The 115,343-nt window shown below is 71.2% G+C and carries 109 protein-coding genes and 1 pseudogene (1 of these 110 running past the window's edge); 47 read left to right on the forward strand and 63 right to left on the reverse strand.

The genetic code is table 11. The annotated features are described in order from the left end of the window. From M6B22_RS00795 to M6B22_RS00820, 6 genes are all read left to right on the forward strand, one after another. Positions 1-189, forward strand: the end of a protein-coding gene (locus M6B22_RS00795) for a sugar O-acetyltransferase (RefSeq protein ID WP_269443862.1). 402 nt of this gene lie to the left of the window's left edge; the window shows 189 of its 591 coding nt (coding positions 403-591); its start codon lies beyond the left edge, outside the window; the stop codon is at positions 187-189. 30 nt (positions 190-219) lie between these two features. Beyond that, on the forward strand, positions 220-558 hold the full coding sequence (locus tag M6B22_RS00800) for an ArsR/SmtB family transcription factor (protein ID WP_269443863.1): 339 nt from the start codon (positions 220-222) through the stop codon (positions 556-558). A 15-nt stretch (positions 559-573) separates the two neighbouring features. Next, a complete protein-coding gene (locus M6B22_RS00805) occupies positions 574-1,230 on the forward strand; it encodes an SRPBCC domain-containing protein (protein WP_269443864.1) in 657 nt (218 codons plus the stop codon). 28 nt (positions 1,231-1,258) lie between these two features. Next, positions 1,259-1,912, forward strand: coding sequence for a DNA alkylation repair protein (locus M6B22_RS00810; RefSeq protein ID WP_407935612.1), 654 nt, complete (start codon positions 1,259-1,261; stop codon positions 1,910-1,912). A gap of 89 nt (positions 1,913-2,001) precedes the next feature. Further along, on the forward strand, positions 2,002-2,877 hold the full coding sequence (locus M6B22_RS00815; protein ID WP_269443866.1) for an arylamine N-acetyltransferase family protein: 876 nt from the start codon (positions 2,002-2,004) through the stop codon (positions 2,875-2,877). A gap of 85 nt (positions 2,878-2,962) precedes the next feature. Further along, on the forward strand, positions 2,963-3,823 hold the full coding sequence (locus M6B22_RS00820) for a class I SAM-dependent methyltransferase (protein WP_269443867.1): 861 nt from the start codon (positions 2,963-2,965) through the stop codon (positions 3,821-3,823). 61 nt (positions 3,824-3,884) lie between these two features. On the opposite strand, the gene M6B22_RS00825 is transcribed toward M6B22_RS00820, so the two are convergent. Further along, positions 3,885-4,175: a TraR/DksA family transcriptional regulator gene (locus M6B22_RS00825; protein WP_269443868.1), complete on the reverse strand. Its 291-nt coding sequence runs from the start codon at positions 4,173-4,175 to the stop codon at positions 3,885-3,887. A gap of 154 nt (positions 4,176-4,329) precedes the next feature. Between M6B22_RS00825 and M6B22_RS00830 the strand changes: the two genes are divergently transcribed. The 5 genes and pseudogenes from M6B22_RS00830 (at position 4,330) to M6B22_RS00850 (ending at position 10,389) form a co-directional block, all read left to right on the forward strand. Beyond that, the gene (locus tag M6B22_RS00830; RefSeq protein WP_269443869.1) at positions 4,330-4,731 is read left to right on the forward strand and encodes a hypothetical protein; all 402 of its coding nucleotides are present in this window, start codon (positions 4,330-4,332) and stop codon (positions 4,729-4,731) included. A gap of 127 nt (positions 4,732-4,858) precedes the next feature. Beyond that, entirely contained in the window at positions 4,859-9,070 is a 4,212-nt protein-coding gene (locus M6B22_RS00835) for a fibronectin type III domain-containing protein (protein ID WP_269443870.1), read from the forward strand. 83 nt (positions 9,071-9,153) lie between these two features. Next, on the forward strand, positions 9,154-9,672 hold the full coding sequence (locus tag M6B22_RS00840) for a dihydrofolate reductase family protein (RefSeq protein WP_331459772.1): 519 nt from the start codon (positions 9,154-9,156) through the stop codon (positions 9,670-9,672). Positions 9,673-9,905: 233 nt separating this feature from the next. After that, positions 9,906-10,088, forward strand: a pseudogene (locus M6B22_RS22050) (SAM-dependent methyltransferase); the annotation flags it as partial. A gap of 70 nt (positions 10,089-10,158) precedes the next feature. Further along, a complete protein-coding gene (locus M6B22_RS00850) occupies positions 10,159-10,389 on the forward strand; it encodes a hypothetical protein (RefSeq protein WP_269443872.1) in 231 nt (76 codons plus the stop codon). Positions 10,390-10,465: 76 nt separating this feature from the next. Here M6B22_RS00850 and M6B22_RS00855 read toward each other — a convergent pair whose 3' ends face one another. The 4 genes from M6B22_RS00855 to M6B22_RS00870 all read right to left on the reverse strand — a co-directional run bounded on the left by M6B22_RS00855 (position 10,466) and on the right by M6B22_RS00870 (position 14,949). Then, the gene (locus M6B22_RS00855; protein WP_407935578.1) at positions 10,466-11,593 is read right to left on the reverse strand and encodes an alanine--glyoxylate aminotransferase family protein; all 1,128 of its coding nucleotides are present in this window, start codon (positions 11,591-11,593) and stop codon (positions 10,466-10,468) included. A 175-nt stretch (positions 11,594-11,768) separates the two neighbouring features. Then, positions 11,769-12,500, reverse strand: coding sequence for a class I SAM-dependent methyltransferase (locus tag M6B22_RS00860; protein ID WP_407935613.1), 732 nt, complete (start codon positions 12,498-12,500; stop codon positions 11,769-11,771). Between the two features lie 93 nt (positions 12,501-12,593). Continuing rightward, entirely contained in the window at positions 12,594-13,370 is a 777-nt protein-coding gene (locus tag M6B22_RS00865) for an NAD-dependent epimerase/dehydratase family protein (protein WP_269443875.1), read from the reverse strand. A gap of 79 nt (positions 13,371-13,449) precedes the next feature. Beyond that, positions 13,450-14,949 carry an FAD-dependent monooxygenase gene (locus M6B22_RS00870; RefSeq protein WP_331459773.1) on the reverse strand — a complete coding sequence of 500 codons (1,500 nt, stop codon included), beginning with the start codon at positions 14,947-14,949 and terminating at the stop codon, positions 13,450-13,452. A 474-nt stretch (positions 14,950-15,423) separates the two neighbouring features. On the opposite strand from M6B22_RS00870, the gene M6B22_RS00875 reads away from it, so the two are divergent. Together M6B22_RS00875 and M6B22_RS00880 are read left to right on the forward strand one after the other, a co-directional pair. Next, entirely contained in the window at positions 15,424-17,007 is a 1,584-nt protein-coding gene (locus M6B22_RS00875; RefSeq protein WP_269443876.1) for a DUF5677 domain-containing protein, read from the forward strand. A gap of 63 nt (positions 17,008-17,070) precedes the next feature. Further along, positions 17,071-18,063, forward strand: coding sequence for a DUF4238 domain-containing protein (locus M6B22_RS00880; protein WP_269443877.1), 993 nt, complete (start codon positions 17,071-17,073; stop codon positions 18,061-18,063). A 446-nt stretch (positions 18,064-18,509) separates the two neighbouring features. Here the strand turns inward: M6B22_RS00880 and ligD are convergent, their stop codons facing one another. From ligD to hpnC, 13 genes are all read right to left on the reverse strand, one after another. Beyond that, the gene (ligD, locus tag M6B22_RS00885) at positions 18,510-19,565 is read right to left on the reverse strand and encodes a non-homologous end-joining DNA ligase (RefSeq protein WP_269443878.1); all 1,056 of its coding nucleotides are present in this window, start codon (positions 19,563-19,565) and stop codon (positions 18,510-18,512) included. Positions 19,566-19,574: 9 nt separating this feature from the next. Further along, positions 19,575-20,090, reverse strand: a complete 516-nt coding sequence (locus tag M6B22_RS00890; protein WP_269443879.1) for a DUF3995 domain-containing protein — start codon at positions 20,088-20,090, stop codon at positions 19,575-19,577. Next, positions 20,087-20,776: a hypothetical protein gene (locus M6B22_RS00895; protein ID WP_269443880.1), complete on the reverse strand. Its 690-nt coding sequence runs from the start codon at positions 20,774-20,776 to the stop codon at positions 20,087-20,089. The genes M6B22_RS00890 and M6B22_RS00895 overlap by 4 nt, the downstream gene beginning before the upstream one ends. 72 nt (positions 20,777-20,848) lie before the next feature. Then, positions 20,849-21,505 (reverse strand): response regulator, encoded by a 657-nt coding sequence (locus tag M6B22_RS00900; RefSeq protein ID WP_269443881.1) that lies wholly within the window; start codon positions 21,503-21,505, stop codon positions 20,849-20,851. Continuing rightward, positions 21,502-22,734 carry a sensor histidine kinase gene (locus M6B22_RS00905; protein ID WP_269443882.1) on the reverse strand — a complete coding sequence of 411 codons (1,233 nt, stop codon included), beginning with the start codon at positions 22,732-22,734 and terminating at the stop codon, positions 21,502-21,504. The genes M6B22_RS00900 and M6B22_RS00905 overlap by 4 nt, the downstream gene beginning before the upstream one ends. 203 nt (positions 22,735-22,937) lie before the next feature. Next, complete coding sequence (dxs, locus tag M6B22_RS00910) at positions 22,938-24,866, reverse strand: 1-deoxy-D-xylulose-5-phosphate synthase (RefSeq protein WP_407935579.1); 1,929 nt, start codon at positions 24,864-24,866, stop codon at positions 22,938-22,940. Between the two features lie 3 nt (positions 24,867-24,869). Beyond that, positions 24,870-25,883, reverse strand: a complete 1,014-nt coding sequence (hpnH, locus tag M6B22_RS00915) for an adenosyl-hopene transferase HpnH (RefSeq protein ID WP_269443884.1) — start codon at positions 25,881-25,883, stop codon at positions 24,870-24,872. Next, a complete protein-coding gene (gene ispH / locus M6B22_RS00920) occupies positions 25,883-27,403 on the reverse strand; it encodes a 4-hydroxy-3-methylbut-2-enyl diphosphate reductase (protein ID WP_269443885.1) in 1,521 nt (506 codons plus the stop codon). The genes hpnH and ispH overlap by 1 nt, the downstream gene beginning before the upstream one ends. Then, positions 27,400-29,295, reverse strand: a complete 1,896-nt coding sequence (shc, locus tag M6B22_RS00925) for a squalene--hopene cyclase (RefSeq protein WP_269443886.1) — start codon at positions 29,293-29,295, stop codon at positions 27,400-27,402. Before shc ends, ispH begins: the two co-directional genes overlap by 4 nt. A 39-nt stretch (positions 29,296-29,334) precedes the next feature. Beyond that, positions 29,335-30,372 carry a polyprenyl synthetase family protein gene (locus M6B22_RS00930; RefSeq protein ID WP_269443887.1) on the reverse strand — a complete coding sequence of 346 codons (1,038 nt, stop codon included), beginning with the start codon at positions 30,370-30,372 and terminating at the stop codon, positions 29,335-29,337. After that, complete coding sequence (gene hpnE, locus M6B22_RS00935; RefSeq protein ID WP_269443888.1) at positions 30,369-31,736, reverse strand: hydroxysqualene dehydroxylase HpnE; 1,368 nt, start codon at positions 31,734-31,736, stop codon at positions 30,369-30,371. The genes M6B22_RS00930 and hpnE overlap by 4 nt, the downstream gene beginning before the upstream one ends. After that, positions 31,729-32,622 carry a phytoene/squalene synthase family protein gene (locus M6B22_RS00940; RefSeq protein ID WP_269443889.1) on the reverse strand — a complete coding sequence of 298 codons (894 nt, stop codon included), beginning with the start codon at positions 32,620-32,622 and terminating at the stop codon, positions 31,729-31,731. The genes hpnE and M6B22_RS00940 overlap by 8 nt, the downstream gene beginning before the upstream one ends. Continuing rightward, complete coding sequence (gene hpnC, locus M6B22_RS00945; protein WP_269443890.1) at positions 32,619-33,416, reverse strand: squalene synthase HpnC; 798 nt, start codon at positions 33,414-33,416, stop codon at positions 32,619-32,621. The genes M6B22_RS00940 and hpnC overlap by 4 nt, the downstream gene beginning before the upstream one ends. Before the next feature lie 278 nt (positions 33,417-33,694). Here hpnC and M6B22_RS00950 point away from each other — a divergent pair, with 278 nt between their 5' ends. The 4 genes from M6B22_RS00950 to M6B22_RS00965 all read left to right on the forward strand — a co-directional run bounded on the left by M6B22_RS00950 (position 33,695) and on the right by M6B22_RS00965 (position 37,346). Beyond that, complete coding sequence (locus M6B22_RS00950; RefSeq protein WP_269443891.1) at positions 33,695-33,973, forward strand: hypothetical protein; 279 nt, start codon at positions 33,695-33,697, stop codon at positions 33,971-33,973. Between the two features lie 23 nt (positions 33,974-33,996). After that, positions 33,997-34,428, forward strand: coding sequence for a peptide-methionine (R)-S-oxide reductase MsrB (gene msrB / locus M6B22_RS00955; RefSeq protein ID WP_269443892.1), 432 nt, complete (start codon positions 33,997-33,999; stop codon positions 34,426-34,428). Continuing rightward, positions 34,425-35,297 (forward strand): LLM class F420-dependent oxidoreductase, encoded by an 873-nt coding sequence (locus M6B22_RS00960; protein WP_269443893.1) that lies wholly within the window; start codon positions 34,425-34,427, stop codon positions 35,295-35,297. The genes msrB and M6B22_RS00960 overlap by 4 nt, the downstream gene beginning before the upstream one ends. 75 nt (positions 35,298-35,372) lie before the next feature. Next, on the forward strand, positions 35,373-37,346 hold the full coding sequence (locus M6B22_RS00965; RefSeq protein WP_269443894.1) for an acyl-CoA dehydrogenase family protein: 1,974 nt from the start codon (positions 35,373-35,375) through the stop codon (positions 37,344-37,346). Positions 37,347-37,612: 266 nt separating this feature from the next. On the opposite strand, the gene hemQ is transcribed toward M6B22_RS00965, so the two are convergent. From hemQ to hemE, 3 genes are all read right to left on the reverse strand, one after another. Further along, positions 37,613-38,305, reverse strand: a complete 693-nt coding sequence (gene hemQ / locus M6B22_RS00970) for a hydrogen peroxide-dependent heme synthase (RefSeq protein ID WP_269443895.1) — start codon at positions 38,303-38,305, stop codon at positions 37,613-37,615. Between the two features lie 4 nt (positions 38,306-38,309). Beyond that, positions 38,310-39,689, reverse strand: coding sequence for a protoporphyrinogen oxidase (gene hemG, locus M6B22_RS00975; RefSeq protein WP_269443896.1), 1,380 nt, complete (start codon positions 39,687-39,689; stop codon positions 38,310-38,312). 62 nt (positions 39,690-39,751) lie between these two features. Beyond that, entirely contained in the window at positions 39,752-40,825 is a 1,074-nt protein-coding gene (gene hemE, locus M6B22_RS00980) for a uroporphyrinogen decarboxylase (protein ID WP_407935580.1), read from the reverse strand. A 67-nt stretch (positions 40,826-40,892) separates the two neighbouring features. Between hemE and M6B22_RS00985 the strand changes: the two genes are divergently transcribed. The 4 genes from M6B22_RS00985 to M6B22_RS01000 are packed head-to-tail and all read left to right on the forward strand — an operon-like array spanning position 40,893 to position 43,869. Continuing rightward, positions 40,893-41,078, forward strand: a complete 186-nt coding sequence (locus M6B22_RS00985; protein ID WP_269443898.1) for a hypothetical protein — start codon at positions 40,893-40,895, stop codon at positions 41,076-41,078. Between the two features lie 38 nt (positions 41,079-41,116). Next, positions 41,117-41,704 carry a DUF3000 domain-containing protein gene (locus M6B22_RS00990; RefSeq protein ID WP_269443899.1) on the forward strand — a complete coding sequence of 196 codons (588 nt, stop codon included), beginning with the start codon at positions 41,117-41,119 and terminating at the stop codon, positions 41,702-41,704. A gap of 1 nt (position 41,705) precedes the next feature. Further along, positions 41,706-42,965: an HRDC domain-containing protein gene (locus M6B22_RS00995; protein WP_269443900.1), complete on the forward strand. Its 1,260-nt coding sequence runs from the start codon at positions 41,706-41,708 to the stop codon at positions 42,963-42,965. A 37-nt stretch (positions 42,966-43,002) separates the two neighbouring features. Next, positions 43,003-43,869, forward strand: a complete 867-nt coding sequence (locus tag M6B22_RS01000; protein WP_269443901.1) for an HAD family acid phosphatase — start codon at positions 43,003-43,005, stop codon at positions 43,867-43,869. A gap of 69 nt (positions 43,870-43,938) precedes the next feature. Here the strand turns inward: M6B22_RS01000 and M6B22_RS01005 are convergent, their stop codons facing one another. The 5 genes from M6B22_RS01005 to M6B22_RS01025 are packed head-to-tail and all read right to left on the reverse strand — an operon-like array spanning position 43,939 to position 51,130. Continuing rightward, on the reverse strand, positions 43,939-45,135 hold the full coding sequence (locus M6B22_RS01005; RefSeq protein ID WP_269443902.1) for a sensor histidine kinase: 1,197 nt from the start codon (positions 45,133-45,135) through the stop codon (positions 43,939-43,941). Next, positions 45,132-45,833 carry a response regulator transcription factor gene (locus tag M6B22_RS01010; protein WP_269443903.1) on the reverse strand — a complete coding sequence of 234 codons (702 nt, stop codon included), beginning with the start codon at positions 45,831-45,833 and terminating at the stop codon, positions 45,132-45,134. The genes M6B22_RS01005 and M6B22_RS01010 overlap by 4 nt, the downstream gene beginning before the upstream one ends. A gap of 31 nt (positions 45,834-45,864) precedes the next feature. After that, positions 45,865-47,817: a 1-deoxy-D-xylulose-5-phosphate synthase gene (gene dxs, locus M6B22_RS01015; protein ID WP_269443904.1), complete on the reverse strand. Its 1,953-nt coding sequence runs from the start codon at positions 47,815-47,817 to the stop codon at positions 45,865-45,867. Between the two features lie 9 nt (positions 47,818-47,826). Continuing rightward, positions 47,827-49,125, reverse strand: a complete 1,299-nt coding sequence (locus M6B22_RS01020) for a class I SAM-dependent RNA methyltransferase (RefSeq protein ID WP_269443905.1) — start codon at positions 49,123-49,125, stop codon at positions 47,827-47,829. Next, positions 49,118-51,130 carry an APC family permease gene (locus M6B22_RS01025; RefSeq protein WP_269443906.1) on the reverse strand — a complete coding sequence of 671 codons (2,013 nt, stop codon included), beginning with the start codon at positions 51,128-51,130 and terminating at the stop codon, positions 49,118-49,120. The genes M6B22_RS01020 and M6B22_RS01025 overlap by 8 nt, the downstream gene beginning before the upstream one ends. A gap of 160 nt (positions 51,131-51,290) precedes the next feature. Between M6B22_RS01025 and M6B22_RS01030 the strand changes: the two genes are divergently transcribed. Both M6B22_RS01030 and M6B22_RS01035 read left to right on the forward strand, forming a co-directional pair. Beyond that, the gene (locus tag M6B22_RS01030) at positions 51,291-51,959 is read left to right on the forward strand and encodes a potassium channel family protein (RefSeq protein ID WP_269443907.1); all 669 of its coding nucleotides are present in this window, start codon (positions 51,291-51,293) and stop codon (positions 51,957-51,959) included. Further along, the gene (locus M6B22_RS01035) at positions 51,956-52,612 is read left to right on the forward strand and encodes a potassium channel family protein (protein ID WP_269443908.1); all 657 of its coding nucleotides are present in this window, start codon (positions 51,956-51,958) and stop codon (positions 52,610-52,612) included. The genes M6B22_RS01030 and M6B22_RS01035 overlap by 4 nt, the downstream gene beginning before the upstream one ends. Here M6B22_RS01035 and M6B22_RS01040 read toward each other — a convergent pair. Genes M6B22_RS01040 through dut form a run of 4 tightly spaced genes read right to left on the reverse strand, consistent with a single transcriptional unit; the run spans position 52,568 to position 54,912 of the window. Further along, entirely contained in the window at positions 52,568-53,299 is a 732-nt protein-coding gene (locus M6B22_RS01040; protein WP_269443909.1) for a DUF3159 domain-containing protein, read from the reverse strand. The genes M6B22_RS01035 and M6B22_RS01040 overlap by 45 nt on opposite strands. Before the next feature lie 41 nt (positions 53,300-53,340). Further along, entirely contained in the window at positions 53,341-53,703 is a 363-nt protein-coding gene (locus M6B22_RS01045) for an OB-fold nucleic acid binding domain-containing protein (protein WP_269443910.1), read from the reverse strand. Between the two features lie 34 nt (positions 53,704-53,737). Further along, positions 53,738-54,412 carry a DUF3710 domain-containing protein gene (locus M6B22_RS01050; RefSeq protein WP_269443911.1) on the reverse strand — a complete coding sequence of 225 codons (675 nt, stop codon included), beginning with the start codon at positions 54,410-54,412 and terminating at the stop codon, positions 53,738-53,740. Beyond that, positions 54,412-54,912 carry a dUTP diphosphatase gene (dut, locus tag M6B22_RS01055; RefSeq protein ID WP_269443912.1) on the reverse strand — a complete coding sequence of 167 codons (501 nt, stop codon included), beginning with the start codon at positions 54,910-54,912 and terminating at the stop codon, positions 54,412-54,414. The genes M6B22_RS01050 and dut overlap by 1 nt, the downstream gene beginning before the upstream one ends. Before the next feature lie 25 nt (positions 54,913-54,937). Here dut and M6B22_RS01060 point away from each other — a divergent pair, with 25 nt between their 5' ends. Then, complete coding sequence (locus tag M6B22_RS01060; RefSeq protein WP_269443913.1) at positions 54,938-55,441, forward strand: DUF3093 domain-containing protein; 504 nt, start codon at positions 54,938-54,940, stop codon at positions 55,439-55,441. A gap of 51 nt (positions 55,442-55,492) precedes the next feature. Next, positions 55,493-56,251, forward strand: coding sequence for an SDR family oxidoreductase (locus M6B22_RS01065; RefSeq protein ID WP_407935614.1), 759 nt, complete (start codon positions 55,493-55,495; stop codon positions 56,249-56,251). A gap of 113 nt (positions 56,252-56,364) precedes the next feature. Here M6B22_RS01065 and M6B22_RS01070 read toward each other — a convergent pair whose 3' ends face one another. After that, on the reverse strand, positions 56,365-56,673 hold the full coding sequence (locus M6B22_RS01070; RefSeq protein ID WP_269443915.1) for a DUF4193 domain-containing protein: 309 nt from the start codon (positions 56,671-56,673) through the stop codon (positions 56,365-56,367). Between the two features lie 265 nt (positions 56,674-56,938). On the opposite strand from M6B22_RS01070, the gene M6B22_RS01075 reads away from it, so the two are divergent. Continuing rightward, positions 56,939-57,499 carry a LytR C-terminal domain-containing protein gene (locus tag M6B22_RS01075; protein WP_269443916.1) on the forward strand — a complete coding sequence of 187 codons (561 nt, stop codon included), beginning with the start codon at positions 56,939-56,941 and terminating at the stop codon, positions 57,497-57,499. Here M6B22_RS01075 and M6B22_RS01080 read toward each other — a convergent pair. Continuing rightward, positions 57,489-58,310 (reverse strand): inositol monophosphatase family protein, encoded by an 822-nt coding sequence (locus tag M6B22_RS01080; RefSeq protein WP_269443917.1) that lies wholly within the window; start codon positions 58,308-58,310, stop codon positions 57,489-57,491. The two genes, M6B22_RS01075 and M6B22_RS01080, sit on opposite strands and share 11 nt — an antisense overlap. Before the next feature lie 76 nt (positions 58,311-58,386). Here M6B22_RS01080 and ppgK point away from each other — a divergent pair, with 76 nt between their 5' ends. Next, complete coding sequence (gene ppgK / locus M6B22_RS01085; protein ID WP_269443918.1) at positions 58,387-59,160, forward strand: polyphosphate--glucose phosphotransferase; 774 nt, start codon at positions 58,387-58,389, stop codon at positions 59,158-59,160. Positions 59,161-59,362: 202 nt separating this feature from the next. Further along, positions 59,363-60,697, forward strand: coding sequence for an RNA polymerase sigma factor (locus M6B22_RS01090; protein ID WP_269443919.1), 1,335 nt, complete (start codon positions 59,363-59,365; stop codon positions 60,695-60,697). An 88-nt stretch (positions 60,698-60,785) separates the two neighbouring features. Here the strand turns inward: M6B22_RS01090 and M6B22_RS01095 are convergent, their stop codons facing one another. Next, positions 60,786-61,013 carry a DUF7455 domain-containing protein gene (locus tag M6B22_RS01095; protein ID WP_269443920.1) on the reverse strand — a complete coding sequence of 76 codons (228 nt, stop codon included), beginning with the start codon at positions 61,011-61,013 and terminating at the stop codon, positions 60,786-60,788. 247 nt (positions 61,014-61,260) lie between these two features. Further along, positions 61,261-63,027, reverse strand: a complete 1,767-nt coding sequence (locus M6B22_RS01100; protein ID WP_407935581.1) for a DEAD/DEAH box helicase — start codon at positions 63,025-63,027, stop codon at positions 61,261-61,263. A gap of 166 nt (positions 63,028-63,193) precedes the next feature. On the opposite strand from M6B22_RS01100, the gene M6B22_RS01105 reads away from it, so the two are divergent. After that, positions 63,194-64,132, forward strand: coding sequence for a YihY/virulence factor BrkB family protein (locus M6B22_RS01105; protein ID WP_269443922.1), 939 nt, complete (start codon positions 63,194-63,196; stop codon positions 64,130-64,132). On the opposite strand, the gene M6B22_RS01110 is transcribed toward M6B22_RS01105, so the two are convergent. Both M6B22_RS01110 and M6B22_RS01115 read right to left on the reverse strand, forming a co-directional pair. Continuing rightward, a complete protein-coding gene (locus tag M6B22_RS01110; RefSeq protein ID WP_269443923.1) occupies positions 64,111-64,332 on the reverse strand; it encodes a DUF3039 domain-containing protein in 222 nt (73 codons plus the stop codon). The genes M6B22_RS01105 and M6B22_RS01110 overlap by 22 nt on opposite strands. Positions 64,333-64,362: 30 nt before the next feature. Next, entirely contained in the window at positions 64,363-64,683 is a 321-nt protein-coding gene (locus M6B22_RS01115) for a DUF3099 domain-containing protein (RefSeq protein WP_269443924.1), read from the reverse strand. 60 nt (positions 64,684-64,743) lie between these two features. On the opposite strand from M6B22_RS01115, the gene M6B22_RS01120 reads away from it, so the two are divergent. From M6B22_RS01120 to M6B22_RS01140, 5 genes are all read left to right on the forward strand, one after another. After that, on the forward strand, positions 64,744-66,264 hold the full coding sequence (locus M6B22_RS01120) for a DUF7782 domain-containing protein (protein ID WP_269443925.1): 1,521 nt from the start codon (positions 64,744-64,746) through the stop codon (positions 66,262-66,264). Then, positions 66,261-66,686, forward strand: coding sequence for a D-aminoacyl-tRNA deacylase (gene dtd / locus M6B22_RS01125; RefSeq protein WP_269443926.1), 426 nt, complete (start codon positions 66,261-66,263; stop codon positions 66,684-66,686). The genes M6B22_RS01120 and dtd overlap by 4 nt, the downstream gene beginning before the upstream one ends. Before the next feature lie 399 nt (positions 66,687-67,085). Continuing rightward, entirely contained in the window at positions 67,086-68,084 is a 999-nt protein-coding gene (gene sigB, locus M6B22_RS01130) for an RNA polymerase sigma factor SigB (protein ID WP_269445802.1), read from the forward strand. 102 nt (positions 68,085-68,186) lie between these two features. Further along, entirely contained in the window at positions 68,187-68,846 is a 660-nt protein-coding gene (locus M6B22_RS01135) for a metal-dependent transcriptional regulator (protein WP_407935615.1), read from the forward strand. Positions 68,847-68,979: 133 nt separating this feature from the next. Beyond that, a complete protein-coding gene (locus M6B22_RS01140; protein ID WP_269443928.1) occupies positions 68,980-70,446 on the forward strand; it encodes a glutamate synthase subunit beta in 1,467 nt (488 codons plus the stop codon). Positions 70,447-70,466: 20 nt separating this feature from the next. Here M6B22_RS01140 and M6B22_RS01145 read toward each other — a convergent pair whose 3' ends face one another. Then, complete coding sequence (locus tag M6B22_RS01145) at positions 70,467-71,558, reverse strand: DUF4192 domain-containing protein (protein ID WP_269443929.1); 1,092 nt, start codon at positions 71,556-71,558, stop codon at positions 70,467-70,469. A gap of 182 nt (positions 71,559-71,740) precedes the next feature. Then, complete coding sequence (locus tag M6B22_RS01150) at positions 71,741-72,358, reverse strand: hypothetical protein (RefSeq protein WP_269443930.1); 618 nt, start codon at positions 72,356-72,358, stop codon at positions 71,741-71,743. A gap of 235 nt (positions 72,359-72,593) precedes the next feature. Between M6B22_RS01150 and M6B22_RS01155 the strand changes: the two genes are divergently transcribed. From M6B22_RS01155 to M6B22_RS01165, 3 genes are all read left to right on the forward strand, one after another. Further along, positions 72,594-73,046, forward strand: coding sequence for an NUDIX domain-containing protein (locus M6B22_RS01155; RefSeq protein WP_269443931.1), 453 nt, complete (start codon positions 72,594-72,596; stop codon positions 73,044-73,046). 11 nt (positions 73,047-73,057) lie between these two features. Then, a complete protein-coding gene (gene yaaA, locus M6B22_RS01160; protein ID WP_269443932.1) occupies positions 73,058-73,837 on the forward strand; it encodes a peroxide stress protein YaaA in 780 nt (259 codons plus the stop codon). 97 nt (positions 73,838-73,934) lie between these two features. Continuing rightward, on the forward strand, positions 73,935-74,576 hold the full coding sequence (locus M6B22_RS01165; RefSeq protein ID WP_269443933.1) for a VOC family protein: 642 nt from the start codon (positions 73,935-73,937) through the stop codon (positions 74,574-74,576). Here the strand turns inward: M6B22_RS01165 and M6B22_RS01170 are convergent. After that, positions 74,508-75,524 (reverse strand): DMT family transporter, encoded by a 1,017-nt coding sequence (locus M6B22_RS01170; RefSeq protein WP_269443934.1) that lies wholly within the window; start codon positions 75,522-75,524, stop codon positions 74,508-74,510. The two genes, M6B22_RS01165 and M6B22_RS01170, sit on opposite strands and share 69 nt — an antisense overlap. A gap of 91 nt (positions 75,525-75,615) precedes the next feature. On the opposite strand from M6B22_RS01170, the gene M6B22_RS01175 reads away from it, so the two are divergent. Continuing rightward, positions 75,616-76,464 (forward strand): phosphatase PAP2 family protein, encoded by an 849-nt coding sequence (locus M6B22_RS01175; RefSeq protein WP_269443935.1) that lies wholly within the window; start codon positions 75,616-75,618, stop codon positions 76,462-76,464. Here M6B22_RS01175 and M6B22_RS01180 read toward each other — a convergent pair. The 10 genes from M6B22_RS01180 to M6B22_RS01225 form a co-directional block, all read right to left on the reverse strand. Then, a complete protein-coding gene (locus tag M6B22_RS01180; RefSeq protein ID WP_269443936.1) occupies positions 76,388-77,089 on the reverse strand; it encodes an alpha/beta fold hydrolase in 702 nt (233 codons plus the stop codon). The two genes, M6B22_RS01175 and M6B22_RS01180, sit on opposite strands and share 77 nt — an antisense overlap. Positions 77,090-77,138: 49 nt before the next feature. Further along, the gene (locus tag M6B22_RS01185) at positions 77,139-77,729 is read right to left on the reverse strand and encodes a hypothetical protein (RefSeq protein WP_269443937.1); all 591 of its coding nucleotides are present in this window, start codon (positions 77,727-77,729) and stop codon (positions 77,139-77,141) included. Positions 77,730-77,782: 53 nt separating this feature from the next. Beyond that, positions 77,783-79,060, reverse strand: coding sequence for a hypothetical protein (locus M6B22_RS01190; protein ID WP_269443938.1), 1,278 nt, complete (start codon positions 79,058-79,060; stop codon positions 77,783-77,785). A 96-nt stretch (positions 79,061-79,156) separates the two neighbouring features. Next, a complete protein-coding gene (locus M6B22_RS01195) occupies positions 79,157-80,332 on the reverse strand; it encodes an amidohydrolase family protein (protein WP_269443939.1) in 1,176 nt (391 codons plus the stop codon). 112 nt (positions 80,333-80,444) lie between these two features. Next, a complete protein-coding gene (locus M6B22_RS01200; RefSeq protein WP_269443940.1) occupies positions 80,445-81,431 on the reverse strand; it encodes a cation diffusion facilitator family transporter in 987 nt (328 codons plus the stop codon). A gap of 29 nt (positions 81,432-81,460) precedes the next feature. After that, positions 81,461-81,814 carry a fluoride efflux transporter CrcB gene (gene crcB, locus M6B22_RS01205; RefSeq protein ID WP_407935616.1) on the reverse strand — a complete coding sequence of 118 codons (354 nt, stop codon included), beginning with the start codon at positions 81,812-81,814 and terminating at the stop codon, positions 81,461-81,463. An 8-nt stretch (positions 81,815-81,822) separates the two neighbouring features. Next, positions 81,823-82,374 (reverse strand): fluoride efflux transporter FluC, encoded by a 552-nt coding sequence (locus M6B22_RS01210; RefSeq protein WP_269443942.1) that lies wholly within the window; start codon positions 82,372-82,374, stop codon positions 81,823-81,825. A 157-nt stretch (positions 82,375-82,531) separates the two neighbouring features. Further along, on the reverse strand, positions 82,532-84,811 hold the full coding sequence (locus M6B22_RS01215; RefSeq protein ID WP_269443943.1) for a glycoside hydrolase family 3 N-terminal domain-containing protein: 2,280 nt from the start codon (positions 84,809-84,811) through the stop codon (positions 82,532-82,534). 261 nt (positions 84,812-85,072) lie between these two features. Continuing rightward, entirely contained in the window at positions 85,073-86,158 is a 1,086-nt protein-coding gene (gene hpnA, locus M6B22_RS01220; protein ID WP_269443944.1) for a hopanoid-associated sugar epimerase, read from the reverse strand. Then, positions 86,155-87,543, reverse strand: coding sequence for an aspartate aminotransferase family protein (locus M6B22_RS01225; protein WP_269443945.1), 1,389 nt, complete (start codon positions 87,541-87,543; stop codon positions 86,155-86,157). The genes hpnA and M6B22_RS01225 overlap by 4 nt, the downstream gene beginning before the upstream one ends. 138 nt (positions 87,544-87,681) lie before the next feature. Between M6B22_RS01225 and M6B22_RS01230 the strand changes: the two genes are divergently transcribed. The 3 genes from M6B22_RS01230 to M6B22_RS01240 are packed head-to-tail and all read left to right on the forward strand — an operon-like array spanning position 87,682 to position 91,171. Continuing rightward, positions 87,682-88,206 carry a PadR family transcriptional regulator gene (locus M6B22_RS01230; protein WP_269443946.1) on the forward strand — a complete coding sequence of 175 codons (525 nt, stop codon included), beginning with the start codon at positions 87,682-87,684 and terminating at the stop codon, positions 88,204-88,206. Further along, positions 88,203-88,880: an ABC transporter ATP-binding protein gene (locus M6B22_RS01235; protein ID WP_269443947.1), complete on the forward strand. Its 678-nt coding sequence runs from the start codon at positions 88,203-88,205 to the stop codon at positions 88,878-88,880. Before M6B22_RS01230 ends, M6B22_RS01235 begins: the two co-directional genes overlap by 4 nt. Continuing rightward, a complete protein-coding gene (locus M6B22_RS01240) occupies positions 88,880-91,171 on the forward strand; it encodes an ABC transporter permease (RefSeq protein ID WP_269443948.1) in 2,292 nt (763 codons plus the stop codon). Before M6B22_RS01235 ends, M6B22_RS01240 begins: the two co-directional genes overlap by 1 nt. On the opposite strand, the gene M6B22_RS01245 is transcribed toward M6B22_RS01240, so the two are convergent. The 5 genes from M6B22_RS01245 to M6B22_RS01265 are packed head-to-tail and all read right to left on the reverse strand — an operon-like array spanning position 91,168 to position 96,583. After that, positions 91,168-92,100 (reverse strand): DUF4332 domain-containing protein, encoded by a 933-nt coding sequence (locus tag M6B22_RS01245; protein WP_269443949.1) that lies wholly within the window; start codon positions 92,098-92,100, stop codon positions 91,168-91,170. The two genes, M6B22_RS01240 and M6B22_RS01245, sit on opposite strands and share 4 nt — an antisense overlap. Continuing rightward, the gene (locus tag M6B22_RS01250) at positions 92,097-92,522 is read right to left on the reverse strand and encodes a hypothetical protein (RefSeq protein ID WP_269443950.1); all 426 of its coding nucleotides are present in this window, start codon (positions 92,520-92,522) and stop codon (positions 92,097-92,099) included. The genes M6B22_RS01245 and M6B22_RS01250 overlap by 4 nt, the downstream gene beginning before the upstream one ends. Position 92,523: 1 nt before the next feature. Continuing rightward, entirely contained in the window at positions 92,524-93,378 is an 855-nt protein-coding gene (locus M6B22_RS01255; RefSeq protein ID WP_269443951.1) for an Ig-like domain-containing protein, read from the reverse strand. Between the two features lie 19 nt (positions 93,379-93,397). Further along, complete coding sequence (locus M6B22_RS01260) at positions 93,398-94,483, reverse strand: hypothetical protein (RefSeq protein WP_269443952.1); 1,086 nt, start codon at positions 94,481-94,483, stop codon at positions 93,398-93,400. Positions 94,484-94,510: 27 nt separating this feature from the next. Beyond that, positions 94,511-96,583: a S8 family serine peptidase gene (locus M6B22_RS01265; RefSeq protein WP_269443953.1), complete on the reverse strand. Its 2,073-nt coding sequence runs from the start codon at positions 96,581-96,583 to the stop codon at positions 94,511-94,513. 150 nt (positions 96,584-96,733) lie between these two features. Here M6B22_RS01265 and M6B22_RS01270 point away from each other — a divergent pair, with 150 nt between their 5' ends. Then, entirely contained in the window at positions 96,734-97,114 is a 381-nt protein-coding gene (locus M6B22_RS01270; RefSeq protein ID WP_269443954.1) for a hypothetical protein, read from the forward strand. 38 nt (positions 97,115-97,152) lie between these two features. Here the strand turns inward: M6B22_RS01270 and M6B22_RS01275 are convergent, their stop codons facing one another. The 4 genes from M6B22_RS01275 to M6B22_RS01290 form a co-directional block, all read right to left on the reverse strand. Continuing rightward, positions 97,153-97,878, reverse strand: a complete 726-nt coding sequence (locus tag M6B22_RS01275) for a PilZ domain-containing protein (protein WP_269443955.1) — start codon at positions 97,876-97,878, stop codon at positions 97,153-97,155. A gap of 136 nt (positions 97,879-98,014) precedes the next feature. Continuing rightward, on the reverse strand, positions 98,015-99,295 hold the full coding sequence (locus M6B22_RS01280) for an SAM-dependent methyltransferase (protein ID WP_269443956.1): 1,281 nt from the start codon (positions 99,293-99,295) through the stop codon (positions 98,015-98,017). Between the two features lie 41 nt (positions 99,296-99,336). Beyond that, a complete protein-coding gene (locus M6B22_RS01285; RefSeq protein WP_269443957.1) occupies positions 99,337-101,292 on the reverse strand; it encodes an IPT/TIG domain-containing protein in 1,956 nt (651 codons plus the stop codon). Between the two features lie 39 nt (positions 101,293-101,331). Next, the gene (locus M6B22_RS01290) at positions 101,332-102,150 is read right to left on the reverse strand and encodes a MerR family transcriptional regulator (RefSeq protein ID WP_269443958.1); all 819 of its coding nucleotides are present in this window, start codon (positions 102,148-102,150) and stop codon (positions 101,332-101,334) included. Positions 102,151-102,585: 435 nt separating this feature from the next. Here M6B22_RS01290 and M6B22_RS01295 point away from each other — a divergent pair, with 435 nt between their 5' ends. After that, on the forward strand, positions 102,586-102,960 hold the full coding sequence (locus tag M6B22_RS01295; protein WP_269443959.1) for a VOC family protein: 375 nt from the start codon (positions 102,586-102,588) through the stop codon (positions 102,958-102,960). 178 nt (positions 102,961-103,138) lie between these two features. Here the strand turns inward: M6B22_RS01295 and M6B22_RS01300 are convergent, their stop codons facing one another. Then, positions 103,139-103,921, reverse strand: a complete 783-nt coding sequence (locus tag M6B22_RS01300; RefSeq protein ID WP_269443960.1) for a class II aldolase/adducin family protein — start codon at positions 103,919-103,921, stop codon at positions 103,139-103,141. Positions 103,922-104,119: 198 nt separating this feature from the next. Here M6B22_RS01300 and M6B22_RS01305 point away from each other — a divergent pair, with 198 nt between their 5' ends. The 3 genes from M6B22_RS01305 to M6B22_RS01315 all read left to right on the forward strand — a co-directional run bounded on the left by M6B22_RS01305 (position 104,120) and on the right by M6B22_RS01315 (position 107,106). Beyond that, positions 104,120-105,139, forward strand: coding sequence for a DUF2157 domain-containing protein (locus M6B22_RS01305; RefSeq protein ID WP_269443961.1), 1,020 nt, complete (start codon positions 104,120-104,122; stop codon positions 105,137-105,139). A gap of 141 nt (positions 105,140-105,280) precedes the next feature. Next, a complete protein-coding gene (locus M6B22_RS01310; RefSeq protein WP_269443962.1) occupies positions 105,281-105,877 on the forward strand; it encodes a winged helix-turn-helix domain-containing protein in 597 nt (198 codons plus the stop codon). Next, positions 105,874-107,106: an MFS transporter gene (locus M6B22_RS01315; protein WP_269443963.1), complete on the forward strand. Its 1,233-nt coding sequence runs from the start codon at positions 105,874-105,876 to the stop codon at positions 107,104-107,106. The genes M6B22_RS01310 and M6B22_RS01315 overlap by 4 nt, the downstream gene beginning before the upstream one ends. A gap of 15 nt (positions 107,107-107,121) precedes the next feature. Here the strand turns inward: M6B22_RS01315 and M6B22_RS01320 are convergent, their stop codons facing one another. Beyond that, positions 107,122-108,846, reverse strand: coding sequence for a GGDEF domain-containing protein (locus M6B22_RS01320; RefSeq protein WP_269443964.1), 1,725 nt, complete (start codon positions 108,844-108,846; stop codon positions 107,122-107,124). A gap of 679 nt (positions 108,847-109,525) precedes the next feature. On the opposite strand from M6B22_RS01320, the gene M6B22_RS01325 reads away from it, so the two are divergent. Continuing rightward, positions 109,526-110,878 (forward strand): Ig-like domain-containing protein, encoded by a 1,353-nt coding sequence (locus M6B22_RS01325; RefSeq protein ID WP_269443965.1) that lies wholly within the window; start codon positions 109,526-109,528, stop codon positions 110,876-110,878. Between the two features lie 300 nt (positions 110,879-111,178). Here the strand turns inward: M6B22_RS01325 and M6B22_RS01330 are convergent, their stop codons facing one another. The 3 genes from M6B22_RS01330 to M6B22_RS01340 all read right to left on the reverse strand — a co-directional run bounded on the left by M6B22_RS01330 (position 111,179) and on the right by M6B22_RS01340 (position 115,306). Next, on the reverse strand, positions 111,179-114,082 hold the full coding sequence (locus M6B22_RS01330; protein WP_269443966.1) for a vitamin B12-dependent ribonucleotide reductase: 2,904 nt from the start codon (positions 114,080-114,082) through the stop codon (positions 111,179-111,181). A gap of 97 nt (positions 114,083-114,179) precedes the next feature. Then, a complete protein-coding gene (gene nrdR, locus M6B22_RS01335) occupies positions 114,180-114,662 on the reverse strand; it encodes a transcriptional regulator NrdR (RefSeq protein WP_269443967.1) in 483 nt (160 codons plus the stop codon). Positions 114,663-114,883: 221 nt separating this feature from the next. After that, on the reverse strand, positions 114,884-115,306 hold the full coding sequence (locus tag M6B22_RS01340; protein WP_269443968.1) for a LysM peptidoglycan-binding domain-containing protein: 423 nt from the start codon (positions 115,304-115,306) through the stop codon (positions 114,884-114,886). Positions 115,307-115,343 lie beyond the last annotated feature (37 nt).

Raw genomic sequence — 115,343 nt, forward strand, 5'->3', positions numbered from 1 at the left:
ATCGGAGCCGCCGCCACAGTGCTCCCCGGCGTGAGGATCGGACACGACGCGGTGATCGGCGCAGGCACCGTCGTGGCCAAGGACGTTCCCCCGCTGACGGTCGTCACGGGAAACGGATACGTCGAGCGCAGGCGCCTGGCGCCTGGCGTAGCAGCCCCGCGCCAACCCGATCAGTCTTATCGCGCTTGACTTATATCGGGTCTCACTTATATTTGTCGGATGCACGCGTTCGACGTCCTCGGTGACCCCGTCCGGCGGCGGATTCTCGAGCTGCTCGCCGCGAGCGAGAAGTCGGCCGGCGACCTGGTCCAGGCGATCGGCGACGAATTCGGGATCAGCCAGCCGGCGGTGTCCCAGCACCTGAAGGTGCTCCGGGACGCGGGGTTCGCGGTGGTGCAGCCGGACGGAGCGCGCCGGGTGTACGCGCTGGACCCGGCACCCCTGCGCAGCGTCGACGAATGGCTCGACCCGTTCCGGCAGTTCTGGGCGCCACGGTTGGACGCGCTCGCGACCGAGATCGCCCGAGGCAAGAGATCACGACGACACACGACCCACTGACGAGGAGCAACAGCCATGCCGCAGACCCCCGACGACGTCATCGCCGCACAGCCCGCGCAGGTACGGCGCGGCCTGACGATCGACCGCGAGGGCAACACACAGCGCACCGTCCAATCGATCAGCCAGTCCTACCCGACCACGATCGAAGATCTCTGGCAGGCGTGCACAGCGGCAGAGCGGCTCGGCCGCTGGTTCGCGCCGGTGAACGGAGACCTGCGCCTGGGCGGGCACTACCAGGTCGAGGGCAACGCCTCCGGCACAGTTGTCGCCTGCGACCCGCCGCGATCGTTCGCGGTGACCTGGGAGCTCGGTGGCGACTCCAGTCAGCTGACGGTTCGCCTGACGTCGGAGCAGGACGGGTCACGGCTCACCATCGAGCACGAGCACACCGGCGAGGCGGACTCGCCGTTCTGGGCGCAGTTCGGGCCGGGGGCGACCGGGGTGGGGTGGGACCTCGCGCTGCTCGGCCTGTGCCTGCACCTGCGCACCGGTGAGGACCGCCCGGACGATCCCGAGGCCTTCGTCCGAACCGCGCCCGCCCAACAGTTCGTCCGCGCCGCGAGCGAGCACTGGGCCGAGGCGTCCATCCGTGCCGGAACCCCGCGAGATGACGCTTCCGCGGCCGCGCGGCGCACCACCGCGTTCTACCTCGGCGAGCAGGCGGAAGCCTGACGTGACCGAAACCGCGGTGGCGGAGGTGATGGCCGAACTGGCCGCACTCGAGGATCGCAAGATCCGTCTGGCGAACCAACGGCACGGCGACGACCACGGGGTGAATCTCGGCAGGCTGCGGGACCTCGCGAAGCGTCTGAAGACGCAGCATGAGCTCGCCCGCCGGCTCTGGACCACCGGCGACAGCGCGGCGCGGTTGCTGGCGATCCTGATCTGCCGACCGAAGGCCTTCGAGCGCGGAGAACTGGACGCGATGCTCCGGGCAGCGCGCAGCCCCAAGGTGCAGGACTGGCTCGTCAACTACGTGGTGAACAAGAGCCCGCACGCCGAACAACTGCGCGTGGCGTGGTCCGCCGATCCCGACCCGGCGGTCGCGAGTGCCGGGTGGGCGCTGACCACCGAGAGGGTGATCAGGAATCCGGACGGCCTCGACCTCGCCGCCCTTCTGGAGGCCATCGAGGCGAACATGAAGGCTGCCCCGCCGCGCCTTCAGTGGGCGATGAACGAGTGTCTCGGGCAGATCGGCATCGAACACGCTGAACATCGCGACCGCGTGATCGACATCGGCGAGCGCCTGGGCGTGCTCAAGGACTACCCCACGCCCCCCGGTTGCACCTCACCGTTCGTGCCGATCTGGGTCGGCGAGATGGTGCGCAGGCAGGCGGCCCGCGCTGGAGGGTGACGCTGGCGGGTGAGGCAGGTTGGCGCACGAGTCCCGCACGGCTACCGTGCTCACAGGTGTGTGCCGTAGTCGTCCGAAGGGCAGCGCGCATGTTCGAGTCTGCGGACGAACTCGAGCCGTCGGTTCGCGCTGCCTACCTGCAGCGCCTCGGAGTCCAGGCCCGCCCGCCGTCCGTCGACGACCTGTTCTCGCTCGTCCGGCGACACGCCGAGCGGGTGCCGTACGAGACGTTGTGGATCGCTGCGGGCGAGCGGTGGACGATCGATCCGGCTCAGGCGGCACGGCGGATCGCTTTCGCCGGTCGGGGCGGGTACTGCTACCACCTCAACGGCGCGCTCGGCCTGCTGCTGCGCTCGCTCGGCTATGCGGTGCGCGGACACGTCGGGGGTGTGCACGGAGCCGTGGCGACCCCGGACGAGCGGGGCAACCATCTCGTGCTGACCGTGGCCGAACTCCCCACCGATGCCAACCCCGCTGGGCACTGGTACGTGGACACCGGTCTCGGCGATGCTCTGCACGAGCCGCTGCCGCTGATGCCCGGGGCCTACGTGCAGCACCCGTTCCGGCTGACCCTCGAGCTGCTGGCCGACCGAACGTGGCAGCTGACTCACGACCCCGCCGGCGGATTCGGCAGCATGACCTGGACGACCACCCCGGCAGTACCCGCCGACTTCGTCGCCAAGCACGAGTGGCTGTCGACCTCGCCCGAATCCGGATTCGTGCAGGTGCCGATGGCCGAACGGCGTGACGCGACCGGTGTGGACGTCATCCGCGGTCTGGTGCTCGCGCGCATCGGCGGGGACGCGTTCACCGCCGAGCCGATCACGCGGCAGGCGGACTGGTTCGACGCGCTCGCGGACGTCTTCGACCTGCGCTTCGACGCGGCGCCGCCCGAGACGCGCCGTCGGCTGTGGGACGCCGTCCTGGACTCGCACCGCGCCTGGGAGGCACGCCAGCGGTCGTAATGCCTTGCCGTCAGCAGTTGCAGCATGGCGATCCGGAGTAGCTTCGTTGTCCTTGGCGGCAGCAACCCCCGGGGGGGGTAGGGCGATGGGCGACGACGACATCCGGGACGCCCAGCGGGCGGCGTGGGCCGGGCTGTCCGCCGGCTGGGACAAGTGGGACGCGCTGATCGGCGATCAGTTGCGTCCGGTGGGCACCGCGATCATCGAGCGTCTCGCCATCGCCGACGATCAGCACCATCTCGACGTCGCCGCGGGCACGGGCGAGCCGGGTCTGAGTATCGCCAAGCTGGCGCCGCGGGGACGTGTCGTGCTCGCCGACCTCGTCCCGCAGATGCTGGACGTAGCCGCTCGGCGAGCCAGGACGGAGGGGCTGACCAACGTCGAGACGGTGGTGTGCAGCGCGGACGAGCTGCCGTTCGACGACAACACGTTCGACAGCGTCTCGATGCGCTTCGGGTACATGTTCCTGCCCGACCTGGCCGCGGCGACGGCCGAGTTCGTGCGCGCGTTGCGGCCGGGCGGACGGCTCTGCTCGTCGGTATGGGTCAAGCCCGAAGCGAACCCGTGGACCTCGATCGCGCTGCAGGCCATCGCGACCGAGGTGACCCCGGCGCCGCCTAACCCGGACCGGCCCGGCATGTACCGCTGCGCCGCACCGGGACTGGTGAGCGCGTTGCACGAGCGGGCGGGGCTGCGCGAGATTGCCGAGTGGGACGTCGGCATCGAGCTCGTGACGCGATCGGCCGAGGAGTACTGGGCGGTGATCAGCGAGCACGTCTCGCTCGCCGTGGCGGCGCTGAGGCAGGTGGACGTAGCCGCACGCGAGCGGATCCGGGCGCAGGCGATCGCCGAGGTGAGCGCGTTCGAGGAGGACGGCGCGATACGGGTGCCCGGACTGGCCCGCTGCATAGTCGGGACGAAGCCAGAAGCCCGAAGCACGCCGTAACCGGAAGTCGCCGGGCCGGTGCGCCTGAGCATCGCCGCCCGCGCGCCACGGTGGCGCGTGCTCACCTTCGACGGCCGCCCTGGTCGGCGCACGTCACGCACAACGGTGTCGCAGGGAGCGCCTCGAGCCGCGCGTCGCCGATCGGGTTACCGCACCTTTCGCAGCGGCCGTAGTGACCGTGACGCAGCCGCTCGAGCGCGGCGTCGATGTCACGAAGACGATCCTGGACGCGCGCGCGAAGCCCGGCGAGTTGCTCGCGTTCGAAGGCGATCGTCGACCCTTCCGGATCGTGTTCGTCGTCGACGTTGCTGCCGGCGGCGGCCGCCGCGACGGCGTCCAGGTCGGCGCCCATCGAGGTGAGCTGCTCCATGGCGGCCGTCCGTTCGGTCAGCAGTCTTGCCTCTGCCTCACGCGCGTCCATACGGAGATCATCGCTCAATCAGGCCGATACGCGCTGACTGTCGTTCACACCACAGCATTAGGAGCCCGCATTCGCCGCAATCGACGTGGTCGTCGGCAGCGCCACGGCGAAGATGTGGCGAGCGGAGTTGAGCGCAGCCCCTGTGCTTCTCGACTCAAGCGAGATCAACGCTATCTGGAACCATCTCCGGACGCAGGCCGCGCGCACAGACGAACGTGAGGCGACCGAGCCGCCACCGCCGACACTCGCGCGGCTGTACTGGAACGCGTCAGCCTCGCTCGTCGCGGCCCTGGTCAGTGTGCTTGCCGTTCTCTACACGATCAGATGGACCGGAACCGCGTGGAGCGGCTATGCGACCGCAGGTGTAGCGCTCCTGCTCGGAAGCGTGGCGCGTCGCACTGCATGGCTGCGATATCCCGCGCTCGGCTGGTTGACGGGCAACGTCGTGATCACGATCGCTGTGATCGCGATGCAACTACTCGGCTGACATCGCATGCGTCACGTACGAACGCCGGAAACCTGCGTGCCCGTACGAACCGGGACCGCGGTCCCTGTCGGTCGGGACACCTCGCCGACCACGCTCGCAGCGCCGCCACATCGAGGGAGTCGCTGCCGTGCCCACTCATCCGCTGCGCGCCTGCGCACTGCTCGCCGTTCTGTCCTGCATGTTCGTCCTGACGCAGTCGGCGCCAGAGGGCATCGCGGCACCCTCGGGTTCAGCGCGGCCGATCGTGACGCCGTTGAGCGCGTCACCGACCGGAGTGGACGTCGACCCGAGCACCCATCTGGTGTACGCGGTCAGCAACGGCGGCGCGGGCTACCTCGACGTGATCGACGGCCGTGACGGCACGCTCGTCAAGTCCCTGACCTTGTCGGGGATCGTGACGGCCGGGGTCGTCGTCGATCCGAGCACGCACATCGTCTACGTGAGCGATGACGACGACGCGATCGTGCTTGCGCTGGACGGTGCCACCCTCGCGACGAAGGCCGTGATCGATGTCGGCGCGAATCCCGCCGGCATGGCCGTGGACCCCTCCCGGCACCGCCTCTACGTGGCCGACACCAACCGGTACGGCACCGACTCCGACGCCGGGGTCACGGTGATCGACACCCAGACGAACACGGTCCTCGCCACCACCGAAACGCCGCCCGAGCCGTGGGGTGTGGCCGTGGATCCGAACAGCCACGAGGTGTACGTCGCGGTGCGCGACGCCGGCAACTTCGGCCCGGGCGTGGTGGAAGTGCTCGACGGCACCACCTACGAGCAGACGAGCGAGATCACGGTCGGGCTCAACCCCACCGCGGTCGCCGTCGACGCCGCCCTGCGCAGCGTGTACGTCGCCAACTACGACTCCGCGGCCGCCCACAGCTCCGACCCGGCCGGCCCCGTGCAGACCGTCTCGATCATCAACACCAGCACGCATGCGGTGACCGGGACGTTCGCCGTCGGACACAACCCCGGTGCGGTCGCCGTCGATGCCACTGCCCGCCGGGTCTACGTGGCCAATGCCGACAGCACGATCTCGGTCTTCGACGAAACCAGCCGGACCGTGGTGCAGACACTGACGATCACCGCACCCGACTCCGGGACTGCTACACCGCGGCCCGCGGGAGTCGCGGTCGACCCGGGCCTCGGCCGGGTGGCTGTCGCGGCCGGCTCGTTCAGCTCCTCCGCTGCCGACGAGCTGCTCATCTACGGCACCCCCTCGCCGCCGACCGGGCTCAGCGCGCACGCCGACGGCGGGCAGATCAGCTTGACCTGGCAGGCCCCTGCGAGCACTGCCGGTTCGCCGGTGAGCGGCTACACGATCCTGCGCGGCACCAGCGCCGCCGACCTCAGCGTCATCGCCAGCGACGTCACAGCTAGGACCTACTCGGACAGCGACGTGACGGCCGGCTCGATCTACTACTACCAGGTGCTCGCGACGAACGGGTTCGGGTCATCCGCCGTCTCCGGCACGGCTTCGGCCACCGTCGCGCTCGCACAGTCCGTGCCGGGACGTCCCGGCGACGTCCACGTCAAGGCAGGGGACGCGAGCGCGACCGTGACGTGGTCGCCGCCTGCGTCGGACGGCGGCTCGGCGATCACGGGCTACGAACTGCTCCGCGGCACCAAGCCGGGCGCGGAGTCCGGCACTCCGATCGCGACCGGCGTGGCGGCCTTGACCTACACCGATCACGGGCTCGCCAACGGCCACCGGTACTACTACCAGGTCCGCGCGGTGAACGCCGCCGGGACGTCCGCACCCTCGTCCGAGGTGCACGCGCTGCCGTCGGCGGCCGCGGGCGGCCCGTCGGCGAGCATCGCCTCGTGCGACGTGACCGACCTCGCGACTGCCGCCGCGCGGGGCGGCACCATCACCCTCTCCTGCCCCACCGCGATCGGCTTCACGGCGCCGATCACGATCACCAAATCGGTGACCCTGGTGGCGGACTCGCCGGTCGTGCTGGACGGTCAGGGCAGCACCGCGCTGTTCTCGGTGAAGGCCGGCGCGACCCTGACGCTGGCCGGGCTGTCCGTCCAGAACGGCTCGGCGAGCAGTGACGACGGGCTGGACTCCCCCGACGGCGCACAGGGGGCCGACGGCGTCGCCGGTACCCCCGGCTCGCCCGGAGGGCCGGGGACCGCCGGTACGGACGGCACACCCGGCAAGCCGGGAACCGCGGGCTTCGCCGGCGGCAAGGCGGGCACGGCAAAGGGCGGCGCCATCAGCGTCGCGGCCGGATCGGCGCTCGTCGTCACGGGCAGCACGTTCCGCGACAACACCGCGCAGGGCGGTGACGGCGGCGCGGGAGGCAACGGCGGGCCCGGCGGCGACGGCGGGCCCGGCGGCAAGGGCGGCATGGGCGTGGTGGCCGCCGGCGGCAACTCCGGCAAGTCCGGAGCTGCCGGTGCCGGTGGTAAGGGCGGTAAGGGCGGTGCAGGCGGCAGCGCGTTCGGCGGTGCGATCTACAGCGCCGGCGACGTGGCGATCAGCGATACCAGCTTCGACGGCAACCAGGCACTCGCTGGCTCGGGCGGAGACGGCGGTAGCGGTGGCAAAGCGGGCACGGGCGTCGTCGGTGCGGACGGTGGGAACAGCACGCCCGACGCCAAGGCCCAGGGCGGCGGGCACGGCGGTGTCGGCGGCGCCGGTAGCGCCGGCGGTGCCGGTGGCAGCGGCGGTGCGGGCGGGTCCGGCGGCGATGCCCGCGGCGGCGCGATCTACGTCGACGGCGGCAAACTGAGCATCGACGGCTCGACGTTCACGACGAACGCGGCCATCGGCGGCAACGGCTCGTCCGCGGGCGACGGCGGCGAAGGAACCGATGGTTTCGGTGGCGGCGGTGGCGGCGCCGGGTTCTTCGCGAAACCCGCCGCCGGCGGCGCGGGTGGCAAGGCCGGTGCCGGCGGCAAGGGCGGTACAGCAGGCAAGGCCGGCGCGGCCGAGGGCGGCGGCTTCTACGCGACGGGCACGGTCACGGCGACGTCGAGCAGCTTCGGGTCCAACCTCGTCGTCGCCGGCAACGGCGCGGACGGCGGGCAGGGAGCAGCCGCCGGATCGGGCCGCAAGGGTTCGTCCGGCTGGTTCTGGTACTGGCAGGATCCCAGCGACCGACCCAGCGTCGGCGGTGACGGCGGGGCGGGCGGTAGCGGCGGCAACGGCGGCAACGGCGGTGCCGCCAGCGGCGGCGGAAGCGCGGTAGGGGCGGCCGGCTTCAGCGTCCATACGCCTGACCTGTCCGCGCTCACGCTCGGCTCGAACGCGGCGACGGGCGGGTTGACCGGAGAGCCCGGTCAACCCGGCAAGGGCGGATCGGCCGGGACCGGTGGGCTCGGCGCGCGGGGTGCCCAGCCCAGCTGGCCCAGCATCGGGGCGACCGGCGCGACGGGCACGCCGGGGGTGGACGGCCTCGCCGGCACGCAGAGCGCTGACGGCATCGGGATCGTGCCCGGCATCTACCAGCCCGGGGCGGACAGCATCGACCCCGCAGCTCCGTCGGCACCCCGGCGGGTCCTGGCCTCGGTCGCCGGGGTACGCACCATCGAGGTGACCTGGGCACCTCCGAAGACGGACGGCGGTACCGCGGTCACCGGCTACCGGATCACGGCGCACGACGCGACGACCGGGCTCACCGCCCGTGCCGTGACAGCCGGCGGGGACAGTGCGTCGTTCCCGGTCACCGGACTGTCGGCGGGAGACAAGTACACGTTCACGGTCGTGGCAGTGAACTACGCCGGGCGGACGGGTCCGGCGGAAGCGTCCAATCCCGTCGTCCCGGTGAACGAGCCGTTGGAGGCGTCGGCGAGCGGCATGAGCCCGTCTGCGACCGGCATCGCGACGGCGACGGTCGGGACGCCCGGCACCAGCGAGTACGTCAAGGCCACGGCTCATGGCGCGGGCACCGTCACGATCGGTACCTATCACTCCTCCCCGTTGGGCGGGTTCACCACGGGGATCGCCTATTACGACGTGGCGATCGCCCCCGGAAGCGCGTTCACGTCGCTCACATTCACGGTCTGCGGCCAACCCGACGGCGCCACGATCCAGTGGTGGGACCCGGTCAAGCACCTGGCCGTCGAGGCGTCCAAGCAGAAGCGGGACGCCGATTGCATCACGGTCACCGTGAACGCCACCACCTCACCGTCCCTTTCGGACATGTACGGCACGGTCCTCCGCACGATCCGGACGGCCACGCACGTCACGGCCGCCGGCGGCGCCACGTTGGCGACGACCGGCACGCCGGATCGTGCGATCGCAGGGTGGGCGCTGTTTCTGCTCGCTCTGGGCACGGTCATGCTCGTAGGCGGGCGATCCTCAAAGCGTTGGACGAGCGCCGAGTGATCGATTCTCCTGTACGGGCGGTGCCGATGAGATTCGCCGGTGACCGTCGTCAGAAGGGCATGAGTCGAATCACGCTCCAGACGATGATCACCCTCGACGGCGTCATCGAGTCGCCGCCCGAGGTGCTTGTTCCGTACATGAGCGACGAGGGGCGGCAGTCCACGCTGGAGCTCGCGCTTGCATCTGACGCGCTGTTGCTCGGCCGGGTCACGTGGCAGCACCTCGCCGTGGCCTGGCGGGACCAGACCGGCTCGATGGCAGAGCGGATCAACGCCATGCCGAAGTACGTCGTGACCTCGACCATCAGCTCTGCCACTGAGTGGGGCAACTCCGCGCTCGTCACCTACGGCGAGGTCGCGGCCCTTCGCGAGCACCTCGACCTGCTCTCCTACGGCTGTGGGGCGCTCGCCCGCGATCTGCTGCGCGACGGGCTCCTCGACGAGATGCACCTCAACATGACGCCTGTTGTCGCAGGCCGGGGAAGGCGCCTTTTCGACGAGCCGTCGAGCTTGCTGGCATTCGACCTCGTCGAGAGCCACACCTATCCGACTGGGGCCGTCCGCCTCGTCTGCCGGCCGCCGGGCCGGGCGCAGGACGCGTAGCACGCACTGCACTGCGTTGAGTTTGTGCGCTCGCTGATCGTGCGCCTGTCTGCCAGCCGCTGGTTTAGGTCGCGGTATGACGATTCGGGAGCGCGTCCTCGTGGGCGTGTCGAGGCAACTTGGTCGACCCACGGGCGTGGTAGGGCGAGTTGTCGGGCGAGCCCTCAAACCCTGGCAACAGATCCGTCATCCTCGCCGCTGTCGAGGCCGTGGAGGTTCGGAAGGGTTGCACCGTGGCCGAGGTCGGCTTCGGTGGCGGTGCGGGGCCAGCCCTGCTTCTCGACCAGGACGGACCGAGCGGCGTTGTGCACGGCATCGAAATCGCTCCGACGATGCTCGCCGCGGCGCGACGTCACTTCGAGAACCAGGTCACGATGGGGAGCTTGCACCTGCACGAGGCCACCATGCAGCTACTGCCGCTACCGGACGGCTCCGTTGATGCCGCGATATCCACGAACACGATCTACTTCGTGGACGGGCGCGGCCATGTCGAAGCTGGCTCGAGTGCTGCGCCCAGGTGGTCGGCTGGCGCTCGGCGTCGGCGATCCAGCAGCGATGGCCAAAATGCCGTTCACCAAGCACGGGTTCATAGTTCGACCCGTCAGCGAAGTCATCGAGTCTCTTCGCCTGGCGGGATTCACCCTCACCGAGGATCGACGTGTCGGGGACGGTCCGGATGCGTTTCACGTTCTCGCCTGCGAGCGCGCCTCCTCCTAGCCCCCACATCGGCAGAATGTGTCCATGGTCTTCGGAGCACACTCGTCCTCTACAGCAAGGACGCTGAAGGGCGCGGTTAGCTTCGAGTTCCGAGGTGTGCTTCCAGCCGGCTTACGGCGCCGTCTACGTCGGTGAGCTTGTCGAGGCCGAAGAGCCCGACCCTGAAGGTGGAGAGGTCGTCTCTTTCACCGCACATCAGCGGTACTCCGGCAGCCACCTGGAGACCACGCTGCTTGAACTTTGCGCCGCTGCGAATCTCGGGATCGTCCGTGAATGCCACCACCACGCTGGGTGCGGCAAATCCGTCGGACGCGACCGAGGCGAATCCGTGCTCGGCGAGCATGGCGCGCACTCGCGTGCCGAGGGAGATCTGAGCCATGCGCAGCTCGCTGAGCCCGGCGGCGCGGGTCTCGAGCATGAGCGCGGCGTCGTGCGCGAGGGTGTCCGTCGGCATCGTTGCGTGGTAGGGCGTCTGCCCCTGGGTGTAGGCCTCGGTGATCGTCATCCACTTCTGCAGGTCGACCGCGAAACTGGTCGAGGTCGTCGACATGACCTGTGCCTGAGCCGCCTCGCCGAGCATGACGTAACCCGCGCACGGTGAGCCGCTCCATCCCTTCTGCGGGGCGCTGAGCAAGACGTCAATGCCGAGCTCGGTCATGTTCACCCACAGCGCCCCCGACGCGATGCAGTCCAAGACGAACAGCCCACCGACGTCATGCGTCGCGGCGGCGACGGCGCGGATGTAGTCGTCCGGCAGCACCATGCCCGCAGCAGTCTCCACATGCGGCGCGAAGACGACCTCGGGACGGACCCGCGCGATCGTCTCGACGACCTCACTGACCGGCGCAGGGATCCACGCAGCGTGCCGCTCATCGGACACCGGCCGGGCACTGCAGACAGTCGTCTCACCGGCCACCGACCCGGCATCGAAGATCTGCGACCAGCGGTAGGAGAACAAGCCGTTGCGCACGACCAGGCATCGCCGGCCCGTTGCCAGTTGCCGGGCTACAGCTTCCATGGCATAGGTGCCGCCACCGGGCACGACCGCGACCGTCTCTGCACCATAGGTCGTGCGCAGAACCTCGACGATGTCCTGCATCACCCCGACAAAGCGTCTGGACATGTGGTTCAACGACCGGTCGGTGAAAACGACCGAGTACTCAAGAAGGCCATCAGGATCGACGTCGCGGCGCGGAAGACTCACCCCCGCAGACTGCCACACGCCGGCGCAGCGTGTGGGGGTCTATCCGATCAACGGTGCAGTAGAGCCGCGGCGGCCGCGCAGAGCCGCTCTGCACCTACTCGGCGTTCTGCGGGTTCAGGCGAACGCGGCATAGAAGAGTCCTGACACACAGGTTGCGTGTCCGGGACGTCGCGGCTCAGATTGAGCGGCGCTGGGCGAGGACGACGAATTCGCGGCCGGGTCGGTCGGGTGCTTCACGGATCTCGCGGATGCCGAGGCCTTCCGCCTCCAGGGAGGTCGTGAGTTCGTCTTCGTCGCGGAAGCGCAGCGTGGAGTCTGAGGTGAGTGTGGTGTTGTCGTTGAGCAATCGGTAGGTGTAGCGAAAGGAGACGAGCGGCAGGTCGACAGTGGTGAGTTCCCTGCGTTGCTCGACGGGCCCGAGGCCGGGGACGTCGGCTGTGACGGGCGCGGTATCCACGGCCCACTCCTCCCATGCTCGGCGCTCGGGGCGTCTGGTCTCGAAGGTGAAGCAGCCACCGAGCGCGAGTGAGCGTCGGACGTGACGCAGCATGGCGGTCCAGTCGTGGTCGGTCAGCACTGCTTGCGCGGCGTTGCCGGTCATGACGATGAGGTCCGCCTGCGCGCCGGCGGGGATGGCGGAGGCGTCGCCCTCGATCCAGGTCACCTGGTCGGCGCCAGGCTTCGCCCGGGCGACATCGAGGGATGCTCGGGCTGGGTCGACGGCGATGACCTGCCGGTCGGGTGCTAGCAGCAAGGCGAGGCAGCCGGTGCCGCACCCAAGATCGACGATGCGGCGAGCCGCGAGTTCGTCGGCGATGGCGAGGTAGGCGGCGAGGTCGTCACGTGGCCCGTCGAAGGTGTCATAGGCGAGCGCGAGACGAGGATGTGCATATATCGGATCGGGCACCGCATGATCGTAGAAACGCGCGGACAACGAGGTGACCGAGTTACTCCGCACGACGGCCGAAGTGGGGCCGACTCAGGTGATCACCCGCACCGGTCAGCTGCTCGCAGCCCCGGGGTCGGCCAGGACGTCGCGCCAGGAGTGACGCGGGGCGAAGCCAAGTAGGGTGCGCGCCTTGGCGATGGCGTAGAAGGTTTCGTCGCGGACCATCTCTCGGCGCAGCTCTACTCCCTGGTAGAAGCGGTCCTGGATCTGCTGGGACGTCGCCGCCACGGACCTGTCGGCGTTCGCGACGTTGAAGACCTCGTACTCGTGTGGCTCGATGACGTTGTTGATCCGCAAGCCGTACACGTCCGCTCCGGTGCGCGCCTGGAACGAGCGCGCCGTCACCTCGCCGGAGATCGACATGGCGTAGGCGTCCTCGGGAACGGTCGGATGGTCCTCGTCGACCGGCACGTATAGGGGGCGCCGCTCCCCCTGGGCGAAACAGATCCCGTAGGTCGTCTCGGAGGACGCGAACACGATCTTGCGCACCCCCAGCCGGGTCGCGGCCTCGAGCACATTGAAGGTGCTGAGCACATTCGTCGCGTAGGTCGCCGTGTCGGACTCGCGCAGGATCGCCGGTATCGCAGCGAAGTGCACGACAGCGTCGTAGCTGGGCTTGGACGGCAGGTCCAGTTCCTCGAAGGTCGCCAGCCCGGCGAGCGCCGAGTAGGTCTCACCCGCATCGGTGAGATCGACGCGCAGGTCAGCGACCGCCGAGTTTCCCAACGGGACAAGATCGGCATTGGTGACCTGGTGACCGCGCTCGGCAAGATACGGCGCGACGTGTCTGCCGGCCTTTCCACTGCCACCGGTGAAGAAAACGCGCATAGACATTTCCTACCGCGGACGTTGAGGGGCAGGTCCACCGGCACCAGCGTCATCGCGATCCCGGGCGCCGTCGCTGAGATCAAGCTGGTGATTCAGTTCGCTGGTGTGGGCGGGTGCCGAGCCAGGTGCTCAATGCTTCGCGCAGGGTGCGCAGGGCGGTCTGGACGGCTGTTTGGCTGGTGGCGGCCCAGGCGATGTGCGTGTCTGGCCGGATCAGTAGTGCGTCGGCGGGCGGTGGGTCGATCGTTGCGCGAATGACGTCGACGTGCTCGCCCCAACGACCGGCGAGCTCTCGCAGGTCGGGTCGGTCCGCGAGGTCGAGCAGTACCAGGCGACCGGTGCGCAGCATCCCCGCGAATCGCGGGTCACCCTGTTGGACGCTCAGGGCTCGACTTGTCAGGAACGTGCCGACGAGCGGGTGCACCTGCGATTTCGGCGCCCCCGCATCGGTGCCGGCCATGAGGGCACCGAGACGTCGAAGCGGTTGCTCGTCAGCAGTCAGTTCGAGAACGAGCGCTCTGAGTGCGTCACCGTCCGGACCGTATCCGCGGCGCAGCGCCACCTGGGCGCGGGTGTGCAGCAGGGTCCGCTCGGCGGCGGCGCGCCGTTCGTCGGAGTACGTGTCGAGCAGATCGGGGGGCGCCCAGCCATGAATGGTGCCGGCGAGCTTCCACGCAAGGTTGGCTGCGTCGAGCATGCCGGCGTTGACGGCGACCCCGCCCGCAGGGAACAAGTGCGCCGCATCGCCGGCCAGAAATATGCGCCCGTGGCGATAGGTGTCGGCTTGCTTGGCGGAGTAGCCGAACCGCGTCATGCGAAGGGGCTCTCCCAGCGGCAGGTCGACACCGAGCACTCGGTTCACACTCGCGCTCAGCTCCGCGATGGTCATCGGCGCGTCGTCGTACTCGCGCGCTTCTACTTCGGCGGTGTAGACGGAAAGCCTGCCCTCCAGGCCTGAGCACGCGAACACGCCACGTTCGGTTGCGGTGTAGCCGAACGGAATCCTGCCGATTCCGTCTACTTGAAGACCTCCGTCGTCGAGCAGGGTGACCGACTCGGGCACCGTGACCGATGCCAGCCGCTCGATTTCAGGCAGAGACGTCCCCCGAAACGGGATACCGGCCAGGTCGCGGACTCGGCTCCGGCCTCCGTCGCAGCCGACCACGAACTGGGTGGCCATCTCGTACCGCCCCTGCGGGCCACGCACCTCGACTTTGACCACGCCGTCCTGCTGCTGCAGGCCGATCACCTCGTGTCCGCGGCGTATCTCGCTGCCGCGCTCGCTCGCGCGATCGGCAAGGGCAGCTTCCAGTTGTGGTTGCGGAAGCCGCAGCACCTGCATCGGTGGATCCGGGATCTGCGAGAAGTCCAGCTGAAGCCCGCCAAACGGAAGGCTCGGAACCGCCTCCGGACCCTTGCTCCCGCCCGCCTCGCAAAATCGGTCCAACTCGCCACGGAAATGCAGCAGCTCCAAGATCTGTCCCGCGAGGCCGCCCGCCTTCGCGACCTCGGACGGCTCCGCCCGCCGCTCGAGCAATAGCGTTCGCACCCCTGCCTGGCCTAGTTCGCCGGCGAGCATCAGCCCGGTCGGTCCAGCGCCCACAACGACTGCATCCACCGTCAACAACTGTCAGCTCTTCCTGTGAGTCGCTCGGCTCAATCGGACTGCGACCGCCGATTGTGCGGGACCACCCGGGCCTTGCCGCAAGGCCCCCACTGCCGTATATCTTGAAAATGGAAGGACATCCGATACGTCCGATCCGCCTACGGACGTGACGAGGCACAGCCACCGATCATTCGGAGCCGCGGAAAAGAGTGCGCAAGCGAGCAAGAACCGTCGATATGCGTGGCCCGGTCGGCTGGTCGGGGCGCGCGGACGAATCGATAGCGCACACACCGGATGTCGAATTGATTGGTGCCTGTTTACCGATCATCTTACGGCCGCGCTGAAGGAGATCGGTGGGTGTCTGCGTGAGCGGCGGCTCGGGGATGCGCGAGCTAGCGCGCTTGCGACCTGACGCAAAACGTCGGAGTCCCCAGCTATCTTGTCGCCGTGAAGACTAACCGCGGCAAGTTGGAAAGGAGCGGGGCTCTCGCCGGCCACTACCGGGTCGGGAAGACGTACTCCCCGCCGTTCATGGCGATGGATCAGACCGTCCTGGTCGATTGGGTACGCGATGACCTTCCAGACCTCGTATGGCCGGGATTCCTGATTGGCCTAGGCGGCGAGGCCGGCCTGAGCCGGTTCATCGGGTGGCAGCAGCGCGCTCACGCGATACTCGCGTCGGCTGGGATCGAGCCAGCTGGCGTGCTGCTCGACGGTCGGTTCACGTCCCTTGAGGCAACCCGGGTGGAGGTCCGGCAACGGGTTGTCGATGCGCTGAGTTCGACGATCGAGGACGCGGATGTTCTGCCAGATCCGTTGCTCGCCGTGCTTCGACTGTACGAAGACCTACCAGGAAGATGGCTCCTGGTAGATCCTTGGTTAGAGCGAGATGTAGCGGTTTCTTCGGAAGACGCATGGAGCATGCTTACGCAATCGGTCGTTGCCTGCGTAGGCGACGGGCACCAGGAAGCGATGTTGAAGTTCGTGGGCATCACCTGGGCGGTGATCACCAAGAAGTTCCGCGCTGACTCCGCCATGATCGAGTTGCTGAAGACCTATCCCCGCGATCCGGCGACCGTCGGCGCAGCGGATTCCGTAGTCCGTGCCTCGTTCGGGGCATCGAAGGGTGCGGAGTATTACCGAGATCCGGCGCTGCGAGATCGACATCGCGCATGGGCCGAGCTATTTTGGCGGTCAGCCTGGCGACTCACGCCATGCTTACTCCGCGAAGATCCTGAGCCGGCCGCATCCGGCTCCGCCGGAAGCGGCGGCGAGAATGATGTCGCGGGTGATCATGTCGAAGCAGTCCACCAGCTGTACCGCGACTTTCTCGACGGATTCTTCCGAGCGGATCTCGACCTGCATGAGCCGGCGCGGCATGAAGTTATCGCCGGCCTCCTTACCCGCGCTGTGAGATCAACCGTCGCCTACCTTCGCAGCCCCCATCTCTGGTCCGGCGAACACGGTTCAGGTTTGACGCGTCTGCTCGCGGAAACGGAGATTTCGCTCTCGTGGCTCGCCCAAGGCGGCACGGAGAGGTATGCGCAGTACCAGGAATATGGACGAGGCAAGGCCAAGTTGATGAAGGCGCACATGGCCAACTTGGCCGAGCAGTTCGACGACGCGCCGCCAGAGATGCTCGCCGAGGCGATTGAGCACTTGAACAAGGGGCTCGGCGGTGATTGGGGCGAGGAGTTCGTCACCGTAAATCTTGATTCGACGTTTTCCGGCGTGACAGTTCGCGCGATGGCGAATGAGACCGGCCTCGACGATCTCTATCGTCACATCTACCAGTCGGCAAGCGGAGTCACGCATGGCGAGTGGTGGGCGGTCCAGGACTACGCGATGCAGCGATGCATGAATCCGCTGCATCGCTTTCACTGGGTTCCGTCGATGGAGCCGGTCGGCGGCAATGAACCACTCCTCGCTCAGTACTGGGTCACCAAGGTGGCCGAACTTGTCGGCTTGGCGCTCGACGAACTGCGCCGCGAAGACTCGAAGGACGCCGCCGGCGATGCAGCCAACGAATGACGATGACCTGGTCGTCGACGTACGCCGCGGTCGGCACGCCGTCCTGGCCTCCGAGCGGTTGCGATGACCGGCTCCATTACGAAGAACCCGCACTACGTCCCACGCAGCTACCTCTCCGCGTGGGCGGACGAAAAGGACCAGGTGTGCCTGCGGCGACGGGACAACCCGCGTGCGCATCCGGTCAACATCAAGAACGTCGCGGTCGAACGCGGCATTTACGGACGAGGCCAGCTTGGACAGCGACGAGAGGATCTGTTCGGCGAACTCGAAGGGATCTGGCCCCAGCTTCGGGACGAGTTCGTCGCGTCGGGCGTCGCGGTGGGAAACGCCCGACACCAGATCGCACTGTTTGCCGGCCTGCAGATCGCCCGAACCCGCGAGCACATCGCCCAAGTCGAGTTCGTCCTGAACCTCGCTGAATCGACCACGGAACGGCCACTCACACGGGAGGCAGTCCGCCGGTATCTCGCCGAGCAACACCTCGGCTTCGAGCCAAACGAAAGAGAGGTCGAAGGAGCATGGAGCCTCGCCAGCGTGCTCGTTGAGCGTAATGACTTGCCGACGCGCGAGGACTTGTTCGGCACGAGCCTGGACATCGCGGTCACGAAACTCGCGCCGTGCGTCGAGGAGATGGCCTGGACCCTCGAGCTCAGCCGCCGTCCAATCCTGTACACGAGCGACAGACCCGTCATGACGTGGCGACCACCCAGCCCGCGGGATGCGTACGAAGGCGTCGGACTGCTCGGAGCAACTGAGGTGCGATTCCCACTAACTCCACGTGCATTGCTAGTTATGCGCCCGCGCGGTACCGCCGAACACCTCCAGCGGGTGGAACCCAAGCGATTCGGCGAAGTCAACCGGACGACGGCACGGCAATGCTTTGAGTTTCTGGTCGGCACCGTCTTCCAATCACGGCGCTTATCCTCCATCACTTTGTACCGCCGGCGACCGGCGTTGCGCTTCAACCTCGGACCTGGCTTCCAAGCTGACGCCAGCGGCACCAGGCACCCGATGGGCGACATCATCCACACTTGGGTTCCATCCCCCGGGGCATAACCACCGCGCCGCAGACCTGCCATCAATCCCGATCATGGACCACTGCGCCCGGCTATCTCCCCCCAGACCTTCGATGCTTAGTCTCGGGCGTGTGCGAGGGAACCGGCAAGCAGGCTGGCTGCGCGCTAGCCAAGGTGGCACACCGGTGACCGCTCGGCCGAGTCGCCGGTGTGCTCAAGCCTCCACCGCTCGCGATGCAGCCGCCCCAAAGCCTGCTCAAGGACGGCAGCGACCTGGTCCGCATTCGCCTTCATGAGCATGTACGTCGGATCGATCGAGCCGGTGATCGGCCCGCGCGATCCAGGGGTACGTTCATTGGCCGACAATCTGCCTCTCCTCGCATGCTGCTGCCCCGTTGCTCGTGGCCCGCCTGGACGGTGTCGACGGACCGTGCGCATATCGGCGCGCCGCGTCACATGCGGTTCGCGCCCACAGTCGGCGTTCTGTCAGTCGAGTTGTTGGGGTTCGACGTCGTCGGCAGCGCCGGCCCAGTTGGCCTTGTTCATCCGGGACGGTTGGACGCGCGGCGGCTCGCCGTCCTGCTTGGGGAAGTTCGGCGGGTACGGGGCATCGCCCAGGCCGTGGTCGGTCTCGTCGCGATCGGCCCACTCGAGCAGCGGCTCGATGTCCCAGACCGCGTCGTCGATGCCGGCGTGCACGTCACCGAGCCGCGCGAAACGCTCCGGCATCGTCGCGATCGTGAAGTCGGCCATCTCCACGTCCGGCAACTCCTCCCAGGTCACCGGCGCCGACACCGGTCCGTGCGGGAAGCCGCGCACCGAATAGGCCGAGGCGATCGTGCGGTCCTTCGCGTTCTGGTTGTAGTCGACGAAGATCTGCGCGCCGCGCTCCTCCTTCCACCACGCGGTGGTGACCAGGTGCGGCACGCGGCGCTCCACCTCGCGCGCGAACGCCAGCGCCGCCCGGCGCACCTCGCGGAAGCCGAACCGCGGCTCGATCCGCACGTAGATGTGCACACCCTTCGACCCCGACGTCTTCGGCCACCCGACGGCGCCGAGTTCGGTCAGCACCTCGTGCACCACAGCCGCGACCTGCTTGGCCTCGGCGAACCCGGTGCCCGGCTGCGGGTCGAGGTCGATGCGCAGCTCGTCCGGCTTCTCGACGTCGGCACGTCGCGTGTGCCAAGGGTGGAACTCGACAGTGGACATCTGCACCGCCCAGATCACGCTGGCCAGCTCCGTCACGCACAGCTCGTCGGCGACCCGCCCCGACGGGAAGCTCACCTGCGCCGTCTCGACCCACTCCGGCGCGCCCTTCGGCAGCCGCTTCTGGTAGATCTTCTCCCCCGCCACCCCCTCGGGATAGCGGTGCAGCATGCACGGCCGCTCGCGCAGGGCGCGCACGATGCCCTCGCCGACGGACAGGTAGTACCGCGCGAGATCGAGCTTCGTCTCGCCGCGCTCGGGGAAGTACACCCGGTCCGGGTTGCTGATCCGGACGGTGCGCTGGCCGACGACGAGCTCGGTGCTGGGTGAGGGCACCGGTCAACGCTAGCCCGCCGTGGCCGGCTCCGCTCGCAACGACGCGTGCTGCCCGGCGCGCGTGTAGTGCCACGCCAGCCGCGTCCACACGATCGCGCCGAGGACGAACCAGGGCAGATAGACGAACATGAACCACCGGGCCAGGTGCAGGTAGTTCGGCCAGTCGCCACCCGGCAGCGACCACAGCCTGGTCAGGATCGCGCTGAACTCGACGAAGATGTCCAGGCTGCGCAGGATCAACAGCACCGCGCCGAACCATGTCAGCCCGACCAGGGCGCGCCGAACTGGGGCCTGCCACCGCGGCGGCCACTCGCGGACGGTGGCCAGTGCGACGGCCGCACCGCACAGGCAGAACAGCGCGATGCCGGCACAGCTCAGGGCCATGGCCAACCCGGCATCGCGCACCACCCGGTCGCTGAGCGCGGTGCCCAGGCCCTCCTTGCGGCCGGTGGCCCAGTACACGTGCGGAGCCGCGAACACGATCCCCCAGGCCGCCGCGAGCTGTGCCCGCAGTCGCAGGCTCATCGGCTCGTCCCGTCGCCCCGGCCGAGCGCCAGCACACCGAGCCCGACCGCCAGCACGGCCGGTCCGCCCGCGACGAACAACCAGGCGTCGAAGGTGAACACGCCCCCGATGACGACCGCGACGCCGGTCAGGCACAGACCGGTCCCCCACCGCGCAGTCCGCGTCAGCGGCAGCGGCCGGCCGCGCAGCATGTCCAGCGCCTCACTGCGGCGAGCGCACGCGATCAGCAGCACGCCCATCACGCCGAACCACAGCTCGAAGTAGGCCAGGTTCGCCCAGTCGAAGCCGCGCAGCTGCTCGGCCGTCACCTCGCCGTCCGCGGGGTAGCCCAGCGCACCGGTCAGCCGCAGCGCCGACGCCACCGTGTACAGCACCCAATGAGCGAGCGCGAGCACACCGCCGACCCACGCCGTACCGCGGCGCAGCGCACCCGGCAGCAACTGACCGCGCCGCGTCGTAAGCGACAGGCAGACCAGGCCGGCACCGGTGATCACGGCGCACGCGCCCCAGTTCGCGACCGCGAAGTTCGCGCGGGTGCCGGTGATGCCGATCGGGGTGCTGGTGCCGCCGAGACCCCAGTAGACGTGGATCGGGACGTACGCCAGGGCCCAGCCGAGGCTGGCACGGCCGAGCGTGCGGGTCGAGATCGTCCTGCGGAGGGACGGAGCACGGGCGAAAGTGGTCATGGCACCAGCGTCGTCACGCGGACGCGCCGGCACATCGGAGCGCGGTCTCGTCCTTGTGCTACCGCGGGATGATCAGCGGCGCGGTCGTACCAGACCGTGGTCGTAGGCGAAGATCACGGCCTGCACCCGATCGCGCAGGCCGAGCTTGGCCAGCACCCGCCCGACATGCGTCTTGACGGTCGCCTCGGACAGGTACAGCCGCCGGGCGATCTCCGGGTTGGCGAACCCGTTCGCGATCTCGACCAGCACCTCGCGCTCGCGTTCGGTGAGTGCCGCGACGGCGTCGTCATCGCGCGGTCGGGGCGCGGTGTCGGCGAGGTGCTCGAGCATGCGCCTGGTCGTCGACGGCGCGAGCACCGCGTCACCGGCATGCACCGTGCGGATCGCGGTGATCACCTCCTCGGCCGAGGCGTCCTTGAGCAGGAAGCCGCTGGCGCCGGCCCGCAGCGCGGCGTACGCGTACTCGTCCAGGTCGAAGGTGGTCAGCACGATCACCCGCGGGGCGCCGTCGCGCGCGGTGATCGCCGCGGTGGCGTCCACACCGTTCAGGCGCGGCATCTGCACGTCCATCAGGACGACGTCGGCAGACGTGCTCGCCAGTAACTCCACGGCCGCCGCGCCGTCAGCGGCCTCGCCCAGCACCGTCATGTCCTGGCACGAGTCGACCACCATCGCCAGCCCGGTGCGGATCAACTGCTGGTCGTCGACGATCACGACGCGGATGCTCACCGCGATGCCTCCGCCGCGGGAACGCCGGCGCGCACCCGGAAGCCCGTGCCGTGCGGAGCCGCGCTGAAGCTGCCGCCCACCGCGGCGAGGCGATCGTGCAGCCCCTGCAACCCGGCACCGGTCCCCGGCAGGGCCACCGGACGGCCACCGCCGTCGTCGCTCACCTCGGCCGTCAGCTGTCCGTCGCGCCAGTCCAGGTGCACGAGCACGTGCGCCGACGTCCCGGCGTGCTTGACGACATTGGTCAGGCCCTCCTGCACCAACCGGTAGACCGCGAGCTCGGCAGCCGGGGCGATCGCGAACGGCTCACCGGACTCGGCGAACCGCGCGTCCAGCCCGGTGTCGCGCACGCCGGCCACCAGCTGCGGAAGTTCGGCCAGGCCCGGCTGCGGATCCGCCTGTACCGCACCGGGATCACGCAGCACGCCGAGCAGACCGCGCATCTCGGCCAGCGCGTCGCGTCCGGTGCCGGCGATCGCCATGAACGCCTGCACCGCGCGGCTGGCGTCGCTGTTCGCGACGAGGGCACCGCCCTCGGCCTGGCGCACGATCACCGCGAGCGAGTGCGCGACGATGTCGTGCATCTCGCGGGCGATCCGGGCACGTTCCTCCAGCACGGCAAGGCGCGCCGCCTCGACCCGTTCCGTCCGGGCCCGCTGCCGGCGGACCAGCGCGAGCCGGCCCAGGTTCCAGGTGAGCACCACACCGGCGCCGAGCGCGAGTGCGATGTACGCGGCGACCAGCCAGCGTCCGGCGGCGATCTGGTCCAGCGCGCCGGACGTCGTGGCCGCCGCGAGCGCGACCCCGGCAAGCGTCACGACCAGCGCGATCCTGCTGCGCAGCGCGTCGAGCAGCGCGGCGACGCTGTACAGGTCGAACAGGAACAGCAGGCTCGACGGCAGCACCAGCGCCGGTACCTGGTCGGCCGCACCCGGCGCGGCAGCGACGATCCGGCCGTACGGCGCCACGACGATCACCAGCATCGCCGCGCAGGCCAGGCCGAACGCGATCAGCGGCAGGTGCCGACGCAGCGCGACCGTCACGTGCAGCGCCGCGAAACCCGCGACCAGCAGCAGCGCCCAGGTCGTGGACCAGTGGATGCCCTGCGCGGCGCTGATCGACAGGGCGCCGAGCACTGCGGCGCAGCTCAACGCCAGCAGCACGTCAGCCGCCCAGCCGTGCGCTCTTCCCCAGCGATCGGCGCGACCCAGCCACCCCGGTTCGGACACCCGGTCGATCCTAATCGCGCGTGCGGCAGGCCCGTCGTCGTCGGTGTACGTACCTACGGTCGGGACGCAGCCGCGCCGGACGAGGTCCGCGGCACCGCCTCGGACCTGCTGCTCCTGCGGTACCGCCGGCGCACCCCGGACGAGCTCGCGGTCGGCGGCCGCGCGGGCGCTTGAGTAGCTACGTCGCGACCGACGGAGAGCAGCTACGTCGCGACCGACTGAGCCCAGCTCGGCGCCGCACCGAGCAACTGCCCGCACCACTGCTCCACCCGCTCGGCGATCGGCGCCGGCGCCAGCCCGACCTCGGCGCGAACGGCCGCGACCTTGCCGTGCGACAGGAACCGCTGCGGGATCGCGATCTCGCGAAGCGGCACGTCGACACCCTGGGCGCGCAGCAACTGCGAGAGCCGCGAGCCGACCCCGCCCGCCAGCACGCCGTCCTCGACCGAGACCACCAGCCGTGCCTCGCGGGCCAGGTCGACCAGCTCCGCCGGCAGCGGCTGCACCCAGCGCGGATCGACCACGCGCACCGACCGTCCGGCGCCGGCGAGCTGTGCCGCCGCCGCGAGCACGTCCGGAGCCATCGCGCCGACCGACACCAGCAGCACGTCGACCGCCGTTCCCCGCGACGACTCCAGCAGCACGTCGACACCGCCGACGCTGCGCCGGGCCGGCACGTCCGCACCCAGCGGCGTCTTCGGGTAGCGCAGCACGGTCGGGCCGTCGGACACGCCCACCGCCTCGCGCAGCGCGCCGCGCAGCGTCGCCTCGTCGCGTGGTGCGGCGACCCGCAGGCCGGGCACGATGCCGAGCACGGACAGGTCCCACATGCCGTTGTGGCTCGCACCGTCGTCGCCCGTCACGCCGGCCCGGTCGAGCGCGATCGTCACCGGCAGCTTGTGCAGCGCGACGTCCATCAGCAGCTGGTCGAACGCCCGGTTCAGGAAGGTCGAGTACACCGCCACCACCGGGTGCACCCCGCCCATCGCCAGGCCTGCCGCGGAGGTCAGCGCGTGCTGCTCGGCGATGCCGACGTCGTAGAAGCGGTCCGGGAACGCCTCGGCGAACGCGACCAGGCCGGTCGGCTCGCACATCGCCGCGGTGATCGCGACGACATCGCTGCGCTCGGCCCCGATGGCGACGATCTCCTCGCCGAACACCTCGGTCCAGCGCCGGCCCTTGCGCGGCAGCCGCCGCCCGGTCACCGGGTCGAAGGCGCCGGGCGCGTGCATCTGCTCCAGTTCGTCGTCCTCGGCCGGTGCGTAGCCGCAGCCCTTGCGGGTGATGCAGTGCACGAGCACCGGCCCGTTGCCGGCCGAGTAGCGCCGGGCCTGGCGCAGCGCGCGCTCCACCGCGACACGATCGTGCCCGTCGACCGGGCCGACGTACTTGAGCCCGAGGTCCTCGAACATCGGCTGCGGCGCCATCAGGTCCTTGATGCCGCGCTTGACGCCGTGCAGCGTCCCGTACAGCGCGGGTCCGACGAGCGGCACCCGCGGCAGCGTGCCCTTCACGCCACCGAGCGTGCGCTCGTAGCCGGGCCGCAGCCGCAGCGCGTCCAGCCGCCGCGCCAGACCGCCGGCGGTGGGCGCGTAGGAGCGCCCGTTGTCGTTGACCACGATGACCACCGGCCGGTCGGAGGCCGCGATGTTGTTCAGCGCCTCCCAGGCCATCCCCCCGGTGAGCGCACCGTCGCCGACCACCGCGACGACCGGGCGACGCACCCCGCGTACCTGGAACGCCTTCGCCAGCCCGTCCGCGTAGCTCAGCGCGGTCGAGGCGTGCGAGTTCTCGATCCAGTCGTGCTCGCTCTCGGCACGGCTCGGATACCCGGACAGCCCGCCCGCGACGCGCAGTTCGTCGAAGCCGGCCCGGCGACCGGTGACGATCTTGTGGACGTAGGACTGGTGACCGGTGTCGAACAGGATCGGCTCGGCCGGTGAGTCGAACACCCGGTGCAGCGCCAGCGTCAGCTCGACGACACCGAGGTTCGGCCCCAGGTGACCCGAGCCGGCCTGGGCCAGCTTCACGACCAGGAACTCGCGGATCTCCGCCGCCAGCGCGGTCAGCTCACGCCGGTTCAGCCGGCGCAGGTCGGCCGGCGACTCGACGCGCGACAGCACCGAGTGCACTGCTCAGCCCTGCTCACGCAGCGCCCGCAGGCTCTGCTTGAGTGAGCCCATCGTCGCGAGCACCGCAGTCGGCTCGTACCCGCAGTGGGCCATGCAGTTGTTGCAGCGCGAGTCGCGGCCGCGGCCGTACTTCTCCCACTCGGTCGTCTCGATCAGCTCCTTGTACGTCTTCACGTAACCGTCTGCCATCAGGTAGCAGGGCTTCTGCCAGCCGAGCAGCGAGTACGACGGGATGCCCCACGCGGTGCACTGGTAGTCGACCTTGCCCTCGAGGAAGTCCAGGAACAGCGGCGAGTGGTTCAGCCGCCACCGCTTGCGATTGCCGCCCGCGAACGCCTTGCGGAACAGCTCACGGGTCTCCTCGACGCCGAGGAAGTGATCCTGGTCCGGCGCCTTCTCGTAGGCGTAGGCCGGCGAGATCATCATGTCGTCGACCTGCACCTCGTCGTTGAGGAAGTTCAGCACGTCGATGATCGTCTGCGGCGTGTCGGTGTTGAAGAACGTCGAGTTGGTGGTGACCCGGAAGCCCTTCTCCTTCAGGAACTTGATCGCCGCGATCGCCTCGTCGAACACGCCCTCCTTGGACACCGACTCGTCGTGCCGCTCGCGCAGGCCGTCGATGTGCACCGCGAAGGAGAAGTACCGCGAGGGCTTGAAGTCGAACTTGTCCCACCGCTTGCGGATCAGCTCGGCGTTGGTGCACAGGTAGACGTACTTCTTGAGCTTGACGAGCTCGTTGACGATCACGTCGATCTGCGGGTGCATCATCGGCTCGCCGCCTGCGAGCGAGACCATCGGCGCGCCACACTCCTCGATGGCGCCTAGCGCCTGCTCGACGGGCATCCGCTGGCGCAGGATCTCGTGCGGCTGCTGGATCTTGCCGCACCCGTTGCAGTGCAGGTTGCAGGCGTACAGCGGCTCCAGCTCCACGATCAGCGGGAACTTCTCGCGGCGGCGCACCTTCTGGGTGAACAGGTACCAGCCGATGCGGCTCGCTTGGCGCATGGGAATGGCCATCAGCCGACAACCCCCTTCGGGTCGATCACTGTCTTCGGAAGAGTGAAGGTGACGTCCTCACGAGTCACCACGCGTTCGGTCACCTCGACCGGGCCGAGCGCGCGCAGCGTGCCGATGACCTCGTCGACAAGGTGCGGCGGAGCGGACGCCCCCGCCGTAACGCCGACCGTACGCGCCCCCGCCAGCCACGCCGGCAGGATCTCCGTCGCGTCGTCCACCAGGTGTGCCTCGGCGCCGCAGCGCTGCGCGACCTCGACCAGCCGCAGCGAGTTGGACGAGTTCGCCGAACCGAGCACGAGCACCACGTCGGAGTCGGTCGCGACCGCCCGCACCGCCTGCTGCCGGTTGGTCGTCGCGTAGCAGATGTCGTCGGTCGGCGAGGACTCGATGGCCGGGAAGCGGCGGCGCAGCACGGCAACCGTGTCGGCCGCGTCGTCGACCGCGAGCGTGGTCTGCATCAGCAGCGCGACACGCTCGGGGTCGGCGGCCTGCACCTGCTCGGCCTCGCCCGGGTTCTGCACAAGACTGATCTTGCCCGGTACCTCGCCGAGCGTCCCCTCGGTCTCGTCGTGGCCGTCGTGGCCGATGAGGAACACGGTGTCTCCGCGCGCGGCGAACCGGCGCGCCTCGTTGTGCACCTTCGCGACCAGCGGGCAGGTCGCGTCGATCACGTTCAGTCCACGCCGGGCGGCCTCGTCGCGCACGGCCGGCGCGACCCCGTGCGCGGAGAACACCACGGTGGTGCCGTCGGGCACCTGGTCCAGCTCGTCCACGAACACCGCGCCGTGCCGCTCCAGGTCGCGGACGACGTGCGCGTTGTGCACGATCTGGCGACGCACGTAGACCGGGCGCGGGAAGCGCTGCAATGCGAGCTGGACGATGTCGATCGCGCGCTCCACGCCCGCGCAGAACGAGCGTGGCTCGGCGAGCAGCACCTGCCGCGGCCCGCACAGGTCGGCCCAGGTGCGCAGCGCCGGTCCGACGTGCCGCAGCACGCTCAGCGCGCGGGCGCCGGCGGGCAGCGTGGCCAGCCGCACCACCGGGCTGAACGCGGTGTCGACGATGACCCGGACGACGGCGGTGGGGATCGCGCCGGCCGCCCGCACGATCGCGGTCGACTCCATGTCGACCGCGAGCGCGCCGGTGGCGGCGAGCCTGGCTCGTGCTTCGGCGCCGCCGACGAGCCGGTCGGTGCTGACCATCGGGCCGGCGTGCACCCGCAGCCCGAGCCGGCGCAGTTCGGCAACGAGCGGCCCGGCGCCGCGCAGCACGATGCGGCCGTGCTCGTCGCGCACCTCGCTGGCCACCACCACGTCGCCGGGGCGAAGGGACGGGTCGAGGCCGCCGGCCACACCCGCGACCACGAGCGCCTCGGGCTGTGTGGCGTCGAGCTTCGGCAGCCAGGCGCGCACCCGGTCCGGCCCCATGCCGCAGCGCTGCAGGCGAGCGTCGGGCACCCGGCCGCTCAGCGCGGCGAACTCGCTGCGCAGTGCGGTGACGACGGTGAGTCTTGCGGTCATTGCGCACCGCGCTTCGCCGCCAGGTACCGGCCCAGGGCGCTGAGCGGGAACACCAACCGGTACAGCTCGTAGTTGATGTAGAAGTCGCCCGGGAACCCGGTGCCGGTGTACAGGTCCTCGTCCCAGCAGCCGTCGGCGCGCTGCGTGCGCACCAGCCAGTCGACACCGCGCGCCACCGCGTCGGTGTGCGGGTCGACCGCGAGCAGCGCCAGCAGCGCCCACGCGGTCTGCGAGGCGGTCGAGGCGCCCTTGCCGCGCCAGGACGGGTCGCGGTACGAGCGCAGGTCCTCGCCCCAGCCGCCGTCGGCGTTCTGGTGCTCCTGCAGCCAGCGCACCGCGCGCCGTACCGGGATCGAGTCGGGCGCGACGCCGGCGGCGACCAGGGCGGGCACCACCGCCCCGGTGCCGTACACCAGGTTGGCGCCCCACCGGCCGAACCAGGCGCCGTCCGGCTCCTGCGCGTCGAGCAGCCACTGCACGCCGCTCGCCGTGACGGCCGAGTCGCGCTCGCCTAGGTACGCGAGCATCTCGACGGTGTGCGCGGTGACGTCGGCCGACGGCGGGTCGATCACGGCGCCGAAGTCGCAGAACGGCAACCGCTCTACGAGCCGGCGGGTGTTGTCCGCGTCGAACGCGGCCCAGCCGCCGTCGCGTGACTGCATGCCGATCACCCAGTCGACGCCCCGGCGGGCGGCCTCCCGGACCCCGGGCAGCAGCCCGCTGAAGTGGCGCAGCGCGAGCACCACCTCGGCGGTGTCGTCGACGTCCGGGTAGCCGTCGTTGGCGAACTCGAACGCCCAGCCGCCCGGTGCGAGGTCGGGGCGTTTGACCGACCAGTCGCCGCGGACAGTGATCTCCTCCCCCAACATCCACTGCACAGCCTGTGTCAGCGCCGGATCGTCCGGCTGCATTCCGCTGTCGACCAGACCGATGACCGCCAGGCAGGTGTCCCACACCGGCGACTGGCAGGCCTCGAGGCGGCGGACCGGGCCGTCGGGCGCCTGTTCGTGGACGAGGAACCCCTCCAACCCGCGCACCGCCGCGACCATCACCGGGTGATCTGGTGCGTAGCCGAGCAGGTGCAGCGCGAGGATCGAGTACACCCAGGGTGGCTGGATGCCGCCCCAGCCGCCGTCGGCCTCCTGGCGGGCGATGATCCACTCGGCGGCGCGGCGCATCGCCAGCTTGCGCCCCGGGTGGACCGGTAGCCGTTCGTACACCTTCAGGGCGCGATCCAGCACGGCGAACGCGGTGCCGACCGCCCCGCCGCGGCGTGCGGGCGGACGGCTGCCGGTGCGCAGTTCGGCCAGCGTGAACGGCAACGGACGTACCGGGCGGAGCGTGGCGACCACGGTGATCGGCACCACCGTCTGCCGGGCCCAGCAGCCCCAGTCGTAGATGTTGAGCGGCACCCAGCTGGGTAGCAGCACCAGTTCGGGCGGCATCGACGGCAGCTCGTCCCAGGACCATTCGCCGAACAGCGCGAGCCAGATCCGGGTGAACACCCGGCTGGCCTCGATACCCCCCCGGGAAAGGATGAACTCACGCGCGAGTTGCAGGTGCTCGGCGTCCGGGTCGTCGCCCGCAAGGCGCAGCGCCGTGTACGCCTCGACGGTCGTGGACAGGTCGCCCGGGCCGCCCTCGAAGGTGGCCCAGGTCCCTTCGCCGCGTTGCTGCGAGCGGATCCAGCGGGCGGCGCCGTCCAGTTCGTCCGGCCGCAGGATCCCGAGGAACTGGCGCAACAGCAGGTCTTCGGCGTCCATCGTGACGTTGGTGCGCAGCTCGCCCTTCCACCAACCCGCGGGCGCCTGCCGGGACAGCAGATGCTCCTGCGCGGCCGTCACGGCAGCGCCGACCGCGGCGTGCGGGTCGGCCTTCGGCAGTGTGGTCACGGCAGTTGATCTCCAGTCCTAGTGTCCACCGGTCAGTGTCTACCGGTCGCGGGCCACGATGAAGCGAGCGACCTCCTCGAGGTCGGCCACCGCGGCCGGGGATGCCGGCTGCACCTGGTGCAGGCTGCGCAACGCGCAGTCCAGCAACCGGTCCGCCTCGTCGAGCGCCCAGTCGATGCCGCCGGCCGCGACGATGAGCTCGCGCGCCCGGGTGACGTCCGCCTCGGTCTCCGGCGGGCCCGGCCGCAACAGCTCGGCCAGCTCGGCAGACTGCGGCAAGCCGGCACCGAGTGCCGCGACCACAGCCGCGCTGCGCTTGCCGGCCCGCACGTCCGAACTCGCCGACTTGCCGGTGACGACAGGGTCGCCGACGACTCCGAGCACGTCGTCGACCAGCTGGAACGCCAGCCCCATCAGCCGGCCGAACTCGCCCAACGCGCGCAGCGAGGGCTCGGGGGCGCCGGCGGCCAGCGCGCCGATCGACGACGCGCACGCCAGCAGCGCCGCGGTCTTGCCCTCCTCCATGCGCAGCACGTCCTCGAGCGCGGCGTCCGGGCGCCGTTCGAGCGCGAGGTCCTCGGACTGCCCGCTGATCAGGTGCTGCACCGCGCCGAGCAGGTGCGGCAGGGTGTGCGGCGCGCCGGCCGTGATCACCTCCACCGCGGCGGTGAGCATCGCGTTGCCGGCGAGGATCGCCTGCCCCTCGCCGAACGCGACCCAGCCGGTCGGGCGGTGCCGCCGCTCGGTGTCGCGATCCATGATGTCGTCGTGCAGCAGCGAGAAGTTGTGCACCAGCTCGAGCGCCACCGCGCCCGGGACGCCCGCCTGCGGGTCACCGCCGACGGCCTGCGCGGACAGCACCGCGAGCGTCGGCCGGATCATCTTCCCGCCGCCGCCCTCGACCGGTGTGCCGTCGGCGTCGCACCAGCCCAGCTGGTAGCTGGCGACCAGGCGCATCCGCTCGTCGGCCAGGCCGGCGACCGCGGCACGCAGCGCCGGCTCGACCAGCTCGCACGCGCGCGCTATCGCCGGCGGCGTCCGCATCGGGGCCGATCGGGTGGACAGGGTGTCGGTCATGCGGCGAACCTCAGCGTGTCATGCGGGCAGACCCGGCCGACGGCCTCGGCGGCCCGGATCCCGCTGCGAACGGCACTTTCCATCGTGTCCGGCCAGCCGGTGGCGGTCCACGCCCCGGCCAGCCAGATGCTCTCGAGGCCACTGTCGGCCGCGGGACGCAGCGCGGCCTGCCCGGCGGCCTGCCGGAACGTCGCGCGGCGCTCGCGGGTGACGAACGCGTCCAGCACCTCTGCCCGGCCGGCGGCAGGCAGCAGCCGTGCCAGCTCGGCGACGAACCGCTCGCGGATCGCGGCGCTCGGAACGTCGACGAGATCGTCGGCGGCCGAGACGGTGACGGCCAGGTACTGCGCACCGGGGCGCGACGCGCGCACCTCGGAGCCGGCGGTGCGATCGAAGAACCACTGCACCGGCGAGCCGACGGCCGCGGCGAAAGGGAGGTCGGTGACGGCGCGGTCGTAGATCACGTGCACGTTCACGATCGGCGTGGCGCCGAGCCCGCGCGCCGGCGCCGCGGCGGTCCCGGAAAGCTCTGGGGCGATCGCGAACGCGTCGCGGTGCGGCACCGCCAGCACCACCGCGTCCGCCTGCCAGCCGCCGGGGCCGCTCACGTCCGGGACGTGCACCACGCCGCCTGCCTCGACCGCGCGCACCCGGGTACCGAGCAGCACCTGCACCCCGGCCGCCCGCAGCGCGTCCCCGGCGGCCTGAGAATGCAGCGCACCCAACGGCGCGGTGGCGTACCCGATGTCGGACGCGGGCGCGCTGTCGAGCAGGCCGGTGCGGAACACCTTCGCGGCCAGCGCGAGCGACGCCTCGTCCGGGCGCAGGTTCAGCGTGGCCGTGGCGACGATCCCCCACAGCGCCTCGATCGTCGCGTCGTTCTGCCCGTGCCGGCGCAGGTAGCCGCCGAGCGTGTGCGCGTCGAGCGCCGGGTCGAGCGGGTCGAGCCGCCGCAGCGCGAGTGCGCCGCGCGCGGCCCGCATCCGGTCGGCCGGCGACAGCAGCCCGTAGCGGGCGAGCGCCGCGCCGAGGTGGGCCGGCGCGGGCACGCCGGGCAGCCGGCTGAGCCGGGCCCGCCTGCCGTCCGGGCGCAGCACCGGGATGTCCAGGTGGTCCTGCAGCGTGGTCTGGTCCAGTGCGCCGACGCGGCGCAGCAGCCAGCGGTACGCCTCGCAGCAGCGCAGGAACACGTGCTGGCCGTTGTCGACCCACAGTTCGCCGCGCCGGAACGAGAAGGCCGCACCGCCGAGCCGCGGGCGTCCCTCGACGAGGGTGACCGAGCGGCCGCAGTCGGCAAGTCGCAGTGCGGCGGAGATCCCGGCCAGGCCGCCGCCGACCACCACCACGTCGTGTTGCTCAGCCATGGCGGCCCGCGATCAGGGCACGTGCCGCCACCGTCAGCTTGTCCCGGGTGGGCAGCGACGCCCGGCCCGTCATCACCTGGCGCGGGTCGGCGGCGATCCGCTCGAGCAGTTCGCGGTAGATGCCGGCCATCGCGGCGCAGCAGGCGGCGCTGCGCCGGTCGAGCACGTCCAGCAACTGCAGGCCGCGGTCGTACCAGCCCCAGGCGCGCGCCGCCTCGAACCGGATCAGCTCGGCGAGCGCGCCGTCCTGCGGGTCCAGCGAGCCGTCCGGCAGCACGGTGATGTGGCAGTCGAACAGGTCGAGGTCGCGCTTGGGCAGGTAGACCCGGCCGTTGCCGTGGTCCTCGCGGACGTCGCGCAGGATGTTGGTCAGCTGCAGCGCGACGCCGAGCGCGTCGGCGAGTTCGCCCGCTTCCCGTGCGTCCGGCTCCGACAGCTCCGGGTGGAAGACACCGAGTGAGAGCCGGCCGATCGAGCCGGCGACGCACCGGCAGTACTCGACGAGGTCGGCCAGTTGGTCGTAGCTGCGCCCGGTGACGTCCATCTCGCAGCCGTCGACCAGTTCGCCGAACGCGGCGAGCGGGATGGGCAGCCGGCGGGCCGCGTCCTCGAGTGCGCGCAGCACCGGGTCATGCGGGTGTGCCCCGGGCGCCAGCGCACCGGCGCGGGCCTCGGCGAGCAGTCGCAGCTTCTGCTCGGCCGGCAGCGTGCCGTCACCGATGTCGTCGATACGGCGGGCGAGCGCGTAGACAGCCGACAACGCGCGCCGCTTGGCCGGCGGCAGCAGCCGGATGCCCCACGCGAAGTTGCGCGCCTGCTCCCGCGTGATCCGCTCGCACTCCCGGTATGCCTCGGGTACGGACGGGGCCTCCGCCGGCGCGGTCACGGTGCCCACACCCGGATCGCGTGCAGCGCGGTACGCGCGCGCGAGGGCCGTACCGGTGCGGCCAACACCTCGTAGCCGGCGCCTCGCAAGGCGGACGCGGTCGCGAGGCCGCCGGCGACGTAACCGGCGACCGCGACGCGCGACCAGCCGTGCAGCCGCTTCACCAACGCGGAACCGCGCTGCAGCATGTCCTCGGCGCGCGCGACCTGTACGGCGACAACGGCGCGCAACGCCGCGCTCGTGGTGGCCGCGGTCAGGTCGCTCGTGCCGACCGACGCGGCCCGCAACTCCTCGTCCGGCAGGTAGACCCGCCCCGCACGCGCGTCCTCGCCGACGTCCTGGCAGTGCTCGAGCACCTGCAGCGCCGCGCACACGGTGTCCGAGTCGGCGACGTTCGCCTCGGTCACCGCGCCGGCAACGTGCAGCACGATCCGGCCGACCGGCGCGGCCGAGAGCCGGCAGTAGTCGAGCAGTTCGTCGAACGTGGCGTAGCTGCGCTTGCGCTGATCGAGCTTGTTCGCCTCGACCAGGTCCAGCAGCAGGTCGTTCGCGATGCCGTGCTCGCGCACGATCGGTGCCAGGCAGGCAACCGGGTGCAGCCGCGACACCCCGTCCGGCAGCGCGCGAACCTCACGGTCGACGATGTCGAGCAGGGCGAGCCGATCGGGTGGCGCGCAGTCGGCACGATCGCCCACGTCGTCGACGAACCGCGCGTACCGGTACACGGCTCCCAGTGCGGCCCGCGGACGGCGCGGCAGCACCCGCAGCGCGACCGGGAAGTTCTCCGCCCCCATTTGCGCGCCCGCACCGTCGGCGAGGCGCTGCAGAAGCGCCTCGGGCCCGTCGGGACCTGCCCGATCGTGCCGTGGCACAACAGCTTCCATATGACTTCTCGCCGGCCTCGAGATCTCGGTGATGGTGTCCTGTCCGCGTGTTTACTGTCTATATCAGACCGTCCCCGACGCCCTCCATGACAAATCCGGTGCACAGCCCATTCTTCTACTCTGGCCCATGAACGCCGGTAGGCGCAGCCGTTTTAGCCGCGCCGGGCGTGTCGGCCTACGCTGGGCGGGTGCAGGTCGACGGGCGGTACCGCGGCTCCTTCGACGATGATCCGGGCGAGCCCACCGATCCGTCATGGGCCTCGCCGTACGTCGACGGCGCGTGGGGGCGCACCGCGAATCCCAACACCGCGGACGGCGAGCTGCAGAACCTCGCGGCGTTCGGTGCGGGCCTGGCCAGGCTCACCGGCCCACGGCGCACCGCCGCGCGGTTCGTGGTGTGGCTGATCCTGCTCGGCACCGCGCTCACGATCATCTACGGCATGGTCGGCATCGTCGCAATCTGGTGACGCCGGTCGGTACCGTCAACAGCATGAGCACGGACGAGATGCCCCCACCCACGGTCAGCAAGACCGACGAGCAGTGGCGCGCGCAGCTGACACCTCAGGAGTACGCGGTGCTCCGCGAGGCCGCCACCGAGCGCCCCTTCACCGGCGAGTACACCGACAACCACCGCACCGGCGTGTACCGCTGCCGCGCCTGCGGCACCGAACTGTTCCGCAGCGACACCAAGTTCGAGTCGCACTGCGGCTGGCCGTCGTTCTTCACCCCGCTCGCCGGCGACCGGGTGATCGAGCGCGCCGACACCAGCCTGGGAATGCGCCGCGTCGAGGTGCTCTGCGCGAACTGTCACAGCCACCTCGGGCACGTCTTCGAGGGCGAGGGGTACGACACCCCGACGGACCAGCGCTACTGCATCAACTCGATCTCGCTCACCTTCGACGAAGACGAGCCCGCACGGTGAAGCTCGGCCTGCACGTCGCGAACTTCACCTGGCCGGGCGGCGCGGACACGATGGCGTCCGACCTCGCCCGCATCGCGCACACCGCGGACGAGGTCGGCTTCTCCAATCTGTCGGTGATGGACCACGTCTGGCAGATCGGCGTCAACGGGCCGCCCGAACTCGACATGCTCGAGGCCTACACCACGCTCGGATTCCTGGCCGCGCACACCGAGCACATCGAACTGCTGGCCTGGGTCACCGCTGCCGTGTACCGCGAGCCGGGACTGCTCGCCAAGGCGGTGACGACGCTGGACGTGCTCTCCGGCGGACGTGCCTGGCTGGGCATCGGCGCGGCGTGGAACGAGGAGGAGTCACGCGGCCTGGGCCTGCCGTTCCCTCCGACCGCGGAACGCTTCGAGCGGCTGGAGGAGGCGCTGCAGATCTGCCTGCAGATGTGGCAGCACGACGACGCGCCGTATCGCGGCAAGCACTACACGCTCGAACGCACGCTCAACGCGCCGCAGTCACTGCGCCGACCGCACCCGCCGATCCTCATCGGCGGCGGCGGCGAGCGTAAGACGCTGCGCCTCGTCGCGCAGTACGCGCAGGCCTGCAACCTGTTCAACTCCGCCGACCTGGAGCACAAGCTCGACGTGCTGCGCGCGCACTGCGAGGCGGTCGGCCGCGACTACGACGAGATCGAGAAGACGGTGATGACCCGGCTCGACCCGGGGCCGGACGGCGAGCACGTCGATGCGCTGCTCGCCGACCTCGAACGCCTCGCCGGCCTCGGCGTCACGCACGTGCACGGCCAGGTGCCGGATGCCGTCTCGATCACGCCGCTCGAGCTGCTCGGCACGCGGGTGATCCCGGTGGTGGCGAGCCTGTAGGTAGGCCTCCGGGGTTGGCCGGTGCTACCGGCGGGTAGGACTCCCGCGAGCCGGTTCCGTCAGGGGAGGCACGTCGTGAGCACGTCCACGCAGATCACCGAGCAGCAGGCCCGCGCCGTCGCTGAGGAGGCACGTGAGGCCGGCTGGGACAGGCCGTCGTTCTGCAAGGAGTTGTTCCTCGGCAGGTTCCCGCTGGAGTTGATCCATCCGCACCCGCGCGCCGACCCCGCCGACGCCGCCGCCGGTGCGGCGTTCCTGGACCGGCTGCGGGCGTACTGCGCGAGCATCGACGGCGGTGCGATCGAGCGCGAGGCACGCATCCCGGACGAGTGCGTGCAGGGGCTCGCCGAACTCGGCTGCTTCGGTATCAAGATCCCGGTCGAGTACGGCGGTCTCGGACTGTCCCAGGTGGTGTACGGGCGGGCGCTCGCGCTCGTCGGCTCCGTCCATGCCAGCCTCGGCGCGTTGCTGTCCGCGCACCAGTCGATCGGCGTGCCGGAGCCACTGAAGCTGGCCGGCACCCCCGCGCAGAAGAACGAGTTCCTGCCACGCTGCGCACGCGGCGCGGTGAGCGCGTTCCTGCTCACCGAGCCGGACGTCGGCTCCGACCCGGCCCGGCTGCGCACCTCGGCCACACCGACCGACGACGGCGGATACCTCATCGACGGGACGAAGCTGTGGACCACCAACGGCGTCGTTGCCGAGTTGCTCGTCGTCATGGCCCGGGTGCCGTCGCACGCCGGCGGCCCTGGTGGCGTGTCCGCATTCGTCGTCGAGGCGGACTCCCCCGGCATCACCGTCGAGCACCGCAACGCGTTCATGGGGCTGCGCGGGATCGAGAACGGCGTCACCCACTTCGACCAGGTGCGCGTGCCTGCGCAGAACCGGATCGGCAACGAGGGTGACGGGCTGCGCATCGCGCTGGCCACGCTGAACACCGGTCGGCTGTCGCTTCCCGCGATGTGCGCCGGAGCGGGCAAGTGGTCGTTGAAGATCGCGCGCGAGTGGTCGGCCGAACGGGTCCAGTGGGGCCGCCCGGTGGGCGAGCACGAGGCGGTGGCCACCAAGATCGCGTTCATCGCCGCGACCACGTTCGCGATGGAGGCCGTGCTCGACCTGTCCGGCCACCTCGCCGACGAGGGACGCAAGGACATCCGGATCGAGGCCGCCGTCGCCAAGCTCTGGACCAGCGAGATGGCCTGCCGCATTGCCGACGAACTCGTCCAGATCCGTGGCGGCCGCGGCTACGAGACCGCCGACTCGCTGGCCGCCCGCGGCGAGCGGGCCGTGCCGGCGGAGCAGATGCTGCGCGACCTGCGCATCAACCGGATCTTCGAAGGCTCCAGCGAGATCATGCGGCTGTTGATCGCCCGCGAGGCCGTCGACACGCACCTGAACGCGGCCGGCGACCTGGCCGACCCCGAGGCGGACCTGACGCACAAGGCGAAGTCCGCCGCGCACGCGAGCGGCTTCTACGCTCGATGGCTGCCGCAGCTGGCCACCGGGCCCGGCCTGCTGCCGACCTCCTATCGCGAGTTCGGCGCGCTGGCCACCCACCTGCGCTACGCCGAGCGCACCTCGCGCAAGCTCGCTCGCTCGACGTTCTACGCGATGGCGCGCTGGCAGGCGGCACTGGAGAAGCGGCAGGGGTTCCTCGGCGGGATCGTCGACATCGGTGCCGAGCTCTTCGCGATCACCGCGGCCTGCGTGCGTGCCGAACTGATACGCGCCGAGGAGGGATCGGACGGCGGCGACGGCGGCGACGGCGGCCCGAACGGCGCTGCCGCGTACGAACTGGCCGCCGCTTTCGCCGCGCAGTCCCGGCTGCGCATCGATGCATTGTTCGACGGGCTGTGGCACAACACCGACGCCGGCGATGTCGCCCTCGCCCGAGGAGTACTCGCCGGTGAGTACACCTGGCTCGAGGACGGCGTGCTCGATCCCAGCGAGGGCACCGGTCCGTGGATCGCTCCGTGGACGACCGGTGCGGCCACGGGCGAGTCGGTGGCGCGACGCTTCCTGCCCTCGACTCGGGGGGATGTCCGGTAGCGCGCTCGTTCGATCGAGCAGGCGGACGACGACGTCGTGACGCACCCACCTGGACAGGCAACCAAACCCCCATCCGCAACACCGCACACGACCCGAGGCCCAGCTACCCGCTCAAGACGTAGCTTGTTGGCCGTCGCATACGCCCGAGGACTCGCAGCGAGTCGAATCGGAACCAGGCTGTGGACCACGCAACTCATCGGTGGGTGCGTGAGCGCTGCGCCCGGATCGACCGCTGATCGCGCCGCCCGCGCGCGAAATGAAGGTGCTTACGGCAAGGCTTCGACGATCTCCGCCATGCTGCGCCGGGTGCCGGTGTGGAACGGCACCTCCAACCGCACGTGGCGACGAGTCTCCGAGGCGCGCAGGTGCCGCATCAGATCGACGATGCGGTCCAGGTCGTCCGCCTCGAAGGCGAGCACCCACTCGTAGTCGCCGAGCGCGAACGCCGGCACCGTGTTGGCCCGCACGTCCGGGTACTGCCGCGCCATCTGGCCGTGCTCGGCGAGCAGCGCGCGGCGCTCGTCGTCCGGCAGCAGGTACCAGTCGTACGAGCGCACGAACGGGTACACCGCGACGTACTTGTACTCGGCATCCGGCGCGGCGAGAAACTCCGGCAGGTGGCTCTTGTTGAACTCGGCCGGACGGTGCAGCGCCATGTTCGACCAGGTCGGCGTCAGGTGCGAGCCCAGCCGCGTCCGGCGGAACCGGCTGTACGCCTCCTGCAGTGCATCCGCGGTCGACGAGTGCCACCAGATCATCAGGTCGGCGTCGGCCCGCAACGCGCTCACGTCGTACGTGCCGCGAATCGTGACGTCCTTGGCGGCAAGCTGCTCGAACAACTCGTCCACCTCGCCGGCGAGCGAATCGCGCCGCGCGTCGCCCAAGGGTCGCTCGATCTTGAACACCGACCAGAGGGTGTAGCGGATCACGTCGTTGAGTTCGCGTGCCTTGCTGACCATGAGCTCATTCTCCTCGCTGCGACAGCGCGTTCGCCACGTGGTCTGCGGCACGCCGCGCCGAGCCGATGCAGGCCGGGATCCCCACACCGTCGTACGCGGCGCCACACACCGCGAGCCCGGGGACCTGCTCCACCGCGGCCCGGATCCGCGCCACCCGCTCGACGTGACCGACCGCGTACTGCGGCAACCCGCCGCCCCAGCGGGTGAGCAGCGCGTCGACCGGTTCGGCCGTGATGCCCAGCAGCGCCGCCAGATCGCGGCGGACCACGGCAAGCAGGTCGCCGTCCTGACGCTGCAGCGCCTCCGCCTCGCCGTGCCGGCCGATCGAGGCGCGCAGCACGGACAGCGACCCGGTCGGCATCGGCCACTTCTGCGAGGAGAGCGTCACCGCCTTCACGGCCAACCGCTCGTGCGCGGCCACCAGCACACCGCTGCCCTCCGGCAGGGTCACGTCGCGGTAGGCCAGGGTCGCGATCGCCATGCTCGCGTACTCGATCCCGGCCAGCTCGGCGGCGGCCGACGGTGCGGCCGTGCGCAACAGCCGCGCCGCCTTCGCAGCCGGCGTGGCCACCACCACCGCGTCCACCTCGAGGTACTCGGGTTCGGGGACCGGACCGAGGGTGAGCCGGAAGCCGTGCGCCGTGCGGTCGATCAGCCGGACGGTGGTGTCCGTCCGAACGGCGAACCGCCCGGACGCCGCGAGCGCCAGCGGCAGCCGCCCGATGCCGCCGGGCAGCGAGGCAAACACCGGATCGGTCGAAGGGGCGCGGGTGCCGGCGCCGACGACGGCCTGCGCCGCACGTACCAGGGAACCGCCCGAACCCAGCCGGGCGAACAGCGCCGGCATGCTCGCGTGCAGCGACAGCTCGTCGGCGCGGCCGGCGTACACGCCACCGAGCAACGGCTCGACCAGACGATCGGTGATCTCGTTGCCCAATCGCGCACGGGTGAGCGCGCCGACCGCGACGTCTTCGGTGATCGGCTCCAGCGGCTCGAGGTCCGGCTCGGCAGCGATCCGCTCGCTGGCCGCGGCGGACACGGCGCCGCTCGCCCGCAATGCGTCGGCATCGGACGGGATGCCCATCATCGTCCGCGCGGGCAACGGATGCAGCGCTCCACCGGCACGCACCTGCGCGGCGGTGGACAGCGGCGAAATCAGCTCGAGCCCGGCGGCCCGCGCCAGATCGACGGCTTCGGGGCGGCGGGCCAGCATCGCCTCGGCGCCGAGGTCGACGGGCACGCCGGCTATCTCGCCGACCCGCAGCTTGCCGCCGATCTCGCGCCCCGACTCCAGCACCAGGACCGCGGCCCCCGGCAGCCGTTCGGCGAGCGTCCACGCGGCGGCCAGCCCGCTGATGCCGCCGCCGACCACCACGACGCTCACCTGCTGATGAACACCCCCAGCACCACACCCCGGTGTGGTGGAAGGGGTGTTCACACCCTCATTCACGACAGCGAGTGGACGAGGTCGACGACGCGGCTCAGGACGTCGGGGTCGGTGTCGGGCAGGACGCCGTGGCCCAGGTTGAACACGTGACCGGCGGCGCTGCGTCCCTCGATGACGATGCGGCGCACCTCGGCCTCGAGCACCGGCCAGTCGGCGAGCAGCAGCGCCGGGTCCAGGTTGCCCTGCACCACCGCGCCCGGGCCGATCCGCCGGGCGGCCTCGTCCAGCCCGACGCGCCAGTCGACGCCCACCACGTCGGCGCCGGCACGATGGATCAGGTCGAGGAACTCGCCGGTGCCGACACCGAAGTGGATCCGCGGCACCGCGAATTCGGCGAGCGGCTCGAGCACGGTGCGGCTGTGCGGGAGCACGTACCGCTCGTAGTCGGCACGCGAGAGCGCGCCGGCCCACGAGTCGAACAACTGGACGGCGGCCACGCCGGCCTCGAGCTGGATGCGCAGGAACTCGCGGGCGATCACGGCGAGCCGGTTCAGCAGCGCGCCCCAGAGCACGGGCTGGCCGTGCATGAGCGCCTTCGTCCGCGCGTGATCGCGCGACGGGCCACCCTCGATCAGGTAGCTGGCCAGCGTGAACGGGGCGCCGGCGAAGCCGATCAGCGGCGTGCCACCGAGTTCGCCGACCAGCGCGCGCACCGCCTGGCTCACGTAGGACACGTCGGCGGGCTCGATCTCACGCAACACGTCCAGGTCCGCCGTCGTCCGGATCGGGTGCTCCACCACCGGCCCCACTCCGGGGACGATGTCGATGCCGACGCCGATCGCCACCAGCGGTACGACGATGTCGGAGAACAGGATCGCCGCGTCCACACCGTGCCGGCGCACCGGCTGCAGGGTGATCTCGGTGATCATCGCCGGGTCGCGGCAGGCGTCCAGCATCGCGATGCCGGCGCGCAGCTCGCGGTACTCCGGCAACGAGCGCCCGGCTTGCCGCATGAACCAGACCGGCGGGTACCCGCCGGGGTGCCCGGACGCGGCCCGGATGAGCAGGGAATCAGCAGCGGCAGCCATCGCCCGCATCCTCGCACGCGCGAGATTCGGCGTGCCTGCGGGCATTCGGCTGTGTGACGTGGAAACTTGGCTCAGACAGCCACACCGGCGCCGGTGCGGAAGGAGTGTTGTGATGTCCGCCGAGCTGACCCTGACCTGCCCCGTCTGCGGGCGCCGCAGCGAGTTCGAGCAGCCGCCCTGCACCGACGGCCACGGCAGCGACTGCCCCGAGCTGATCTGCGTGCGCTGCAGCAGTGCGGTACTGGTGGGCGCCGAGCACCGAGCCCGGCGGCGCGCTCGCACGGGGCGCGCCGCGTGAGCGCATCCCGAACCTCCCGAATCCGTCAGGTGGGCGTAGTGGACGAAGACCCGACCGCCGGCCGGCCTGCCGAGGCCGAGCAGCCCAAACCAGAGGTGTTCGGCAGGGCGATCGCCAGCCTTACCGGTACCCGGGTGCGCCCGGAGGTGCGCGTCGAGCCGCTGCGCCCGCCGCAGCGGCTGGCGCCGTACAGCTACGCGATCTCGGCCGACGTGCGCGCGGCCGACGGCGCCGAGCTGGCCACCGGCCGGCTGGTGCTGCTGCATGACCCTGACGGCCACGAAGCCTGGGACGGCGTGCTGCGGCTGGTCGCGTACGCCTCGGCCGAGCTGGACTCGCAGATGGGCGTCGACCCGATGCTGCCCGCCGTCGGCTGGAGCTGGCTGACCGGTGCCCTGGACGAGCGCGGTGCCGCCTATCGCGCTGCCGGCGGCACCGTGACGCAGACCACGTCCACCCGGTTCGGCGACCTCGCCGGGCCGCGCACCACCGTCGAGCTGGAGTTGCGCGCCTCGTGGACCGCGGACACCGACGACATGTCCGCCCACCTGAGCGCGTTCGTCGACCTGCTGTGCACTGCTGCGGGCCTGCCGCCCGAAGGCGTGACGATCCTGTCCCCCAGCTGACGTGGACGAGACCCAGCCGACCGAACCGGAATTGCCGCTGCTACGTGAACCCGCCGACGGCGTGCCGGAACCGCTCACGACCAGCGCACAGCTGAGCGCGCTCGTCGACGCGGTGGGCGCGGGCACCGGACCGGTCGCCCTGGACGCCGAGCGCGCCTCCGGTTACCGCTACAGCCAGCGCGCCTACCTCGTCCAGCTGCGCCGCGCAGGCGCAGGCACCGCGTTGATCGACCCGATCGAGCTGCCCGCCCTGAGCGGGCTCAGCGCCGCGATCGGGGACGGCGAATGGATCCTGCACGCGGCGAACCAGGATCTGCCGTGCCTGGCCGAGCTGGGGATGCGCCCGGCCGCGCTGTTCGACACCGAGCTGGCCGGTCGGCTGCTCGGTGACGAGCGGGTCGCGTTGGGAACCATGGTGGAGCAGCACCTTGGCGTGCGGCTGGAGAAGGGGCACTCCGCGGCCGACTGGTCCACTCGCCCGCTGCCGCACGACTGGCTGGTGTACGCCGCGCTGGACGTCGAGCTGCTGGTCGAGCTGCGCGACGTGCTGGCCGGACTGCTCGCCGCCGCCGGCAAGAGCGAGTGGGCGCGCCAGGAGTTCGAGGCGGTCCGGCTGGCGCCCGCTGCCGGGCCACGGGTCGAACCGTGGCGACGGCTCTCCGGCATCCACAAGGTGCGCGACCGGCGCCAGCTCGCCGTGGCCCGCGCGCTGTGGGAAGCGCGGGACAGCTACGCGGCGCAGCGGGACGTGGCGCCCGGACGGGTGCTGCCGGACGCCGCGATCGTCGAGGCCGCGCGCACGCTGCCGGCGACCAGTGCGGCGCTGGCCGGCCTGTCGGTGTTCGGCGGGCCGCGGCAGCGCCGTCAGCTGGGCCGCTGGTTCGGCGCCGTCCAGGCCGGCCGCGAGCTGCCCGAGCGGCAACTGCCCACGGTCACCGGGGTGTCCACCGATCCGGTCCCGCCCGCGTCGCGCTGGCGCGACCGTGACCCGATTGCGGCCGCCCGGCTGGTGGCCTGCCGCGACGTGGTCGCCACGCTGGCCGAGCAGCACACCGTCCTGGCCCAGAACCTGCTCGCGTCCGACGTGGTGCGCCGGCTCGCCTGGGAGCCGCCCACGCCCGACGAGCCATCCGTCCGGAGCCGGCTCGCCGAACTGGGCGCCCGGCCGTGGCAGGTGGAGCTGACCGCCGCCGCGCTGACCGCAGCACTCGACGTCCCGCAGACCACCGCTTCCCGGCCGGGGCCAGACGTGGAAATGTAGCCGCATTCGGCACAACTCCCCTCTTGGAGGCACACCTGTGAAGACCACGCTCAGCAGGCTGTTGGGGGCGCACCCGATGCGCACGCTCGGCATCGCCGGCGCCGCAGTCGTGACCACCCTCGCCCTCGTCGCGCCCAGCACGGCGCTGGCGCACAACCGGGACCACGGCCGCGGCGCCGTCCCACCGCCGCCGGCGAACCCGACCAGCGCGAACCAGATCCAGAACATCGACCAGGTGCGTACCGCCATCAAGGCCTACTACGGCGACACCATCACCGACCAGGTGGATCCGTACCCGGGCGACAACGTCGACAAGAAGTTGCACACCTTCTCGCCGACCGGGGCCTATGCCAAGGAGATGGCCGGCATCGAGCGCGACGCGACGCGCTACCTGAGCAGCGCGAGCCACCACCGCAGCCGCGCGCAGAAGGCCATCCTGCTGGACGTCGACGACACCACGCTGAACACGTACAACTACGAGATCTACAGCAACTTCGTGTACGACCCGACCAGCAACGCGGCGTTCGTCAACGGCGAGGCGTTCCCGGCCACCCCGGGCATGCCGCAGCTGGTGAACTGGGCGGCCGGCCACGGCTACACGGTGTTCTACCTGACCGGCCGCCCGGGCACCCAACGGGCCGGCACGATCGGCAACCTGGAGAAGGTCGGCTACGACGCCGTCCCGGACAGCAACCTGTACCTGAAGGACTACGCCGCGGACACCTGGCTGTCCTCGTGCGCGCCGTCCTGCACGACGATTCAGTACAAGTCGCTGACCCGTGCGCACATCGAGTCGATGGGCTACGACATCATCGCCAACTTCGGTGACCAGTACAGCGACCTGAGCGGCGGTTACGCCGACCGGACGTTCAAGCTGCCCAACCCGATGTACTACCTGCCGTAACGCAGCACGGCCGGCGGGCCGGTCCGGAGCCTGGCTCCGGGCCGGCCCGTTCCGCTTCCCGGTGGCTGTTCAGGCCGCGGCGTCTGCCGACGTGGTCGCATCCGTGCGGTGGCCCGGCTGGGACACCCGCGGCAGCTCGATGCGGATGGCCAGGCCACCGAACGGCGGCGCGGCCGCCTGCAGCCGGCCGTGGTGCGCGTCGACGATGAGCCGCACGATCGCCAGGCCCAGGCCGGCGCCCCGGGTAGCGGTGCGCACCCGGCCACCGCGCCGGAACGGCTCGAACAGCGTGTCCACGTCGGCGGCCGCGATCACCGGCCCGCCGTTGGACACGTGCAGCCAGACCCGCTCGGCGGTCTGCCCGGTGGTGACGCGCAGCCAGCCGTCCGGGACGTTGTGCCGGATCGCGTTCTCGACCAGGTTGCCGATCAGCCGCTCCAGCAGCCGCGGATCGCCGATGGCCGCGGCGGGCTCGATGTCCGATTCGATCTTGACGCCCTTCGCCGCGGCCTCGGCCTGCACGCCGTCCAGCACGCTCGGGACGAGCGCGGCGAGGTCAACGGTCTCGCGGACCTCCAGCTCACCCCGCTCGACCGCCTGCAGCCGGGCGAGGGTCAGCAGCGAGGCGACCAGCCGCTGCGCCCGCTCGGTCGCCTGCGCGAGCACCTCACCCATGCGGCGCAGCTCGGCCACGTCCGCGTCGGGGTCGGCGAGGGTGACCTCCAGCTCGGTCCGCATCACCGACAGCGGTGTGCGCAGCTCGTGCGAGGCGTTCGCGACGAAAAGCCGCTGGCTGTCGAACGCGGCGTCGAGGCGGCCGAGCATCTCGTCGAACGTGTCGGCCAGCTCCCGCAGCTCGTCGTCCGGCCCGCCCAGGTTGATCCGCTGGTCCAGGTTCTCGGTGGACAGCTGCTTGGCGGTGGCGGTGAGCTTGGCGATCGGGCGCAGCGCCTGCTTGGCCAGCAGGTAGCCGCCGGTGGTGCCGACCACCACGATGATGCCGAAGTAGATCAGCCCGGTGTGCAGCAGGTAGTCGACCGCCTGGTGCTGCGCGTCCTTGCCGAGCGCGGTGGGGTCGATGTGCTGGACGGCGCCCGTCTCGTCCCGGATGGTGACGTCGCCGAGAGTGTTGAAGAACGGCAGCCGGGCGATCGAGCGGTTGAGCAGGACGATCGAGGTGAACAGCAGCGAGACGCCGACGAGAAGCACGAGTCCGCCGTAGAGCAACGCCATACGGATCCGCAGCGTCGGGCGGAAGAGCCTCACGAGGCGGTCCCGGCTCCTCCGTCCACCCCGCCCAGGGCTGCCGGATCGATGCGATAGCCCGATCCGACCACGGTGTCGATGATCGGTGGCTCGCCGAGCTTGCGGCGCAGCGTCATCATCGTGACCCGGACGGTCGTGGTGAACGGATCAGCGTTCTCGTCCCAGACGCGATCGAGCAACTCCTCGCTGCTGACCACGGCGCCCTGGGCCATCAGCAGGGTCTCCAGGACCCCGAACTCCTTGCGGGTCAGCTCGATCAGCTCGCCGCCGCGGGTGACCGTGCGCTTGGCCGAGTCCAGCTCGATGTCGGCCGCCGACATGACCGGCGGCGCGGCCGGCGTGGTGCGCCGCCCGAGCGCCCGCACCCGGGCGACCAGCTCGGCGAAGGCGAACGGCTTGGGCAGGTAGTCGTCGGCACCGAGCGCGAGCCCCTGCACCTTGTCCTCCACCGTGCCGCTCGCGGTGAGCATCATGACCCGGGTCAGCACGCCCTCGTCGGTGAGCCGGCGGCAGATCTCGTCGCCGGACATGCCGGGCAGGTCGCGGTCGAGCACCACGACGTCGTACCGGGTGAGCGCGGCCTTGCGATAGCCGTCGTCCCCGTCGGTCGCGACGTCGACCGCCATGCCCTCACGGCGCAGCCCGCGGGCAACCGCCTCCGCGAGCTGTACTTCGTCCTCTACGACGAGGATCCGCATCTGCCCTGCCTCCCGGCCCGTTCCAGCTTCATCATCCGCCGTCGGCCTCGCCTGCGCGACGCATGGCCGGCAGGTCTGCTCCCGGCTCGCTACCAGGTGAAACGACAACAGCCCATTCCACGATGCGCCGCCCGAGATCGGGCACGGTCAGCCCGGCCCACGTGCGGACATCCGACACTGTCCCATGCGCGGGGAATTCGTGGGGGACGCCGAGCTGGCGAGTCGGCACGTCGACCCCCGCGGCGGACAGGTGCTGCGCGATGCGCGCGCCCACCCCGCCGTCGACCACGCCGTCCTCGACGGTCACCACGAGCGCGGCCCGGGCGGCGAGCTCGACGAGCGCCGGGTCGACCGGCATCACCCAGCGCGGGTCGACCACGCGCACGCTGAAGCCGGCCCGGCGTACCGCGCCGCACGCTTCGAGCACGTCGCGCGCGACCGCGCCGACGGCGACCGCTAGCACGTCGACGGGGCCTTCGGCAGCGGCTTCGGCGAGCACGTCCACCCCGCCGACCCGGCGTAGCGCAGGCACCGACTCGACCAGCGGCGTCTTCGGGAACCGCACCACCGTGGGACCGCCGGACCAGCTGACCGCCTCGGCCAGCTCGGCCCGCAGGCTCGGCTCGTCCCGCGGCGCGGCCAGCCGCAGCCCAGGGACCACGCCCAGGATCGCCAGGTCCCACACGCCGTTGTGGCTCGGCCCGTCGTCGCCGGTGATGCCGGCCCGGTCGAGCACCACGGTCACCGGCAGGCGGTGCAGGGCCACGTCCATCAACAGTTGGTCGAACGCCCGGTTCAGGAACGTGGCGTACACGGCCACCACCGGATGCAGCCCACCGGATGCGAGGCCGGCGGCGGAGGTCAGCGCGTGCTGCTCGGCGATGCCGACGTCGTACCAGCGGTCCGGGAAGCGCCGTGCGAACGCGCCCAGGCCGGTCGGCTCGCACATGGCGGCCGTGATCGCCACCACGTCGTCGCGCTCCTCGCCCAGGCGCACCAGCTCGTCGCCGAACACCGACGTCCAGGTGCGACCGGCGCCGGTGCGCGGCACGCCGGTTGCCGGGTCGAAGCCGCGCGACTGGTGCATCTGGTCGGCCTCGTCGTTCTCGGCCGGGGCGTAGCCGAAGCCCTTGCGGGTCACGCAGTGCACGATCACCGGACCGCCGTCGGCGCTGTAGCCGCGGGCCAGCCGCAGCGCGTACTCGAGCGCTGCCAGGTCGTGCCCGTCCACCGGTCCGACGTACTTCAGGCCGAGGTCCTCGAACAGTCCTTGCGGCGCGAGCAGATCCTTCACGCCGCGCTTGACGCCGTGCAGCGCGTCGTACAAGGCGCTGCCGACGACGGGTGTGCGGTCCAGGGCGCCCTTGACCCGCCCGAGCGCGCGCTCGTAACCCGGCCGCAGCCGCAGCCCGGCCAGCCGGTCGGCCAGCCCACCGGTGGTGGGCGAGTAGGACCGGCCGTTGTCGTTCACCACGATGATCACCGGCCGGTCGGAGGCCGCGATGTTGTTCAGCGCCTCCCAGGCCATCCCCCCGGTCAACGCGCCGTCGCCGACCACCGCGACGACCGGGCGGCGCTCGCCGCGCACCTGGAACGCCTTCGCCAGCCCGTCGGCGTAGCTCAGCGCGGTGGAGGCGTGCGAGTTCTCGATCCAGTCGTGCTCGCTCTCGGCGCGGCTCGGGTAGCCGGACAGGCCGCCGGTGCGGCGCAACGTCGGCATCCTTTCGGCGCGGCCGGTGAGGATCTTGTGGACGTACGCCTGGTGGCCGACGTCGAACAGGATCGGTTCGGTGGGCGAGTCGAAGGTGCGGTGCAGCGCGATCGTGAGTTCGACCGCGCCCAGGTTCGGCCCCAGGTGGCCGCCGTTGGTGGCAACGGTCTGCACCAGCAGGTCGCGGATCTCGGCCGCGAGAAGGGTCAGCTCGTCCTGGCCGAGGGCACGCAGATCCTGTGGTCCGCCGATCCGTCCGAGCACGCTGGTCACCGCGCCAGCCTACGGGCTGGGCCTCGCGGCGTCGGCCCGCACCACGCTCCCGTCGCCGGGTTCGAGCTGGCCGCCGGGTTCTAGCTGGGCGACACACTCGACGTGGTGGGTCATCGGGAACGCGTCGAAGGCGCGCAGCCCGCTCAGCCGCCAGCCGAGGTCGCCCGCGGCGGCGACGTCGCGGGCCAGCGCAGCCGGATCGCACGCCACGTACGCGACGGCCCGTGGCGCGAGCGCCAGCAGCGCCGCCATCACGTCGTGGCCGGCGCCCGCCCGCGGCGGGTCGAGCACGATGACGTCCGGCCGCTCACCGAGCGCCGCGAGCAGCGCGGCGTCGACCCGGCCGCGGCGCACCTGCGCCCACGGCGTTTCGGCGAGGTTCGCGGTGGCGTCCGCGACAGCCCGGGCGGACGACTCGACACCGATCACGCGGCCGCTCGGGCCGACCGCGTCCGCGAGCGTCGCCGTCAATGCCCCGGCGCCGGCGTACAGGTCCAGGCAGGTCTCGCCGGGTGCCGGGCGGACGGCCTGGAGCACGGCAGCGGCGAAGCTGGCGGCGGCGGCGGGATGTACCTGCCAGAATCCGGCGGCCGCCACCTCGAACGTCCGCTCCCCCAGCCGATGCGGCAGCACGTCCGGGCCGTCGATGACCTCGGTCCGGTCCGGCGGCCGGCGCCCGCGCGACTGCCGCCCGGCGCCCGGCCGGTGGCCGATCAGGGTGACCGCACCGTCGTCGCCGCGAGCCACCTCGATCCCGGTCAGCCCGGGCCAGGTGCGCGCCAGGGCCGGGCTGTCACCCACGCCGGGCGCTCCGAGCGGGCAGGCCGCCAGCCGTTCGATCTCGCCTGAGCGGTGCCGGTGCAGCCCGGGCCGGCCGGAACGATCGAGCGCGTAGGTGATCCGGGTGCGCCAGCCGAGCAGCCCCTGCTCGGGCGGCAGCGGCTCGACGGCCGTGAGCAGCCCGCTCACGTCCAGCCCGGCCAGCCGGGCGAACTGCTCGCGCACGACCGCCGCCTTGAGGTCGCGCTGCGTGGCGGCGTCGGCGTGCTGCCAGTCGCAGCCGCCGCAGCGCCCCGGGCCGGCGTGCGGGCACGGCGGCGTCACCCGGCCCTGGGCGGCGGCGAGCACTTCGACGGCGTCGGCGCGCCAGAACGACCCGCGCTCCTCGGTGACCGCGGCGCGGACCCGCTCGCCGGGCAGCGCGTGCCGCACGAACACCACCCGGCCCTCGTGCCGCGCCACGCAGTAGCCGCCGTGCGCCGCGGCGCCGACGTCCAGCACGATCAGCTGATCGGCGGCCTCAGACACGCTGCGGGCTCTGCGGCTTGTCCGGGTCCGGCGGCGCCACACCGACCAGGTGCTTCTTCGCGGCTTTGGACGACTCCAACTGCCACGGCACGCTGGTCACCATCACACCGGGCTGGAACAGCAGCCTGCCCTTGAGTCGCAGCGCCGACTGGTTGTGCAGCAACTGCTCCCACCAGCGGCCCATCACGTACTCCGGGATGAACACGCTCACCAGTTCGCGCGGCCGGTCGGCCCGCAACTGTTTGATGTACGCGACGATCGGCTTGGTGATCTCCCGGTACGGCGACTCCAGTACGGTCAGCTTCACCGGCAGGTCGCGCCGCTCCCACTCGGCCAGCAGGGCACGCGTCTCCTCGTCGTCGACGTTCACCGTCAGCGCGGTGAGGGTGTCCGGACGGGTGGCACGGGCGTAGGCCAGCGCGCGCATCGTCGGCTTGTGCGCCTTGGAGACGAGCACCACGACGTGGTTGCGCGAAGGCAGCATGAGCCCCATTTCGTCGCTGACCAACTCGTCGGCCACCCGCTCGTAGTGCTTGTGGATGCCGCGCATGACCAGGTACAGGATCGGCATCGCGATCAGCACCAGGTAGGCGCCCTTGGTGAACTTGGTGATGATGACGATCACCAGCACCACCCCGGCGAGCGTCGCCCCGAACGCGTTGATCATCCGCGAGCGCTGCATGCGCCGCCGCTCGGCCGCGTCACGCTCGACCCGCAGCGCCCTGTTCCAGTGCCGCACCATGCCCGACTGGCCCAGCGTGAACGAGGTGAACACGCCGATGATGTACAGCTGGATCAAGCGCGTGACGTCCGCCTTGTAGATCGCGATCAGCACGCACGCGACGATCGCGAGCATCACGATGCCGTTGCTGTAGGCGAGCCGGTCACCGCGGGTCTTCAGTTGGGTGGGAAGGTTCTTGTCCCGAGCCAGGATCGAGCCGAGCAGCGGGAACCCGTTGAACGCGGTGTTGGCGGCGAGCACCAGGATGAGCGCAGTGGTCGCCTGCACGTAGAAGAACCCTGCCGAATGCGGCCCGCCGAACACCGCCCCCGCCACCTGCGCGATCACGGTGCGCTGTGGCGTGTGCTGGCAATCGGGGACACCCACCAGCTGACAACTGTTGCCGGTCGGGTCGGTGATGTGGACCTTCGAGATCAGCGCGAGCGCGGTGAGACCGATGAACATCGACAGCGCGATCGCGCCCATCGCCACCAGGGTCAGTTGCGCGTTTCGCGCCTTGGGCGGCTTGAACGCCGGGACGCCGTTGGCGATCGCCTCGACACCGGTGAGCGCGGTGCAGCCGGAGGAGAACGCGCGCAGCGTGAAGAACATCAGCGCCAGGAAGCCCAGGTTGCCGTACCCCGCGTGCGCCTCCACGTGGTAGCGCGCGCTCTCGGCCACCGGCGCGTCGCCGAGGATCATCCGCAGCAGGCCGGTGCCGATCATGATGAACACGCCGCTGGCAAACAGGTACGTGGGTGCGGCGAAGGCCAGCCCCGCCTCGCGCAGCCCGCGCAGGTTGACCGCCGCGAGCACCGCCACGAAGGCCAGCGCCATCCACACCCGCCAGTGGTGCAGCGACGGCGCCGCCGAGATGATGTTGTCCACGCCGGAGGACACCGACACCGCGACCGTCATCACGTAGTCGACGAGCAGTGCGCTCGCGACGACCACGCCCGCCGGCTTGCCGATGTTCTTGGTCGCGACCTCGTAGTCGCCGCCGCCCGTCGGGTAGGCGCGGACCAGCTGGCGGTAGGACGCGACCACCACCGTCATCAGCACGACGACCGCGCCCGCCACCCACGGCGTCAGGTACAGGTACGCGGTGCCGCCGACGGTGAGGACGAGCAGGATCTCCTGCGTCGCGTAGGCGACGCTCGAGAGCGCGTCGCTGGCGAAGATGGGCAGCGCGAGGCGCTTGGCGAGCAGTGAGTGGCCGGCCTGCTCAGAGCGCACCGGGCTGCCGACGATCAGGCGCTTGAGCACGCGCGTGAACAGTGCCACGACGGGTCACAATACGGCGCCGCCCGCCGCCTGGTGCGCACCCACCGCCCCGCGGTGCGGCGCGTTGTGTACCGTCGGCTCGCTGCGCGATTTCGCCGGGACGATCCGCGCGAGGTGCGTCCGGCCTGGACGCCCGCTGGGGAAAGGAGATGTGCGCACCGTGCACATCGTCGTAATGGGCTGTGGCCGGGTCGGGAGTTCCCTCGCCCACAGCCTGGCCCGTCTGGACCACAGCGTGTCGGTGGTCGATCAGGACCCGTTGGCCTTCCGCCGGCTCGGTGAGCAGTTCTCGGGCCGGTCGATCGTCGGGATCGGCTTCGACCGCGACACCCTGGTCGAGGCCGGCATCGAGCAGGCGTCTGCGTTCGCGGCCGTCAGCAGCGGCGACAACTCCAACATCATCGCAGCGCGGGTCGCACGCGAGACCTTCGGCGTGCAGAAGGTGGTCGCCCGCATCTACGACCCCAAGCGCGCGGAGGTGTACGAGCGGCTCGGCATCCCCACCGTCGCCACCGTGCCGTGGACGGCGAACCGGCTGCTCAAGAGCGTGCTCGGCGAGGCCACCTCGGAGGCGTGGCGCGACCCGTCCGGTGCGGTCGCGCTCACCCAGGTCGCGCCGCACGAGGGCTGGGTGGGCAAGTCGGTGGCGGACTTCGAGGCGGCCACCGGCAGCCGGGTCGGCCTACTCACCCGGTTCGGCACCGGCATGCTGCCGACCGCGACGATGCTCATCCAGTCCGGCGACACGTTGCACGCGCTCACCACGGACGCGCTCGCCGACACGCTGCGCCACGCCGCCGAGCGGCCCCCGCTCGGAGCAGCCGAATGAAGGTCGCGATCGCCGGCGCGGGCGCGGTCGGCCGCTCCATCGCCCGCGAACTGCTGCAGAACGGCCACGACGTGCTGCTCATCGACAAGGAGCCGAACAAGGTCGTCCCGGATCGAATCCCCGGCGCCGACTGGCGCTTGGGCGACGCCTGCGAGGTGGCGAACCTCGAGGACGCCGGGCTGGAGGACTTCGAGGTCGTCATCAGCGCGACCGGCGACGACAAGGTCAACCTGGTCGTGTCGCTGCTGGCCAAGACCGAGTTCTCGGTGCGCCGGGTCGTCGCCCGGATCAACCACCCGTCCAACGAGTGGCTCTTCACCGAGGCCTGGGGGGTCGACGTCGCGGTGTCCACGCCACGGGTGCTGGCCGCGCTCGTCGAGGAGGCGGTGGAGGTCGGTGACGTGGTGCGCCTGTTCGGGCTGCGCGAGGGTCAGGCCAACCTGGTCGAGGTGACGCTGCCCGAAGGGGCGCACTGTGCCGGTCGCGCCGTGCGCAACCTGGACCTGCCCGAGGACGCGGTGCTGGTGGCGATCGTGCGCGGCACGCGGGTGATCACGCCGCGCGGCGAGGAGCCGCTCGAGGCTGGCGACGAGCTGTTGTTCGTGGCCCTACCCGAGACCGAGGCCGCGCTCCGCAGCGCCATCATCGACTGAGGCCGCGTTGCCCTCGGCGCCGCCAGCGTCATCGCCGTCGGCGGCAGCCGCACGGGTCACGGCGTGCCGCGCCCGCGTCCCGACGAGGAACGCGAACGCGACGGCGGCGATCCACAGCGGGTACCCCATCGCCACGCGCGCGAACGCCAGCCAGCCGGTGACGTTGTGCTCGTACAGCGTCAGCTGCACCGTGCCGCGGGCCAGGAAGACGATCGTGGCCGCGAGCGTGGCCCACGAATAGGCGCGCAGCAGGGGCCGGCATCGGTACCAGCGGGCGTCCCCGGCCAGCCCGGGCGTGGGGTCCAGGAACTCCCACAGCCAGCCGATGAGCGGGCGGCGCGCCACGATCGAGACCGCGAACGGCACCGCGTACAGGAAGCTGGTCCAGATTCCGAGCAGGAAGTACCCGCGCGCCTGACCGGTGCGGGCGGCGATCAGAGCCGCGATGAGCACCCCGAACAGGCCCGAGATCGCCTGCTGGGTCGGCTGCTTGCGGATCAGCCGGTAGGCAGCCAGCGCCACGGCGGTGGCCACCGCGGCGACGATCGCCGGACGCAGCTCGGTGATCGCGTTCACGATCACGAACACGACCGGCGGGATCGCGGTGATCGCGGTGCCGGTCCAGCCACCGATGCTGGCCAGCATCTGCCTGCGATACGTCTCGCGCAGGTCGATCCGGTCGCCCACGGCGGCCTCCCCGGCGGCTGGCTCCCTGGCGGGGCCCCCGGTCAGGAACTGCACAGCAGCTCGTACCAGGGGTTGTAGATCGCCGGTGCGCCGTTGTGGACGCCGACCCTCCCGCGCGCCAGGATGCGGCGGCCCGGTTCGACCCCGGCGATGCGGCGCCGGCCGAGCCAGACCAGCGCGATGGAGCCGGAGCCGTCGAACAGCTCGGCCTCCAGCGTCGGCACGTTCTCGCTCGGCGTGTAGACGACAGCGCGCAGCCGGCCGGCGACCACGACGTTGGCACCGCGCTGGAGCTTGTCCAGCGGCATGCAGGCGAGCCGCTCGACCTCGGTCTGCAGGTCGACCGCGTCGAGCTGGTGCGTGCTCGCGGTCAGGCGCCGCAGCAACGACAGGTTGTGGCCCACGGGTTCAGGGTAGTCGCGTTTCTCGGCGGCCGCGTCAGCTCGCGCCGGATCCGTCCGTGCCGGGTTCCTCGGCGCCGGATTCCTCGGCGCCGGGCAGCACGACGTCACGGGGCAGGCGCAGCGGGACCGGCTCGCGCACCGGCAGCGGGTCCGAGCCCCGCGCCACGATCACCTGCTCGAACGCGCGCAGGAACGGCGCGGCCTTGGACTCCTCCACTGCCGCCGGGCCGACCAGCATCGCCCGCAGGAACCAGCGCGGCCCGTCGACGCCGATGAACCGCACCGGCACCAGGCCACCCTCGCCCGGCAGCTTGCCGGTGAGCTCGGTGCCGAACGGGCCGTCGTGCCGCTCCTTGGCCTGGCCACGCTGCGCGTTCATCGACGCTGCGATCTCCGCGCGCACCTCGTCCCAGATGCCCTCGTTGCGCGGTGCTGCGAACACGCCGAGCTGCATCGTGCCGTGCGGGCCGGCCATCGTCGCCGCGATCACCTGCTGCGCCTCGTTGACGTCCAGGCGCACCTCCAGGTTCGCGTTCACCGGGATGCGCAGCGCACCCAGATCGACGCGCGCGATGTCGTCGTCGGGCGCGTCGCGCTCGTCGTACGGCCCGGTGGTCGGTTCCGGCTCGTCCCGCACCCGGGTCTCCCAGGGCGGGGTCGCGTCGATCTTGGACCGATCGGTGCGCTTCTGCCTGCGTCGCGACGGCACTAGCTGTTCCCTTCCGAGGTCACACCGGCCGGCTGCAGGGCGGCCGCACCACCGGTCGAGCCGTGGCCACCGGCTGCCCGCTCCGACGCCGGCAGCTGATCCACCTCGACGAAACTGGCTCGTTCGACCCGCTGGAAGACCAGTTGGGCGATCCGCTCGCCGCGGGCCAGGGTCAGGCTGCGGGCAGTGTCGTGGTTGATGACGATCACCTTGATCTCGCCACGGTAGCCGGAGTCGATGGTGCCGGGCGCATTCACCAGGCCCAGGCCGACGCGCGCCGCGAGCCCGGAGCGCGGATGCACGAAGGCGGCATATCCCGCGGGCAGCGCGATCGCCAAGCCGGTCGGCAAGAGCGCCCGCTCCCCCGGCGCCAGGGTGACCTGCTCGGCGGCGACGATGTCGGCGCCGGCGTCACCGGGTAAGGCGTAGACCGGTAGCGGCAGTTCGGGATCGAGTCGGTGGACCAGCACCTGAAGGTCCGGCTCGGCAGCAGAGTTCATCGCACGGCAGGCTACCCTCGACGGCGTGAGCGCCAGCAGCGAGACTCCGCCGGACGCGGTTCCCGCAGGCGGCTCCGAGCGCCGGCCGCAGGCCGGGTACCTCGAGCGGCTGCGCACGCCGTGGTGGTGGTACGCGGTCGCGCTGTTCGTCGCGTCGCTGCTGGCCGCCGAGTTCCACATCGCCGGGTACCACCTGACCGACTGGATCCCGTTCGGCACGCTGCTGCCGCTGTCGGTGGCGATCGTGTGGTGGATGGGGCACAGCTCGCTGCAGATCGCGCACGGTGAGGTCAGCATCAGGGGTGCCCACCTGCCGCTGGAGTACGTGAGCGGCTGCGTGGCGCTGGATGCCGCCACCTTGCGACGCGTCGTCGGCCGCGAGGGCGATCCGGCCGCATTCGTCTCGATCCGGCCGTGGATCGGCCCCGGGGTGCAGCTGTGGCTGGACGACCCGGAGGACCCGACGCCCTACTGGATCGTGAGCACCCGGCACCCGCAGCGGGTGGTCGATCTCATTCGCGCCGGGTAGCCGGGCGTCCGCTCCGTACCGCTAGGGTCCGGGGCCATGACCCCTTCACCGCTGCCAGGGCGCTTCGCCGGCAGGACCGCCGTCATCACCGGCGCGAGCCGGGGCATCGGCCTGGCCATCGCCACCCGCATCGTCGACGAGGGCGGCCGGGTACTGATCACCGCCCGCAAGCCGGAGCCGCTGCAGGAGGCGACGGCCGCGCTGGGCGGGTCCGAGCACGCCGTCTTCGTGGCCGGGCGGGCCGACGATCCGGAGCACCAGGCGGAGGTGTTCGCGACGGTCGGCCGGGAGTTCGGCCGGCTGGACGTGCTGGTGAACAACACCGGCATCAATCCGGCGTACGGCCCGCTGGTCGGGGTCGACGAGAGTGCCGCGCGCAAGATCATGGACGTCAACGTGCTGGCCGCCCTGTCCTGGACCAGGCAGGCGCTCGCCGCGGGTCTCGGGGCCGACGGGGCGGGCGCGGTGGTCAACATGGCCTCGGTGGCCGGGCTGCATCCCGCGCCCGGGATCGCCTACTACGGCGTGAGCAAGGCGGCCCTGATCGGGCTCACCGTCCAACTGGCCGCCGAGCTGGCGCCCGCTGTGCGGGTGAACGCGATCGCCCCGGCTGTGGTCAAGACGCGCTTCGCCGAGGCGCTGTACGCCGAGGACGAGGCCGCAGCCGCGGCCGGCTATCCGCTCGGACGCCTGGGCGAGCCCGCCGATATCGCTGCCGCGGCCGCGTTCCTCGCCTCGTCCGACGCCGCCTGGATCACCGGCCAGACCCTCGTAATAGACGGCGGCGCCGGCTTGCGGGCGAGCCTCTAGCAGCCCGCCGGCGCGCGAGCGTCAGCGAGCTTGCGTGCGGGCCTGCGTAGCCACCTGAGCTTGCGCGTGGTGCTGCGCAGACCCGCACGCCGCGGACCAGACCGCGCTGCGGATCAAGCGCAGTCGCGGCAGATGTACTGGCCCTTGCTCTGGCGCGCCAGCCGGCTGCGGTGGTGCACCAGGAAGCAGCGTGAACAGGTGAACTCGTCGTCCTGCTTGGGGATGACCCGGACGGTGAGTTCCTCGCCGGACAGGCCGGACAGGTCCGCACCGGGCAGCTCGAGGGACTCGTTCAGCTCGGTCTCATCGATGTCGATCGATCCGGACTGTGCCTCGGCACGCCTTGCCTTGAGCTCCTCGAGCGAGTCCTCGCCCAGATCGTCGGCCTCACCGCGACGCGGCGCGTCGTAGTCAGTCGCCATTGTTGTCTTCAACTCCTCGGGGGGATCGCCACTGCATTGTGCTGGTCAGGTCAAGTCATTCAGGTTCCGGCGCTGCAACGTACGAAGCCCGCAGTTTGTGCCCGATTACCCGCACCGGCCGGACGGGTCATGCATCACCTCGTACGTGTCGGCCGCGGAACGGTACCGCGTCGGGAAATCACACCAACGGCGGGGATGTCTCCGGCATTCCCCAGTGGCGCGTCGATAGGCTGACGGCCGCGAGTTCAGGAGGTCTCCCGAAGCCATGACGAGTCCGACGAAGCGGCGTCCGCTGCCGGCTTTGGCGTTCCTTCTCGCACTGTGCCTGCTGGCCGCGCTGGTGTGGTGGCGGGTGCTGCACCGCAGCGACAGCAAGGCCGCCGACAAGCCGACGTGCCCGACGTCACAGGCTCCGAAGACGCTGCCGGAGGCAGCGGCGATCACGGTCACGGTGCTCAACTCCACCAAACGCAAGGGTCTGGCCGCCGCCACCCGCCTGGTGCTGGTCAAGGACGGTTTCCGCAGCCCCGGCAAGGCCGTCAACGACGACAAATCCTTCGGCGGTCACGGCCAGATCGCGGGGGTGGCCGAGATCCGTTACGGACCGGACAGCGCCCCCGGAGCGCAGCTGCTGGCCTACTACTTCCCCGGTGCCAAGCTGGTCAAGACCGACGCGACCGATTCCACGGTGCTCGTTTCGCTCGGCGCGACGTTCAAGTCGGTCGCGACGCCGGCCGCGGTCGCCGCGGCGCTCAAGGCCGACGGCATCACCCTGGTGCGCACGACCGGCACCCCGCAGGGTTCGGGGAGCAGTCCTAGCTGTTGACGGCGTCCGCGCCCAGCTCTTCGAGCAACGCGAGCAGGGCGGGCGCCAGATGCGGCCCGGCTGCCGCGGTCAGCAGGCCGCTCGGCGCACGCCCTCGCAGGCCGGACACGAGGGCGCCGGCCTCGGCCGCGATGAGCGCGCCTGCGGCGTAGTCCCAGACGTTCAGGCCGGCCTCGAAGTAGCCGTCCAGCCGGCCGGCGGCGACCGCGCACAGGTCCAGGCTGGCCGAACCGATCCGGCGGATGTCGGCGATGCGCGGCAGCAGCTGCGCGACGACCGCCACCTGGCGCGTGCGCTGGCGTGCGTCGTAGCCGAAGCCGGTGCCGATCACGGCCCGCTCGAGCGGCACGTCGCGCGGCCCGGTGAGCCGCTCGCCGCCGAGGTACGCGCCCGCGCCCTGCCGCGCCCGGTACAGCTCGCCGTTGGCCGGGTTGCACACCGCGCCCGCCACGACCGTCCCGTCCAGCTCCGCGGCGACCGACACGGCGTACTGCGGCACCCCCAGCACGAAGTTGACCGTGCCGTCGATCGGGTCGAGCAGCCAGCGAACGCGACCACCCGCGGCCGTCCCGGCGTGCGCACCGCCCTCTTCGCCGAGCACGGCGTCCCCGGGACGCAGCGCGGCCAACCGGGCCACCAGCCACCGCTCGACCTCACGATCCGCGGCGGTCACCAGGTCGGTCACGGTGCTCTTCGCCGAGACCGACAGCCGCCCGCGGCGCGCGTCCCGGACCACCTCGGCGGCTCCGCGCGCGAGCAGCACGGCGATGTCCTCGAGCTCATGGATCAGGTCCTCGGCAGCGTCGCTCATGCCCTCATCGCACCACGACCGCTTGGGGGCGGCGATAGGGTCACCCCGCGGAAGCAAGCAGAGTGGGAGCAGCGGCGTGGGTGAGCACACCGGCAGGTCCGGTCAGGCGTACGGCATCGACATCGGCGGCAGCGGCATCAAGGGTGCCGTGGTCGACGTGTCGACCGGAACGTTGGTGACGCCCCGTACCCGCATCCTCACGCCGCAACCGTCGACGCCGGACGCGGTGGCGCAGGTGGTGGTGCAGTTGCTGGCAGATGCCGACTGGGCCGGTCCGGTCGGGGCGACCTTCCCGGCGGTGATCTCCCACGGCGTGGCGCGCTCGGCCGCCAACGTGGACAAGAGCTGGATCGGTACCGACGTCGACGCCTGCTTCACCGAGGCGACCGGGCATGGCACCGACGTGATCGTGCTCAACGACGCCGACGCGGCGGGCATCGCCGAGGCGCGCTTCGGCGCAGCGAAGGGGGTGCCCGGTGTCGTCATCCTGTTGACCTTCGGCACCGGCATCGGCAGCGCGCTGCTGATGGACGGGCGGCTCGTGCCGAACACCGAGCTCGGCCACCTCGAACTGGACGGCCACGACGCGGAGACGCGGGCCGCGGCCTCGGTCAAGGACGAGGAGAAGCTGTCGTACAAGAAGTGGGCGAAGCGAGTCGAGACGTACATGTCGCACGTGGAGCGGCTGTTCACGCCCGACCTCTTCGTGGTCGGCGGCGGCGTCAGCAAGGACTCGGACAAGTGGGTGCCGCTGCTCGAGCTCAACACCCCGGTGAAGCCGGCGGAGCTGCTCAACGACGCGGGGATCGTCGGCGCGGCCATCGCCGCGGCCGAGCGTCACGGTGAGTGAAACCTTCGGCCGTGATGCCTGGCTGGCACAGTGGCGACGTCGCAGTACAATGAACGGCACAGGGCCTGCGCACGTACTGGACTCGATCTTGAGGCGATAAACAGACGGCCTGCGACCCGCACACTTGTCAGCCGCGCCGAGCGGAAAGTCGTGACCGCGCCGCGAGCATGGAGTTCGTGCGCAGCATGGTGAAAGGTCATCAGTGGTATCCACCAAGCAGTCGCAAGACACCGTCACCAGCAACACCAAGAACACCGTCGCCGCAACGGCCACCAAGCGCACCAGTGCGCCGGTGAAGCCCGCGGACAAGAAGGACGCACCCGCCAAGGCTGCGGCCCACCCGGCGACCAAGGCTCCCGCCAAGCCGGCGTCCAGGGGCGTCGCCAAGCCGGCCGCGGCCAAGGCGCCGGCGAAGAAGGCGCCGGCCACCAAGGCGGGTGCCAGACCCGCCAAGCCGGGCGAGCCCGAGGAGGGCACCGAGGTCGATCCCGCGATCGCCGCCGGCGCCGACGCCGCCGTCGAAGGCGCCGAGGACGAAGAGGGCGCGGAGTTCACCTGGGACGACGAGGAGGAGTCCGAGGCGCTGCGCCAGGCGCGCAAGGACGCCGAGATGACCGCCTCGGCCGACTCGGTCCGCGCCTACCTCAAGCAGATCGGCAAGGTGGCGCTGCTCAACGCCGAGGAGGAGGTCGACCTCGCCAAGCGCATCGAGGCCGGGCTCTACGCCGCCGAGCGGCTGCGCCAGGTCGAGGAAGCCGCCGAGAAGCTGGCGCTGCAGGCCAAGCGCGACCTGCGCTGGATCGTGCGCGACGGCGAGCGGGCGAAGAACCACCTGCTCGAGGCCAACCTGCGGCTGGTCGTCTCGCTGGCCAAGCGCTACACCGGCCGCGGCATGGCCTTCCTGGACCTGATCCAGGAGGGCAACCTCGGCCTGATCCGCGCCGTCGAGAAGTTCGACTACACCAAGGGCTACAAGTTCTCCACGTACGCCACCTGGTGGATCCGGCAGGCGATCACCCGCGCGATGGCCGACCAGGCCCGCACCATCCGCATCCCGGTGCACATGGTCGAGGTCATCAACAAGCTGGGCCGCATCCAGCGCGAGCTGCTGCAGGACCTGGGCCGCGAGCCCACCCCGGAGGAGCTCGCCAAGGAAATGGACATCACCCCGGACAAGGTGCTGGAGATCCAGCAGTACGCGCGTGAGCCGATCAGCCTGGACCAGACGATCGGCGACGAGGGCGACAGCCAGCTGGGCGACTTCATCGAGGACTCCGAGGCGGTCGTCGCCGTCGACGCGGTGTCCTTCACGCTGCTGCAGGATCAGCTGACGTCTGTGCTGCAGACCCTGTCCGACCGCGAGGCCGGCGTCGTCAAGCTCCGCTTCGGCCTGACCGACGGCCAGCCGCGCACGCTGGACGAGATCGGCCAGGTCTACGGGGTCACCCGCGAGCGGATCCGGCAGATCGAGTCCAAGACGATGAGCAAGCTGCGCCACCCGTCGCGCTCGCAGGTGCTGCGCGACTACCTGGACTGATGTAGCCGGATTGCTCCGCTGTATGTGAAGGGCCCCGTCCGATCCGGACGGGGCCCTTCACGTACAGCGCCTCGGCGCTTGTCGTGGCTCAGCGTTCCTCGACGGCGGCCGTCGGGGGGACGTCGGCTAGCCGGCCGGTCTCGTCGTGGATGGTTCCGGAGATCTTGCGCAGCGCGGTCTCGTTCTCGTGCCAGTGGTGTGCGCAGAACAGGAGCTCGGATCCGGACAGCAGCACGGCGCGGACGTAGGCCTGCGCACCGCACCGGTCACACCTGTCAACAGCTGTCAGCGGACTCGCGGCGATGGTCGTGGTCACGTTGGCACCTCTTTCGTCTATCCCTGATCCCGTCCGGGACCTTCATCGTCCCCGGTGATGTCCCAACCCAACCACCGAATTGCCGGTGGCCGAGGCGACACCCCGAAAACCCTACGAGTTGCTGTTTCGTTGTTATCGGCCGGGGATCGGTGATCCGTAGCCGTACACCTCGCCCAACGACTCACACGGTCCGAACGATTCCGGCGTTCGCTCTGAGCGTGAGGCTCGCCACCCGGGGCGCCGCCGATCAGCCGCCCAGCAGCTCCATCAGGTGGTCCCGGCGCTGCGCGAGAACATCGACCCCGGCGGCCGCGGACGCCGGCCCGGGAACGGCCCGGCGCAGCTGCGCGTGGATCTGTCCGTGCGGCCGGCCCTGCCTGGCCGCCAGCACCCCGACCAGCCGGTTGACCTCCCGGCGCAGTTCGGCGCCGGCCCGCCAGGCGACCGTCTCCGCAGAGGGCGGCACGGCTGCCGCCGTACTGGCGCGGTGCCGGGCGTGCGTGTCCCGGCGGGCGAGCAGCGCGGCCGTCTGCTCCGGGGTCAGGATGCCGGGCAGCCCGAGGAAGTCCTCATCCTCGTCGCTGAGCGGCCCCGGCGCGGCGACGACCGCCCGCCCGGCATGCAGCAGGTGCGCGAACGCGGCGTCGGAATCGACGAGTTCGATCCGCTCGCCCTCCCCCGCTTCGGGCTCGGGCCGCTCGAGGTCCAGCAGCGCGTCGTCGGTGGCGGCCGGCGGTGGAATGACGTGGTTGCGCTCGAGTTCCAGTTCGGCGGCGAGGGCCAGTAGCGGCCGCACGGCCGGCAGGAACACCGTCGCCACCTCGTTCGTGGTGCGCGCGCGCACCACGCGGCCGACGCCCTGCGCGAAGAACAGCGGCGTGCGGTAGGACGTCATCCACGCCAGGCAGGCGGCCCGCGGGATGTCCACGCCCTCGGACACCATCCGCACGCAGACCGCGATCCGCTCGGTCCCGGTCGCGAAGGCGCTGATCTTCTCGCTCGCCTTGGGATCGTCCGAGAGGATCAACACCGGCCGGTGTCCGGTGATCTGCTCCACGATCACCGCGTAGGCGCGTGCGTCGTCCTGGTCGGTGGCCAGCACCAGTCCGGCGGCGTCGGCCATCCCCGACTCCCGCAGATGGCTGATCCGCTCGTCCATCGCCGCGATGACGTGCGGCACCCACCTGCCCTTCGGGTTCAGCGCGGTGCGCCACGCGGTCGTCTCGGTGCGCTTGGTCGCGGACTCGGACAGGCTCGCGGCAATCACCTCACCAGCGCTGTTGCGCCAGCGCGAGGTGCCCGTATACGCGGCGAAGACCACCGGCCGCACCACCGCGTCGCGCAGCGCCTCGCGATACCCGTAGGTGAAATCGGCAGTGCTGCACCACCCTCCCGCGACATCAGCCTCGTAGCGCACGAACGGGATCCGCTCGTCCGGGCGGGTGCGGAACGGCGTGCCGGTCAGGCACAGCCGCCGGGGCGCCTGCTCGAACGCGGCAGCGACCGCCTCGCCCCAGGACAGCCCGTCACCGGCGTGATGCACCTCGTCCAGGATCACCAGGCTGCGGCGGGCGCTCACCCGGGCCGCGTGCAGCGCGGGCTTGGCGGCGACCTGGGCGTAGGTGGTGACGTAGCCGGTCAGGTCCGGTCGTACCGGACCGGTCGCGTTGGTCAGCGCTGCGTCCAGCCCGATCCCGGCCCGCGCCGCCGCGTCGGCCCATTGGGTGCGCAGGTGATCGGTCGGGCAGACCACGATCACCCGGTCGATCGCGCGCCGCTCCAGCAGCCGGGCGGCCAGCGCCAGCGCGAACGTCGTCTTGCCCGCCCCCGGCGTCGCGGTGACCAGGAAGTCGCGCCGTGGCGAGCGCTCCTCATAGACCCGCAGCGCCTCCCGCTGCCAGGCGCGCAGCCGGGGTACGGGCGCGGTCGCCGGCAGGTGCGGCTGGGCCACGCGCCTATCCCTCCTGATGTCCTGTCGCGACGAGATGCCCCGTGGCACTCGGCCCCAGGGCATCCGTGACCCACCCTAACCGGACGGCCGGACGGGGCACCGCGCGGAAGCCCGCGACACGCTGGGCGCAGTAGCGCGCGACACGCTGGTTGCCCCGCCCGCCCCCACGCCGGGCCGTCCGTGGGCAGACTGTTCTCTCGTGAACCCCGGTCGGCGCACGGTCCAGGCGGTGCGGCGACTGCCCGCGCTGTTACGGCGCACCGTGGCGCAGGCCTGGCACGACCGCGTCCTCGGGCTGTCCGCCGAGGCCGCGTTCTGGCAGATGCTGAGCCTGCCGTCGCTGTTCCTCGCGCTGGTCGCGACCCTCGGCTACGTCTCGCGGTGGTTCGGCGCGGGCACGGTCGACCGCACCGAACAGCAGATCGAGTCGACGCTGAGCAAGGCGTTCAGCCAGCAGGTGACCGAGCAGGTCGTGCACCCGATGCTGCACGAGGTCCTGCACGGCGGGCGCGCCGACATCATCAGCATCGGCTTCGTGCTCGCGATCTGGGCCGGCTCGTCAGCGACGTCCACGTTCGTGAACACGATCACCATCGCGTACGGGATGCGGGACCTGCGCGGTGCGGTCCGCAGCCGGTTCCTCGCCCTCTGGCTGTTCCTGGGTTCGGTGCTGTTCGGCGTGATCGTGCTGCCGATGATGGTGCTCGGCCCGAACCTGCTCAAACGCTCGTTCCCCGAACGCTGGCGGCCCACCGTCCGCAGCCTGGTGAACACCGGGTACTACCCGGTGTTGGTGCTGCTGCTGCTCGTCGGTCTCGCCACGCTGTACCACCTGGCGCCGCCACGCCGGCTGCCCTGGCGGCGCGGGATTCCCGGCGCGGTCCTGGCGATCGCGGTGTTCCTGACCGGATCGGTCGGGCTGCGCAGCTACATCAGGTTCATCCTCGATCACAATCACGCGTACGGCACGCTCGCGGCGCCGATCGCGGCGCTGCTGTACTTCTTCATCCTCGCGCTGGGCGTGCTGCTGGGCGCCGAGTTCAACGCGGCGATCGAGCACATGTCACCCACACCGGTGAAGCCACCGCGGGTGCTGCACCCGCGTGGCTGGCGGCGCCTGCCTGACGCCGGCGGCAAGCCGGACGGTCAGTCGGCCATGCCCTCGTAGATCTCCTTGCAGCGCGGGCACACCGGCGACCCGGGCTTGGGCGCCTTGGTCACCGGGAACACCTCGCCGCACAGCGCCTCGACCATCGTGCCCAGGACGGCGCTCTCGGTGATCTTCGCCTTGCGCACGTAGTGGAACATCTCGTTGCCGGTGTCGGCGTCGGACGTCTTCGGCGATTCGAGGAGCTGTGTCGTCGTCACGACGACGATTGTGCCACCGAGATCGACCGATCAGCCCTCGACGGTGCGGTCGTCCTTGCCCGGCGGCAGGGCACGCTCGGTGGAGCGCAGGAACAGGCCGGTCGTATCGCGCTTGCGCGGGGGCCCGTCGTTCGCGATCAGCACGGCGCACCACGGCAGCACGGCTCCGCCGACCAGGAACGCCAGCGCCAGCCAGATCGAGACCCGGTAGGTCAGCGCGGCCGCGAGCACGCACACCGCGCGGATACCCATCATGATCGCGTAGCGCTTTCGCCGACGGTCGTACTCCTCATCCGCACTCTCGTGTGCGGTGGTGATCAGCGCCGGCTGATCACGTTGGACGCGGCGCATCTGTCCAGTGTGGCACCAACCGCGGCGCGCGGAGCCGGTCGGTGGGACAAGATTGCGAGCGTGAGCCAGCCGCACCTGCCGATCCTCGACGCCGGACCACTCGACGCGCTGCGTGCGGCGCTGGCCGGGTTCACGCCGGACTGCGTCCAGGCCGAGCTGGGCCTTGGCGGTCAGGCCGCGCACGCCCGTGGTGACCTGCTCGGCGTCGAACGCGCCCTGAGCGGGGACGATCCGCTGCCGACCCTGATCCGGCTGTTCCTGCTCGGCCTGCCGGTTCCGGCGCATGCGGCGCGGGCGGCGTTGGCACCGTTACGGCCCGAGGACGCGCCAGCGCTGCTGGAGGTCGGGCCGGACGGCGTGCGCGCGCGGCTGGAGGTGCGGCCGTACGCCGCCGCCCACGGGGACGATTCGTGGTGCGTGGTGTCCGACTTCGGCAGCGACGTCCGCCCCGGTCCACTCGCAGCCGATCACGTGCTCGGCATCGGCGCCGCATCGCTGACCCTGGCGCAGGCGACGGTCCGGCAGCCGGTGCAGCGTGCGCTCGACCTGGGCACCGGCTGCGGCGTGCAGGCGCTGCACCTGTCCGGACACGCCGCGTCGGTGACCGCCACCGACGTCAGTGAGCGCGCGTTGCGGCTGGCCGCGACCACGGCCGCGCTCAGCGGACAGCACTGGGAGCTGCGCGGCGGCTCGTTGCTCGAACCCGTCGCCGCGGAGCAGTTCGACCTGATCGTGGCCAACCCGCCGTTCGTGGTCTCCCCCGGCTGCATCGGGTACGACTACCGCGACAGCGGGCTGGCCGGTGACGGGGTGAGCCGCACACTGGTCACCGCGCTGCCGGACCGGCTGCGCCCGGGCGGCCTCGCCCAGTTGCTCGCCAACTGGGTGATCACCGCCGACCAGCCGTGGGACGAGCGGATCGGGGGCTGGCTGGCCGGGCGCGGCGTGGACGCCTGGGTGTGGCAACGCGAGATCGCCGAGCCTGGCGAGTACGTGAGCATGTGGTTGCGCGACGCCGGCGACCAGCCGGGCACGGCCCGCTGGCGCACGCAGTACTCGGAGTGGCTGGACTGGTTCGCGACGCACGGCGTGCTCGCCGTGGGCATGGGCCTGGTCAGCATGTGGCGCACCGATCGGGCCGATCCGGTCCTCGTCTGCGAGGACGTGCCACACGCGGTCGAGCAGCCGGCCGGCGCGCACCTGCCCGGCTGGATCAGGCGGCACCGGTGGCTGGCCGAGCACGACGACCGCGCCCTGCTGAAGGCCCGCCTGCGCCGGGCCGACGATCTCGTGCGGACCCGGCAGGAGCTGGCCGGGCCGGACGGCTGGTACCCGGCGGCGAGCCTGTTACGCCAGTCGCACGCGATGCGGTGGGAGCTGCAGATCGACGACGCGGTGGCCGCGGTGGTCGCGGCCTGCACCGGCGAGGTGCAGCTCGGCGCCACCGTCGCGGTGCTCGCCGCCGCGCTGAGGACGTCCGACCACGAGGTGAGCAGTGCGCTGCTGCCGGTCATCCGCGACCTGATCGGGCGCGGCTTTCTCGAACCGCCGGCATCCGGGCCCGACGGGCGTCCCCGGTGAGGGCCGTGGTGCAGCGGGTCAGCCGGGCGTCGGTGACGGTGGCCGGCGAGCAGGTCGCCGCGATCGGGGTGGGCCTGTTGGTGCTCGTCGGCGTGACGCACGGCGACGGCCCGCAGCAGTGCGCCGCGCTCGCCCGCAAGCTCCACGGACTGCGGATCCTGCGCGAGGAGCTGAGCGTGGCCGACGTCGCCGAGGCCGCGGTACTGGTGGTCAGCCAGTTCACGCTCTACGGCGACGCACGCAAGGGTCGGCGACCGACCTGGGCCGCGGCGGCACCCGGCCCCGTCGCAGAGCCGCTCGTCGCCCGCCTTGTTGCCGATCTGCGGGAACTGGGAACAACCGTGAGGACGGGGATTTTCGGGGCGGACATGGCCGTTGATCTGGTCAACGACGGGCCGATCACGGTGCTGCTGGAGCTGTAGCCCCGGTTTGCTTGGCCGATTCTGAGTGCGGGCTATGTGACCGGCGGTTTCGGGAACACCGGACCCCGGCAAACACGTTTGAAGCAGTGAACCGTAAATGCTCCGCTGACGAACTAGTCGGTGAGCGTCGGTCGATCCAGAGGTGGTTCTGACAGCGTGACTACATCCCGCAGTACTTCGCCGTCCCGCGCGCAGGTCGCGAACGCCGCGCGTCGCTCGTCGACGCGCAGCGGTTCCCGCACGTCCCCGACCGAGCCGCACATCGCCACCCGCGCGCACCGCAGCGCGCGGGCGACCAAGCCGGCAGCCGAGCCGACCACAGAGCCCACCACTCAGCCCACCACGCAGCCCACCACGCAGCCCACCGCCGAGCGCACTACCCAGCCCACCACCGAGGCGGTGACGGCCGAGCTCGACCAGACCGGTAGCGCAGCGCCCCAGTCGCTCGCCGAGCGCCCGAGCGCCGACCTGGACGAGGTGGCGGCTTCGGCGGACCTGGTGCGGGTCTACCTGAACGAGATCGGCAAGGTCGCCCTGCTTACCGCGGCCGACGAGGTCGAGCTGGCCAAGCGGATCGAGGCCGGCCTGTACGCCCAGCACCTGCTCGGCAACACGGGCAAGCTCGCTGCCGCCCGCAAGCGGGAGCTGCGCAGCCTGTCCATCGACGGTGAGCGCGCCAAGGATCACCTGCTGCGCGCGAACCTGCGCCTGGTGGTCTCGCTGGCCAAGCGGTACACCGGCCACGGCATGCCGTTCTTGGACCTGATCCAGGAGGGGAACCTGGGCCTGATCCGGGCGGTGGAGAAGTTCGACTACACCAAGGGCTTCAAGTTCTCCACGTACGCGACCTGGTGGATCCGCCAGGCGATCAGCCGGGCGATGGCCGATCAGGCGCGGACCATCCGGCTGCCCGTGCACCTCGTCGAGCAGGTGAACAAGCTGCAGCGGATGCGCCGCGAGCTGAGCCAGAGCCTGGGCCGCGAGGTCAGCCACGCCGAACTGGCAGCCGAGCTGGACATCACCGAGGAGCGGGTGCGCGAGCTGATCGACCTGTCCCGCGACCTGGTCAGCCTGGACCAGACCGTCGGCACCGACGACGACGCGTCGCTCGGTGACTTCATCGCGGACGAGCGCGCGACCACCGCGGCCGAGACGTCCGTCGAGGAGCAGCTGATGCGCACCCAGCTCCGCGACGTCCTGAACACCCTCGAGGCCCGCGAGGCGGCCGTGGTCCGCATGCGGTACGGCCTGGACGGCTCGCAGCCGCGCACGCTGGACGAGATCGGGCGCGAGTTCAAGCTCTCCCGCGAGCGGATCCGGCAGATCGAGCGGGAGACCATGGCCAAGCTCCGGCACCCGTCGCGGGCGCAGGCACTGCGGGACTATCTGGAGAATTAGGAACAGCGCGGCCGTACGGGTGCGTTCTAGGATGAGCGCACCCCACGGACCCGGAGTACTCCTGCAGTGAGCCACCACAGCGACCTCATCGACACGACCGAGATGTATCTGCGGACCGTGTACGAGCTCGAGGAGGAGGGTGTCGTCCCGCTGCGTGCACGCATCGCCGAGCGGCTGGGGCAGAGCGGCCCCACGGTGAGCCAGACGGTGGCCCGGATGGAGCGCGACGGGCTGCTGCACGTCGCCGACGACCGGCAACTGCAGCTCACCGATGCCGGACGACACGAGGCGATCGGCGTCATGCGCAAGCATCGGCTCGCCGAGCGGCTGCTGGCCGACGTGATCGGGCTGGACTGGGAGGACGTGCACATCGAGGCGTGCCGCTGGGAGCACGTCATGAGCGACGCCGTGGAGCGGCGCATCGTGGCGATGCTGGACAAGCCACTGGTGTGCCCGCACGGAAACCCGATCCCCGGCCTGGACGAGCTCGGCCTGCCGTTCGCCTCGCGCGATGACGTCGCCGAGTTGCTCAGCCTGACCACGGCCGCCGCGGCCGAGCCGCGCGTGGTCATCGTGGATCGGATCAGCGAGCAGCTTCAGCCGGACGCGGCCTTGCTGCACCGGTTGACCGACGCCGGGCTGCGGCCGGGCCGGCGGGCGACCATCGCGCTGGTCGCCGGCGCAGTCGAGGTGGACCTCGGCGGCACCATCGAACACCTGGACCGGCACGTGAGCGACCACATCTTCGTCCGCACCGCCTGATCGGTAGTATTGGCGGCGTAGCGCGAGCCACCGCAGCCTCGCCGCGCACCTCATCAGCTGTTCCGTACCGCCCGACCGCACGACGATGTCGCGCCGGATCGGGCACTGCGGCCGCACAGGGAAGAGCGACACGGTGGCCCACGACCCGCACGGTTTCCTCAAGCACGCGCGCAGCGACACTCCGAAGCGGCCCGCCGCCGAGCGGGTACGCGACTGGCAGCCGATCTACCTGAGCCCGAGCCGGGAATCGGTCAACCAGCAGGCCGCGCGCTGCATGGACTGCGGCGTCGCGTTCTGCCACAGCGGCTGCCCACTGGGCAACCTGATCCCGGAGTGGAACGAGTTCGTCGCCCGCGACGACTACGTCAGCGCCAGCGAGCGGCTGCACGCGACCAACAACTTCCCCGAGTTCACCGGATGGATCTGTCCCGCACCGTGCGAGGCGGCATGCGTGCTCGCCCTCAACACCGACCCGGTGGCGATCAAGCAGGTGGAGCTGGCGATCGTGGAGCGCGCGTTCGCCGACGGCACCCTCACCCCCCAGCTGGCGACCGAGCCCACGGGTCGCACGGTCGCGGTCGTGGGCTCCGGGCCGGCCGGCCTCGCCGCGGCGCAACAGCTCACCCGGGCCGGCCACACGGTTACCGTGTTCGAACGCGATGACCGGATCGGCGGCCTGCTTCGCTACGGGATCCCGGACTACAAGATGCCGAAGGACATCATCGACCGCAGGCTGGATCAGATGCGCGCCGAAGGAACGCTGTTTCGGACGAGCGTCACGATCGGTCCTGAACAGGTGGACACGCTGCGCGCGCAGTTCGACGCGATCGTGCTGGCCGTCGGAGCACTCGCGCCCCGCGAGCTCAGCACGCCGGGCCGCGACCTGCACGGCGTGCACCAGGCGATGACCTACCTGCCACAGGGAAACCGGGTGCAGGCCGGTGACATCGCTGAGCCGCAGATCAATGCCGCCGGCAAGCACGTCATCATCATCGGTGGCGGTGACACGGCCGCCGACTGCCTGGGTACCGCGAACCGGCAGGGCGCGCTGTCGGTGACGGTGCTGGACCACAACCCGCGGCCGGAACCGCGGACCGGACCGGTCAACCCGGTGTGGCCGTCGGCACCGAGCAGCCGCGGCGTCTCGCCCGCCCACGACGAGGGCGTGCACGAGGCGTGGGCACGCGAGGTGGTCGAGTTCGTCGGCGACCCGCACGGCGCCGTGCGCGCGGTCGCGGTCCAGGAGGTCGAGATCGTCCGGGTGGACGGCGCGCGCGAGTTCCGGCCGGTCGCGGGATCGCGCACCGAGCTTCCCGCTGACCTGGTGCTGCTGGCCGCGGGCTTCGTCGGCACCGACGTCCCCGGGCTGCTCGACGCGCTCGGCGTGGACCGCGATCCGGCGAAGGGGACCGCGGTCGTCGACGAGCATTGGCGCACGAGCGCAGCGGGCGTGTACGCGTGCGGCGACGCCTCGCGCGGCGCCTCGCTGGTCGTCTGGGCCATAGCCGAGGGGCGGGCGTGCGCTGCCGCCATCGACGACGTGCTCACCGGGGCGACCGATCTGCCGCAGCCGGTACGCCCGCACGCCGTTTCGCTCTGAAGCGGGCACGCGCCAGCACTTCATGCGGCGGGCCGCGTTCGCCTGCGCGAGCGCCCGGCCCCGCCGCGCGCCGGTTGCCGGCGCGGGCGCAACGGTGGTGTGTGGCGCGGGTCCAGCCCGTGGCTGAGCGTGGCGAGCAGCAGGTCGGCGGCGGTGTACTGCGGGTCGCTCTCGATCGCCCGCTCGGCCGCGATCAGCGCCAACGCGCCGTTGCCGTGACGCCAGTTCGCCCAGCCGAACAGGAACAGCGGGGGCGCGTCGTAGGGGGTAGGTAGCCGGCGAGCCATCTCGCGCCACAGCCCGCGCCCGTCCAACCGGCCGTCGTCGATCGCGAGCCAGATGCCGTCACGCACGCCCAGCGCAGTGAGGGCGACCGCGTGGGCGGCCAGCTCGGCATCGCTGAGTTCGATGTCGCCGCGGGCGTTGCCTTCGCCGAGCGAGGCCCGCCGGGCTGCCGCGAACAGGGCACGCAGCCGCTCACGTTCGTACCGCGTCCCGCTGCCGTCGCTGCCGCCGGCGCCACCACCGGTGGTGGCGCGGCTCGCGGCGCGCTCGTGCTCGTGCAGCAGCGGCCGCAGCCTGGCGCGCAGTGCGGCCGGTTGCGCCTGGAGGGTAGCGGCCAGGGCCTGTCGGTCGGGCAGGGCGACCACCCCGGCGTAGGTGGCCGCCGCGACGAACGGCGACGGACCCTCCGGCAACAGGTTGCCGCCGGCCGGGCAACAGTGCGGGTCGGTGCACAGCAACGACCACCAGTGGCCGCCGGCGACGCGCAGCACGTCACTGAGCTCGCACCCGGCCAGGTCGCAGTCGCCCTGCAGCGCAGCGGCCAGACCGCCCCACGACGGGGGCCCTACCGCCGGGACGCTGTCGTACACCACACACAGGACACGGGTCGCCCCACCGCGGGTTATGGCCGCGAGCGTGTGCGCCACGGCGGCAGGTTCGGCGACGTCAGTCAGGTCCATCCGCGCGGTGACCACCAGATGGGCGCCTTCGAACCCGACCAGTACCAGGCTGTCGACGGGGTGGAAGCCCAGCAGGTACGGCACCGCTTGCAGCAGGTCCGCCGGGCCGTGGATAAGGGCTGATCCGGTCAGCTCGTCCTCGCTCATGCGTTCCAGCTTCGGCGCGGGGACGACGCCGCAGCGCGGCCGCAGGGCGAGTTGTGGACAACCCGGCCGATGTGGACAGGGCCGGCACACCGTCCGAGCGACGTGCTAGCGGGCCGGCGGCCAAGGGCACCAAGGCGGCGCAGCGCAACCGAGCCGCACAGCGCAACCGAGCCGCACAGCGCTCAGCGCAACCGGCCGTCGCGCCACAGCCGCGCCGCGGCCGCCAGGTCCCCGGCCGCGCGCTCGTTGCGCCCGGCCAGGTCCAGCTCGGCCCGGCCGTGCTCGCCGTCGACGGCGAGCTCGCGGCGACCGGCCGCGATCACCCGGAACAACGCGGCGGCGCGCTCGAGCGCGACCGCGAAGTCGCCCCGGTACGCACCCGTCAGCACGTCGTCGGCGACCCGCGTCACGGACTCGACGTCGACGTAGTCGGCGACCCCGGCCACCACCGCGTCGGCGGCAGCCACCGGTTCGCCGGCCCGCCACAGGCGCCCGATCTCCTCGGCGCTCGAACGGCACCACTGGCGCAGCAGGTACAGCGCCCACAGCGCACCGGGCAGGCTCACCGGGTCGGCATCGCGCCAGAGCTCGGCCAAGGTATCCAGGCCGACCCGGTCGGCGAGCGAGACGAAGCGGTCGTCGTCGCCCGACGGCTCGCGCCCGACGCGCACCAGCACCGCCGCGGTGGCCGAGGCGATCTCGGCGCGCGACTGCGGCATGCTGCCGCCGGCGGCATCGATCAGTGCCGTCAGATCGGCGTGCGGCGCGGGGCGGTGCGGGCGTCGCGCCCGCTCAGCCATCGCACGCACCTGACTTGGTCACGGGGATCACGATACGACGCGGTTGCCGTCGGGAGTGGCTGCACACAGCCGGAGGCGGTGATCTGATTTTCCGGCGCCGACCCGGTACCGTTGGCCACGGCGTCGGCCCGATCCATGGCCCCCGGTCCCACATCTGCCGCTACGAGCGGCCTTCCGCCGAGAGGCGACCTGGCGGGCCGACGCCAACCTCGACTCGGCGGCAGGATCATGTGACGTGAGCGGTGACGGCAACGGCTGGGCACGCTGCGCCCTCGGCCACCGGCACTGGGGCCGTTACGGCGCGGCCGGCGTGCTGATCACCGACGGTGCACGCGTCATGCTCCAGCACCGCGCCGCGTGGACGCACGAGGGTGGCACCTGGGCGGTACCCGGGGGCGCCCGTGACAGCCATGAGGACGCGGTGACCGCCGCACTGCGCGAGGCCGCCGAGGAGGCCGCGCTGGATCCGGCCGGCATCGTCCCGCTCGGCGAGTGGGTCGACGACCACGGCGGATGGGCGTACACCACGGTCGTCGCGCACGCGCTGGGCGAACTGGCCCCGCGGGCCGCCAACGCCGAGAGCGTCGAGGTGCGCTGGTGGCCGATCGGCGAGGTCGCCACGCTGCCACTGCACGCCGGCTTCGCGAGCGCCTGGCCACGCCTGCTCGAGCTGATCGGCGTCGCGTAGCGTGCTGCCGCGTGCGCATCCTGCTCCCGCCCAGCGAGGCCAAGACGGCCGGCGGCCGCGGCCGTCCGGTCGGCGCCCGTCCGTTGCCCGGCCCGCTGGCCCGGCCGCGAGCGCAGGTGCTCGCCGCGCTGGCCACCTTGCTCGGCGCCGACCCGGCTGACGCGGCTGCGGCACTCGCGCTGCCCAGCGGGGTGGCGGACGAGGCGCTCGCCGTCAACCGCGAGGTGTGCCGGTCGCGCACCACAGCCGCGCTGCGCCGGTATACGGGCGTCGTCTACGACGGGCTCGGCTTCGCCGCGATGCCACCGCCGGTACAGCGCCTGGCCGGACGCAGCGTGCTGATCTTCTCGGGCCTGTGGGGAGTGCTGCGGGGCGACGAACCGGTCCCGGCCTACCGGGTCCCGGCCAAGGCGGTGCTGCCCGGCATCGGGGTGGCCGGAACGTTCTGGCGGCCCCGCTTGGACGAGGTGGTGCCCGACCTGCTCGGAGGAGGCGCCGTCATCGACCTGCGCTCCTCGGACTACGCCGCGATGTGGCGCCCCAGCGGTGAACCGGCTACCCGGGTGATCCCGGTGCGCGTCCTTTCGCGGCTGCCGCGGGGCGGTCACGGCGTGATCAGCTACAACAGCAAGCTCGCGAAGGGCCGGCTCGCAGCGGCGCTGCTCGCCCGCGAGGCCGGTGGCATGCCCTGCCGCGGCATCGACGACATCGCCGCCGCCTGGTTGGCCGCCGGTGGGCGTGCGGTCGAACCGGGTGCGCGTCCGGACCGGCTCGACCTACTGGCCGACTGAGCCGCGGGCCTGTCGGCACCGGTTGTAGCACACCCGTTCGGCACCGGTGCACGACCCCGGCGGGCATGCGGACGGCGGCAGGCGTCACCATGAACGGATGCGTCTGGATCACCTCAGCTACGCGGCAGGACCGGAGGGACTGGCCGCGTGCGCGCAACGGCTCGGCTCGCACCTCGGGGCCGGCTTCACCGACGGCGGCATCCACCCCTCGTTCGGTACCCGGAACTTCATCCTTCCGCTCGCCGGTGGCTGCTATCTCGAAGTCGTCGAGGCGCTCGATCACCCGGCCGCGGAGCGGGCGCCGTTCGGCCAAGCGGTGCGTGCCCGCACTGCGAGCGGGGGCGGGTGGCTCGGCTGGGTGATCGCGGTCCGGGACATCGCACCGATCGAGGCCAAGCTGAAGCGGCCCGCTGCCGAAGGGCACCGCCGGCGCCCCGACGGATTCGACCTGCGCTGGAAGCAGATCGGCGTCAAGGACATCGCGGGCACGCCGCAACTTCCGTTCTTCGTCAAGTGGGAGAGTGCGCCCGACGAGCATCCGTCGACGGGCGGCTCGGCCATCCGGCTGGCGCACCTGGAGATCGCCGGGGACCGTTCGGTCGTCGACGACTACCTGGCCGGTGCCGACGTCGAACCGCTCGACGGGGTCGGCGTCGAGTGGCTGGCGCCGTCAGAGGACGGTAGCGGCCTGGTCGCCGCGTCGTTCCATACCGCGACGGGCCTCGTCCGCATCGACTGAACCCGGATCGACACGCTCCGGATCGACACGATCCGGATCGACACGCTCCGGATCGACTGAGCCGAGGACGGGGTCGCACAGTGCCGCCTCGGGCACCGCTGCGCCGCGGCGCGCGGCCAGCACCGAGCCGGCCAGGATCAGTGGGAAGCCCACGGCCATCCCGACGGTGAAGTGCTCGCCGAGCAGCAGCACGCCGAGCAGCACCGCGACCGCCGGATTGACGTACGTGATGACGGTCGCGCGGGCGGGGCCGATCTGGTTGATCAGCGCGAAGAACAGCACGAACGCGAGCGCGGTGCATACCAGGCCCAGCACGATCACGGACCAGACCTGCTGCGCGTCCAGCGAACTCGGCGGGCGGGCGATCGCGTAGGGCAGGTAGCCGATCGCGGTGAGCAGCAGCGCCGCGGACACCACCGGGATGGCGGGCAGATCGGCCAGGCTGCGCGCCATGATCACCGGCGCGACGGCGTAGCCGACGACGACGAACGCCACCTCGATCAGCGGCCAGGTATGGAGCGCGCCGAAGTCCAGACCGACCAGCATGCCGACACCGACGACCCCCAGGCCGAGCCCGAGCATCCGCAGCGGGCCGACCCTGTCATCGGTACCGAGCACGCGCGCGACGAGCACACCGACGAGCGGGACGGCCGCGATCAGCAGCCCGGACAGCGAGCTGGACAGCCTGGTCTCTGCATCGGACAGGAACAGCCACGGGATCGCCACTTCGATCACCGTGAACGCCACCAGTGGACGCCAGCGGCCCAGCACCTGCCGGTACCCACCGCGGGACAGCGCCAGGGGCAGCAGCACCAGGCCGCCGATCGCGGTGCGCAAGAAGACGAGCGTGCCGGGCGCGAGGTCGCGAACGGCCACCCTGATCAGCAGGTAGGGGATCCCCCAAAGCACGCACATCGCAGCGAACAGCAGCCAACTGCGCCGAGGCATCCGCACCCTTCCTGCCAGCAACCCGTCAACGATCAACCTAAGGCGCAACACCGACAGTGTCAGCCGCATTTCGGCCCGGCATAGTGGACGCGTGCACAACATCGCGCTGAGTTGGCGGCAGGCCGCCGTCCTGACCGTCGCGCTCGCCGTGATGTACCTGTGGCTGCGCGTGGCGGCTTCGTCCATGGCCCGGAAGGTGGCGCCGTTCGCCCGCGAGGCATGCGTGATCGCCGGCCTCTACTCGCTCTGGCAGCTCGCCGGCGAACTGTCCGTGACCGGCACGGCGGGGGCGATCGGCCGTGCCGAATGGATCGAACGGGTCGAGCACGACCTGTGGTTGCCGACCGAGTCGTCCGTCCAGCACCTGCTCACCGACCATCCCCTGCTCACCCAGGGGGCGAACCTGTACTACGCCTCGATGCACTTCGGCGCGCTGTTCGTGTTCTTGATCTGGCTGTTCGTGCGGCACCGCCCGAGCTACCCGCCGGTGCGCACCACGCTCGCGCTCACCACGCTGGTGTGCCTGCTGATCCAACTCGTCCCTGTCGCGCCGCCGCGCCTGCTCTCCGGTTACGTCGACACGGCCGCCCAGTACGGCCAATCGGTCTATTCGCTGGGCTTCGGCGCGGACGAACTCTCGGCGATGCCGTCGGTGCACGTGGCGTGGGCAGTTCTGATCGCCTGGTACGCGGCACGGCTCTCGTCCTCGCGGTGGCGCTGGATCGGCGCTGCGCACGCGGTGCTCACCGTGCTGGTCGTGGTCTCGACCGCGAACCACTGGTGGCTGGACGGGATCGTCGCCGTGCTGGTGCTCGCCACCTGCGCCTGGGCGCGGGCGGCCGCCGCGGTGCTGGTGCGCAGGTTCATCGATCCTCGCGAGCCCGCCCCTGTTCACGTGCCTGCTCGGCGAGAAGGAGCGCTACCCGATCCGCAGCGCTGATCAGCGGCGTGTGATCGCAGGCCCACTCGAGCGAGCGGGTCGCCCGCGCGGCCATCGCGCGCTGCAGGTCCGGGCTGACACAGCGGTCCTCGCTGCACACGACGTAGGTGGACGGGCGGTGTTGCCACGCGCTCGTGGTTACCGTGGCCGAGAACAGCGAGCGGGCCACCGGTCGGGTCCGGGCGAGTTGCGCGTCGGCCGTGGCCGGATCGGCCTTCCCGTACAGCAGAGTTCGGCCCAGCTCGGGGTCGATGCTTACCTCGCTGCGATCCGGCGAGAAGCGCAGCGCCTCGGCGAGCGCGGTCGGCGCCAGCTCGGCCTCGGGGACGGCCCGGCTGATGGATTCGCCCGGGGCCAGCTGGAACGCGGCGAGGTAGACCAGCGCACGCACTGCCGGATGCTCACCCGCGGCGGTGATCACCGCACCACCGTAGGAGTGCGCCGCCAGCACGACCGGTCCGGGCAGCGTGTCCAGCACCTGCCGCACCGCAGCCACATCGTCCTCGAGCGCGGTCATCGGCAGGTCCACTGCGATGCACTCCGCACCGGCGAGCCGCGTGCGCACCAGGTCCCACGACCACGCGCCGTGCCAGAGGCCGTGCACGAGGACGAGAGCGGCCGGCACGAGGCCCAATGCTAGAGCTTCGTGCCGGCCGCGTTCACGTGCATGCCGGTCAGCGGCGATGCAATACCCGCCCCATGCGCGAGCGGTGCTCCTGCTCGGCGTCATAAGGGTGCCCGGTGTCGTAGGTGCCGTCGGCGGGCACCGCGTAGGCGGTCTCCGGTGCGGCGTGAGTCGGCACCGCTTCACCGGCTACCGGGGCCCCGCCCGCAGTCGGGGCCATCGCACCGGTGTGCGTCGTGGTGGCCGGGCGGTTCGTCGGCGCGGGCGCGTTCAGCGCCGCATCGCGGTGGGCACGCTCGTCACGCTCGGAACGGGCGGCCAGCCGGCGGTTCTCCGCCGCCAGGTCACGCCGCTCACGACGAAGCCGGCGCGTACGCCGGGCGCCGCCCTGCATCAGCGCCAACCCGAGCAGCCCCACCACCAGGATGATGGCGCCGGCAACGGCCAGCCAGAATGCGTTCATCTGCCACGACCAGCCCCACAGATGCATGGTCATCGTCGCGTCGTTGGCGATGATCACCTCGATAGCCAGCACCACCGCAGCGGCGAGCAGGATCAGTCCCAGGATCATCATCACGATCACCTCCGGTCGCGGCGACAGGGTGCCGCCGTGATTGCTTCCTGCCTTCACCGTGCCCATCGCGGCGCGCCGCTAAACCCGGACGCGGCGGCGGCTCAGCTCCGCGAGGCGGTTCAGCCGCCGAACAGCGTCAGGTGCAGCACGCCCGCGAGCAGGCCCAACAGCCCGCCGTGAACGAGCAGCAGCCACTCGTCCTGGCCGATACCCGAGCGCAGCAGGGCAACGAACTCATCCGGCGCGAGTTTGTGCATCCGCAGCGCGAGGAACGTCCGGACCTTCGCCACCTGGTGGCCCTCGAGGTCCGTGCCGTCGACTGCGGGCCTGCGCGACTGTGCGGTGTCGGCGCCGGCCGACAGCCGGAGCTGGTCGAACTCCCTGCTGCCGATCGCAGCCCGGACCGCCGCGCGCGCCGGTCCGATCGCGGTGCCGACAGCCGGCCGGAGCGTGCTGTGTAGCAGGCGCATCGTGCGCTCGCTGCGCAGGCCGGTCAGCAGGTCGGCGGCGATGTTGTCCACCGTCATCACGTTGTCGGCGACCGACGCGGCGAACTGCTCACCCACCTCCGGCTGGCGCCTGACCAGCAGTGCCTGGTGCCAGGGAATCCATCGCCTGGCGTGGACCGGCGCGAAGAGCATCGTCAGGCCGAGATAGTTCACCGCGCCGCCGATGAGGACACCGCCTACCGGCAAGACCCACGAGCGCGGGTAGACCTGCACGATCGCGAACAGCACGAAGCCCATCGGCACACCGAAGTAGAAGCCGAAGTTCTGGATGAACCGCAGCTCCCGGCGCCCGGCGCTCGTGAACAGCTCGTTCAGCTGTTCGGGGTGCGCGTGGAAGTACTGGGTCACCAGCTGCCGTGCGTCGATGAACTGGCTCAGGTCGCCACCGAGTTCGGCGGCGAGATGCTCGACGATCCGCGGCAGCTGACTCTGGACGCGCGCGTGCACGCCCTCCCTCGCGACCACCGGCAGGTCGCGCCAGAGCTGCGGATGCTCGGTCCGCGCTATCTGTTCGACGACGCCGCGGATCTGCGGCTGGGCGAGCGCGGCGAGACGGTCCGCGATCCGTTCGGGCTCCAGTTCGCGATACAGCTCGGCTGCGCCGCCGACCTCGGTGCCTAGCGCGAGTTCCATCGCCGTGCGCGCCATGGTGTCGGCGCGTGCCGGGATGATGCCCTGCCATCCCACCGCGCCGGCGTGGCTGACGAGCGGCAACGCGCCCGCCCACCGCCCGGGCCGGCGCGACACGGTCCGCAGACCGGGGACGGGTATCCCGTAGAAGCGCAGCGGCTTGAACAGCATCAGCACGCCGGTCCAGTTGGTGAGGTAGCCGAGCACGCCGGTGAACAACGGGATGCTGATGAGGTCGGTCAGGGTTCTGCTGTCCATCACCCGTCCCCTCGACTCACATCACCGCGCTGCGAAACAGCCTGTCACATCCGCACCGGCGTCCGGCAGCCGTTGTGACCTGACCGGGGCACGCACTCAGCGGGTCAGCCACACCCGCCACAGCGCGGCCGGATCGCTGAGCGGGTCGCCGTGGACGAGGCTGAAGTGGGCCGGCCCGCCGACGGCGATCCGGCCCGCCGCGCGATCACCGAACAGGTCTGCACCACGCCAGGTGGCAGCGCCGAGCGCGACGTGCGGCTCGACTCCTGCGGCGACCAGGGCCTGGACCTCCCACGCCAACTGGTTGGCCCGCAGCGACCCGCCGCCGAAGTCCGAGCCCGCCGCGATCGCCACGCCCGCGCGGTGCGCGAGCCGGATGCTCTCCTGCGCCCGTTCGCGGCGCTCGGCGATGCGGGCGATACCCTCGGGCGCGCTGAAGCGCGGCAGCCGGGTCGTGCTGCGAAAGCTCTCCCACGACTGCAGCACGGCCAGCGTCGACACCACGGTCACGCCGTGCAGCGCCAAGGTCGCTGCGACGTCGGCGTCCAGGGCGAACCCGTGTTCCAGGCTGTTCACGCCGGCCTGCGCGCCGACCCGCGCGCCCGGCAGGGTGCCGGAGTGCGCCGCGACCGTTGCGCCACGCGCGTGCGCCGCGGCGACGGCCGCGCCGACCTCGGCAGCACTGAACGGGGCGGTGTCCGGGTCCGGCCCGTCCAGGTAGAGCTTGACCAGATCGGCGCCCTCGTCCAGCTGCCGGGTCACTGCGGCAACCAGGTCCGCACCGTGTTCGAGCTCGATCGCCAGCCCGAGCGGCAGCGCCCCGGCGCGGGTCAGCCAGGTGCCCGCCGCGCGCACATAGGGCCGGTCCGGGTTGCCCGTCCAGCGGTCCCGCAGCGTCAGGCTGAGCGCTCGCTCCCGGCCGTCCGGGAGGGTGCGCCGCGGCGCACCCACGTCACGCGCCCAGCGGATGCCTGAGCGCACCATGAGCTCGCCGTTGTCCTCCCCCGCGGCAAGCAGTTCATCGGTCGGGTCCGCACCGCGTTCCACCCAGCGCGCTCCCCCCGGCAGGGACAGATGCGCGTGCGAATCGACCAGCCCGGGGATCAGGGTGGCGCCGCTCGCGTCGATGACCGTCGCGTCCAAGGTGGCCGGGTCCGGCCCCGACCCGTCGAACCAGAGACCGGCAACCGTCGGTCCGTCGACGAGCAGGCTCACCCCGTGTCGCAACTGTGCGGACGTGCCGTCGGCGTAGGCCGCATCGACGACAACCACGCGGGAACCGTGCAATCGTGACATGGCTTCATCATGCACGTACCGACCTGCTCGGCCGGTCGGACAGGCTCGCCGGTCACTCCCCCGCTGCGACAACCTCGCGCGGCCTCGTTCAGCTGACGGCCGGCACGGGCGAGAGGTAAACCCGCAGCTCGCCCGGCCACTGCCGCGCGAGCGTGTCCCCGATGCGCGCGAGGGACTGCTCGATGGTGACGACGTCCAAACCTTGGTCGAGGACGACCGTGCCGGCGACCAGCACCGCATGCGGGCCGGTATAGACGACGAGCAGATCCGGCACCTCGGTGATGCCGTGTTGCTCGGCGATGCGCAGCCGAATCGCGGCGACGACTTCCGGTGCGGCGCTGCGATCGGTGAGCAGTTCGCGGTTGACGTGCAGCAGCGCGACCGTCGTCAGCAGCAGCACCGCGCCGATCACCAAGGAGGCCACCGCGTCGGCGCGCGCGTTGCCGGTGACCTGATGCGTGGCCAGCCCGGCGATGCCGATGACGCTTCCGGCGACCGCCGCGGCGTTGTCGAATATGAGCGTGCGGGTCGCGGCGTCCGAGGTCTGCCGCAGCCCGCGGCGAAAGCCCAACCGGGCCACGATCGTGGAACGCCGCAGCGGCGCCACCGCGGCGGCCAGGGTCCAGCCGTCGGCGACCGCGATCACGGCCAGCACGATGTAGCCGAGCAGGTACGCGTCGCCGCTCGCTACCGGATTGGCCAGTGCGCGCAGCCCGTACGAGATCGACACGACGCCGCCGCCGACGAACACGCCGACCGCGGCGAGCAACGACCAGAAGAACGCCTCTCGTCCGTGCCCGAGCGGGTGCATCTCGTCGGCCGGCCGGCTCGCGCGGCGTACCCCGAGCAGCAGGAACAGTTCGACACCGGCGCCGGCCAGGCTCTGCGCGGCCTCCGCGAACAGCACCGCCGACCCGCTGCTGCTTGCCGCGAGTGCGAGCACGGCCGTCTCGGCGAGCACGACGAGCAACGTGATGAGCACCGGCAGCGTGTGCGCGGGTTCGGGCTCGTCGTCCTGCAGCCGCTCGAGTTCGTCGAGCGCGTCGGACCCGTCCGGCGGCGGTGTCGCGTTCACCGCTCCAGCGTCCCCGGTTGCCCGAGCACTCAACCGAAGGACGTGCCGACCGACCAGCCCAGGGCGGCCGCGCCGAGACCGGCCGCGAGACTGATCGCCACGTTGGCCGCGGCGTAGAACCGGGCGCGGTCCTGCACGAGGCGCATCGTCTCGTAGCTGAAGGTCGAGAAGGTGCTCAGTGCGCCGCAGAAGCCGGTGCCCAGCAACGCGAGCAGGTGCGCGGACAGGTGGTCCTGGGCGCCGGTGAGCAGACCCAGCACGAACGAGGCCACGACGTTGACGCCCAGCGTTCCCCACGGGAACAGCGTGTCGTGGTGCGACTGCACGGTCCGGTCGGCGACGTACCGCGCCGGCGCTCCGACCGCTGCGCCGAGCGCGATCATCAGTGCGATCACCGGACGGCCTGCCGGGCACCGGCGCGCAGCATGGCACCGACTGTCCGCGTTGCGGCCGAGCCGAGGACGACCGTGGCGTAGCACAGCGTCACGGTCACCGCCACGTACAGCAGGGCGATCAGCGGGCGATGGGCCAGCACGAGTCGCTGGGCGTCGACCGCGAACGTCGAGTAGGTGGTGTAGCCGCCCAGCAGCCCGACACCGAGGAACGGGCGGAGCAGCCGGTGTGGCGAGAGCAGCTCGAGCACCAGCACCATCAGTACGCCGATCAGCAGGCTGCCACTGGCGTTCACGAGAACGGTCGACCACGGGAACGCATCGCCGCCGTGCGGAAGCGCTTCGCTCAGCGCGTAGCGGCCCTCCGCGCCGATCACCCCGCCGAGCGCTATCGCCACCAGCAGGTCCCAGCGGTGGGCTGCGAGCTCGCCGCGCTGCGCGGGATCATGCAGGTCGACGTCCGGATCGATGACGTCCGGATCTGGGCGCCCGATGGCCGGTTCGGCCCGCCATCGGGCTCGCCGGTTGCCCGGCTCGGATTCGCGGGGCATGCCACTACCTCCTGCTCTCGTGCGAGGTAGGGACCGTTGGCCGGGACCGGTAGGCCCCTGCGGTTGTCGGCGAGCCCCTCCGCCGTCCGTCCCAACGATAGCGGTCCGCTCGCCGGCGCCACCGCACGCGCCACGACAAGCGCAGGGCCGTCCCGCGTCAGCGCAGCGTCAGGGTGCCGTGCAGGTCGGCGGACGAGCTGTCGCCGGCGTACAGGTCGAACCCACCCGGCTCGAGGACGAAGTGCCCGCTGTTGTCGTAGAAGCCGAGCTGGTCGGGCCCGATCCGGAACGTGAGCGTGCGCGTCTGGCCGGCGGCGAGCCGGACCCGCTGGAAGCCGACGAGCTTGCGCACCGGCTGCAGGATGCTCGCGACCTGATCGTGCAGGTAGAGCTGGGCGACGTCTGCGCCCGCCCGAGAGCCGGTGTTCCGGACGTCGACGTGCACCGTCACGGTGTCATGCGTGCCGATGGACGGCGCCGACAGCCGCAGGTTCGAGTATGCGAAGTCGGTGTACGACAGGCCGTACCCGAACACGTACTGGGGGCTGTTCGGCACGTCCAGGTACTTGGACGTGTACTTGTTGTTCGGGTCGGCCGGCCGTCCGGTGGGCAGCTCGTTGTAGAAGATCGGGATCTGCCCGACGTCACGCGGGAAACTCATCGGCAGCTTGCCGCTCGGGTTCACGGCGCCGAACAGCACGTCGGCGACGGCGTTTCCGCCCTCGGTACCCGGGTACCACGCCTCCAGCAGGCCAGGCGCGTGTGCGGCCAGCCAGCCGATCGTCAGGGGCCGGCCGTTCATCAGGACCACCACGTACGGCTTGCCGGTGGCGGCGATCGCCTGCACCAGCGCGAGCTGCTTGCCGGGCAGGTCGATCCGGCTGCGTGAGGACGCCTCGCCGGAGTAGGACGCCGGTTCGCCGAGCACCACCACGGTCCGGTCCGCCTTCTCCGCCGCGGCCACCGCGGCCGCGAAGCCGGAGGTCGACGTGCAGGTCGCGTCGCACCCCTGCGCGTAGCTGACCGTCGCCGAGGGCACCGCGTTCTTCACGCCCTGCAGCACGGTGACGGTGTGCGCCTCGGCGACGTCGTTCTGCCCGATCGGGACGTTGGGTCCCAGCTGGTCGGCGGCGTCGTCGGCGAGCGGCCCGACGACCGCGATCGAGCCGGACGAGGTCGCCAGCGGTAGCGCATTCTCGTTGCGCAGCATGACGATCGACTCGTCGGCCGTGGTACGTGCGGCCGCCAGGTTCGCCGGCGTCAACTCCTCGCGCTGCACGCGCGCCGGGTCGGTGAACGGGTGGTCGAACACGCCGGCGAGGTACTTGAGCCGAAGCACGTGCCGCACGTCGGAGTCGACCTCGCCGACGCTGAGCTGACCGGAGCGCACCAGCTGCGGTCCGAAGTTCGCGTAGGTCGAGTTCAGGCTGGGCACCTGCACGGCCATCTCGATGTCGACGCCGGCCGTGAGCGCGAGCCGCGCGGCATCGCGCTCGTTCGCGGCGAAGCCGAACTCGACGAGTTCCTGGATCGCCTGGTAGTCGCTGACCACGGCGCCCTTGAAGTCCCACATGCCGCGCAGGATGTGCTGCAGCAGGTAGCTGTTCGCGCTCGCGGGCACGCCGTTGAGCGAGTTGAACGAACTCATCACGCTCGCCACCCCCGCACCCACGGCGGCCCGGTAGGGCGGCAGGTAATCGTTGAGAAGTTGCTGCGTCGACATGTCGACGGTGTTGTACTCGCGGCCCGCGACCGGCGCGCCGTATGCCGCGAAGTGCTTGACCGTGGCGGCCAGCTTGTCCGGCTTGCTGTAATCGCCGCCCTGGTAGCCGGCGACCTTCGCGGCCGCGACCGCCGAACCGAGGTACGGGTCCTCGCCGGCGCCCTCGACCACGCGTCCCCAGCGCGGGTCGCGCGCGATGTCGACCATCGGGTTGAACGTCCACTTGATCCCGTCGGCGGTCGCCTCGCGCGCCGACACCGCCTCGTCGCGCGTGATCGCGCCGAGGTCCCAGCTGCTCGCCTCGGCGAGTGGCACCGGGAAGATGGTGCGGTACCCGTGGATGACGTCGAGGGAGAAGATCAGCGGGATGTGCAGGCGTGACTGCAGAGCAGCCCGCTGCGCCGCGTTGATGTTGTCCACGCCGACCAGGTCGAGCACGGAGCCGAGGCGTCCGGCCTTCGCGTTCGCCAACAGCTGCGGACCGGGCGTGCCGTTCGGGCCGTCCGGCCCGGCCATCTCCAACTGGCCGAACTTCTCGGCCAGGCTCATCCGTGCGAGCAGGGCGTCGACCTTCTTGTCGATGGCGTTCTCGCGGTGGTGCGCTGCCGACAGATGATCCGCGACGGCGCGGGACCCGGCCGTGACGCCGAGGATCAGCAGGACGGTGGCGAGCGGCCCGTACCACCAGGACCGGCGCTTCGAGCGTGTGGACATGACGCTCCCAAATGGGCGAAACGGACCATCCGAGCATTACGCCGCCATGCCGAGCATGTCAACAGCACTCCGCCGGTGGTCGACGCCCCGGGGCCACAGGCGCGCGGTCAGCCCTCGCCGTCGCGGATCGGCGCGGTGATCTCCGCACGCATCAGGCCCAACCGGACGGCGAGGGCGCCGGCCCGGTGGCGGCCCGGTGGCGGCGCGCCGATAGCCAGAACGCGTCGCCCAGCACCCGGCCGATCGGTTCGGCGTCACCGCTCATTGCCCGAGCCTGGTACGAAAGTCACGTTCGGTCCTGTCGAGCGCCTCGCGCGCGACCTCGAGGCGGCGGCGGTTGCGCACGTAGCGGTTGTCCACGAACCAGTGGACCGAGTCGCGAACCGCCTCGGCGGCCGGGCGCGAGGTGTAGCCGAGTTCGCTGCGCGCCCGCGCGTCGTCGAAGGCCATCCGGGTGCTGGACATCCGAGCGGCCTCCAGCGGAACGTGCGGTGGCCGGTGCAGCAGCCGGCCCTCGACGGTGTCCGAGAGCCAGCCGACACCGAGCGCGACCGCACGCGGTACCCGGCGGGTGGGTGCCGGCAGTCCGGTGCACGCTGCCAGTTCGGCCAGCAGGTCCTTGAGCGCGAGGTTCTGCCCGCCCAGGATGTAGCTGCGCCCGGACGCGCCGCGGTCGCGCGCGAGGATGTGCCCGCGCGCGACGTCCTCGACGTGCACCACATTGAGCGCGGTGTCCACGTACCCCGGCATCCGCCCGTCGAGGAAGTCCAGCACCAGCTGACCGGTCGGCGTCGGCGCGCGATCGCCCGGGCCGAGCGGAAACGTCGGCAGCACCAGCGAGACCGGCAGCCCTTCGGCCGCCGCCCGCAGCACCTCGTGCTCGGCGACGTACTTCGAGCGCTTGTACGCCCCGAACAGGTGCCGCACGTCCGGGTAGTCGAGTTCGGACGCCGGCCGGCCGCGGTCGCCGTCGACCCCGATCGTGCCGACCGTGCTGGTGTACACGACGCGTTCGACCGATGCCTCGCGCGCGGCGGTGAGAACCGTGCGGGTTCCGTCGACGTTGACCGCGTAGAACGAACGCGGATCGCGATCCCAGAACCGGTACAGCGCGGCGACGTGGAACACCGATCGGCAACCGGCGACGGCCCGGCGGGCACTGACCGGGTCGCGTACGTCGCCCGGCACCTGCTCGACGTCCAGCTCGGCGAGGGCACTGTTGTCCGCGCCGGGGTGCACCAGCGCGACGACGTGCTCGCCGCCGGACATCAGGGCACGCACGAGCGCAGAGCCGATGAAGCCGCTGGCGCCGGTGACCAGGACCCGGTCGCCATGGCCCGGGGTCATGACCGGTTGCGGTGCAGCGACCCCTTGGCCACGGTCTTGCCGAACTCGAAGAACAGGCCCGAGCCCTTCTCCGCGCTCGTCAGCACGTCATCGAGTGCGTCGACGAAGTACTCGACCTCTTCCTCGCCGGCGATGAGGGGAGGCAGCAGCTTCACCACGTTCATGTTGTCGGCCGCGACCTGCGTGATGATCCGGTGCCGGTGGAACAGCGGGACGACGACCAGTTGTGAGAACAGCGCGTTGCGCATGGCCTCGACGGTCTTCCAGCGCAACCGTGCCGCGCGGCCACGCGGCTCGCCGAACACCAGGCCGATCATCAGTCCCTTGCCGCGTACGGCGTGCAGGTACTCGTGCCGCTCGATCAGGGGCGCGAGCGACTTCATGAACAGCTCGCCGGTGCGCCGCGCGCGGTCGACGATGTCCTCCTCCTCGAACGCGTGCAGCGTGGCCAGCCCGGCCACCATCGCGAGTTGGTTCGTGCTGAACGTGGAGGAGTGCACGACGGCGCGGTCCATCGAGCTGTACACGCTGTCGGAGACCTTCGCCGAGCACAGCATCGCGCCGACCGGGATGTAGCCGCCGGACAGCGCCTTCGACACGGTGATGATGTCCGGCCGGATCCCCCAGTGCTCGTGGCAGAAGAACCGGCCGGTGCGGCCGAGGCCGGTCTGGACCTCGTCGACCACGAGCAGCGCGCCGTACTTGCGGCACAACTCTTCGGCCGCCGGCCAGAACTCGTCCGCGGCTACGTTGACGCCCTTGCCCTGGATCGGTTCGAGCACCACTGCGGCCACGTTGCCGCGACGTAGTTGCGCGGCAAGGGCGTCCAGATCCCCGAACGGAACCATCTCGGTGCCTGGGAGCAGCGCGCCGAAACCGTTGCGGAACTCGGTGCCGCCGTTGAGCGACAGCGCTCCGGTCGTCAGGCCGTGGAACGCGTGGTCGGCGTACAGGATCCGCTCGCGCTTGGTGTGGCAGCGGGCGAACTTGATGGCGCTCTCGATCGCCTCCGCGCCGGAGTTGGTGAAGAACACTCGCTCTATGCCTGAGTGGGCGCGAGCGACGAGTTGCTCGGCCAGGACGCCGGGCAGCAGGGCGCAGTCCAGCTGCACGAGGTTCGGCAGGTCTGCCTCCAGCGCCTGCTGCAGCGCGCCGACGATCGTGGGATGGCTGCGGCCCAGTGCGTACACCCCGAACCCGGACAGCAGGTCGAGGTAGCGGCTCCCGTCGGCGTCGTACAGGTAGCAGCCCTCGCCGCGGACGTAGAAGCGGTCGAAGCCGAGCGTGCCGAGCACCCGTGGCAGCTGCGGGCTGAGGTACTTCGAGTGCAGGCGGAAGTTCTCCCCCTGTCGCGAGTCGAGGATCTGCGACAGCTCGAATGCCACGGGTCGCCCTCCACCTGGTTCTGGACCTGCCGGACGCAAGCGCTCTCACGTTACCGGAGGCGGCCACGAATGCAGCGATGCGGCGCCCGGTCGGGTTTGGTACTACCGCGCGGTATACACCGAGTGTATTCTCGCGGCATGACGGTGCCCCTCACCCTGCTCGGACTGCTCGAGCGCGAGCCGAGCCACGGGTACGACCTCAAGCGCGACTACGACACCCTGTTCGGCCGCGGCAAGCCGCTGCCGTTCGGGCAGGTGTACTCGACGCTGGCCCGGCTGGCGCGCGACGGCAAGGTCACCGCCGCCGAGACCGAGCCGGGTGCCGGCCCGGATCGCAAGCGTTACGTGATCACCGAGCAGGGGGTCACCGAGGTCGCGGCCTGGCTGGCCGAGCCGGTCGCGCCCGAGCCGCACCTGCAGACCGTGCTGTTCGCCAAGGTCGTCCTCGCGCTGATGTCGGGGCGGTCGGCAGAGCACTACCTGGACCTGCAGCGAGCTGCGCACCTGCAGCGGATGCGCGAGCTCACCGAGCTCAAGCGCCACGGCAACACGATCGATGCGCTCCTGGCCGATCACGGCCTGTTCCACCTGGAGGCCGACCTGCGCTGGATCGAACTGACCGGCGCCCGCCTGGACGCGCTGGCCGGCGAGGTGCGCTGGTGACCGCGCTGCTCGAGGCGCAGGACGTCACCTTCTCCTTCGGGGCCACGCCCGCGCTGCGCGGAGCCACCGTGTCCGTCGCGGCCGGCGAGATCCTCGCCGTCATGGGCCCGAGCGGGTCCGGCAAGTCGACGCTGCTGCACTGCCTGGCCGGCATCCTGGTGCCCGACGGCGGAACGATCACGTTCGCGGGCGAGCGGCTCGACACCTTGCGCGAGGGCACCCGCACCGAGCTGCGCCGCAACCGGTTCGGGTTCGTGTTCCAGTTCGGCCAGCTGGTTCCCGAGCTCACCGCACAGGAGAACGTCGCGCTGCCGCTGCTGCTCGCCGGAACGGCGCGGACGACGGCGATGAGCGCTGCGCGGGAGTGGTTCGGCCGGCTCGGGCTGGACGGGCTGGAGCGGCGCCGCTCCGGCGAGCTCTCCGGTGGCCAGGCGCAGCGGGTCGCCCTGGCCCGCGGACTGGTGAGCCGGCCCCAGGTGCTGTTCGCCGACGAGCCGACCGGCGCGCTCGACTCGCTCACCGGCGAGCAGGTGATGGACCTGTTGACGGCCGCGGCGCGCGAGCAGGGCACCAGTGTCGTGCTGGTCACGCACGAACCCCGGGTCGCCGCGTACGCCGACCGCGAGGTCATCGTGCGCGACGGCAAGCTCACCTCGACCGTGTGTGTCCTCTGATGTTCCGGCTCGCACTCCGGCTCACCGTCGCGGGCGGCCGCGAAGCCTGGACCAGGCTCGCGGCGATCGTCCTGGCCGTCACGGTCGGAGTCTGCCTGCTGCTCGCCACGCTCGCCGGGATCAACGGCGTCAACGCGCAGAACGCGCGCTACGCCTGGCTGGAGACCGGCTTCACGCCCGAGACCCACCGGCCGGTGGCGGACGCGGACGGCCTGTGGTGGCAGATCCTGGCCGACACCTTCGACGGCAAGGTGATCGGCCGCATCGACCTCGCCGCCACCGGAGCACACTCCCCCGTCCCGCCCGGGATCGCCGAGCTGCCCGGGCCGGGCGAGTACTACGCCTCGCCGGCGATGAGCCGGCTGTTGCACGCCACGCCCGCCGCCGAGTTGGGCGACCGCTTCCCGGGTCACCAGGTCGGCATCATCGGCGACGTGGCACTGCCCGCACCTGACTCGCTGTTCATCGTCATCGGGCGAACCCCGGCGGAGCTGTCCAGGACCGGGCTGGCCGACGAGGTCACCGCGATCGCCACGACCGTCCCGAGTTCGTGCAGCGGAGACGAGTGTGCGATCGGCGTCGGCATCGACGAGAACGGCATGATCCTGGTGCTCAGCGTGGTGGCGCTGGCGATCTTGTTCCCCGTGCTGATCCTCATCGCGACGGCAACCAGGCTGTCCGCTGCGCGTCGCGAGTTGCGGTTCGCGGCCATGCGCCTCGTCGGTGCCACGCCGCGCCAGGTCTCGGTAGTCGCAGCCGTGGAGGCGGCCGCGGGCGCGCTTGCCGGAACCGTCCTCGGCTTCCCGCTGTTCTTGGCGCTGCGCGACCCGATCGCGGCCATCCCGTTCACCGGAGCACCGTTCTTCCCCTCGGACCTGTCGCTCAGCCTCGCCGACGTGCTGCTCGTCCTCATCGGGATTCCGCTCGCGGCAGCCCTGGTGGCTCGGGTCGCGCTGCGCCGGGTGCAGATCTCGCCGCTCGGGGTGACCCGGCGGGTGACCCCGAGACCGCCGCGCGCAATCCGGCTGGTGCCGTTGCTGGCCGGCATCGCCGAGCTCGGCTACTTCACCGCCGCCGGGCCGCCGAAGACCACCCAGCACCAGACACTCGCCTACGCCACCGGCTTCGCGCTCATCCTGTCCGGGCTGATGATCGCCGGCCCGTGGCTCACCATGCTCGCCGCCCGGATCATCGCGGCGCGGTCCCGCCGCCCGGCCTCGCTGCTCGCCGGGCGGCGACTGGCCGACAACCCGCGGGCCGGCTTTCGCGCCATCAGCGGGCTGGTGCTGGCACTGTTCGTGACCAGCGTGTCGGTCGGCGTGATCACCACCCTGATCGCCGCGGCCGGCCCGTCCGGGGGAAACAGCGCGGGCGCCACCTTGCAGCAGAACTTCGGTCACGCTGCCCGCGACGGACAGTTCGTGAGCAGCGTGCCGTCGATCCCGGCCGGCACGCTCGCCCGCCTCGACGCGATCCACGGCGTCGCCGGGACGAGCGTGATCCACAGCAACCCGACCTTCCAGCCCGATCCGTCCGTGCGCCGTTCGGGGGCGCCCCTGGGGCCGCCGCAAGCGCAGCTGCCGGGGGTTGCGCTGTGCAGCGACGTGGCACGCACACCGGCGATCGGGCGGTGCGCGCCGGGCGCGGACGTCGTCGCCATCGGCACCGGTTTCGGCAACGGTGCCGGGCGCAAGTCCACGGCGGACAAGGCGATCTGGCCCGCGGTCGACATCTCGCCGGCGATGCTGGAGCAGCTGCCCGTCAGCGCGCTCGTCGTGCAGACCGACGGGTCGAGGGCGGCGCTGGAGTCGGCACGCACGCTGCTGGAGAAGGAGTTCCCGAGCCGGTTCGTGCCGGACACGATCTCGGCGATGAGTGCCGGGTCGGGCCGGTTGCTGCAGGCGTACAAACAGCTGTCGAACGTGGTGGTCCTGGTCAGCCTGCCGATCGCCGGGTGCAGCCTCGCCGTCGCGGCGGCGGCCGGGCTGGCCGAGCGCAAGCGCCCGTTCAGCCTGTTGCGGCTCACCGGCGCCCCGATCGCGATGCTGCGCCGGGTGCTGGCCTTCGAGACCGTGGTGCCCCTGCTGCTGACCGCTGTCGTCTCGATCGGCGTCGGCTTCCTCGCCGCGCATCTGTTCCTGCGCGCCCAACTCGACCAGACGCTGCAGCCTCCCGGGCTGCAGTACTACGTGATCGTCTGCGCGGGCCTGGTGGTGGCACTCGGCATCCTCGGCTCGACGCTGCCGTTGCTGCGGCGCGTCACCGGCCCCGACGCGGCTCGCAACGACTAGGACGGTTCGCCGCGGCCTGCCACGAGCCGGCCGGCCGCCGCGATCCACACGGCCGCCTCCGCCGCGGTCGGCCGGAATGCGTCGCCATCGCGGCGCGCCTTGGCCGCCCGGGCATACCGCTTGACCAGGTCGGCCGGGTCAGCGGCAGCGAGCGCCGGCACATCGGTCAGCCCGGCGTCGTAGAGCACCGCAGCCTTGGTGCGATCCAGGCCGGGCACCGTGAGCAGCCCCGCCAGCAGGGTGTACCGGCCCAGCGTCGCGCGGTCGACGCCGAGCAGGCTGACCAGGCTGGCGCTCGTCCGCGCCCGGGTCGCGATCTGCCGGAACGAGCTGACCGTGCTCACGTGCGCGGCGCGCAGGCTGCGCACCTGCGCGGGGCTGAGCCCGTCGATGCTGTCCACAGCAGGGTCCGCCGCGGGTGGCGCCGGGTCCGCTGCCGGCTTGGGCACCGGCACCACGGTCAGGCTCACCGTTGACAACGCGGCCGCGTTCACGTCCTCACCGGGCTGCACGAAGCGAAAGCCGATCGTGCCGAGTTCGGTGACGTCGACGTGCACCTTGCTCTCCAGGGCGAACTCGCGCACCGCGAAGTTGGTGACGCCGTTCGCCATCTCGCCCAGCTGCTGCTGCAGGCTGTCCAGCGAGTGCTGCAGTCCGGCCGCCAGGTCGTCGCTGGAGCGGGCCGGGGACTGCAGCTCGGCCAGCTTCGCCGTCAGCGCCGCGTTCTCCGACTGCAGCTGCGCGACCTGCTGGCGCAGCACGTCGACGATCTTCTCCAGGTTCTCGCTCGAATGCGCGTCGGTTGGGTCGGCGCCGACCAGCGGGGTGAACAGGCCGGGCCGGCCGTCGACGGTGACGATGCGGTCGACGCCGACCCGGTCCAGGTCCAGTCGCGTGCCCGGCGGCAGCCGCACGACGGGCGGGTTCACGTCGGCGATGTCGGTCCCCCTCCACTCGGCGTCGGCGGCGTCGGCGGCGACGCGAGAGGTTGCGGCGCGAGACGTTGCGGCGCGAGCGAGACCCGCACCCGCGTGCCGACCGCCGCCGAGTAGCCGTACAGGCCGACCGTGAGTGGGTTGAGCGTGCGGCAGAGCAGCCTGGTCTGTCCAGTGCTGCCGGTGCGGACCGCTTCGGAGGACAGCTCGAGGTCGACGCTCACCGAGTCGAACGCGTACCACAGCGGCGGGAGGGCCAGGCTGCCCGCCGGCGCCGCCAGATAGGCAGCCACCCGCTCCCGGGCGTGTTCGTCGAGCACGTCCTGGGCGTCGGCGACGGCGCGCACCGCCCCGGCCAGCAGCACTCCCAGCTCCGCCTGCTGGGTGCCGGCCGGGACGGTCGGTGGGCTGCTCACCTCAGAACGTGAGTGTGGTCGACTCGCCGACGATGCCCTTGCGCACGCCGACCACGAAGTCGGCCGGGGTGCGGTCCGGGGCGTCCCCGACGAACTGGCGGGTGAGCGTGATCGTCACCTGGCCGTTGGCGTCAGTGGTGCCGGTGCCGCCCTTGAACGCCCAGGCGACGCCCTGGGTGTCGATCGCCAGCTCCTTGCCCGCGATCGGGTCGCCCGCGGCGTTGCGGTAGGTGATCACCGCGTCCATCGTGCGTGACGTGGCCGGGTTGCCGACGTCGGCGATCGGCCCGGCGTCGATCTCGATCTGCGGCCCGACGATGGCCTGGCGCGGCTTCGGCACGCCGATGTCGTGCCGCGGCTCGAGCACCGCGTTCATCCGCAGCAGGCCGACCGAGTCCTCGACGCGGAAGTTCGTGTCGATGTGCGTCTGGCTGTCGTCGTACTGGAAGTTGTTGTAACCGCCGCCGAAGATGATCCCGAACCCCGCCTGCCCGGAGCTGTCGGTCGAGGTGTTCGAGTGCGTGTCGGTAGACGCGGTCGCCGCGAACTGGCTCGCGGTGAACCGGCCCTGCAGCCGTACCTGCGTCCACTGGTAGATCACCGGGTCGATGAAGTCGATCAGCGGCAGCTGCTGGGTGAACGTCTTCTCGCCGGTGACGTTGCCGTTGTCGTCGTAGTCCAGCTCCTGGACGGCGATGACGTCGACCAGGGTCGTGGCCAGCGCGCTGGTCGCGTCGGCGCCCGTCTTGTTCAAGGCGGTCTGCGTGTTCGCGACGGCCTGTCCGGTCAGCTTGACCAGGTCGCCGAACGCCAGGCCGGCGGTGGCCAGCTGGCCACTCACATCGGTGTTCGCCATGTCGTGTCCTCCTCGCTCGTCAGATGGTGAGCGTGAACGTCTGGGTGAGTGCGCCGAGGCGGACCAGCACCGGCACCTTGACCGGTCCGGTGCCGGCGTTGGGCACGTTGCGGATGATGCTCACCTGCACGTTGCCCTCGGCATTGGTCTGGCTTCCGGTGAACGGCGCCGTGGTCGAGAAGCTGGTGCGCAGCGGGCCGGCGTCGACCGTGAGCGCCTTGTTCGGGTTCGGGTCGCCGGCGGCCTTGAGCACCGACACCAGCACGTCGATCGAGCGGTTGATGCCGGCGCCCGCGACCGGGGTCTCCTTGACCGCGCCCTGCGCGAAGACGATCTGCGGGCCGACCGAGACCTGGCTCGGGATCGGGAACTTCCCGGTCTGCCGCGGCCCGAGGATCGCGTCGATGCGGACCTCACCGGCGGACCAGCTCGACTCCTGCTCGTGGCTGCGTTCGAAGGACTGCTGGTCGTCGTAGTTGTAGTCGTAGCCGATGCCGAGGAATCCCCAGAACAGTCCCACGCCGCCGACGCCACCACCTTGCTGCTCGGCGTTGAAGGTCAGCCCGTCCGTTTCCGAGAACGCACCGACGGACAGGTCCATCGACAGCGCGACCCGCTTCCACTCGTGCACTGTCGGGGTGAAGAAGTTCAGCACCGACAGGTCTGTGCTGACCAGTTGGGTGAGCGACGGATCGGGTTCGCCGTCGTCATTGAGGTGCTGGATGACGTCGGTGACGACCGTGATCTTCGTGTCGGCGAGATCCTTGACGGTGTCGATCACGCCCTTGTCGAGCGCGGTCTGCGAGTCGGCGACGCCCTGCCCGACCGAGCCGAGTACCTGCCCGAAGGTGGGCGCGACGGCCTTGAGCTGGCCGCTGACGTCGGCGCCGAGCGTGGCGGTGCCGAGCCCCACCGGCAGACCGGCGGCGAGCGGGGCGGCCGTGACCGGCGCGGCTCGCATCGGCGACGGGACGACCGGTGCGGTCACTGTCGCGGCCGCGGCAACAGGGGCGCCCCGGCTGGGTGCCCGATCGGCGGTCGCGGTCCGCGTGGCTGTGCGGGACCGCGGCGCGGACTTGCGCGGCCTGCGCGTGGTGTCGGCCATGTTCTGTCTCCTTCGCACTGTGGGGGGTTAGGTGATCGCCCGTCCGCGAGCGACCAAGCTGAATGGTTGGGGACCGGCCGGGACGTTGGCGCCGGTCACGGTGAGCACCCACGTCCCGGCGGCCAGCCCGTCGGCGTCGATCACTTCGACGCTGTTCACCCGGTCGGGGCCGCCGGGGCGATCCGGGTGACCCGGCTCGTGGTTGCCCCAGATCGGCACCGTCACGCCGGGTCCGGTCAGGGTGAGGTCGAGGTCGTTGATCAGATGCTCGCCGGGGACGTCGTACCAGCAGAGCACCGCGCGCAGCCGGCCACCGTGTGGCAGGGCGACGCGGAAGGTGCGGGTGCGCCCGGTCGCCACGGCGCCGTGCGCCGTGGCGTCGGACAGGATGCGCACCTGTTCGCCCGCACCGGTTGTGGGCAGAGAACCGTCGAGGTCGATCCGGCCGTGGCCGGCGACGAACCTGCTCTCGACTGCGTTCCCGGCCCGCGAGAACACCGGTGCCGCGCCGAGTATCACCAGTGCCTTGAGCGTTGCGCCTGCCGGAGATCGGCCGTGCCGCTGCGCGCGCCACGCCTGGCGAAGCAGGGCGCAGCAGCCGCCGGCCACCGCGACCGCCACGGACGTGCCGCCGTCGGCCATGTAGTGCGGCGCCGGGTCGACCAGCCCCCACCCGGTCCCCGTCGCGACCGACGAATGCGGCCCGACGATGTCGGTGCCGGGTGCGCAGACGTCCGGCTTGATCCGGCCGTCGGCTGTCGGTCCGGCGGACGACAGCAGCGCGATGCGGTCCGGCTGTCCGGCCACCGGGTCGGCACGGTCGGCGGCGTTCGCGAACACCCGGCCGTCGTTCTGCAACTGTGCCCAGGTGCCGAGGAAGCCGATCTGCTGCGAGCCCTCGGTCGCGCCGACGGTGAGGACGTTCTTCGCGGTGGCCGGGGATTCGAGCGAGGCCGGGTCGACCCGGCGGTCGCCGTCAGCGTCGCGCCCGTCGTTGCCGGCCGCGAACAGCACGAGCGCGTCGCGGTGCTCGTGCAGGAACAGGTCCACCTCGTAGCTGTCGTTGTCGTACGCCCCGCGGGCCGGCGTGCCCCACGCGTTGACATGCACCCGGGCGCCGAAGCCCCGCGCCTGCACGAACAGCTCGCGCAGGTCGGTGGGCCGGCCGGCGAGGGAGAACCCGGTCGCACCGACCTCCGGGTGCGCTGGCGCGACGGCGACCCATTGCTCCAGGGCCTGGAACACGACCCTGGCGCCGGGCGCGACGCCGCGCCGCGTGCCGCCACTCGCCGCGCCGTCGCCGGCCGCGACACCGGCCACGTAGGTGCCGTGCCCGCTGGCGCGATCGGCCGGGCCGTCGTCGGCTCCGGGGTTCGTCACGAACGGCGCCCACGACGGGTTGATCGGCCACGAGACGATGGTGCGGACGCGACCGGCCAGGTCGGCGGCGACCGTTCGCCGGTCGCCGGTGTCCAGGCCGGTGTCGGCCACCGCGATCAGCTCGCCGCGGCCGTCCAGATCGGTGCGCCAGCTGCCGTCGGGCCGTGCGTCGTCCAGGTCGAGCGCGAGGCCGGTGTGTGCGAGGCCGGTGTGTGCGAGGCCGCTGTGCGCGAGCCGGGCCGGCCGGGGCCGCTCGACCACCTTGACCCCGACCACGTCACGGATCGGTGCAACGGCGCCCGGCCAGTCGATGCGCAGTTTGCTGTGCGCCTCGTCGAGCACGGTCGCGCCGCGGCGGCGCAGTTCCGCTGCGACGCGCGGTCGGTCGGTGGCCGCGAAGCAGATCACGTCCAACCACCGGCTGCCGGGCGCGCGGCGCGGCCGGCCGAGGGCCCGGTCGCAGTGCTGCTGCGCGTACGGCACGAAGCCGGCGACGTGCGGCAGCGCGCTGAGCCGGGCGGCCGCATCGGGGCGCAGCAGCGTCACGCATGCGCCGTAGGGCGGGCACCAGAACTCGACGCGCGCCGCGGCCCGTTCGACGAGGGCGCGGTCGCGCGCGGTCACCGGGCCGGTCAGCCGGACCACCACTCGCGGCCCGGTACCGACACGCGCGGCACTCGTGGGTACGGACACGTCCCGTCCGTTGACCCAGACGCTCACACCGGCTGCGACCATCGCCTGCCCCCCAAGGCCCGCACGGCGATAGTGACACAGTTACCACCGGCCCGGGGCATTCCTGCCCCAAAGGGCAGCACAGTGCGAACCGTCGGACGGCTCGGCGTTGTCGGTCCCGGTATGGATAATCGGGTCATGCGGCAGCGGACGCACGAGAACGTGGCCACTGTGTTGGTGGACCCGGCTGTGCTGAGCACGTTCGAGCTCGACCTGATGGCGCACGACTTCCGCGTCTGGCCGGTGCACAGCGTGCCCACCTTCGTCGACGCGCCCCGGTTGGCGTTCCAACTGCGCCGCTCGCTGATCGACTGGAGCCGGGGTGCCTGGTCAGTCGCCGCCGAGTGGACGGTCGTGTGGATCACCTTCGGCGAGAGCTGGCTCAACGGCGACGAGCCGATCCCGTGGCCGGCGCACTCGGCGCTGTGGGACAAGCTGGCCGAGTACCGCGATCACGTCCGCTACAACCTCGGCCTGGGCGGCGTGCCGCCCCTGAGCGTGCGCCGCGAACCGCACTGAGCCACCGCCGCTGCCCGCCGTCCGGTGAGCCGCGCCGGTCAGCCGCGCCGGGACCGCCGCATCTCCAGCTGGACGGCGAAGACCTCCTTGCGCAGCGCGTCGGCATCCCGCTCGGAGTGCTCGAACCGCACGACCAGCCGGGTCGGCTCGGGCCGGTCCTGCTCATGGCGCCGGTAGATGACGCCGGGGAGTTCGAACTCGCTGCCACCCACGGAGAACCGGGTGCTCACCGCGACGCCTTCGGTCAGGCCTTCGTCGTCCTGCCCCGGTGCGAGGGCGCACCGCAACGCCGATTCGCTGACGTCCACCAGTTGCGCCCGGAACACCGTGGACGGCCGGGGCGCCCCGGCTGCGACATCCGCGTCGGCCGCGACATCCGCGTCGGCCGCGTCGCCGGTGGCGGCGTCCGCGCCGGTGCTGTCGCCGGCGACGACCTGCACGGACATCGTGCCGCCGGCTGGTACCCGGACGTGCTCGCGACGCTGCTCGGTCCACGACTGGCCGGTGGGCAGCAGGTCCCACAGCCGGATCGTGCGCTCGGTACGGGTCGCGGCCAGGTGCGCGGCGAGCACCGCGACGCCCTCTGCGCGGGTCCAGGTGAGCAGCAGCTCGTCACCCTCGACGAACGGCTCGAGCACCGGCAGGTCGACGGGCTGGGCAACGGTGATGATGTCGCCGTCGATGTCCTCCACGCGGCTGCGGTAGGTGCGGCCCTGCTCGTCGCGGATCGCGACCGGGTCACCCACGTCGGGTAGCTCGACCATCAGCTGCTCCGCTTGCCCCTCCCCGTGTGGCTGCGCCGGTCGATCCCGCGCGGACCGACGGCAGCGACGATTGTGCCATGCTGATCAGCTGCTGCCGCGGCAGCAACGCGCGCCGGTTGTCGGGGCGAGCAGGGTGTCAGAGCTTGAGCAGCTCGGCGCGGGTGCGGGGCATGCCGCTGGAGCCGCGCGCCGACGGCCGCACCGCGAGCACCTGGTTGACGCCGATTCGGTTGCCCTCGAAGGCGAGCGCCGAGCCGGCCATGTACAGCCGCCAGATGCGCGCGCGGGCCGCGCTGGTGGCGGCAACAGCCGCCGTCCAGTCCCGCTCCAGGTTGGCAACCCAGGCCCGAAGCGTCAGTGCGTAGTGCTCGCGCAGCGACTCGACGTCGCGGACCTCGAAGCCCGCGCCCTCGATCGCCTCCAGCATCATCGCGATCGGCTCGAGCTCGCCGTCCGGGAAGACGTACCGGTCGATGAAGGACGTCGAGGAGAACTCCGCGCGGCGGCCGGGCCGGCGCGAGATCGCATGATTGAGCAGCCGGCCCTGCGGACGAAGCAGGGCGAACAGGTCGGCCGCGTACACCGGGAGCATGGCCGCACCCACATGCTCGGCCATCCCGATGCTGGCGATGGCGTCGTACGGCCCGTCGTCGACATCGCGGTAGTCCTGCACCCGGATCTCGACGAGCTCGTCGACGCCTTCGTGCACCATGCGCTTCCGCGCGTACTCGGCCTGCTCGTGCGACAGGGTCACCCCCACCACGCGGGCGCCGTACGCGCGGGCGGCGTGCAGCGCGAACGTCCCCCAGCCGCAGCCCACGTCGAGCACCCGCATGCCGGCACCGAGGCCGAGCTTGCGGGCGACGAGGTCGCACTTGGCGAACTGCGCGGCGTCGAGCTCGGTCGACGGGCTCGGCCAGTAGGCGCACGAGTAGGTCATCGACTCGCCGAGCACCAGCCGGTAGAAGTCATTGCCGACGTCGTAGTGGTGGGCGATCGCCTCGGCGTCGCGCGCCTTGCTGTGCCGGCGGCCGCGCAGCCGCGACTCCTCGGCGGGCGGGCGTGGCGGCGGGCCGATGACGCCGAGCCGGAGCACTGCCGTGAGCAGCGCCCGCTTGGTGGCGCTGTCGATCGCGACGCCCGGCCCGTTCGCCGGGTCGGCCACCCGCTCCAGTTCGTCCAAGGCGGCGAGCAGGTCGCCGTCGACCTCGACGTCGCCCGATACGTAGGCGCGCGCGAAGCCGAGCTCGTTCGGCGCCCACAGCAGCCGTCGCAGCGCGCGCCGACTGTTGATCCGCAGCTGCACCGGCGCGTCGGCGGGCCCGAAGTCGCTGCCGTCCCAGCACGTGACGTGCAGCCGTGCCTGCTGCCCGAGCGCGGACTGGACAAGTGGGGCGATGACGTCGGCAACACTCACCAGTCCGGTCTACTCCCCGTGGCCCACCGCCCGCCAGCGTGTCAGTACGGCGGCCGGTACGCGAAGGTCCAGTAGTCGGCAGTGCTGATCGCGGTCACGCCATCGAGTGCGGGGACCCAGGTCGGCGTAGCGACCGGCACGTCCGACCGGTAGCCGAGGCCGAGCTGCCCGTAGTAGTTGTCGCCCCAGGCGTACACCCGCCCGTCCGGTCCGATGCCGAAGTTGGCCCCGTTCCCGCTAGCGATCGACGTGAAGCCCTTCAGCTGTGGCACGGCCACAGGAGTCGGGTGACTATCCCACGTGTTGCCGACAGCGTCGTAGCCCCACGAGTACACCGTGCCGTCGTCCGCGAACGCGAACGCGCCCCCGCCCGCGATCGTCACATTCGTGACTGCCGGAAGGCCGACGATCTTCGCCGGCGTTGGCGACACCCCGATCGCGACTCCGGTGCCCAGCACTGCGCCGCAGCAGCCCCATGACCACACCGACCCGTCGGCGGTCAGGGCATATCCGCGTTGGATGGTTGCCACGACCGAAGTGACGCCCGTCAGGCCGGGGAGCTGGGTCGGGACGGGGACGTTCGCCTCGCTGCTTCCGACGCCGAGGCTGCCGTACTGGTTCTTGCCCCAGCCCCACAACGTCCCGTCGTCGCGTACGGCGTAGGCCGACAGGTAGCCGCCAACCACCTGGATGACGTGATCCAAGCCCGGGACCGCCAGCGGCCTCGGTCGGCAAAGGCAGCCGTCCGTCCGGACGCTCCCGTCGCCGAGTTCCCCGGCTTGGTCGTCACCCCACGCCCAGACAGTGCCGTCCTTCCGCAGCGCGTAGTGCGTTCCGCCGGACGTGGCGATCTGGGTGACCTGGCTGAGCCCGGGCACAGTTGCCGGCGTGCTCGCGTAGCGCAGCGTCCCGATTCCCCAAGTGCGGACCGTGCCATCCGGCATGAGCTCCACGCCGCCGGCGTACGGGTCGGCGAGCACCGTGCTCGCGCCGTCGAGGCCGCGGATCTCGGCAGGGACGAGCCGATCCTGCAAGAGACCGTCACCGAGGCTCCCGGCGATGTCGGTGCCCCATGCCAGGATCCGACTCGTCGGCTGGAACTGATACCGATCAGCAGCGCTCGCAGCGGACGTGCCGTATGCGGTCGTCACGCGGACCTCTGCGGCGCCGGCCACGTGCCGGGGCGAGGCGACGGTCAGCCAGGAAGCGGACAGCACGTTGATGGCACCGGCCAGGACGCCGCCGAATCGGACGGCCGTCACGTGCGTGAAGCCGCTGCCGACGACGGTGACCGTGCTGCCACCGACGTCCGGACCGGCCGCTGCGACGACGGCCGTGACCGAGGGCGGCGCCACGTAGCTGAACCGGTCGCGCAGGTTTGCCGGCGATGTGCCGTAGCGGCCGGTGACCCGGACGTTGACCGTGCCGGCCGCGTGCGCCGGGACGACTACCACCAGCCGGGCGGTGGACAGGGCGTGAACTCGCGTAGCCCGGACGGCACCGAACCGGACCGACGACACTCCGCGGAAGTCGCGGCCGCCGATAGTGACCGTGCCGCCTCCGTGGAGGGGTCCGGAGCTGACCGACACCGACGCGATCGTCGGCGGCGCGTAGAACGTGTATCGATCGTGCCTGGTGCGCGCGGAGTAGGTCGGGAGCAGGGCGATCGTCCCGGGCCGATCGATCTTCACCGCGATGCGGACGTCGACCCGCCCGGCCCGATGCCGGGGTGCCACGACGGTCAGGGTCCGGCTGGTCAGTATGTGCACGCGGCGGCCGCGCGTGCCACCGAACAGGACCTGATCCCCCTTGGTGAAGTGGCGTCCGTGGATCACGATGCGCTGACCACCGGCAACAGGTCCGGTGATCGCCGAGAGGTGCGTGATCGTCGGCCGGTGCACTGCTGCGGACGCCGGTGCGGCCGTGACCACCGGCAGCACGGTAGCGGCGGCGAGCATGATCACTGCGCCGGCGCGACCCCGGGTCTTGATCGACACGAGCGGAGACTACGCGCAGCCACCCGCCCGCGCCATGACTCACCAGAAGCGGGTTTGCCCGGGGATGGTTTCCAGATCGGTGAGCAGCAACTCGCGATCGTCGGCCTCGGCGATGTCCTCCGCCGCGGCGAGTGCCTGCTCCGTGTAGGCCCGCGCCTGTTCGGCATCTCCGGCGACCGCGTGGCCGCGCGCCAGCGCCTCGTAGGCGAACGCGAGGTCGAAGTCGCGCAGGTCGTTCTCCTGGCAGATGTCCAACACACGCTGCGCGTGATGCAGGCACGGCTCCGCGCGGCGAAGCACCGCGTACACCCGCGAGCACTGCCACTCGCCGCGCGCGACGTTCTGCGGCGTGCCGATCTGCCGCCAGTGGTGGGCCGACGCGTGCGCCATGTGGATCATCGCGTCGTCCTCGTCGCGGCTTCGGTCCTCCTTCTCCAGGAGGGTCCAGGTTCGGTTGAACAGCGAGGCGGCCAGACGGCGCTCGTCCTCGGCCTGCATCGGTTCGGCTGTGGTCGGCATCGGGCGTTCCCATCCGTCGGTGATCAGGTGGTCGAGGGTGTGCAGGTCCCGCTGGACCCGGGTCAGGCGCGCCTCCAGGCGGCGCCGGTGGCTGGTCAGCACGGCTTCGACGGCGTCCGGGTCGTCCAGGCACCGTCGGACGTCGTCGATCGGGACGTCGACACCGCGCAGCAACGCGATCCGGCGAGCCGCAGCGAGCTGGGTGGGCTGATACCAGCGGTAGCCCGCGGCGTCGACCAGGTCGGGACGGAGCAGGCCGATGCGGTCGTAGTGCCGCAACGCCTTCGCCGTGAGCCCCGCCTGCCGGGCCAGCGCGCCGACGCTCAGCAGTCCGTCCACGCCGCACACGTTAGGGGGTTTCCCCGCGGCAAGGGCAAGCCTCGGTACCGGCCGTAGCCTGCGAGTTGTCCGCTGCCGGCGCGGTGTCAGCGCATGGGCCTCGACGATGATCGGTGCGCTCTGCGCCGATCCCACGTCCGGGCGGTGAACTGCGCGCGCCCGGCGACCGACCCGACCTACCCCGGCGACGAAGCGCTGCAGGCGATGGCGCCTGAGCGAGTGTCGACGATCGGCGCAGGCCCTCCTCGGCACCGACCAGGCCCCACTGCATATCGTCGCGTTCTTCCCGCCCGAACCAAGCCTGGACCATCGGCCGCCGCGACGAGCATTGCCTGCTCGTCGACCGTGCGAAAGACATCACCGGCGACATCCGATCCGACAACTGACTGATCCACCCAACCGGGCTGTGACAGTGCCGGCTGCCAGGATGTGCTGATGAGCAGCCGTATCGCCGCCCTAGCCATCGACGCCCTCGAGCCGCGCCTTGTCGCGGATTTCTGGCGGGCGGCGCTCGGCTGGCGCGAGGTGTCCGACGACGCCGAGGGCATCACCATCGCGCCGCCGGACGGCGAGTGGCCGACGATCGACGTCTTCGCGGTGCCGGAGCGCAAGAGCGTGAAGAACCGCCTGCACCTGGACCTGCGCGCCGATGGATGCAGCACCGCGGAGGAGTTGCAACGCCTGCTGAACCTCGGTGCCCGGCGAGCAGATGTGGGACAGGGCGAGGACGTCAGCTGGGTCGTCCTCGCCGATCCCGAGGGCAACGAGTTCTGCCTGCTGGCACGCACCGTGCAGGACGTGGGCCAGTAACGCGGCCGGAACGCCTCGCAGGGTGCCGACCCGCACTACTGTTTCGCCGGCTCGGGCGGAGCGTTGTACGACGCGTCCGTCGAGCCGACACTGGCGGCGACGCGTCACGAGGCGTGCAACCGAGGTTGCACGCCGGCGCCGGCAAGCGGCGGCCGGGTACGAGGCTTGCTCGGCCGGATCAGTCGAGCAGGTCGGGTTGTTCCTTGATGATCTGCAGCCACATCGGCTGGAAGTTGTACCAGCTGAACGGCATCTCCTCCGCGAGGTTCGTGGCAACGTCGTGGTCGATCAGCTTCGGCTCGCCGGCGGCCATCGCGGCCAGTTGGATCCGGGCGCTGCGTTCGAAGATCCAGAAGCGATACGCGGCAGCCTCCACGCTCTCGCCCACGGTGAGCAGGCCGTGGTTCTGCAGTACGGCAGCCTTGTGCCGCTCCCCCAACGCGGCCGCGATCAGCCGTCCCTCTGACTGGTCGATCACCGGCCCGTCGAAGCGCTCGAACACCACGTGCCGGTTGTAGAACTTGCAGGCCTCCTGGGTGATGGGCAGCAGCGGTAGGCCGAGCGCTGCCAGCGCCTTGCCGTAGACGGAATGCGCGTGCGCCACGCCCATCACATCGGGTCGCGCATCGTGGATCGGCGCGTGGATGTTGAACGCGGCAAGGTTGATCGGCCGGTCGCCCTCGACGACGTCACCGTCGGAGTTCACCAGCAGCAGGGACGACACGTCACACAGCGCGAACGGAACGCCGAACGGGTTGACCCAGAAGTGATCCGGGAACTGTGGGTCGCGCACGGTGATGTGCCCGGCCGTGCCCTCGTCGAACCCGAACTTGGCGAACAGCCGCAGCGCGCCGGCCAAGCGCTGCTTGCGGTACGTCCGCTCGTCGCCGACCGACTCGAAGATCGGCGGACCCTGCAGTGGACGCTTCGAACGGCCGCTCTCCTGCAGGTACCTGGTCATTGGCCGACGATAAGCCCGGCCCGTGCGCGCCACACTGTGCCCGCGCAGCGCAATCGAGGCGCGCCGCTGGCCCCGCAGCACAGTCGCAGCATTCGCGGTGCGCGGCCGGAACCCGCTGGTCCGTCGGGACCGCCGACAGGCCGTTCGGCCCTACCCCGGGCGCGCACCGTGCAATAGACCGGAACCGGGGTGGTCACCATGATTGGGTCACTGATCGTCTTGCTCGTTGTCGGCGCCGCGGTTGCGGGGTTCGCAGCGTGGATGCGACAGAGTCGGCCGGAGCCGTCACCTGACGCGACGGTTGAGCGCGCCCAGCCGCGGCGTGTCTCGCTGCTGATGGAGGCGGTCGGCTACATCGGCACGATCTTGGTGCTCGCCGGCGCGTTCGCCTTCGCGCAGCAGCACTGGAGGGACCTCAGCGAGGGCGGGCGCCTTGCGGTACTCGCCGTCGCCACCTTGGTCTTTCTCGCTCTCGGCATCGTCACCTGGTCCTCGGCCGAGCCGGCGCTGCGCCGGTTGGCCGCGGTGACCTGGGGCGTCTCGGTAGCGGCCTTCGCGGGTTCGGTCGGCATGGTGAACATCCTTGTCGACACGAGCGGGAAGACGTCGTTCCTGACGATCGCGACCACCACCGCCGCCTACGCGGTCATCCTGTGGGTGCTGCATCAGCACGGTGTCCAGCAGGCGTTCGCGTTCGGCGCCTTGTGCGTCGCAGTCGGGTCGATCGTCAACTACGTCGTGACCGACGCGAGCGGCTGGATGATCGCGGTACCGCTGTGGGCGCTGGGAGCGGCCTGGGCTGCGGCGGGATGGTGGCGTCGCATCAGCCCGTGGTTCGTGGCGTTCCCGCTCGGGCTTCTGCTCGCCCTCATCACGCCGGCGAGCATCGAGCACCCGAGCGGGCTGCGGTTCGGGCTCGGAATCGCTACGGCTGCCGCGGTGATGGCACTCGCTGTCATCGCTAGGCTCGCCCCCGTCCTGGCAATGGGAGCCGTTGGCGGGCTCGGCTACGTCATCGGCGCCGTCACCTACTACTTCGGTGACACCTTGGGCGTGCCCGCCTCGCTCGCGATCGCCGGGCTCCTGATCCTCGCGATGGCCGCCGCAGCCGCGCACTGGGGCTGGTTCGGGCACCGTCGGCAGCGTCCGGATGGCCACCACCAGCGTCCGGAAGCCGGCCGGCGCGGTCGGGTCCGATCCACCACTCGTCAGCCCTGAACGGGCGTGACCCCGGCGTGATCTTGTTGCACAGGGCGGCTGCGCAACAGGATCAGCGCGCAAACCCGACCGGCCGGACGCTTCACCGCGATATGCAATAACTGTTGCGCAAGAATTATTGCGCGTTGTACTGTCCGCGCCATGGCCAAGATCTCCGACCCCAAGGCGATGCGGGCACTTGCCCATCCGCTGCGGATCCAACTGCTGGAGCTGGTGGTCGCCCGCGGCCGCGCGACAGCGACCGAGCTCGCCGAGGCGCTGGGCGACAGCGTGGCGAACTGCTCGTTCCACCTGCGCAAGCTTGCCGAGTTCGGCTATCTCGAGCGGGCCGACGACGCGACAGGGCGCGAAAAGCCGTGGCGCGCAACGGATCCCCTGCAGGACCTGGCGCCCAGCCCACAGGATCCGGACGCACAGCTGGCCTCGTCGGCAGTGCGGTCCGCCGTCCGGGAGTGGGACTTCGCCCGGATGCAAGCGGCCGAGGGACGCGCCGACCCGCCCGCCTGGGAGGGCGCGACCTTTCAACAGGGCGCGACCCTGTTCATCACCGCGGACGAGGCGCGGAGCATCGGCGACACGCTGGCTGCCCTGCTTGCGCCGTTCCACGAGCGGCTGACCGATCCGGCGAAGCGGCCGGCCGGGGTGGGCGCCGTCCGCCTGTTCGCCGCCACCACCTACCTGCCGGAGTACCAGGATCTGCTCGACCGCGACCTGCGTGACCGGAACGTGGAGCGGTGAAGCAGCTGTTGCAGGTGGCGCAGTTCCGCCGGCTGTTGGGTGCCTGGACGGTCGGCAACTTTGCGGACAGCGCCCTGTTCCTCACCCTCGCGGTCTGGGCGAAGGACCTGACCGGCTCCAGCGGCGCCGCCGGGCTGGTGTTCTTCTTCCTCGGCGCCCCGGTGCTCGCCGGCCCGCTGTTCGGGTTGCTGGCCGACCGGGTGCGCCGCCGTCCGCTGCTGATCGCCGGGAACCTGCTGTCCGCGGGCTCAGTGCTGGGCCTCCTGGCCGTGCACTCGGCAGCGGACGTGTGGCTGCTGTACGTGGTGACCGTCGGCTACGGAGGGCTCGGGGTGCTCAACGGCGCCGCCATGTCCGGGCTGCTGCGCACCGTGCTCACCGACGACCAGCTCGGCCCCGCGAACGCGCTGTTCTCGACGATCGACCAAGGCCTGCGCATCCTCACGCCGCTGGTGGGCGCTGCGCTCTACGCGGTGTGGGGCGGACCGGCGCTGGCGGTAGCCGTGGCGGTCATGCTCGTCGCGACCGCCGGCGGACTCGCCCTGGTGCGGGTCCGCGAACCGAAGCCCGCAGGCGACCTGGCCGGAGCTGCCGACGCGGACGCCGGGTGGCGGGCGCTCGCAGCCGGGCTGTCACACCTGCGTCGCACCCCGGTGCTGCGCGACATCGTCACCGGGCTCGCGGTCGCGCTCAGCGTCGTCGGCCTGTTCGACTCGCTGCTGTTCGCCGTGGTGCAGCACGGCCTGCACCGGTCGCCGGAGTTCTTCGGCGTGCTGATGAGCGCGCAGGGCGCCGGCTCGATCCTTGGCGGCGTCACGGCTGTCGCCACGATGGGGCGCGTCGGCGCCACCCGGACCGTGGGCATCGCACTGACCACGCTTGCGGCAGGCAGCGTCCCGTTCCTGTCCGGCAGCGTCCCGCTGGTGCTGTTGGGCGAGGTTGCCGCCGGGACGGCGATCCCGTGGGTCTTCGTCGCGCTGGCGACGACCCGCCAGCAGCTGACGCCGAATCACCTGCAGGGCCGGACGGCCGCAGCCACCGGCCTCGCGCTGCAGGCGCCACAGCTGGTGTCCACCGGCGTGGGGGCGGCGCTGGTCGCGCTCGTGGACTACCGGCTGCTGATCGTGCTCGCCGCGGTGGTGATCGGCCTCGCCGGCCTCTGGCTGCTGCGCGCCGCCGGCGCGCGGGCAAGCACCCCCGAGCCCGCGGCGCAGGTGGTCACCGGCTGAGACGCACTTGCGCAGCTACCCGGGCGCGCCCGCGCGAGGGCGGCGGTAAGGAGCGTGGCAAACGGCGCGCTGGTTCGCGTCCTCGCGCTCCCGACCGGGGACACGGCCGGATTCAGCGGCGGGCCGGTGCTCGGCTGCCTCGATGCCCCGGTCACCGACCACGCAGTCGCGTCCGTTGCGCTTGGCGGTGTACAGGTTGCGGTCGGCACCGGCCAGCAAGATGCCCGGGGACGTCGAGCCGGTTGTCGCCGTGCTGACGCCGATCGACACGGTCACCGGGATCGCTCCGGTGACCGGGCTCCAGTCGTGCTCGCGGACGGCGGCGCACACCTGTTCGCACACCTGCACCACCTGGGACGGCCCGAGATGCGGCAGCAGCAGTGCGAACTCCTCGCCGCCCAACCGGCCCACCACCGCCGGCTGCCCCGCGGACTGCTCCAACAGCCGGCCGAGGATCTGCAACACCTCGTCGCCACGCTCATGGGACAGCTCGTCGTTGATCCGCTTGAAGTGGTCGGCGTCGACGATGGCGGCCGACATCGCGGTGCCGTCGCGATGGGCGATTCCGCACATCCGGAACAGCTCCTCGTCGAGGAAGCGCCGGTTCGGCAAGCCGGTCAGCGGATCGTGATAGGCCAGTTCTCGGAAGCGCCGCACATCGCGGGAGGCCTGTTCGACCTCGTAGGCCGCCTCGACCAGGTGGGCGTGCCGTTGCGCATCTTCGCTGCGCGCGCGGGACGCGAGCGCGCGGAACTGCACGTAGCTGCTGAAGGCCTGCGCGAAGGCGCCCTGCGCGGCGTGCCAGAGCGCGCGTTCCTCGTGCACCTGGGCCTGGCTGGCCAGCAGGTCACCTCGTGCGGCCTCGTGATGGGCCAGGTCGAGCAATGCGGCGGCTTCGGCGAAATTCTCCTGCCGACGGTGGATCGCCGCGGCGGCGATGAGGCAGTCCGCCCGCGCGGTCGGCTCGCCGAGCTCGATCTGGGAATCTTCCTCGAGCACCGGGGCGAGCGTGTGCAATGCGGCCTCGAAGTCCTCGTGCAGGACCTGCACCCGGGCAATGGTGTCGAGCATGACGGCTTTCAGCGGCTTCGCGAACCGACGGGACAGCAACAGCATCTCGATCACGTGCTGCATCGCCTCGGGCCGCTCGCCGACCGTGTAGTGGTGCCACGCCTTGTTGTTGTGGATGACCAGGGCGGCGCTGATGTCGTGACCGGCGAGCGCTAGATCCAACACCTCGGCGTACCAGCGGTCCCCCTCCGGGGTGCCCGCACCCGCCCCGACCGCGGCCATCAACATGTGGTCGATGCGGATGCCGAGCGGCGCGTTCTCCTCCAGCAGCCGGACGCAGTGCACGCCTTCGACAAGCGTGGTCGCGGTGTCCCCGATCGCGAACGCCACCGTCGACAGGACGAACGCGCTGCGCGCCTGCAGGTATGTCTCGCCACAGCGCTCGGCCCAGGTACCGACCTCCTGGGCGATGGCGGTCGCCGTGCCCAGGTCACCGTTGCGGCACGCGAAGTCTGCCGTGACCAGCTCCGCCCGCTTCTCCAGCGTCAGCCAGCCGGCAGCCTTCGCGACTCCCCCCAAGAACTTGGCGGCATCGAGCGTCTCGTCGACGTACTGAGCGCGGGCAGCCTCCATCTCCCACATGAGCGACTCGATCTGCGCATAGCTGAGCTCGCCCCGGCTGGTCACGCCGTCCCACGGCGCCGCGGGACGGATCAGGGCAGAGGTCACGCTGTATTTATCGGCTCCCGAGCAGCAGAGTTGATGCTGGTTCGCGCTGCCACTTGATCATGCGGCGCGCACCGCGCGCGCCGCCGAGGCGGCATCCTCAGCCGTACCGGGACGAGCGCGACGACCAGCAGCGCCGCGGCGGCGAGGAACGACACCTGGATCGCCCGCGGCGCGTCGCCGGTCAATAGGTAAATCCTCCCGAGCGCAGCCACGCCGAGTGTTGGCGCCGAGTTGTTGGACGGCGTTCAACCGGCTGGCTGCGGGCCCGTTCTCGTGCGGGCGCACCCGGGACAGCGCCGCGGCGACGTCGGTGCCGTGCCGGCCGGCCCCGTCCGATTCGCGCGCTGGCTGAAGAGCCGGCCCACTGCGGCGGCGCGACAGCTGCCGGCGGGCAGGTGAAGGAACACCGGTACTTGGTAGTGCATCGAGTCGGGCTGTGGCAGCATGCGTACGGTCTCCATCCGCGCGTAGATGCCGGCGGCCACGGCGATGATCCGCGATGTGCCCCAACCGCGCTAGATCGGAGTAACTGGTGAGCTGTCATCCCTCGTCGGCGGGCTCGCGTGCTCGCCTTGTCGCCGCCTTCGCCGCGGCGGGCGCCGCTACCGCTGCTGTCTGGCTGGTGAGTCCGGTGACCGCCGGAGCGGTACCGCCAAGTTGCAGCGCAGGGCAGTGCACTGTGAGCTTCGCTGTGACGGGTGCGCCGCAGTTGTGGACCGTGCCGGCCGGCGTGGGGTCGATCACCGTGGTGGTGGCCGGTGGAACGGGCGGCAGCGCGCCGTCCCAATTCGGCTCGCCGGGAACGGGAGGGGCCGGCGGGCAAGTCACCGCGACCCTGCCGGTGACCGGTGGCGACACGCTGTCGATAGTGGTCGGGGCCGCAGGCGCTGACGGCGTCGCGAACTCGGGCACCGCGGCGGCCGGCGGCTACGGCGGTGGTGGTGACGCCGGCACGATGTCCCCGGTCCCTGCGACACCCGGCGGCGCCGGCGGCGGCGGCTCGTTCATCTTCGACACGACCAACGCATCGCCCGATCTGCTGGTCGCCGCCGGCGGCGGCGGAGGGGGCAACGAGACGATCGACGGCGGCTGCACCGGCGGCTCGGGCGGCTCTGGGGCAGCCGCAGGAGCTTCCGGGTCCGGTTTCGGCTGTTTCCCCTCTATGAGCGGCGGCGCGGCTACCACGACCGATCCCGGTGCTGCGGGCTCTGGCAGCGCAGCCGACGGTTCTGCAGGTGCGGCATCGCCGGCAACCAGTCCGACCTCGCTCGGGCTCGGCGGCGCCGGTGCGGCCAACCCCGCAGGCGACTCGGCGTTCGGGACCGGCGGCGGTGGCGGCGGCGGCTACTTCGGCGGTGGCGGCGGCGGTACTGACGGGCCGGGCGGCATCACCGGTGCGGGCGGGGGCGGCTCCGGATTCCTGGCAGCAGCCGCCACCTCGGTCACGGCCGCGGCCAATACCGCGGGCGACGGGTCGGTCACGATCAGCTACCTGGAGCCCCTCGCTACGACGGCGACGCTGACGGCCTCGCCGGCCACGGTGGTAGCCGCCGCGCCCACCACCTTCACCGCAACGATCATCCCCGCGAGCGGAACCACGGACCCGATCGGAACGGTCAGCTTCACCGACGGTTCCACTGTGCTGGGCACCGCCACCCTCAGCTCCGGCCGCGCGACATTGACCGCCACGCTGTCCGTCGGAACACACCACGTCACGGCCACCTACAGCGGTGCGACCGGCTTCCTGTCCTCGACATCGGCTCCGCTCACGTTCACCGTCACGCCGGCCCAGGTCGCTACCTCGACGCACGCCTCCAGCACCAGCCCCGCGGCAACCCCTCCGACGACGCCTCCGACAACGCCTCCGACCGCGCCTCCGACCGCGCCCACGCCAGCTTCCGCCGGGCTGTCCCTTGCGGCCACCGGGGTACCGACCGGACAGCTCAGCGTGATCGGAATCGCGGCGATCACCCTCGGCGGTGGCCTCGTCATCCTCGCAACCTCACGCCGGCGCCGCGGAAAACACAGCTAGCGGCGTGCGGCAACCGGACGGCCAGACGAACGGCACGGGGCACGGCCCGCGCGTAGGCGTCGTTGGCATGATGCCGGCACGCAAAGCTTTGCTTCGAAGGGCATCTAGACGCCTCCCACGGTCGTAAGGCCGATCGCCCCGGGCACCCACGTGGAGTGCCCGGGGCCGGCCGTACGTCATCCGCCGCTGGAACCGGGTCCAGCGGGACGCGCAATGTCACGGTGACCGATTCGCGTGTCCTCGTGACCGAATCGGATGTCCCCGTGACCGAAACCCAGTGACATTGGCTGACCGTTCACATCAGCTGCAGCCGCTGGTGCTACCGCATCCCTCGCAGACGAAGCAGGAGCCGGCCGGGCGCATCTTGGTGCCGCAGTTCATGCACAGCGGAGCGTCGGCGGACGAGCCGGTGAGCGACTCGAGCAGCTCGGTCGAGCTGTGCACGCGCGGCGGCGCCTCGGTCACCGCCGGCTCCTCCTCGGTGACGACCTTCTCCACGGGCGCGGACTGGGCGAGCGACTCCAGGTCCAGCTCCTCGTCCGAGTCCTCGTCGACCGGCATGTACGAGCCGGTCTCCAGCTGCCGGGTCCGCTCGTCCGCCGTGTGGATACCGAGCGCCGACCGGGTCTCGAACGGCAGGTAGTCCAGCGCCAGGCGGCGGAAGATGTAGTCCAGGATCGACTGGGCCATCCGGATGTCCGGGTCGTCGGTCAGCCCGGCCGGCTCGAAGCGCATGTTGGTGAACTTCTGCACGTACGTCTCGAGCGGCACGCCGTGCTGCAGCGCGATCGAGATGGCGATGGAGAACGCGTCCATCACGCCGGCCAGCGTGGAACCCTGCTTGCCGAGCTTGAGGAAGACCTCGCCGAGACCGTCGTCCGGGTACGAGCCGGCCGTCATGTACCCCTCGGCCCCGCCCACGGAGAACGACGTGGTCAGTGACGGACGCGCCTTCGGCAGCCGCTTGCGGGTCGGCCGGTACTCGACCACCTTCGCCGGCTCGGCCTCGGCCGTCGCGGCTGTCGACCCGCCCTTGCCCACCGACAGCGGCTGGCCGACCTTGCAGTTGTCGCGGTACACCGCGAGCGCCTTCAGGCCGAGCTTCCAGCCCTGGAAGTAGACGTCCTCGATGTCCTCGACGGTCGCCGACTCCGGCAGGTTCACCGTCTTGCTGATCGCGCCGGACAGGAACGGCTGCGCCGCGGCCATCATCCGCACGTGGCCCATCGGCTTGATCGCCCGCGCACCCATCGCGCAGTCGAACACCTCGTAGTGCTCCTGCCGCAGACCGGGCGCGTCGATCACGTGACCGTGCTCGGCGATGTACTCGACGATCGCCTCGACCTGCTCCTCCTGGTAGCCCAGGATGCGCAGCGCCCGCGGAACCGTCTGATTCACGATCTGCATCGACCCGCCGCCGACCAGCTTCTTGAACTTGACCAGCGCGAGGTCCGGCTCGATGCCGGTCGTGTCGCAGTCCATCATCAGCCCGATGGTGCCGGTGGGCGCGAGCACCGAGGCCTGCGCGTTGCGCCAGCCGTTGCGCTCACCGATCTTGTTGCCCCTGGCCCACTCGTCGGTGGCGACCTTGAAGATCGCGGCGTCGATGTCGTCCATGCGGCGTGCGGCGTCGTTCGCGGCGGCGTGCTTGCGCATCACCCGAGCGTGCGCCGCGGCGTTGCGGGCGAAACCCTCGTACGGCCCGACGATCCCGGCCAGCTCGGCCGACCGACGGTAGGACGTTCCGGTCATCAGCGACGTGATCGCGGCGGCCAGCGCCCGGCCGCCGTCCGAGTCGTACGCGTGCCCGGACGCCATCAACAGCGCACCGAGGTTGGCGTAACCGATGCCCAACTGGCGGTAGGCGCGGGTGTTCACCCCGATCGACTCGGTCGGGAAGTCGGCGAAGCAGATCGAGATGTCCATCGCGGTGATGATCAGCTCGACGGCCTTGACGAACTTCGTGGTGTCGAAAGAGTTGTCATCGCCCAGGAACTTGAGCAGGTTCAGCGACGCCAGGTTGCACGAGGTGTTGTCCAGGCTCATGTACTCCGAGCACGGGTTGGACGCCGTGATCCGGCCGGTCTCGGGGTTGGTGTGCCAGTCGTTGATCGTGTCGTCGTACTGGATGCCCGGGTCGGCACACTCCCACGCGGCCTGCGCGACCTTGCGGAACAGGCCCTTGGCATCGACAGTCTCGATCACCTCGTGCGTGCTGCGCGCGCGCAGGCCGAACTCGGTGCCGTCCTCGACCGCGCGCATGAACTCGTCGGTGACGCGCACCGAGTTGTTGGCGTTCTGGTACTGCACGCTGGTGATGTCCGCGCCGCCCAGATCCATGTCGAACCCGGCGTCCCGAAGGACACGGATCTTGTCCTCCTCGCGCGCCTTGGTCTGCACGAACTCCTCGATGTCGGGGTGGTCGATGTCGAGCACGACCATCTTCGCCGCGCGCCGCGTCGCCCCGCCGGACTTGATCGTTCCGGCCGAAGCGTCGGCACCGCGCATGAACGACACCGGGCCGGACGCGGTCCCGCCGGAGGACAGCAGCTCCTTGGACGAGCGGATCCGCGACAGGTTCAGGCCCGCGCCCGAGCCACCCTTGAAGATCAGGCCCTCTTCGCGGTACCAGTTCAGGATCGAGTCCATCGTGTCGTCGACGGCCAGGATGAAGCACGCCGAGACCTGCTGCGGCGAGGTGGTGCCGACGTTGAACCACACCGGCGAGTTGAAGCTGAACACCTGGTGCAGCAGCATCCAGGTCAGCTCGTGCTCGAACACCTCGGCGTCGGCGGCCGAGCGGAAGTAACCGTGCTGCTCGCCGGCCGCCCGGTACTTGAGCACGACGCGGTCGATCAGCTGGCGCAGCGACCACTCGCGCTGGTCGGTGCCGACCGCGCCGCGGAAGTACTTGGTCGTGACGATGTTCGCCGAGTTCAGCGACCAGAAGTCCGGGAACTCGACGCCACGCTGCTCGAAGTTGATCGAGCCGTCCCGCCAGTTCGTCATCACGACGTCGCGGCGCTCCCAGGTGACCTCGGCGTAGGGATGCACGCCGGGAGAGGTGTACACACGCTCGATCACCAGCCCGCCCGCCGGGTAGGTCGGCGGCTGCTCGGCGGCGTGCGCCGGCGCTGTGGCCGACCCGGCTGCCGGGTCGGTGGCGTTGGCTGTCTTGGCGCTCTTGCCGGCTGCCTCGGTCATCGTCTGTGGTCCTTTCCTGGCGGAGTCTCGCTGGGGGAGGTGGTCTGTGGTGCGGCCGGGGCGGGGTGCCGCGCCGGACCGTCCGGTATTGCGGTGTCTAGGTAACGGGATCAGGCTCGGCCGGCGGACGGCCGCCGTGTTCGGCACGCAGGTCGACGATCGCCTTCTCGAAGTCGTCGACCGAGCTGAAGGCCTGGTAGACCGAGGCGAAGCGCAGGTAGGCGACCTCGTCCAGCGCGCGCAGCGGGCCGAGGATGGCCAGCCCGACCTCGTCGCTGTTGACCTCGGCGACCCCGTTCGCGCGGATCGTCTCCTCGACGCTCTGGGCGAGCTGGGCCAGCGCGTCCTCGTCGACCGGACGGCCCTGGCAGGCCCGGCGCACGCCGCTGATCACCTTCGCGCGGCTGAACGGCTCGGTGACCCCGCTGCGCTTGATCACCGCGAGGGTCGCCTCCTCGATGGTGGTGAACCGGCGCCCGCACGCCTGGCACGAGCGCCGGCGGCGGATGGCCTGACCCTCGTCCTGCTCGCGGGAGTCCACGACGCGCGAGTCGGCGTGCCGGCAGTACGGACAACGCATGGCACGACCCCCTTCGCGTGATGTGCTGTGGACGGATCTGTCGACAAGGCTGGGGATAACGGGCCGCCACCTGTTGACAACCGGTGGACAACGAAACCCAACTTGTGGACAACTTACAAGCCTGTAACTACTACATCTAGGGGTGCAACGCTAGGACGGCGCCGACTGTTCCGCAAGTGACACGCCGGGGGAACTTCGGCGCGGCGCGCCGGAACCCCGGCTCACCGGGTGCGTAGGACCTGTCCGGGCGTGAGCGCGACACCGCCGAGGTGGTTGAGCCGCAGCAGTTGATCGACCTCGGCCCGCGGGTCGCGATCGGGTGCGACCTGGCCCGCGATCGACCACAGCGTGTCGCCGTCCTGCACGGTCACCGTGGCCGGCACGGAGGCGCGGGCGGGGGTAGCGGCAGGAGCGGACAGCGCCGCCAGCCAGACGAGGACGCCGGCCAGCGAGGCCACAGCCGCGCTGAGCACCAGCACGCCACGGCGGGTGAGCCGCAGCGGCGGCGCGCCGGCCGGATCGGCGGGCCGGTGCAGGACGTGCACGGTAGCGTCCGGACGTGGCGGGCCGGCCTGCCGGCGAGCCGGTTCCGGGACGTAGGCGACCGGTGCGAACACGGGCGCAAATTCGGTGGCGACGGACATCGGTCACTCCTGGAGGTTGTGGCCGACGGATGCCGGC

The organism is Jatrophihabitans cynanchi (assembly GCF_027247405.1).
GTDB classification, from domain to species: Bacteria; Actinomycetota; Actinomycetes; order Mycobacteriales; family Jatrophihabitantaceae; genus Jatrophihabitans_B; species Jatrophihabitans_B cynanchi.

Coding starts and splice junctions, on each gene's coding strand:
- hpnA (WP_269443944.1), bottom strand. CDS start 86,158: ATGACCCCGGGCCATGGCGACCGGGTCCTGGTCACCGGCGCCAGCGGC.
- M6B22_RS01075 (WP_269443916.1), top strand. CDS start 56,939: ATGACGAGTCCGACGAAGCGGCGTCCGCTGCCGGCTTTGGCGTTCCTT.
- M6B22_RS00825 (WP_269443868.1), bottom strand. CDS start 4,175: ATGGGCGCCGACCTGGACGCCGTCGCGGCGGCCGCCGCCGGCAGCAAC.
- M6B22_RS01115 (WP_269443924.1), bottom strand. CDS start 64,683: ATGCGCCGCGTCCAACGTGATCAGCCGGCGCTGATCACCACCGCACAC.
- M6B22_RS01305 (WP_269443961.1), top strand. CDS start 104,120: ATGATTGGGTCACTGATCGTCTTGCTCGTTGTCGGCGCCGCGGTTGCG.
- M6B22_RS00815 (WP_269443866.1), top strand. CDS start 2,002: ATGTTCGAGTCTGCGGACGAACTCGAGCCGTCGGTTCGCGCTGCCTAC.
- M6B22_RS01145 (WP_269443929.1), bottom strand. CDS start 71,558: ATGAGCGAGGACGAGCTGACCGGATCAGCCCTTATCCACGGCCCGGCG.
- ispH (WP_269443885.1), bottom strand. CDS start 27,403: ATGACCGCAAGACTCACCGTCGTCACCGCACTGCGCAGCGAGTTCGCC.
- M6B22_RS01330 (WP_269443966.1), bottom strand. CDS start 114,082: ATGACCGAGGCAGCCGGCAAGAGCGCCAAGACAGCCAACGCCACCGAC.
- M6B22_RS00805 (WP_269443864.1), top strand. CDS start 574: ATGCCGCAGACCCCCGACGACGTCATCGCCGCACAGCCCGCGCAGGTA.
- dut (WP_269443912.1), bottom strand. CDS start 54,912: ATGAACTCTGCTGCCGAGCCGGACCTTCAGGTGCTGGTCCACCGACTC.
- hemQ (WP_269443895.1), bottom strand. CDS start 38,305: ATGGTCAGCAAGGCACGCGAACTCAACGACGTGATCCGCTACACCCTC.
- M6B22_RS01300 (WP_269443960.1), bottom strand. CDS start 103,921: ATGACCAGGTACCTGCAGGAGAGCGGCCGTTCGAAGCGTCCACTGCAG.
- M6B22_RS01270 (WP_269443954.1), top strand. CDS start 96,734: ATGCGGCAGCGGACGCACGAGAACGTGGCCACTGTGTTGGTGGACCCG.
- M6B22_RS01230 (WP_269443946.1), top strand. CDS start 87,682: ATGACGGTGCCCCTCACCCTGCTCGGACTGCTCGAGCGCGAGCCGAGC.
- M6B22_RS00800 (WP_269443863.1), top strand. CDS start 220: ATGCACGCGTTCGACGTCCTCGGTGACCCCGTCCGGCGGCGGATTCTC.
- crcB (WP_407935616.1), bottom strand. CDS start 81,814: ATGATCGCGCTCGGCGCAGCGGTCGGAGCGCCGGCGCGGTACGTCGCC.
- M6B22_RS01210 (WP_269443942.1), bottom strand. CDS start 82,374: ATGCCCCGCGAATCCGAGCCGGGCAACCGGCGAGCCCGATGGCGGGCC.
- M6B22_RS01185 (WP_269443937.1), bottom strand. CDS start 77,729: ATGGGCACGGTGAAGGCAGGAAGCAATCACGGCGGCACCCTGTCGCCG.
- M6B22_RS00820 (WP_269443867.1), top strand. CDS start 2,963: ATGGGCGACGACGACATCCGGGACGCCCAGCGGGCGGCGTGGGCCGGG.
- M6B22_RS00850 (WP_269443872.1), top strand. CDS start 10,159: ATGTCGAAGCTGGCTCGAGTGCTGCGCCCAGGTGGTCGGCTGGCGCTC.
- M6B22_RS00810 (WP_407935612.1), top strand. CDS start 1,259: ATGGCCGAACTGGCCGCACTCGAGGATCGCAAGATCCGTCTGGCGAAC.
- M6B22_RS01170 (WP_269443934.1), bottom strand. CDS start 75,524: ATGCCTCGGCGCAGTTGGCTGCTGTTCGCTGCGATGTGCGTGCTTTGG.
- M6B22_RS01190 (WP_269443938.1), bottom strand. CDS start 79,060: ATGGACAGCAGAACCCTGACCGACCTCATCAGCATCCCGTTGTTCACC.
- M6B22_RS00865 (WP_269443875.1), bottom strand. CDS start 13,370: ATGCGCGTTTTCTTCACCGGTGGCAGTGGAAAGGCCGGCAGACACGTC.
- M6B22_RS00870 (WP_331459773.1), bottom strand. CDS start 14,949: ATGCTCGCCGGCGAACTAGGCCAGGCAGGGGTGCGAACGCTATTGCTC.
- msrB (WP_269443892.1), top strand. CDS start 33,997: ATGAGCACGGACGAGATGCCCCCACCCACGGTCAGCAAGACCGACGAG.
- M6B22_RS01010 (WP_269443903.1), bottom strand. CDS start 45,833: ATGCGGATCCTCGTCGTAGAGGACGAAGTACAGCTCGCGGAGGCGGTT.
- M6B22_RS01240 (WP_269443948.1), top strand. CDS start 88,880: ATGTTCCGGCTCGCACTCCGGCTCACCGTCGCGGGCGGCCGCGAAGCC.
- M6B22_RS01340 (WP_269443968.1), bottom strand. CDS start 115,306: ATGTCCGTCGCCACCGAATTTGCGCCCGTGTTCGCACCGGTCGCCTAC.
- M6B22_RS01150 (WP_269443930.1), bottom strand. CDS start 72,358: ATGGCTGAGCGGGCGCGACGCCCGCACCGCCCCGCGCCGCACGCCGAT.
- M6B22_RS01215 (WP_269443943.1), bottom strand. CDS start 84,811: ATGTCCACACGCTCGAAGCGCCGGTCCTGGTGGTACGGGCCGCTCGCC.
- hemE (WP_407935580.1), bottom strand. CDS start 40,825: ATGCCCGCAGGCACGCCGAATCTCGCGCGTGCGAGGATGCGGGCGATG.
- M6B22_RS00985 (WP_269443898.1), top strand. CDS start 40,893: ATGTCCGCCGAGCTGACCCTGACCTGCCCCGTCTGCGGGCGCCGCAGC.
- M6B22_RS00930 (WP_269443887.1), bottom strand. CDS start 30,372: ATGACCGACACCCTGTCCACCCGATCGGCCCCGATGCGGACGCCGCCG.
- hpnH (WP_269443884.1), bottom strand. CDS start 25,883: ATGGCCATTCCCATGCGCCAAGCGAGCCGCATCGGCTGGTACCTGTTC.
- M6B22_RS00840 (WP_331459772.1), top strand. CDS start 9,154: ATGATCACCCTCGACGGCGTCATCGAGTCGCCGCCCGAGGTGCTTGTT.
- M6B22_RS01255 (WP_269443951.1), bottom strand. CDS start 93,378: ATGGCGAACACCGATGTGAGTGGCCAGCTGGCCACCGCCGGCCTGGCG.
- M6B22_RS00890 (WP_269443879.1), bottom strand. CDS start 20,090: ATGAGCCTGCGACTGCGGGCACAGCTCGCGGCGGCCTGGGGGATCGTG.
- M6B22_RS00895 (WP_269443880.1), bottom strand. CDS start 20,776: ATGACCACTTTCGCCCGTGCTCCGTCCCTCCGCAGGACGATCTCGACC.
- M6B22_RS01080 (WP_269443917.1), bottom strand. CDS start 58,310: ATGAGCGACGCTGCCGAGGACCTGATCCATGAGCTCGAGGACATCGCC.
- M6B22_RS01035 (WP_269443908.1), top strand. CDS start 51,956: ATGAAGGTCGCGATCGCCGGCGCGGGCGCGGTCGGCCGCTCCATCGCC.
- M6B22_RS01260 (WP_269443952.1), bottom strand. CDS start 94,483: ATGGCCGACACCACGCGCAGGCCGCGCAAGTCCGCGCCGCGGTCCCGC.
- M6B22_RS01275 (WP_269443955.1), bottom strand. CDS start 97,878: ATGGTCGAGCTACCCGACGTGGGTGACCCGGTCGCGATCCGCGACGAG.
- M6B22_RS01310 (WP_269443962.1), top strand. CDS start 105,281: ATGGCCAAGATCTCCGACCCCAAGGCGATGCGGGCACTTGCCCATCCG.
- M6B22_RS01070 (WP_269443915.1), bottom strand. CDS start 56,673: ATGGCGACTGACTACGACGCGCCGCGTCGCGGTGAGGCCGACGATCTG.
- M6B22_RS01165 (WP_269443933.1), top strand. CDS start 73,935: ATGCGTCTGGATCACCTCAGCTACGCGGCAGGACCGGAGGGACTGGCC.
- M6B22_RS00880 (WP_269443877.1), top strand. CDS start 17,071: ATGACCGGCTCCATTACGAAGAACCCGCACTACGTCCCACGCAGCTAC.
- hpnC (WP_269443890.1), bottom strand. CDS start 33,416: ATGGGGGCGGAGAACTTCCCGGTCGCGCTGCGGGTGCTGCCGCGCCGT.
- nrdR (WP_269443967.1), bottom strand. CDS start 114,662: ATGCGTTGTCCGTACTGCCGGCACGCCGACTCGCGCGTCGTGGACTCC.
- M6B22_RS01135 (WP_407935615.1), top strand. CDS start 68,187: ATGTATCTGCGGACCGTGTACGAGCTCGAGGAGGAGGGTGTCGTCCCG.
- M6B22_RS01295 (WP_269443959.1), top strand. CDS start 102,586: ATGAGCAGCCGTATCGCCGCCCTAGCCATCGACGCCCTCGAGCCGCGC.
- hpnE (WP_269443888.1), bottom strand. CDS start 31,736: ATGGCTGAGCAACACGACGTGGTGGTGGTCGGCGGCGGCCTGGCCGGG.
- M6B22_RS01100 (WP_407935581.1), bottom strand. CDS start 63,027: ATGCCCTGGGGCCGAGTGCCACGGGGCATCTCGTCGCGACAGGACATC.